This window comes from Streptomyces sp. NPDC058246 (assembly GCF_042881985.1).
Classification (GTDB): domain Bacteria; phylum Actinomycetota; class Actinomycetes; order Streptomycetales; family Streptomycetaceae; genus Streptomyces.
In genome coordinates, this window is the sequence record NZ_JBHVWZ010000022.1 from 12,187 (window position 1) to 127,529 (window position 115,343).

96 protein-coding genes and 1 tRNA gene are annotated in these 115,343 nt (G+C 70.5%); 46 read left to right on the forward strand and 51 right to left on the reverse strand.

Annotated elements, in window-relative coordinates; genetic code table 11:
- Positions 1–137: 137 nt before the first annotated feature.
- The gene (locus ACFVXA_RS27415; protein WP_362016342.1) at positions 138–1,319 is read right to left on the reverse strand and encodes a nucleotide disphospho-sugar-binding domain-containing protein; all 1,182 of its coding nucleotides are present in this window, start codon (positions 1,317–1,319) and stop codon (positions 138–140) included.
- A 275-nt stretch (positions 1,320–1,594) separates the two neighbouring features.
- Between ACFVXA_RS27415 and ACFVXA_RS27420 the strand changes: the two genes are divergently transcribed.
- From ACFVXA_RS27420 to ACFVXA_RS27430, 3 genes are all read left to right on the forward strand, one after another.
- Positions 1,595–1,858 carry a hypothetical protein gene (locus ACFVXA_RS27420; protein ID WP_362016340.1) on the forward strand — a complete coding sequence of 88 codons (264 nt, stop codon included), beginning with the start codon at positions 1,595–1,597 and terminating at the stop codon, positions 1,856–1,858.
- Positions 1,859–1,923: 65 nt separating this feature from the next.
- A complete protein-coding gene (purB, locus tag ACFVXA_RS27425; protein WP_390027153.1) occupies positions 1,924–3,195 on the forward strand; it encodes an adenylosuccinate lyase in 1,272 nt (423 codons plus the stop codon).
- Positions 3,179–3,580 (forward strand): GNAT family N-acetyltransferase, encoded by a 402-nt coding sequence (locus tag ACFVXA_RS27430; protein ID WP_383741020.1) that lies wholly within the window; start codon positions 3,179–3,181, stop codon positions 3,578–3,580. Before purB ends, ACFVXA_RS27430 begins: the two co-directional genes overlap by 17 nt.
- A gap of 54 nt (positions 3,581–3,634) precedes the next feature.
- Here ACFVXA_RS27430 and ACFVXA_RS27435 read toward each other — a convergent pair whose 3' ends face one another.
- The 14 genes from ACFVXA_RS27435 to ACFVXA_RS27500 form a co-directional block, all read right to left on the reverse strand.
- The gene (locus ACFVXA_RS27435; RefSeq protein ID WP_389751756.1) at positions 3,635–5,590 is read right to left on the reverse strand and encodes a multicopper oxidase family protein; all 1,956 of its coding nucleotides are present in this window, start codon (positions 5,588–5,590) and stop codon (positions 3,635–3,637) included.
- A gap of 172 nt (positions 5,591–5,762) precedes the next feature.
- Complete coding sequence (locus ACFVXA_RS27440; RefSeq protein ID WP_383741026.1) at positions 5,763–7,541, reverse strand: ABC transporter ATP-binding protein; 1,779 nt, start codon at positions 7,539–7,541, stop codon at positions 5,763–5,765.
- Between the two features lie 21 nt (positions 7,542–7,562).
- Positions 7,563–8,783 carry a ketosynthase chain-length factor gene (locus ACFVXA_RS27445; protein WP_362016329.1) on the reverse strand — a complete coding sequence of 407 codons (1,221 nt, stop codon included), beginning with the start codon at positions 8,781–8,783 and terminating at the stop codon, positions 7,563–7,565.
- Entirely contained in the window at positions 8,780–10,054 is a 1,275-nt protein-coding gene (locus ACFVXA_RS27450) for a beta-ketoacyl-[acyl-carrier-protein] synthase family protein (RefSeq protein ID WP_362016327.1), read from the reverse strand. Before ACFVXA_RS27450 ends, ACFVXA_RS27445 begins: the two co-directional genes overlap by 4 nt.
- Positions 10,051–10,377 carry a TcmI family type II polyketide cyclase gene (locus ACFVXA_RS27455; protein WP_362016325.1) on the reverse strand — a complete coding sequence of 109 codons (327 nt, stop codon included), beginning with the start codon at positions 10,375–10,377 and terminating at the stop codon, positions 10,051–10,053. Before ACFVXA_RS27455 ends, ACFVXA_RS27450 begins: the two co-directional genes overlap by 4 nt.
- Before the next feature lie 553 nt (positions 10,378–10,930).
- A complete protein-coding gene (locus tag ACFVXA_RS27460; RefSeq protein WP_390027156.1) occupies positions 10,931–13,633 on the reverse strand; it encodes an FAD/NAD(P)-binding protein in 2,703 nt (900 codons plus the stop codon).
- Between the two features lie 437 nt (positions 13,634–14,070).
- Positions 14,071–15,390, reverse strand: a complete 1,320-nt coding sequence (locus ACFVXA_RS27465; RefSeq protein WP_390027159.1) for a sulfate adenylyltransferase subunit 1 — start codon at positions 15,388–15,390, stop codon at positions 14,071–14,073.
- Between the two features lies 1 nt (position 15,391).
- On the reverse strand, positions 15,392–16,330 hold the full coding sequence (gene cysD, locus ACFVXA_RS27470) for a sulfate adenylyltransferase subunit CysD (protein ID WP_390027162.1): 939 nt from the start codon (positions 16,328–16,330) through the stop codon (positions 15,392–15,394).
- Complete coding sequence (gene cysC / locus ACFVXA_RS27475) at positions 16,327–16,908, reverse strand: adenylyl-sulfate kinase (RefSeq protein WP_390027250.1); 582 nt, start codon at positions 16,906–16,908, stop codon at positions 16,327–16,329. The genes cysD and cysC overlap by 4 nt, the downstream gene beginning before the upstream one ends.
- Positions 16,909–17,222: 314 nt before the next feature.
- Positions 17,223–17,999 (reverse strand): alpha/beta fold hydrolase, encoded by a 777-nt coding sequence (locus ACFVXA_RS27480; RefSeq protein WP_390027165.1) that lies wholly within the window; start codon positions 17,997–17,999, stop codon positions 17,223–17,225.
- 110 nt (positions 18,000–18,109) lie between these two features.
- Positions 18,110–18,730 (reverse strand): response regulator transcription factor, encoded by a 621-nt coding sequence (locus ACFVXA_RS27485; protein ID WP_362016314.1) that lies wholly within the window; start codon positions 18,728–18,730, stop codon positions 18,110–18,112.
- A gap of 59 nt (positions 18,731–18,789) precedes the next feature.
- A complete protein-coding gene (locus ACFVXA_RS27490) occupies positions 18,790–20,829 on the reverse strand; it encodes a histidine kinase (protein ID WP_390027168.1) in 2,040 nt (679 codons plus the stop codon).
- Positions 20,830–21,050: 221 nt separating this feature from the next.
- Positions 21,051–23,255, reverse strand: a complete 2,205-nt coding sequence (locus tag ACFVXA_RS27495) for a TOMM precursor leader peptide-binding protein (protein WP_389751765.1) — start codon at positions 23,253–23,255, stop codon at positions 21,051–21,053.
- 1 nt (position 23,256) lies between these two features.
- Positions 23,257–23,382 carry a hypothetical protein gene (locus ACFVXA_RS27500; RefSeq protein ID WP_362016308.1) on the reverse strand — a complete coding sequence of 42 codons (126 nt, stop codon included), beginning with the start codon at positions 23,380–23,382 and terminating at the stop codon, positions 23,257–23,259.
- A gap of 204 nt (positions 23,383–23,586) precedes the next feature.
- Here ACFVXA_RS27500 and ACFVXA_RS27505 point away from each other — a divergent pair, with 204 nt between their 5' ends.
- Positions 23,587–24,468 carry a BTAD domain-containing putative transcriptional regulator gene (locus ACFVXA_RS27505; RefSeq protein WP_390027171.1) on the forward strand — a complete coding sequence of 294 codons (882 nt, stop codon included), beginning with the start codon at positions 23,587–23,589 and terminating at the stop codon, positions 24,466–24,468.
- A 362-nt stretch (positions 24,469–24,830) separates the two neighbouring features.
- Here ACFVXA_RS27505 and ACFVXA_RS27510 read toward each other — a convergent pair whose 3' ends face one another.
- The 6 genes from ACFVXA_RS27510 to ACFVXA_RS27535 all read right to left on the reverse strand — a co-directional run bounded on the left by ACFVXA_RS27510 (position 24,831) and on the right by ACFVXA_RS27535 (position 31,032).
- Positions 24,831–25,307, reverse strand: a complete 477-nt coding sequence (locus ACFVXA_RS27510) for an iron chaperone (RefSeq protein ID WP_390027173.1) — start codon at positions 25,305–25,307, stop codon at positions 24,831–24,833.
- A 60-nt stretch (positions 25,308–25,367) separates the two neighbouring features.
- On the reverse strand, positions 25,368–25,991 hold the full coding sequence (locus ACFVXA_RS27515) for a glyoxalase (protein WP_362016302.1): 624 nt from the start codon (positions 25,989–25,991) through the stop codon (positions 25,368–25,370).
- Between the two features lie 5 nt (positions 25,992–25,996).
- The gene (locus ACFVXA_RS27520; protein WP_362016300.1) at positions 25,997–26,479 is read right to left on the reverse strand and encodes a helix-turn-helix transcriptional regulator; all 483 of its coding nucleotides are present in this window, start codon (positions 26,477–26,479) and stop codon (positions 25,997–25,999) included.
- Positions 26,480–26,664: 185 nt separating this feature from the next.
- The gene (locus ACFVXA_RS27525; protein WP_390027176.1) at positions 26,665–27,075 is read right to left on the reverse strand and encodes a VOC family protein; all 411 of its coding nucleotides are present in this window, start codon (positions 27,073–27,075) and stop codon (positions 26,665–26,667) included.
- A gap of 385 nt (positions 27,076–27,460) precedes the next feature.
- Complete coding sequence (locus ACFVXA_RS27530) at positions 27,461–29,425, reverse strand: IclR family transcriptional regulator C-terminal domain-containing protein (protein WP_390027179.1); 1,965 nt, start codon at positions 29,423–29,425, stop codon at positions 27,461–27,463.
- A 332-nt stretch (positions 29,426–29,757) separates the two neighbouring features.
- On the reverse strand, positions 29,758–31,032 hold the full coding sequence (locus tag ACFVXA_RS27535; RefSeq protein WP_362016291.1) for a M6 family metalloprotease domain-containing protein: 1,275 nt from the start codon (positions 31,030–31,032) through the stop codon (positions 29,758–29,760).
- Positions 31,033–31,540: 508 nt separating this feature from the next.
- Here ACFVXA_RS27535 and ACFVXA_RS27540 point away from each other — a divergent pair.
- Both ACFVXA_RS27540 and ACFVXA_RS27545 read left to right on the forward strand, forming a co-directional pair.
- Entirely contained in the window at positions 31,541–32,185 is a 645-nt protein-coding gene (locus ACFVXA_RS27540) for a TetR/AcrR family transcriptional regulator (RefSeq protein ID WP_383741056.1), read from the forward strand.
- A gap of 151 nt (positions 32,186–32,336) precedes the next feature.
- Positions 32,337–33,884: an MFS transporter gene (locus ACFVXA_RS27545; protein WP_362016285.1), complete on the forward strand. Its 1,548-nt coding sequence runs from the start codon at positions 32,337–32,339 to the stop codon at positions 33,882–33,884.
- A gap of 221 nt (positions 33,885–34,105) precedes the next feature.
- Here ACFVXA_RS27545 and ACFVXA_RS27550 read toward each other — a convergent pair whose 3' ends face one another.
- A complete protein-coding gene (locus ACFVXA_RS27550) occupies positions 34,106–34,609 on the reverse strand; it encodes a MarR family transcriptional regulator (RefSeq protein WP_362016283.1) in 504 nt (167 codons plus the stop codon).
- A 200-nt stretch (positions 34,610–34,809) separates the two neighbouring features.
- Here ACFVXA_RS27550 and ACFVXA_RS27555 point away from each other — a divergent pair, with 200 nt between their 5' ends.
- Positions 34,810–35,577, forward strand: coding sequence for a dioxygenase (locus tag ACFVXA_RS27555; RefSeq protein WP_390027253.1), 768 nt, complete (start codon positions 34,810–34,812; stop codon positions 35,575–35,577).
- An 81-nt stretch (positions 35,578–35,658) separates the two neighbouring features.
- Here the strand turns inward: ACFVXA_RS27555 and ACFVXA_RS27560 are convergent, their stop codons facing one another.
- Complete coding sequence (locus tag ACFVXA_RS27560; RefSeq protein WP_389467846.1) at positions 35,659–36,189, reverse strand: GNAT family N-acetyltransferase; 531 nt, start codon at positions 36,187–36,189, stop codon at positions 35,659–35,661.
- A 170-nt stretch (positions 36,190–36,359) separates the two neighbouring features.
- On the opposite strand from ACFVXA_RS27560, the gene ACFVXA_RS27565 reads away from it, so the two are divergent.
- Both ACFVXA_RS27565 and ACFVXA_RS27570 read left to right on the forward strand, forming a co-directional pair.
- Positions 36,360–37,358 (forward strand): sigma-70 family RNA polymerase sigma factor, encoded by a 999-nt coding sequence (locus tag ACFVXA_RS27565; RefSeq protein WP_362016275.1) that lies wholly within the window; start codon positions 36,360–36,362, stop codon positions 37,356–37,358.
- 466 nt (positions 37,359–37,824) lie between these two features.
- A complete protein-coding gene (locus ACFVXA_RS27570; RefSeq protein WP_384019157.1) occupies positions 37,825–38,577 on the forward strand; it encodes a TetR family transcriptional regulator in 753 nt (250 codons plus the stop codon).
- 231 nt (positions 38,578–38,808) lie between these two features.
- Here the strand turns inward: ACFVXA_RS27570 and ACFVXA_RS27575 are convergent, their stop codons facing one another.
- Complete coding sequence (locus tag ACFVXA_RS27575) at positions 38,809–39,804, reverse strand: helix-turn-helix transcriptional regulator (RefSeq protein WP_383903577.1); 996 nt, start codon at positions 39,802–39,804, stop codon at positions 38,809–38,811.
- 62 nt (positions 39,805–39,866) lie between these two features.
- Here ACFVXA_RS27575 and ACFVXA_RS27580 point away from each other — a divergent pair, with 62 nt between their 5' ends.
- The 5 genes from ACFVXA_RS27580 (at position 39,867) to ACFVXA_RS27600 (ending at position 46,784) form a co-directional block, all read left to right on the forward strand.
- Entirely contained in the window at positions 39,867–41,381 is a 1,515-nt protein-coding gene (locus ACFVXA_RS27580) for an MFS transporter (RefSeq protein WP_362016269.1), read from the forward strand.
- A 307-nt stretch (positions 41,382–41,688) separates the two neighbouring features.
- Complete coding sequence (locus ACFVXA_RS27585) at positions 41,689–42,450, forward strand: DeoR/GlpR family DNA-binding transcription regulator (protein WP_383741066.1); 762 nt, start codon at positions 41,689–41,691, stop codon at positions 42,448–42,450.
- A 247-nt stretch (positions 42,451–42,697) separates the two neighbouring features.
- Positions 42,698–43,651, forward strand: coding sequence for a 1-phosphofructokinase (pfkB, locus tag ACFVXA_RS27590; RefSeq protein ID WP_383903583.1), 954 nt, complete (start codon positions 42,698–42,700; stop codon positions 43,649–43,651).
- A 655-nt stretch (positions 43,652–44,306) separates the two neighbouring features.
- Entirely contained in the window at positions 44,307–46,418 is a 2,112-nt protein-coding gene (locus tag ACFVXA_RS27595; RefSeq protein WP_389934647.1) for a fructose-specific PTS transporter subunit EIIC, read from the forward strand.
- A 108-nt stretch (positions 46,419–46,526) separates the two neighbouring features.
- Positions 46,527–46,784, forward strand: coding sequence for a hypothetical protein (locus tag ACFVXA_RS27600; RefSeq protein ID WP_389746960.1), 258 nt, complete (start codon positions 46,527–46,529; stop codon positions 46,782–46,784).
- Between the two features lie 215 nt (positions 46,785–46,999).
- On the opposite strand, the gene ACFVXA_RS27605 is transcribed toward ACFVXA_RS27600, so the two are convergent.
- From ACFVXA_RS27605 to ACFVXA_RS27620, 4 genes are all read right to left on the reverse strand, one after another.
- Positions 47,000–47,749, reverse strand: coding sequence for a DUF6227 family protein (locus ACFVXA_RS27605; protein ID WP_390027183.1), 750 nt, complete (start codon positions 47,747–47,749; stop codon positions 47,000–47,002).
- Positions 47,750–47,906: 157 nt separating this feature from the next.
- Positions 47,907–49,073 carry an Ig-like domain-containing protein gene (locus ACFVXA_RS27610; protein WP_390027256.1) on the reverse strand — a complete coding sequence of 389 codons (1,167 nt, stop codon included), beginning with the start codon at positions 49,071–49,073 and terminating at the stop codon, positions 47,907–47,909.
- A gap of 182 nt (positions 49,074–49,255) precedes the next feature.
- Positions 49,256–50,284: a P1 family peptidase gene (locus ACFVXA_RS27615; RefSeq protein ID WP_390027186.1), complete on the reverse strand. Its 1,029-nt coding sequence runs from the start codon at positions 50,282–50,284 to the stop codon at positions 49,256–49,258.
- A gap of 203 nt (positions 50,285–50,487) precedes the next feature.
- Entirely contained in the window at positions 50,488–51,711 is a 1,224-nt protein-coding gene (locus ACFVXA_RS27620) for a low temperature requirement protein A (protein ID WP_390027188.1), read from the reverse strand.
- A gap of 241 nt (positions 51,712–51,952) precedes the next feature.
- Here ACFVXA_RS27620 and ACFVXA_RS27625 point away from each other — a divergent pair, with 241 nt between their 5' ends.
- Complete coding sequence (locus tag ACFVXA_RS27625; protein ID WP_362016242.1) at positions 51,953–52,135, forward strand: hypothetical protein; 183 nt, start codon at positions 51,953–51,955, stop codon at positions 52,133–52,135.
- 169 nt (positions 52,136–52,304) lie between these two features.
- Here ACFVXA_RS27625 and mscL read toward each other — a convergent pair whose 3' ends face one another.
- The 6 genes from mscL to ACFVXA_RS27655 all read right to left on the reverse strand — a co-directional run bounded on the left by mscL (position 52,305) and on the right by ACFVXA_RS27655 (position 58,078).
- Positions 52,305–52,775 (reverse strand): large conductance mechanosensitive channel protein MscL, encoded by a 471-nt coding sequence (gene mscL / locus ACFVXA_RS27630; protein ID WP_383903595.1) that lies wholly within the window; start codon positions 52,773–52,775, stop codon positions 52,305–52,307.
- A 114-nt stretch (positions 52,776–52,889) separates the two neighbouring features.
- On the reverse strand, positions 52,890–53,417 hold the full coding sequence (locus tag ACFVXA_RS27635) for a hypothetical protein (RefSeq protein ID WP_383741082.1): 528 nt from the start codon (positions 53,415–53,417) through the stop codon (positions 52,890–52,892).
- 225 nt (positions 53,418–53,642) lie between these two features.
- Entirely contained in the window at positions 53,643–54,521 is an 879-nt protein-coding gene (locus ACFVXA_RS27640) for an S-methyl-5'-thioadenosine phosphorylase (RefSeq protein ID WP_362016234.1), read from the reverse strand.
- A gap of 116 nt (positions 54,522–54,637) precedes the next feature.
- Positions 54,638–54,949, reverse strand: a complete 312-nt coding sequence (locus ACFVXA_RS27645; protein WP_362016231.1) for an FmdB family zinc ribbon protein — start codon at positions 54,947–54,949, stop codon at positions 54,638–54,640.
- A gap of 68 nt (positions 54,950–55,017) precedes the next feature.
- The gene (locus ACFVXA_RS27650; RefSeq protein WP_362016228.1) at positions 55,018–56,280 is read right to left on the reverse strand and encodes an MFS transporter; all 1,263 of its coding nucleotides are present in this window, start codon (positions 56,278–56,280) and stop codon (positions 55,018–55,020) included.
- Positions 56,281–56,530: 250 nt separating this feature from the next.
- Positions 56,531–58,078, reverse strand: a complete 1,548-nt coding sequence (locus ACFVXA_RS27655; RefSeq protein WP_384019137.1) for a potassium/proton antiporter — start codon at positions 58,076–58,078, stop codon at positions 56,531–56,533.
- Positions 58,079–58,303: 225 nt separating this feature from the next.
- On the opposite strand from ACFVXA_RS27655, the gene ACFVXA_RS27660 reads away from it, so the two are divergent.
- Positions 58,304–61,072 (forward strand): penicillin acylase family protein, encoded by a 2,769-nt coding sequence (locus tag ACFVXA_RS27660; RefSeq protein WP_390027191.1) that lies wholly within the window; start codon positions 58,304–58,306, stop codon positions 61,070–61,072.
- A 101-nt stretch (positions 61,073–61,173) separates the two neighbouring features.
- Here ACFVXA_RS27660 and ACFVXA_RS27665 read toward each other — a convergent pair whose 3' ends face one another.
- Entirely contained in the window at positions 61,174–61,749 is a 576-nt protein-coding gene (locus tag ACFVXA_RS27665) for a 5-formyltetrahydrofolate cyclo-ligase (RefSeq protein WP_383741095.1), read from the reverse strand.
- Between the two features lie 133 nt (positions 61,750–61,882).
- Between ACFVXA_RS27665 and galU the strand changes: the two genes are divergently transcribed.
- The 7 genes from galU (at position 61,883) to ACFVXA_RS27700 (ending at position 67,552) form a co-directional block, all read left to right on the forward strand.
- Positions 61,883–62,785: a UTP--glucose-1-phosphate uridylyltransferase GalU gene (galU, locus tag ACFVXA_RS27670; protein WP_362016217.1), complete on the forward strand. Its 903-nt coding sequence runs from the start codon at positions 61,883–61,885 to the stop codon at positions 62,783–62,785.
- 5 nt (positions 62,786–62,790) lie between these two features.
- Entirely contained in the window at positions 62,791–64,113 is a 1,323-nt protein-coding gene (gene glp, locus ACFVXA_RS27675; protein WP_362016214.1) for a gephyrin-like molybdotransferase Glp, read from the forward strand.
- Between the two features lie 118 nt (positions 64,114–64,231).
- Positions 64,232–64,744, forward strand: coding sequence for a cyclic pyranopterin monophosphate synthase MoaC (gene moaC, locus ACFVXA_RS27680; protein ID WP_362016211.1), 513 nt, complete (start codon positions 64,232–64,234; stop codon positions 64,742–64,744).
- Positions 64,741–65,253: a MogA/MoaB family molybdenum cofactor biosynthesis protein gene (locus ACFVXA_RS27685; RefSeq protein WP_362016208.1), complete on the forward strand. Its 513-nt coding sequence runs from the start codon at positions 64,741–64,743 to the stop codon at positions 65,251–65,253. Before moaC ends, ACFVXA_RS27685 begins: the two co-directional genes overlap by 4 nt.
- A 23-nt stretch (positions 65,254–65,276) precedes the next feature.
- Positions 65,277–65,939, forward strand: a complete 663-nt coding sequence (locus tag ACFVXA_RS27690; RefSeq protein WP_362016902.1) for a GNAT family protein — start codon at positions 65,277–65,279, stop codon at positions 65,937–65,939.
- Positions 65,940–66,112: 173 nt separating this feature from the next.
- A complete protein-coding gene (glpR, locus tag ACFVXA_RS27695) occupies positions 66,113–67,381 on the forward strand; it encodes a gephyrin-like molybdotransferase receptor GlpR (protein WP_390027194.1) in 1,269 nt (422 codons plus the stop codon).
- Between the two features lie 97 nt (positions 67,382–67,478).
- Positions 67,479–67,552, forward strand: a tRNA-Ala gene (locus tag ACFVXA_RS27700).
- A gap of 308 nt (positions 67,553–67,860) precedes the next feature.
- Here the strand turns inward: ACFVXA_RS27700 and ACFVXA_RS27705 are convergent.
- Positions 67,861–68,337: a GNAT family N-acetyltransferase gene (locus ACFVXA_RS27705; protein WP_362016202.1), complete on the reverse strand. Its 477-nt coding sequence runs from the start codon at positions 68,335–68,337 to the stop codon at positions 67,861–67,863.
- 81 nt (positions 68,338–68,418) lie between these two features.
- Between ACFVXA_RS27705 and ACFVXA_RS27710 the strand changes: the two genes are divergently transcribed.
- Positions 68,419–69,222 carry an exodeoxyribonuclease III gene (locus ACFVXA_RS27710; protein ID WP_362016199.1) on the forward strand — a complete coding sequence of 268 codons (804 nt, stop codon included), beginning with the start codon at positions 68,419–68,421 and terminating at the stop codon, positions 69,220–69,222.
- Between the two features lie 80 nt (positions 69,223–69,302).
- Here ACFVXA_RS27710 and ACFVXA_RS27715 read toward each other — a convergent pair whose 3' ends face one another.
- Positions 69,303–69,938 (reverse strand): MerR family transcriptional regulator, encoded by a 636-nt coding sequence (locus tag ACFVXA_RS27715; protein ID WP_362016900.1) that lies wholly within the window; start codon positions 69,936–69,938, stop codon positions 69,303–69,305.
- Positions 69,939–70,221: 283 nt separating this feature from the next.
- Here ACFVXA_RS27715 and ACFVXA_RS27720 point away from each other — a divergent pair, with 283 nt between their 5' ends.
- From ACFVXA_RS27720 to ACFVXA_RS27735, 4 genes are all read left to right on the forward strand, one after another.
- The gene (locus tag ACFVXA_RS27720; RefSeq protein ID WP_389746971.1) at positions 70,222–71,766 is read left to right on the forward strand and encodes a flavin-containing monooxygenase; all 1,545 of its coding nucleotides are present in this window, start codon (positions 70,222–70,224) and stop codon (positions 71,764–71,766) included.
- Positions 71,763–72,716, forward strand: coding sequence for an alpha/beta fold hydrolase (locus ACFVXA_RS27725; protein WP_389746972.1), 954 nt, complete (start codon positions 71,763–71,765; stop codon positions 72,714–72,716). Before ACFVXA_RS27720 ends, ACFVXA_RS27725 begins: the two co-directional genes overlap by 4 nt.
- Entirely contained in the window at positions 72,713–73,597 is an 885-nt protein-coding gene (locus ACFVXA_RS27730; RefSeq protein ID WP_362016191.1) for an SDR family oxidoreductase, read from the forward strand. Before ACFVXA_RS27725 ends, ACFVXA_RS27730 begins: the two co-directional genes overlap by 4 nt.
- A 109-nt stretch (positions 73,598–73,706) precedes the next feature.
- Positions 73,707–74,000 carry a hypothetical protein gene (locus tag ACFVXA_RS27735; RefSeq protein WP_362016188.1) on the forward strand — a complete coding sequence of 98 codons (294 nt, stop codon included), beginning with the start codon at positions 73,707–73,709 and terminating at the stop codon, positions 73,998–74,000.
- Between the two features lie 79 nt (positions 74,001–74,079).
- Here ACFVXA_RS27735 and ACFVXA_RS27740 read toward each other — a convergent pair whose 3' ends face one another.
- Complete coding sequence (locus ACFVXA_RS27740; protein ID WP_390027259.1) at positions 74,080–77,559, reverse strand: S41 family peptidase; 3,480 nt, start codon at positions 77,557–77,559, stop codon at positions 74,080–74,082.
- A gap of 467 nt (positions 77,560–78,026) precedes the next feature.
- On the opposite strand from ACFVXA_RS27740, the gene ACFVXA_RS27745 reads away from it, so the two are divergent.
- Together ACFVXA_RS27745 and ACFVXA_RS27750 are read left to right on the forward strand one after the other, a co-directional pair.
- Positions 78,027–78,617, forward strand: coding sequence for a TetR/AcrR family transcriptional regulator (locus tag ACFVXA_RS27745; RefSeq protein ID WP_389467881.1), 591 nt, complete (start codon positions 78,027–78,029; stop codon positions 78,615–78,617).
- A gap of 143 nt (positions 78,618–78,760) precedes the next feature.
- Positions 78,761–80,980 (forward strand): MMPL family transporter, encoded by a 2,220-nt coding sequence (locus ACFVXA_RS27750; RefSeq protein WP_389751791.1) that lies wholly within the window; start codon positions 78,761–78,763, stop codon positions 80,978–80,980.
- 109 nt (positions 80,981–81,089) lie between these two features.
- Here ACFVXA_RS27750 and ACFVXA_RS27755 read toward each other — a convergent pair whose 3' ends face one another.
- Positions 81,090–81,446, reverse strand: coding sequence for an SsgA family sporulation/cell division regulator (locus ACFVXA_RS27755; RefSeq protein WP_362016178.1), 357 nt, complete (start codon positions 81,444–81,446; stop codon positions 81,090–81,092).
- A 318-nt stretch (positions 81,447–81,764) separates the two neighbouring features.
- Here ACFVXA_RS27755 and ACFVXA_RS27760 point away from each other — a divergent pair, with 318 nt between their 5' ends.
- The 6 genes from ACFVXA_RS27760 (at position 81,765) to ACFVXA_RS27785 (ending at position 86,956) form a co-directional block, all read left to right on the forward strand.
- The gene (locus tag ACFVXA_RS27760) at positions 81,765–82,808 is read left to right on the forward strand and encodes an energy-coupling factor ABC transporter permease (protein WP_390027197.1); all 1,044 of its coding nucleotides are present in this window, start codon (positions 81,765–81,767) and stop codon (positions 82,806–82,808) included.
- A 1-nt stretch (position 82,809) separates the two neighbouring features.
- Positions 82,810–83,571 (forward strand): cobalt ECF transporter T component CbiQ, encoded by a 762-nt coding sequence (gene cbiQ, locus ACFVXA_RS27765; protein ID WP_390027200.1) that lies wholly within the window; start codon positions 82,810–82,812, stop codon positions 83,569–83,571.
- Positions 83,559–84,353 carry an energy-coupling factor ABC transporter ATP-binding protein gene (locus tag ACFVXA_RS27770; RefSeq protein WP_390027203.1) on the forward strand — a complete coding sequence of 265 codons (795 nt, stop codon included), beginning with the start codon at positions 83,559–83,561 and terminating at the stop codon, positions 84,351–84,353. The genes cbiQ and ACFVXA_RS27770 overlap by 13 nt, the downstream gene beginning before the upstream one ends.
- A gap of 71 nt (positions 84,354–84,424) precedes the next feature.
- Positions 84,425–84,910 (forward strand): MarR family winged helix-turn-helix transcriptional regulator, encoded by a 486-nt coding sequence (locus tag ACFVXA_RS27775; protein WP_390027206.1) that lies wholly within the window; start codon positions 84,425–84,427, stop codon positions 84,908–84,910.
- Positions 84,911–85,217: 307 nt separating this feature from the next.
- Entirely contained in the window at positions 85,218–85,664 is a 447-nt protein-coding gene (locus ACFVXA_RS27780) for an organic hydroperoxide resistance protein (RefSeq protein WP_362016165.1), read from the forward strand.
- Between the two features lie 68 nt (positions 85,665–85,732).
- Entirely contained in the window at positions 85,733–86,956 is a 1,224-nt protein-coding gene (locus ACFVXA_RS27785; RefSeq protein ID WP_390027209.1) for a serine hydrolase domain-containing protein, read from the forward strand.
- Positions 86,957–87,163: 207 nt separating this feature from the next.
- On the opposite strand, the gene ACFVXA_RS27790 is transcribed toward ACFVXA_RS27785, so the two are convergent.
- The 8 genes from ACFVXA_RS27790 to ACFVXA_RS27825 all read right to left on the reverse strand — a co-directional run bounded on the left by ACFVXA_RS27790 (position 87,164) and on the right by ACFVXA_RS27825 (position 95,747).
- Positions 87,164–88,009, reverse strand: a complete 846-nt coding sequence (locus tag ACFVXA_RS27790) for an EamA family transporter (protein WP_362016159.1) — start codon at positions 88,007–88,009, stop codon at positions 87,164–87,166.
- Positions 88,006–88,575 carry a YbaK/EbsC family protein gene (locus ACFVXA_RS27795; protein WP_390027212.1) on the reverse strand — a complete coding sequence of 190 codons (570 nt, stop codon included), beginning with the start codon at positions 88,573–88,575 and terminating at the stop codon, positions 88,006–88,008. Before ACFVXA_RS27795 ends, ACFVXA_RS27790 begins: the two co-directional genes overlap by 4 nt.
- Positions 88,576–88,669: 94 nt before the next feature.
- A complete protein-coding gene (locus ACFVXA_RS27800) occupies positions 88,670–90,343 on the reverse strand; it encodes a penicillin-binding transpeptidase domain-containing protein (RefSeq protein ID WP_390027215.1) in 1,674 nt (557 codons plus the stop codon).
- 103 nt (positions 90,344–90,446) lie between these two features.
- Entirely contained in the window at positions 90,447–92,075 is a 1,629-nt protein-coding gene (locus tag ACFVXA_RS27805) for a penicillin-binding transpeptidase domain-containing protein (RefSeq protein ID WP_383741135.1), read from the reverse strand.
- A 186-nt stretch (positions 92,076–92,261) separates the two neighbouring features.
- Positions 92,262–92,825, reverse strand: coding sequence for a hypothetical protein (locus ACFVXA_RS27810; protein ID WP_362016147.1), 564 nt, complete (start codon positions 92,823–92,825; stop codon positions 92,262–92,264).
- A 181-nt stretch (positions 92,826–93,006) separates the two neighbouring features.
- Positions 93,007–93,138 carry a hypothetical protein gene (locus tag ACFVXA_RS27815; RefSeq protein ID WP_390027263.1) on the reverse strand — a complete coding sequence of 44 codons (132 nt, stop codon included), beginning with the start codon at positions 93,136–93,138 and terminating at the stop codon, positions 93,007–93,009.
- A gap of 42 nt (positions 93,139–93,180) precedes the next feature.
- Positions 93,181–93,795, reverse strand: coding sequence for a hypothetical protein (locus ACFVXA_RS27820; RefSeq protein ID WP_383903629.1), 615 nt, complete (start codon positions 93,793–93,795; stop codon positions 93,181–93,183).
- A 212-nt stretch (positions 93,796–94,007) separates the two neighbouring features.
- On the reverse strand, positions 94,008–95,747 hold the full coding sequence (locus ACFVXA_RS27825; RefSeq protein WP_383903632.1) for a dolichyl-phosphate-mannose--protein mannosyltransferase: 1,740 nt from the start codon (positions 95,745–95,747) through the stop codon (positions 94,008–94,010).
- A 95-nt stretch (positions 95,748–95,842) separates the two neighbouring features.
- Between ACFVXA_RS27825 and rsmI the strand changes: the two genes are divergently transcribed.
- From rsmI to ACFVXA_RS27875, 10 genes are all read left to right on the forward strand, one after another.
- The gene (rsmI, locus tag ACFVXA_RS27830; protein ID WP_362016133.1) at positions 95,843–96,700 is read left to right on the forward strand and encodes a 16S rRNA (cytidine(1402)-2'-O)-methyltransferase; all 858 of its coding nucleotides are present in this window, start codon (positions 95,843–95,845) and stop codon (positions 96,698–96,700) included.
- A 198-nt stretch (positions 96,701–96,898) separates the two neighbouring features.
- On the forward strand, positions 96,899–97,357 hold the full coding sequence (locus ACFVXA_RS27835; RefSeq protein ID WP_390027219.1) for a hypothetical protein: 459 nt from the start codon (positions 96,899–96,901) through the stop codon (positions 97,355–97,357).
- 337 nt (positions 97,358–97,694) lie between these two features.
- Complete coding sequence (locus ACFVXA_RS27840; protein ID WP_390027222.1) at positions 97,695–98,561, forward strand: TatD family hydrolase; 867 nt, start codon at positions 97,695–97,697, stop codon at positions 98,559–98,561.
- Between the two features lie 140 nt (positions 98,562–98,701).
- Positions 98,702–100,312, forward strand: a complete 1,611-nt coding sequence (locus ACFVXA_RS27845) for a ubiquitin-like domain-containing protein (protein WP_390027225.1) — start codon at positions 98,702–98,704, stop codon at positions 100,310–100,312.
- A 236-nt stretch (positions 100,313–100,548) separates the two neighbouring features.
- A complete protein-coding gene (rsmA, locus tag ACFVXA_RS27850; protein ID WP_390027228.1) occupies positions 100,549–101,619 on the forward strand; it encodes a 16S rRNA (adenine(1518)-N(6)/adenine(1519)-N(6))-dimethyltransferase RsmA in 1,071 nt (356 codons plus the stop codon).
- A complete protein-coding gene (locus ACFVXA_RS27855) occupies positions 101,616–102,515 on the forward strand; it encodes a 4-(cytidine 5'-diphospho)-2-C-methyl-D-erythritol kinase (protein ID WP_383741154.1) in 900 nt (299 codons plus the stop codon). Before rsmA ends, ACFVXA_RS27855 begins: the two co-directional genes overlap by 4 nt.
- Positions 102,516–103,189: 674 nt before the next feature.
- Positions 103,190–104,995, forward strand: a complete 1,806-nt coding sequence (locus tag ACFVXA_RS27860) for an ABC-F family ATP-binding cassette domain-containing protein (RefSeq protein WP_362016117.1) — start codon at positions 103,190–103,192, stop codon at positions 104,993–104,995.
- A gap of 610 nt (positions 104,996–105,605) precedes the next feature.
- Complete coding sequence (locus tag ACFVXA_RS27865; RefSeq protein WP_390027231.1) at positions 105,606–107,597, forward strand: PQQ-binding-like beta-propeller repeat protein; 1,992 nt, start codon at positions 105,606–105,608, stop codon at positions 107,595–107,597.
- Positions 107,598–107,655: 58 nt separating this feature from the next.
- Positions 107,656–109,524 (forward strand): PQQ-binding-like beta-propeller repeat protein, encoded by a 1,869-nt coding sequence (locus tag ACFVXA_RS27870; RefSeq protein ID WP_390027234.1) that lies wholly within the window; start codon positions 107,656–107,658, stop codon positions 109,522–109,524.
- A gap of 237 nt (positions 109,525–109,761) precedes the next feature.
- The gene (locus ACFVXA_RS27875) at positions 109,762–110,463 is read left to right on the forward strand and encodes a response regulator transcription factor (RefSeq protein WP_362016109.1); all 702 of its coding nucleotides are present in this window, start codon (positions 109,762–109,764) and stop codon (positions 110,461–110,463) included.
- Positions 110,464–110,593: 130 nt separating this feature from the next.
- Here the strand turns inward: ACFVXA_RS27875 and ACFVXA_RS27880 are convergent, their stop codons facing one another.
- The 4 genes from ACFVXA_RS27880 to ACFVXA_RS27895 all read right to left on the reverse strand — a co-directional run bounded on the left by ACFVXA_RS27880 (position 110,594) and on the right by ACFVXA_RS27895 (position 115,142).
- Positions 110,594–111,481: an NAD(P)-dependent oxidoreductase gene (locus tag ACFVXA_RS27880; RefSeq protein ID WP_362016106.1), complete on the reverse strand. Its 888-nt coding sequence runs from the start codon at positions 111,479–111,481 to the stop codon at positions 110,594–110,596.
- 46 nt (positions 111,482–111,527) lie between these two features.
- A complete protein-coding gene (locus tag ACFVXA_RS27885) occupies positions 111,528–112,805 on the reverse strand; it encodes a GNAT family N-acetyltransferase (RefSeq protein WP_362016103.1) in 1,278 nt (425 codons plus the stop codon).
- Positions 112,806–113,066: 261 nt separating this feature from the next.
- A complete protein-coding gene (locus tag ACFVXA_RS27890) occupies positions 113,067–113,387 on the reverse strand; it encodes a hypothetical protein (RefSeq protein WP_383741167.1) in 321 nt (106 codons plus the stop codon).
- Between the two features lie 21 nt (positions 113,388–113,408).
- Positions 113,409–115,142 carry a sodium:solute symporter family protein gene (locus ACFVXA_RS27895; RefSeq protein WP_383903647.1) on the reverse strand — a complete coding sequence of 578 codons (1,734 nt, stop codon included), beginning with the start codon at positions 115,140–115,142 and terminating at the stop codon, positions 113,409–113,411.
- Positions 115,143–115,343 lie beyond the last annotated feature (201 nt).

The following is a 115,343-nucleotide window of genomic DNA, read 5'->3' on the forward strand; positions in this document are numbered from 1 at the left end:
GTCCCCCCGGCCCCCACCCTCAACCCCGCCGCGCGGCCGGCCCCCCCCCCGGCCGGCCAAAACGCCAATCCCCCTCAGCCCGACGCAGAAGATCTCCGTGGTCTCAGGGCGATTCGCGTTGCCGTGAGCTGAAGAACTCAGCGGGAGGCCAGCGCCTCCAGCTTGGGCACGACCTCGGCGGGCGTGGGAAGCGTCGAGATCTCCTTGGCGAGGAACTGGGTCCGCTCGGTGTAGCTCGGGTTCTCGAGCAGTTCCCGGCAGGCCGCGGCGATCGTTTCACCCGGCGCCTTGTCGGGCTCCTCGGCCTGCGGCCACAGCGTCTTGGCGGCGCCGAAGTCGCTGATGGCCTTGGCGATGGCCTCCCGGTGGTAGTTCGGGGGGAACTCCGGGGGGTTCTCGGGGATGATCAGCTGCGGCACGCCGTTGGCCATGAGGGTCGTGGCGGTGGTCGCGCCGCCGTGGTGGACCGCCAGATCACAGGTGGCGGCGGCGACGTCGATCGGGATCCAGCCGACACGCGCGTCGCCCAGCTCCGAGCCGAACCGCTCGGCGGCGCCGGGGGAGGCCGCGATCAGCACCTCGGCCCCCAGCTTGTTCAGCTCGCTCACCAGCAGCGGCATGGACCAGCCCGGTTCGCGGAACATCAGGCTGCGGAAACCCGAGGTGATCAGCACGCGGCGGCGCCCCTCGGGACGGGTGTACATCCAGCGCTCGAGCCGGCGCTGCGGGTTGCTCGGGATCCAGCGCAGCGGCTGTGCGGCGGGGTCGTGGGACGGCCGGAGCGACGGCGGGGTCGAGTCGAGGAACAGGTCGGGCTTCAGCAGCCCGTCCAGGCCCAGCCGGTCCAGCTCGGGGCGGAGCTCCTCCTCGGCGCCCGGGTCGATGCCGGTGACCGGGATCCCCAGGTACTCGACCTGGCGCACGTACGGGACCTTGAGGTGGGCGGCGAGCAGCATCGCCGCGTAGCTCTGCGAGCTGCCGACGACCACGTCGGGGGTCCAGTCCTTGGCCAGCTCCAGCAGGGACTCCACGCCGGCCAGGCCCATCCGGGCGAAGCCACGGCCCTGGCCGAACATCTCCTCGTCCCCCAGCTCGCGGGGGAACCGCAGGCCCCTGCCCGGGTTGGTGACCCGCATGAAGTGCCGGATCGGATCGACCGTGAAGCAGAACGTGGGAAGTCCGATGGCTTCAGCGGTCTCCACCCACGGCTCGTGGGCGGCCAGTATGACCTGATGGCCCGCGTTCCGCGCGGCCGTCGCCAGGGGGGCGGCGGCATAGAAGGTGGCCTGGCTGCCCGTGGTGATGAACAGGATTTTCATGGCACTCCGGATGCTTTTGTGAGACGCGGCCTGACGCATTAATGGACACCACCGATGTTCTACAGCGCGCTCTTTTTCTGTCAAACATCGCAAATGGCGACCCCGTTCGATTGCGGATTTCGCGCAGTTGAACAAGGCCGACGGCGGGGTCCGTTTCCCGGCCGCCCACCACGGCAATGTCGAAGATGCCACCGCCCCCGGCGGCTGACCATCCTGAGGTCAGGACGTGCTCGAGAAAGCCTCAGTAAATCGGATATCGAAAGTCGGTGGCACACATGAACAATCTGATCTACAACGCCCGAATGGCTCTCCGGGACATCATGGAAGTGAACATCTTCACTCAGGGCAACGACAAGGTCTATCTGACCGTTTTCCCGGACCTCGTCTGGGAGGGCACCGAGGAAACGCACACGGAAAAGGTCGTCCTGTCCATCATCGACCGCCTCCACGACATGGACATGGACGTCGTCGGCGGCGAGTCCGCCGTCCGGACCCTCCTGGACGCGGGACCCGTGGAGATCGTCCGCAAGGTCGCCTGAAAGCCGGTGCGCCGTGCCTTCGCGTCCTGCGGGCCGGTGGTCATTCCTGAGGAGGTACGACGGTCGTGATATCCCGTTACTCATTGCCCGAGATGGCGGAGCTCTGGTCCGATCAGGCCCGCTACGCCACCTGGGCCGAGGTGGAGGTCCTGGCCTCCGAGGCGCAGGCGCTGCTCGGCCGGGTTCCCGAGGGCGCCCTGGCGGACATCCGGCTGGCCCGGGTGCCGTCGGCGGCGCACGTCGCGGAGATCGAGCGCGAGCGGGACCACGAGATCCTCTCCTTTCTCGCCGCCTTCTGCGAGGACATGCCGGATGACTCCGCCCGGTGGGTACACCTCGGCATGACGAGCTACGACCTCGTCGACACCGCCCTCGGGTACACCCTCGCCCGGGCCTGCGACCTCCTGATCGGCGCCGTGGCACGGCTGCGCGGGGTGCTGGTGGACAAGGCGGTCGAGCACTGGGACACGGCATGCATCGGGCGCACCCATGGCATGCACGCCGAGCCCACGACGTTCGGCCACAAGCTCGCCGGCTTCGCGTTCGCGATCGACCGCTCGATCCGGCGGCTGACGGAGGCGCGTAAGCAGGTCGCGGTGGGCACGATCTCCGGCTCCGTCGGGACGTACGCACTGATCGATCCCTTCGTCGAGGAGCACGTGTGCGAGGCGCTCGGCCTCGGCGTGGAGCCGGCGCCGAGTCAGGTCGTGGCCCGCGACCGGCATGCCCAGCTCGTGCAGGCGATCGCGACGCTCGGCGCCTGTGTGGAGCAGATCGCCATCGAGGTCCGGCTGCTGTCCCGCAGCGAGGTCCGCGAGGTGGAGGAGCCCCGGACGGCCGCCTACCAGGGGTCGAGCGCGATGCCGCACAAGCGCAACCCGACGACCAGCGAGCGCCTGACCGGGCTGGCCAGGCTGTTGCGCGGGTACTCCGGGATGATGCTGGAGAACGTGGCACTGTGGCACGAGCGGGACCTGTCCCACTCGTCCGTCGAACGGGTCGTCCTGCCGGACGCGCTGATCGTCGCGCACTACCAGGTGACCGCGGCGGCCGACCTCGTGCGGGAGCTCGAGGTGTTCCCCGGCCGGATGCGCGACGCGATCGACCAGACCAACGGGCTGGCCTACAGCTCGGCGGTGCTCGCCGACCTGCTGGAGGGCGGCAGCGAGCGCGAGCGGACCTACCGGATGATCCAGGACGCCGCGAACGGAGAGGACTTCCTCACCCTGCTCAGGACCGAGGGGGTCGAGGCCGATCTGCTGAGGCCCGAGCGCTTCCTGGTACACCATGACGTCATTCACAAGCGTTTGGAGAACCTTCGTGAGCTGGAGCATTGAGCGGGAGAACGGCGCTGACCTCGACCTCGAGGAGGTGCTGCGGGTCTACCGGGAGTCGGGCCTCGGCGAACGACGGCCGATCGAGGAGACCGAGCGCATGGCGGCGATGGTGCGCAACGCCAATCTGGTCGTCACCTGCCGCATCGACGACGAGCTCGTGGGCATCGCGCGCAGCATCTCGGACTTCTCCTACGTGACGTATCTCGCCGACATCGCCGTCGTCCGCGCCCACCAGCGCTCGGGCATCGGCAGGGAACTCATCGACGCGACCCGCAAGGAGGCGCCGCAGGCCAAGATCGTCCTGCTGTCGGCGCCCGCCGCGACGGAGTACTACCCGTACATCGGCTTCACCGCGCACGACTCCGCCTGGGTGCTGAACCCCTGAGAGCTCCGCCCCGAGTGCCCGCGCCGGTCACCGGCGCGGGCACCGGGGGTTCGGTCAGTGGTGGCCGCCCGCGTGCATGGCGTGCATGGCGTGCATATGGGTGGCCGGCGTCACCACGAGGGGGCGCATCATGTGCTGCTCGTGCTCCAGCATGTGGCAGTGGTGGACGCCCCTGCCGACGACGGGGAACCGGACCGCCACGGTGACCAGCTCGCCCGGAGTGCCGTTCGGCCCGGCCGTGATCTGGCCCGCCGTCCCCACCCGTATGACGTCCTTCTCCCCCAGCTCGTGCGCTTCGAGCACCGACGCCGACTTGAACGCCACCGGCCTGGTCGAGCCGCGGGTGACCCGGTCGAATCCGCCGATGTCGTAGTTCTCGCGGGACAGCACCTGGAAGTGGGCCAGGTGGATGTGCATGGGGTGGGGGGCCGCGGCGAGGTTGAGGTACTTCCAGATCTCCACGCCGTCGTGCGCCGCGGTGAACGCGTTGCCGTCGTCGTAGGCCATCGACGTCCTGCGCAGCGTCTTGACGGCGCCCTGGGCGTCCTGGACCTGGACGATCCCGGCGGACGGGAAGGTGATCCCCGCCGGGTCGATCTCCTCCATCTCCCAGAGTTCGGGCATGTTGGCCGAGCCGGGACCGACCAGCACCACCCACCGGCCGGGCTGGTCGTGCGGAAGGTCGTCGTGGGTGACCCGAGTGAAGGTGGGCGAGACGACCGAGGGCAGCGTGAACCGGGTGGCCGGTCTGCGGTCGGTGACGCGGAACTGCATCACGTCGGGTTCCAGCAGATCGTTGCGCTTGTCAAAGGCGCCGGGCGTGACACCCTGCAGCGTGTTGACCAGCTTCAGGGCCTGTCCGCGGAACGCGCCGAAGTCGACCAGCACTTCGGCGCGCTCGCCGGGGGAGAGGTTGAGCGCCCCCTCGACCGGGACCGGTTTGTCGATCAGGCCCTGGTCGGTCCCGATCACCTGGAACGCCCCAGGAACGGGCCGGCCGTCCGCCAGCAGCATCAGCCGGTAGATCCGGGAGTTCGCGGTGTTGACGATCCGGAACCGGTACCAGCGCGGCTCGACCTCGAGATAGGGCCAGATGACCCCGTTGACCAGGGTGTAGGGGCCGGCGTGCGGGCGCATGAGCCGCTGCGCGCCGACCATCTCCACCTTGTGCACCAGGCGGCCGGTGAGGGCGCCCGACGCGTCCAGGCCGAAGTTGCGGTCGCTGAGCAGCAGCGGCACCTCCTGGTCACGCTTGGGCAGGTCCAGCGCCCGCTCCTCCGCGTTGCGCGAGACGAACATGCCCGCGAGCCCGGCGAACACGCTGAAACGGCTCACGTGGTGGGTGTGGTCGTGGTACCAGAGCGTCGTCGCGGCCTGGTTGTTCGGGTAGGCCGACAGCTGCACGTCGCCGGGAGCTATGAGGTTCTCCATCCAGCCGTCGTTGCCGCCACCGGTCAGCATGCCGTGCACATGCACCGCGGCCCACGGCGACAGGTCGGCCACGCCCGGGACCTCCTGGCAGCCGTCCGTGCCGGGGTAGTTGGTGAGCGGGTCGGGGGAGGGGCCTTTGGCCAGGCCGAAGTCGACGGCGGTGACCGGGATGTTCCCTGTCAGCCGGTTCTCCCAGACGACCCGGAGCGGACGGCCGCTGGTCGTCTCGATCGTCGGACCCGGATAGACGCCCTCGTAGGTCCACATCGTCACCGGCGGGAGCTCCGAGTGCAGGGTGACGTCGGCCGTGACCATGCGCACGGTCAGCTCGTCATGGCCGCCGTGGTCGCGGGGGCGGAGCACCGGCGGGGTCCGCAGCGGATCCTTGAACTTGGTCAGCTTCAGTTCGGCCGCCGACGGTTCCGGCCCGCCGGGGGCCGCGGCGGCCGTGGCCTGCGGCCTGGCGAAGACGGGGGCGGCCGCCACCAGGGCGCCCAGGCCGGTGACGACGCCGCCTCGCAGCAACGCTCGACGGTTCAGCCCGGTCGGTTCGGAATTGTCGGGATATGTAGGTTCCATTCGCCCGACGCTAGGGACGACCGCTCTCGTCGGGCTCGAGCTCGGCTTCAGCGCGGTGCGGTCGGTCCATGGCGGTCGGACCACGATGGCGTCGTCGGGTGCCACGGGCCCCTCAGGCCGGCCACCCCGACGACGTCGCGCACCGGTCAGGCCTACGGCGACGGAAGGGGGCTCACGCGGCCATGATCTCGGTGTCCCGGTTGACGAGCGTCGCGTAGTGGCCGCCGAGGCCGAGCAACTCGTCGTGGGTGCCGCGCTCGGCGATTCTCCCCCGCTCCAGCACGATGATCTCGTCGGCGTCGCGGATGGTCGACAGCCGGTGGGCGACCGTGATGGTGGTGCGGCCCGCGCTCGCCGCGTCGATGGCGTCCTGGACGGCCTGCTCGGTCTGGGTGTCCAAGGCGCTGGTGGCCTCGTCGAGCACCAGGATGGGCGGGTCGCGCAGGATGGCGCGGGCGATCGCCAGCCGCTGCTTCTCCCCGCCGGAGAACCGGTATCCGCGCTCACCGACCACCGTGTCGTAGCCGTCGGGCAAGGACATCAGATAGTCGTGGATGTGCGCGATCCGCGCCGCCGCGACCAGTTCCTCGTCGGTCGCGCCGGGTTTGGCGAACCGCAGGTTGTCGGCGACCGAGGCGTGGAACAGGTACGTCTCCTGGGAGACGACGCCGACCGCGGCGGCGAGCGTGGTGAAGGACAGGTCGCGCACGTCGACCCCGTCGATCGTGACGGCGCCGGACGTCGCGTCGTACAGCCGCGGGATGAGATAGCTGAGGGTGGTCTTGCCCGAGCCGGTCTCCCCGACGATCGCGAGGCTGCGCCCGGCGGGGACGGTCACGTCGACGCCGTCCAGCGTGGGCCGCTCCGCCCCGGCGTAGGAGAAGCAGACCCCCCGCAGGCACACCTCGCCCCGCAGGTCCGCCGGCACGACGGGCCGCTCCGGCTCGGCGACGTCGACGGGCAGGTCGAGGTAGTCGAAGATGCGGGCGAACAGTTCGAGCGAGCTCTGGATGTCCAGCCCGATGGTCAGGAGCCGCTGCGCCGGCCGGAACAGGCTCTGCTGGAGGGTGGTGAAGGCGACCAGGGCGCCGATGGAGATGGCCATGTGGCCGCCGCGTGCGGTCAGTCCCGCCACCCAGTAGATCACCGCGGGCATGGAGGCCATGACGATCCAGATCGTGGACTGGTACCACAGCCCCGCCGTGCTCGCGCGTACCTCGATGGTGGTGAGCCGGCGGGACTGCTTGGCGAAGGTGTCGGTCAGCGAGCGGGAACGGCCCATGGTGTGACCGAGCATGATGCCGCTGACCGACAGCGACTCCTGCACGATCGAGGAGAGATCGGCGAGCTGACGCTGCCGTTCACGGGTGATGACGCGGCGTTCGTCCCCGACGTGGCGGCTCACCCAGACGAACGCCGGGAGCATGATCAGCGACGCGATCGTGAGCCGCCAGTCGAGCAGCAGCATGGCGCTGGTCGTGGCGATGACGATGGTCAGGTCGGACACCAGCGCCGTGGCGGTGGTCGTCACGGTGACCTGCATCCCGCCGATGTCGTTGGCGATGCGCGACTGCACCTCGCCGGTACGGGTCCGGGTGAAGAAGGCCAGCGACATGCGCTGGAGGTGGGAGTACACGGCGGTGCGCAGATCGTGCATGACGAACTGGCCGACCTTGGCGGAGACATGGGTCTGCCAGACATTGATCGAGCTGGTGGCGACGGAGACGACGATCATGCCGAGCGCGAGCAGCGACAACAGCCCCGTCCTGCCCTGCGGCAGCGCCACGTCCAAGATCTCCCGGATCAGGAACGGGTTGACGAGGGAGACCAGGGACGAGCCCGCGACCAGGAAGGCGACGAACAGCAGGCTTCCGCGATACGGGCGGAACAGCCTGAGGACGCGTCGCTTCTGTACGGGGAGATGAGCGGTGGCCGACCCGGTGGAACTCACCCTGGTCTCCTTCTTTTTCGGTCAGTTCCAGTCGACGGAACGCAGGACGAGGGCGGAGTTGAAGCCGCCGTGGCCCCGGGCCAGGACGAGAGCCGTGGTCACGGGGGTGTGCCGCGGCGTGGTGACCAGATCGAGGTCGTAGTCGGGGGAGAGGGTGACGTTCGCCGTCGGCGGGATCACCCCGTCCCGCATCGCCAGCAGGGCGGTGGCGACGTCCAGGGGGGCTGCCCCCGAACCGAGCCTGCCCGTCATGGTCTTGGGCGCCGTGACGGGGACCGCCCGGGGCCCGAAGACCTCGGTGATCGTCGTCGCCTCGATCCGGTCGAGCTCCGGGGTGGCGGCCGCGTCGGCGAAGACGACGTCGATCCCGCTCGGCGACAGCCCCGCGTCGTCCAGCGCGATCTCGATCGCCTTCCGCAGCGTCGGCTCCCGCCCGCTGTCCGGACTCGGGTCGAACGTGGATCCGTAGCCGCTGATCTCGCCGTAGACCTGGGTCGCGCCGCGTCGGCGCGCGGCCTCGGCGTCCTCGAGGATCAGCAGGGCCCCGCCCTCACCGGGCACGTACCCGGCCGCGTCGGCGTCGAAGGGGAGGTACGCCCGGTCGGGCCGCTCGTCGGTGCTCAGCTCTCCGGTGGTGAGCTGGGCCACCCACCCCCACGGGCAGATGGCGGCGTCGACGCCGCCGGACAGGATCAGATCACTGCCCTTGCGGACCAGACGACGAGCGTGTGCGAGGGCGTCGAGCCCGCCCGCCTGGTCGCTGACCACCACGCCGCTGGGACCGCGCAGACCGTGCCGGATCGAGATCTGGCCGGTGTTGACCGCGTAGAACCAGGCGAAGGACTGGTAGGCGCTGACGTACTGGCTGCCCTTGCTCCAGAGGTTCTGGAGCTGCCCCTGGCCGAACTCGAAGCCGCCGGAGGTGCTGGCGGTCATCACGCCCATGCCGAACTCGTCCGCTTCCTCCGTGCTCACCCCGGCGTCGGCCAGGGCGTGATCGGCGCCGACGAGGGCGAGCTGGGTCATGCGGTCGGTCTGCGGGATGAGCCGGCTCGGCAGGTGCTCTTCGACGGCGAACCCGTCCACCTCTCCGGCGAGCTTCGACGGGTAGCGCTCCGGATCGAAGCGCTTGATACGGCCGATGCCGGTCCTGGACGCGCGGGTGGCGTCCCAGTAGTCGTCCACACCGAAGCCGTTGGGGGACACGATGCCGATGCCGGTCACCACCACCTGGGAGCTCATGCCGTCGTGTTCCTGTCGGGTCGGGCGAGAACCATCGCGCTCTGGAAGCCGCCGAAACCGCTGCCGACCGTCAGCACCGTGTCGGTGCGCCAGTCGCGCGCGGTCAACGGCACGTAGTCGAGGTCGCAGTCGGGGTCGGGCTTGTGCAGGTTCGCTGTCGGGGGCACCACGTTGTTCTCCATGGCCAGGACCGAGGCGGCGATCTCGATCGAGCCGATCGCGCCGAGCGAGTGCCCGACCATCGACTTGATCGAGCTCACGGGGGTACGGCGGGCGTGGTCGCCGAGGCTGCGCTTGAAGGCGCTGGTCTCGTGCCGGTCGTTCTGCTTGGTTCCCGAGCCGTGCGCGTTGATGTAGTCGACGGCCTCGGGGCCGATCCTCGCCTCGTCCAGCGCCGAGCGGATGGCCTCGGCCATCTCCCTGCCGTCGGGACGCAGCCCGGTCATGTGGAAGGCGTTGCAGCGGCTGGCGTATCCGGCGATCTCGGCGTACACGTGGGCACCGCGCCGGCGCGCGGACTCCCACTCCTCCAGGACGAACATCGCGGAGCCCTCGCCCAGCACGAAGCCGTTGCGGGTGAGGTCGAAGGGCCGGGAGGCGTGCTCGGGGTCGTCGTTGCGCGGTGTGGTCGCCTTGATCGCGTCGAAGCACGCCACGGTGATCGGCGAGATCGGCGCGTCCGTGGCACCGGTGATCATCACCTCGGCCGAGCCCTCGCGGATCAGTTCGGCCGCGTAGCCGACCGCGTCGATGCCCGAGGTGCAGCCGGTGGAGACCACGGTGGAGGGCCCCTCGGCGCCGACCGCCCAGGCGACCTCGGCGGCGAAGGAGCTCGGGACGAAGTAGTTGTAGAGGTGGGGGACGGCGTACTCGTGGTCGACGAGATCGAGTCGGCCGCCGTCGCTGACCACCCGGTACTCCTGGTCGAGACCCATGGAGGAGCCCACGGCGCTGCCGACGGCCACCCCGAGGCGATGGGGCGCGACGCCGCGCAGATCCAGTCCGCTGTCCGCCACCGCCTCACCCGCCGTGACGAGGGCGAACTGCGCGGCCCGGTCGGTGCGCCGGATCACCTGCGGACCGAGCCCGTGCTCCTCCGGTTCGAAGTCGATCTCGGCCGCGATCCGGGAACGGAACGGCGACGGATCGAAGAAGGTGATCCCCCTGGTGGCCGTCCGCCCCTCACTGAGCAGGCTCCAGAAGTGCTTGGTCCCCATTCCTCCCGGAGCCGCCACCCCGACTCCGGTGATGACCACACGCCGGCGCGTCACGACGACTCCCACGTGTAGAACCTCTGCGCCATGGCGTCCGCGGGTGAACGCCAGGTCGCCGGGTCGTATGCCTCGATGAACGGCTTGAGGTCCTGGCTGATCCGAACGAAGCGCGGATCGGCCTTCGCCTGCTCGATGAGCTCTCCGCCGTTGTCGTCGTCGAAGTCCTGAAGATGGAAGTACAGACCGTTGAACATGAAGAGCTGACGTCGCCGGGTCCCCATGCGATGCGGCATGTCGGTCTCGTCGAAATCGCTGAAAAGCCGAGCCACGTCAGCACTTGAACGCGAAGCCATTTTCGCCACTATCAGATTGCTGTGCATTCGACCGCCTCCTCGAGGGCGTGCTACGTCTATCGCAGTTCCTTGACCAGTGCCGCCCATGTGGCGAGCTCCTCTTCCGACAACGGTGGCAGGCAGAGCTGGTCGGCAGGCGGGATTCTGAAGTCCGTCCAGTCATAGGGGGGATGCATTCCACTCCAAGCAAATCCCATCCACATCAGGCCCTCTCTGAAGGTCTTCCATATGGATCGCATGGCGGACCCGAGCCTCGCGCCCATGTCAATCTCCATTCGCCGGGAAATCACCCATCGCCACCTTGCGTGACGCCCCTCAAGAAAGGGTCGGGAATGCGTCGAATTCCGCTGGAGAGTGTGCGGCCCCGGGATTTCGCTCGTGGAGTCGAGTGGAGGGTGTGTGGCGCCGGGATTTCCCTCCCGGAGTCGACGTCCTGTCGTTCTCGGGAGATGGAAAAAGGGCGGTTCCTGGAAGGAACCGCCCTTTCGGGGGGCCGGGGTGACGGAATGTCACCCGCTGTGCGGTGGACGCCGGCGACACCTCGCCTCATCGGCGAGACGGCAGAGCCTCAGTGCCGGCATCACCCATGGGGGTGGAGTACCGGTTCCAGCGCCTGACGCCGGCCGCTCACCGTGCGCAACCGCCGGCGATCGAGCGGCGAAGGACGTCGGTCCAGCCGGGCCGAGAGCAGTTCCGCGGCCCGCTCGTGCTCCCCGCCCGAGACGAGGGCGTGCAGCAGGGTCTCCTCCACGACCTCGTGCTGCGCCTTGCTGCCACCCACCCGGTGGAGCAAGGGCAGCAGCGGCCACAGCCTCATCGCCGCTTCCTGCCAGCACTGCCGGAGCACCGCCGAAAGGGCCTCGCACAGCGGCGCTATCACCAGCGGGAAGGTCTCCTGACGGTGCGTCACGGCATAGCCGCGCAGCTGCCCCAGTCCGTCGAGGTCGGCAGCCGCCGCGAGGGCCAGCGCGCTGTGCAGGGCGGCGAAGGCCGTCGCAGGCGCGTCCAGCCAGTGCTCGGGAGCCGCGTCCAGCAGCTCGGCGACAGGCAGCTCGCCCCTCCAACTGCCTGCCATGCGGGAGCGCCAGAGCAGGGAGGCCGAATCGACCAGCACCCGGCCGCCGCTCACCTTGGAGGCGACGAGCTCCCGGTGGTAGCGGCGGTGCACGGCGGGCCGGTCGTCGAGCATCAGCTCGTGCAGCGCGGCGTGCCAGGCGAAGTGGGAGCGATGACTGGACCCGGCCCCGTGACGGCGGATCCACTCGTCCAGCCAGGCCAGTCCGGCGCGGTGCTCGCCGGTCTCGTAGAAGACGTGTGTCCTGGCGTGGACGGCGTGGCCGGCCGAGGACCGGGCAGCGAGCGCTCGCGTGGCCAGGGCCTCGGCCTCCTGCCAGCGCTCCTGCTCCTGCCGGACGAAGGCGAGCTGTCCCAGATACCACCAGTCGGCCCCGTAGGTGCCGGACAGGCCCTCGACCAGGGCCCAGGTCTCCTCGCCGCTGGTGACGCCGTTGAACGAGATGGTCGGCACGGCCGCGCTCACCACCAGCGCGTCCCGGGGATGCTCGGCGATATGGCTCAGGAGGGCCGCCTTGCCCGACTCCTCGGTGCCGGTCAGGCGAGCGTCCACCGCGGCGACCAGGCTGCGTTCGCGGTCGTCCGCCCGGCGCACCGCGGCCCGACGCGCGGCGTCGAGCGCGGAGGCCGGGTCCACGAGAGCCCCGCACTCGTGACCGAGCAACGCCAGTGCCGCATGGCCCGCGGCGAAGTGGGGGTCGGCGGCAACCGCCTCGGTCAGCAGCGTCTCGCCGCCGTGTTCGCCCGCAAGGATCCGTTCGAGGGCCTCGTTGTACACCTCCGCCGCCTCGCGGGTCGTGCTCAGACTCAGGCCGTAGCGGTCGGTGGCCCCGGGCGCACGGCGGCCGGCGAGCGCGGTCAGCACGCTGTTCGCGACGTCCGCGGCCTGGCTGCGGATCTCCGGAAGCGCCGTGCTCTCCAGCAGGTTCCCGCGCCGCAGAACCCCGAGCGTCCACAGTCGCGAGGCGGAGGTGACGGCCGCGGGCACCAGCCGTCCGTCGCTCCACGTGTCGACTCCCATGCCGGCGGGGCCGGTCCGGGCGTAGCCCTGATCCAGCAGGCAGCGCACCAGGGGGTCGGCCGTGCGGCGGAGGTCGGTCTGTGCTCCGGTGCAGTTGACCACCGCACCGACCCGGAGCCTCCTCCCGTCGCTCAGCCGTACGGACACCGCGCCGTCGCTCGGTTCGGCCTGGACCATTTCGGCGCTTCCCACCCGCAGCCGGCCCGAGGACCGCAACTCGCGGACCGCGACCGCCGTCCCGGGTGCCATGCGGTGACGGTGCACCTCCCAGAGCCGCAGATCCTCCCGGAGGAAGCGGGTCCGGTCGGCCGCGGACAGCTGCTGCCACACAGCCGCCGTCACCGGGCGAAGCCCGTCCATACCGGGACGCCAGTCGCCGCCGGCACGCCGACTCGCGGCGAGGTACCGCCGTACGTCCCGACGCAGTGCGTCGAGACCGCGCGAACCGTCGAGACTCGGCGGCGCGGCGGCTGGGATCGCGTGGGCCAGATGTTCCTGGGGGACGAGCCCGTTGCGGGACACCGCGTGCAGCACTCTGTCCGGGCGGGCCAGGGTGACGGCCAGGTCCGCCATGGTCAGACCGGTGCCGACCAGCAGGACGTCCTCGTCCTCGGGCACGGCGTCGAGCGCGCCGGGCACCCAGGGATCGGCGACGAAGTGCCCGGATTCCCGCAGTTCGGTGCCGGCCCAGTCCTGGCCGGGCGCGAAGTTGCCCAGCGCGAGCACGGCCGCGTCCACCCGAAGCTCGCCGCCGCCGGCGAGCCGCAGCGCACACCCGGCCCCCTGCTCGCGGGCGGCGACGACCCGGTCCCGCACTCGGTGCAGGCGGGTCTTGCGGCACCCCTCGGCGGTGCGCTCGAACACCTCGGTCAGATACCGCCCGTACTCCTGCCGGGAGACGTAGTCACCGGGCGCGGCGGAGGGGTGGCCGAGGGCGAGCCACCGCAGGAAGTGCTCGGGGTCGTCCGGGAAGGCGCTCATCCGGCCGGCGGCCACATTGAGCAGATGGCGCGGGTCGGACGTCCCGTAGGCGACTCCCGGTCCGGCCTGTTCGGCAGGGTCGATCAGCCACATCTCGAGCGTCCGGCCAAGGCGCTCGGCCTGCCGCATCAGCTGAATCACCGTCAGTGTCCCTGCCGCACCGGCACCGACGACTGCGACGCGGTGCGAGGACGAATTACAGCTCAACGTTCGACTCCCTGGTTCAATCGACTTCGTCTCGCCGCCATGAGGCCCCACACAGGTCGGGCGGCCAGGCCGGAGGAGCCGGCCACTGCGGCGCTCAAGGGGCGCCGTCGTGCTCGTCCACCAGCAGGAACGCCCCCGCCGCGGGCACCCGGCGACAGGTACGAGCGGCAGCTTCTCGATGGTCCGCGGCGAGACCTCGGCGGATCGCCCGCGACCGCGCGACGGGCGGGCGCGGCGGCGAACCGTCGGACCGTTCCCTCCGGATCCCGGGCGGGCACCGGAAGGTCGTCAGCCGCGACCCGCGTGTCGGTCGGAGAGAACGCCGGCGCCCGCGTCTGCGAGGGACGGACCGCGGATGACTGCGCCCCGAGCGGTACGAGCCGCGCCGGCCGAGATCGCGGCACGTCGCCGACGTGCACGTGCAGTGATGCCTGGCATCAGACCCGGTCCTCCTCGTCGAGTGCTTCGGTGGTGCGTACGGCCTCGAAGGCCTCGCCCGCCATTCCGGCGGTGAGGGTGGTGCCGTCGGCCGGGTCGATCAGCAGGAGCGAGCCGGTCCGGCGGTTGTCGGTGTAGCTGTCGAGCGTCAGCGGCTCGGCGGTGCGCAGCACCACGTGGCCGATGTCGTTGACCTGCAGCCCCGCAGCTCCGGAACGCTGTTCGAGAGTGCCGATGTCGATCCGGTACGAGATGTCCTTGACCAGCGCGCGTACGGTGCGGGTGGTGTGCTTGAGGAGCACCGTGGCGCCGGCGCGCAGCGGGCGCTCGTCGAGGTGGCAGACATGGGCCTCGACGTCCCTGGTGGGCACCGGCGTGGGGCCGGCCGCGATCAGGTCGCCGCGGGAGATGTCGATGTCGTCGGCGAGCCGGACGGTGACCGACTGGGGCGCCCAGGTGATGTCCGTCTTCTTGCCGAGCGCGTCGATGGCCGCGACGGTGGTGGTGTGGCCGGAGGGCAGGACGGTGACGGCGTCCCCGACCCGCAGCACGCCGGAGGCCAACTGGCCCGCGTAGCCCCGGTAGTCGTGATGCTCCTCGCTCCGCGGGCGGATCACGTACTGGACCGGGAAGCGTGCGGGCTCCTCGCTCGGGTCGCTGTCGACCGGGACGGTCTCCAGGTGCTCCAGCAGGGTCGGGCCGCCGTACCAGTCCATGTGGGCAGAGGGCTCGACCACGTTGTCACCGGCCAGCGCGGAGATCGGGATCGCCACGACGTCCTCGATCCCGAGGGAGGCCGCGTAGGAGGTGAACTCCTCGGCGATGGCCGCGAAGACGGGCTCGGTGTAGTCGACCAGGTCCATCTTGTTGACGGCCAGCACCATGTGCGGAACGCGCAGCAGCGCGGCGACGGCGGCGTGCCGGCGGGTCTGCTCGACCACGCCGTTGCGGGCGTCGACCAGGACGACGGCGAGCTCGGCGGTGGAGGCGCCGGTGACCATGTTCCGGGTGTACTGCACATGGCCGGGGGTGTCGGCGAGGATGAACCGCCGCCGGCCGGTGGCGAAGTAGCGGTAGGCGACGTCGATGGTGATGCCCTGCTCGCGCTCGGCGCGCAGGCCGTCGGTGAGCAGTGCCAGGTCGGGCGCGTCCTGGCCGCGATTGCGGGAGGCGTGCTCGATGGCCTCCAGCTGGTCGGCCAGCACGGACTTGGAGTCGTGCAGCAGACGGCCGACGAGGGTGGACTTGCCGTCGTCGACGGAGCCGGCGGTGGCGAAGCGCAGCAGCGAGGTGACGGGGGCGTTCTGAGCGGTGGTCATGTCAGAAGTACCCCTCGCGCTTGCGGTCTTCCATGGCGGCCTCGGAGAGCTTGTCGTCGGCCCGGGTGGCGCCACGCTCGGTGAGGCGGCTGGCGGCGATCTCGGCGATGACGTCCGCGTTGGTGGCGGCGTCGGAGTCGACGGCGCCGGTGCAGGACATGTCGCCGACGGTGCGGTAGCGGATCAGCCGCCGCTGGGGCGTCTCGTGTTCCTTGGGGCCGCCCCACGCGCCGGCGGTCAGCCACATGCCGTCGCGGCTGAACACGTCCCGCTCGTGGGCGTAGTAGATGTCCGGGAGCTCGATGCCCTCGCGCTCGATGTACTGCCAGACGTCCAGCTCGGTCCAGTTGGAGAGCGGGAAGACGCGCACATGCTCGCCGGGCGCGTGCAGGCCGTTGTAGAGCGACCACAGCTCGGGACGCTGGCGGCGCGGGTCCCAGGCGCCGAACTCGTTCCGCAGCGAGAAGACACGCTCCTTGGCGCGGGCCTTCTCCTCGTCGCGGCGGCCGCCGCCGAAGACCGCGTCGAAGCGGTGGGACTCGATGGCGTCCAGCAACGGCACGGTCTGCAGCGGGTTGCGGGTGCCGTCCGGGCGCTCGCGCAGCCGGCCCTCGTCGATGTAGTCCTGGACGGAGGCGACGTACAGGCGCAGGTCGTGCCGCGCCACCACGCGGTCACGGTAGGCGATGACCTCGGGGAAGTTGTGCCCGGTGTCGACGTGCAGCAGCGAGAAGGGGACCGGCGCCGGATGGAAGGCCTTGAGCGCCAGATGCAGCATGACGATCGAGTCCTTGCCGCCGGAGAACAGGATCACGGGCCGTTCGAACTCCCCGGCCACCTCGCGGAAGATGTGCACCGACTCCGTCTCGAGGGCGTCCAGGTGCGACAGCGCGTAGGGGTTCTCCGACGCCTCGATCAGACTCGGGGTCGCGGTCGTCATGCCAGGTCCCTCTCGGTCAGGAGGGCGTGCAACTCGGCGGCGGACTCGGTCACCGATCGGCCCTGCGTCTGGATGCGCAGCTCCGGGTCGTCCGGGGCCTCGTACGGGTCGTCCACGCCGGTGAGACCGGAGATCTCGCCGGCGGCCTGCCGGGCGTACAGGCCCTTCACGTCACGCTCGGAGCAGAGCTCGACGGGGGTGGCCACGTGGATCTCCAGGAACTCCGTGCCGCCCGCGGCGTGCCGGTCACGGACGGCGGCGCGGGAGGCGGCGTACGGGGCGATGACCGGGGCCAGCACCTTGACGCCGTTGGCGGCCGGCTTCTGAGCCACCAAGCCGATCCGGGTCACGTTGGTGTGCCGGTCCTCCTTGGTGCACCCCGGTCCCCTGGACAGGAATTCGCGGATCTCGTCACCGTCGAGCATCTCGACCCTGTGGCCCGTGGCGCGCAGGCGCTCGGCGAGGGCGAAGGCGAGGGTGGTCTTTCCCGCGCTGGGCAGTCCGGTCAGCCACACGGTGGCGCCGCGCTCACAGGCGGCGGCCGCGGTGGCCGCCTCTGCGGTGTCCCCGGCGGCCAGGGTGTGATCTGTGGTCACGGCGATGTTCTCCTGAAAGTGAGTTGACGGACTGTCAGAAGCGGTTGTCGCACTCGGTCTTGCGCGGGCCGGCCCGGCGGGCGCGGGCGCCCCGTCCGCTCTCGCCCTCGCCCTCGCCGGGCCCGGCGGTGCAGGGCAGCGGCGGGCAGCGAGGTCACCGGCCCGCCGAAGCAGCCGGCCGAGGACACACGGACCGGGGACACACGGATCGGGGACATACGGATCGGGGACACAACGGAACCACCGCGCGACCCCCGGCGAACGCACAGGCCGCCCGGCCGGGGTGGCGGGGCCTGTCAGGTGGTGGCGAACTCGACCAGGACCCGGCCGAGGACATCCATGTCGATCCGGTGCCAGGAACCGGGCAGTTCGAGCCCCCGGCCGTTGGGCAGGGCTGCCGTGGTCGCCCGCGCCGCCGCGCGCAGCCAGGCGCTGGTGCTGTCACTGTTGAGGACCAGCGTCTCCGTCCGGTAGCCGGCGAGCCGGTCGACCGGGACGCGGTAGTCGCCGCAGACCGCGGTGTCGTAGGCGAGTGTGTGGGCGTTCGCCTCGTTCATCGCCCAGATCGGGCCCTTCCGCCAGTCCGCGACCGTGTCGGGGGTGAAGCCCAGGAAGCCGCCGAGGAAGTACTCGACCGCCTCGTCACGCCGGTCTTCCGCCAGGAGGACCCGGAGCGTCTTCGCGAAGTTCCACGGGGGCTTCGGGTATCCGTCGACCCGGAAGAACGGCTCGTGCAGCGCCAGTTTGGTGATCGGGGCGCCCGCGAGCGCCGCCTCGAGCGCCAGATTCGCGCCCGAGGACCCGGCGAACACCACCGCTGAGCCACCGGCCTCCTGGATCACCGCCTCGAGATCCTCGATCTCCCGCTGCACGGCGTACTCGGGGGAGTCACCGCTCTCACCGCGCCCCCGACGGTCGTAGACATAGGTGGTGCAGTGCGGCGCCAGCTCGGGAACGAGCGGGTCGAAGATCGTGTGATCGCGGAAGGACCCGTTGAGAAGCACGATCGGCGGGCCCTCGCCCGCCGTCTCGTAAGCGATCGTCGTGCCGTCCCGCGAAACGACCTTGCGCATCACGCACTCCTCATGCCGAACGGAGGTGCTCTCACCTCGCCGTATGTCGGCATCTTCGAGCGCGCCGGTGGATCGCCGGTCGAGGACCGGTCGCGGGTGGCCCGCGCCCCTCAGGCGAGCCAGCCGGCCTCGGTGGCGATGCGCACGGCGTCGATCCGGTTGCGGGCGTTGAGCTTCACCACGGCCGTCGTCAGGTAGTTGCGCACCGTGCCGATCGACAGGTGCAGCTTCGCGGCGATCTCTCCGGGCTCGTCGCCCTGCGCGGCCATGGCGAGCACCTCGGTCTCGCGCTCGGACAGCGGGTTCTCGCCGATGTCCCATGCGCTCATGGCTAACTGCGGGTTGATCACCCGGCGGCCCGCGGCCACCTCCCTGACGGCCTGCGCGAGCCCTTCGGACGGAGAGTCCTTGAGCAGGAAGCCCGAGACGCGCGCGGACATCGCACGGCGCAGCAAGCCGGGACGTCCGAGCCCGGTCATGATCAGCGTGCGGCACTCCGGAAGCTGGTCGTGCAGCATCTCGGCCGCGGTGAGGCCGTCCATCCCCGGCAGATCGACGTCCATGATCGCCACATCCGGTCGGCACTTCAGTGCGGTGGGGACGATCAGGTCACCCCTGTCCACCACGGCGACGACTTCCAGGTCCGGCTCCAGTCCGAGCAGCGCGACCAGCGCTCCCCGCACCAGGTGCATGTCCTCGGCCAGGAGAATTTCGAGCCGCCGATTCTCCACCTGTCCCCCTTTATTTTTTATTGAGAATGGGCAAATTCCCCAAAAGTGCCCGTCAGCTGTCAGCGCGTGGCCTCCGTTTGTTGGACGGTGAATGGCTGCCCGTCTGTATTTGACGAGCCGAATTCCGGAAGCGGTCGTCGGCGTTCCGACCGGTCGTGCGCGCCCAGCTGCCCGCGGTACCCGCGCGCAACGAGCCGGACATCGGCGAGGGCCTGGCGGGAGAGTTCGAGCACGGTGGTCAGCTCGTCCCGCGCGGGCCCCGGTGACTGCGGCAGCAGCCGGTGGATGAGCGCGCACTTCATCGTGATCGCGGACAGGCTCGAGCCGAGCACCTCGCGCAGCTCACGCTCCACGATCAGGCGCTCGCGGGCGACGGCCAGCCGTGCGAGCGCGCCCTTGGCCTCGTGCAGCTCGGTGACCAGCCGGTACAGCGCGGTGAAGCCGTAGACGACCAGGCCTGCCACCAGTGAGGAGTCGGCCAGGTAGACGATGTCGGACAGCGCTACGCCGACGGCTGCCGCCACCGGCACGACGACCGCGACCGAGGTCGCGTAGAGCGCCCACCGGAGTGTGCCCGGCACGGTGATCAGCAGAGATCCGGCGAGGAACCCGGCCATCGAGCCCCAGGGGCCCCCGAGCCACAGCAGCGGGGCGTACGTGGCGGCGGCCTGGACCCCGAGGGTGAGCGCCCTCGTACGCACCGGCCAGGTGTGTGAGCGGCGCAGCGAGTGGAGCGCCTGCAGCGCCACGACGACGGCGAAGCAGCCGAGGAAGGCGAGCATGGCGGTCCCGGACCCGGCGCTGTCCGCGGCGTTGATCACGGTGATGAGCGTGTAGCCGAGCAGGACGGCCACGAGCATGCTCCGCGCCATCCTTGGCGCCCAGTGCTGGGTGGCCCGCCCGCGGTCCTGGGGTGCGGACTCCGCGGGGCTGTCGTCGTCCCGGGGAGCGACCGGGGCGTGGCCGACGACCTGGAACCAGCCCTCGCCGTCCGGCCCGCTGGTCAGGTCGCCACCGACGCCGCGCAGCCGGGTCGTCAGATTGCCGAGCCCGCTGCCGCCTTCCGCGTTTCCGGCCTCCGCGCCGGTGCCCGGACAGACGTCGCCGACGCCGTCGTTGCGGATCCGCAGCGACACCGTCTCGCCCTCCCGGGTGGCGGTGACCGCGCAGTGCTGCGCCTTGCTGTGCCGCAGGGCGTTGGTGACGGCCTCGCGCAGCACGATGGCCAGCACGGTGTCCACCTGTCGCGGCAGCGGCCCGCAGGCCAGGTCGGCCTCGGCCGCGATCCGGGCGGCGGACAGGACCGAGAGCGCGGACTCGGTCTCGGCGGCCAGCGACATGTCGCGGTAGCCGGTCGCGACCAGGCGCACGTCGCCCAGGGCCTCGCCGGCGACGCCGAGCACCCCGGCGACCTCGGATCTGGCCTGCTCGGGCGCGGTCGGGAGCAGCCGGTGGCCGAGCTCGCACTTCAACGCGATCGCCGACAGGCTGTAGCCGAGGAGGTCGTGCAGGTCGCCGGCGACCCGCAGCCGCTCCTGGACGACGGCCATCCCGGCCAGCGCGCGCCGGGCGTCGCGGATCTCGGCGACCAGACCGGACAGCGAGCTGACCCCGAAGATGATGAGACTGGCGAGCATCGTGGCGCCGACCCCGTAGATCGCGACACCCGGCCCGGCGATCGCGACGACCGCGGGCACGATGCCCGCGGTGACGGCGGCGTACAGCGGCCAGCGGAGCCGGCCGGGCACGGCCAGCAGCACCGAACCCGCGAGCAACCCGGCCATCGCACCCCACGGCAGCCCGAGCCAGGCGAGCGGCAGGTAGGTGACCAGGGCCTGGGCGGACAGGGTCAGCACGCGGACGCGGACCGGCCAGGTGCGCGGCTGCCGGGTGGAGTGCGCGTACTGCAGGGCGAGAACGGCAGCCAGGCAGAGGGCGAGTAAGGCCAGCCGCCAGGGACCGGGGTCCTGGTCGAGGACGTTCAGCACGGTGACGAGGGTGTGGCCGCCGAGAACCCCCAGCGTGACCAGGAGCGCCATACGCGGAGCCTGCAGTCCGGACTCGTCGTCTCGGCCGTCGCCCTGAGATGCGTCGAGCATCGGCGCGTGCCTCCTCGTCCGACCTGCGGTGACTGAGAGCACAGGCAAGCGCCCGGCATCCCCCCTGATACCGCCGGTGATGTTACCTACACAGCATCACCTTGTCATGACCAAGTCTTCACTTTTTCCGACTTCGTATACTGCTCTTATCGAACCGGCTCTTATCGTCACCACGTGATCGTCACGATGGGTGATTTCCCGGGGCCGGCGGAATTCCAGGTCTAGAGGAACATGGGAATCGGGTTGAGATCCTCATAACGCGTGGGCGAGTCGAGCCTGCCCAGACGCACCGGCACGTCGAACAGACGGCCCGGCGCGAACCTGGCCCAGAAGTGCCGGAGGCCGGGGACGACGACCTTCACCACCGGCAGCCCGAGGTCGGGCCTGGTCTGGTCGAGCACGAACACCTCGAGACCATGGCTCCGGGCCAGCGAGCAGAGGTCGTCGAGGTCATCCCGGAGGTCGGTGCGCGGGACGTGTCCGTAGTCCGCCGGGGTGCGCGCGGGTCGCTCGGGGTCGGGCACGAGATAGGGCTGTGAGGCGACCGTCGCCTCGCGCCACCAGTCGAGCAGATGTCCGGGCAGCCCCGGCGCGTAGCCGTCGGTCACGGCGGGCAGCAGCTGGCCCAGCTCGGTGACGGCACGGCTCAGCGCGACGGCGGCGTCACGGTGCGCGCCGAAGCCGAGCATGATGTCCTCGGCAGGTCCGTCGACGCGGTGCGAGACCGCGGCCATGACCGGGATGCCCAGGTCGGCGGTCAGATCGAGCACCCAGAGCGTGCGATTCAGCTCGCGGAACCGGCCGGGCAGGGCGGAGATCCACGGGTCGTCGAACGAGTCCAGGTCCACCCCGGCGTGGCGGGTCCGGTTGTACCACCACAGCGCGACGGCGTCGCGCTCGACCAGTTCGAGGAAGCCCTGGAGGATGGCGTCTTCGAGAGTGCCGCCCGCGGCGTTGCCGTTGGAGTCGGCGATGACCGAGGCGCTCCCGTCGCCGCCGAAGTACAGCAGGCTGGTCGGCAGGAGCCGGTGCGTGCCTCCGGTGAGCGACCACACGGGCGTCCACTCGATCTTCGCGTTCTCGTCGAACGGCTCGGGCACGTGCTGGAAGGGAATGCCCGGGGCGTTCCACCGCTCGCGCTCCCGGTACTGGCGTTCGTCGAACAGCATGCACTCGCCCGGATGGATGGCTTCGGGCGCGAGATCGCGGTAACTGCCGAGGACCGTCGCCTCGTCATGGAAGCGCGACGCGCTGTACCGCTCGACCCCCTCGCAGAGGGCGCTGACCCTGGCGTCCAGGTCGGTGCGTCCCTTGCCCCCGCTCTGCATGCGCAGTCCGGCACGGAACGAGGGGAGATCGGATCCGGCCAGTGCCAGGTTGGGGCCGGCCTGGTAGCAGTGCAGGAACGACGGGCTGCGCGGGTCGCGGACGACCCGCTCGACGATCCCGGTGACGGGGTCGGCGAGGTGGCGAAAGCGCTCCCACATCCGCTCCGCGGAGAGCGCCCGGTGCCCGTTGCCCGCGGTGACGCCCTTCGGCCGGGAGACCGGGCGGACCGGCCGCAGGGCACGGTCGGCGACCAGATGGGGGTCGCCGCAGTCGGGGCACTGCGGCCGAGGGGCGACGGGATGGTGGGCGGCGGTGAGCGTCAGGGTGTCCAGAGTCCAGACGGAGTGCCGGCTGTCGTCGCGCAGGCCGGCGAGCCATTTGGCGGCCTCGAGCGCCGCCGCCTGAAGTCCGAGCTCTCGGGTCGCCGCCAGCGAGGCCTCCGGAACCCGTACCGGACCGGCCAGTCCCAGCGCGCGCCGCACGTGGGTCTCGCCGCGCCGGTGGGAGCGCAGCCGCACGGCCAGGCAGGACAAGCAGGGCCCGGTCCCCGGCTGGAAGACCGGGCCGATCCAGAGCTGCGCCCCGTACGGCTTGGCCGGCAGCCACGGCCGCCCGTCCACGAGCCGGGCGGCGTTGAAGTCGGCCAGCGCCGGATCCAGGTAGTCGTCGCAGACGACCAGGGTGAAGGGCGCCTCGGGGCCGCAGGACAGGCCGGCCGCCTGGCAGGCCCGCTCGGCCGCGGCCGCGTCGGCCCCGCCGAGCGCGACGACGCTCAGCGCGGCGTCCGTCGGGCCGCCGACCCCGGCCAGATCCCAGTACGCTCCGGCCGCGGCGTCCTGCGGGCCGGTGTGGAAGCCGACAAGACCTGCCGCGGCGAGCCGGTCGATCATGCCGTCCAGCTTCTCCGCCGGGATTTCCGCGGCGGCCCGCAGCTCGGTGAGGGTCAGTGAGCCGTCGAGCAGCGGCGCCACCTGGTGGATGGCGGTTCCGGACAGGGCCGTCGTGCCTCGGGGTGAGACGAGGTAGACCGCCTCGCCCGGGATGATCTCGGCCCGCAGGTGTCGCCGGAATCCGATCGGCCGTTCGTCCGCGCGCATACTAGGCCGCTCTCGGCGCCGCACCGGGGATCAGGATGAAGCACCATCCGGAGGGGTCGTCCGTGCCGGGAGTGGAGCCGTCGAGGTTCTCGATGATCAGGTCGTCACAGCTGGGAGTGATCTGCATGATGCCGCCTCTCTCCGTTCCGTCGGCGGTCGTCGCCGCGGTGACCGAAGTCTCCAAGCGCCGTCCCGCGGGACGCCATGCTGCGATTCACGTTCCCCGTGTGAATTCTTCATACGGAGGAGATGTGCAGCTCAGTGGGCAACTCCCGGCCGACTGTGGATGCTGGTGACCGAGACCGATCGGTGCGATGCCTGGAGGAATGGAATGTCCGAAGGCCCCAGTACGTACGACGCCGTCAATGCCGAGCAGCAGCTCGGACGGCTGAGCATCGGGCTGCTCGGCTCGCTGTCCCTGTATCTCGACCGGACGCCCGTGACGGCCAGCGCGCCCAAGCAGCGGCAGGTGCTGGCGCTGCTCGCGCTGAACGCGGGCAGGGTCGTCACGGTGCCGGCGCTCATCGAGGAGTTGTGGGGAGACCGGCCCCCGCGCAGCCATGCCACCACCTTGCAGACGTACGTCCTGCAGCTGCGCAACGCGCTGGCGGCCGCCGACTCCGACCGTCCTGGCGTACGCCAGATACTCAGCACCCGCCACAGCGGTTACCTCCTGGAAGGCGGCGCGTGCGAGACGGACGTCGAGGCGTTCGAGCGCAGGGTGCGCGCCGGCCGTGCCGCCTCCGAGGCGGGTGACCACCACCGCGCCTCGGAGGAACTGCGCCAGGCGTTGCAGTTGTGGCGCGGCCCCGCGCTGGTGGACGTCCGCAAGGGCAGCGTCCTGGAGATCGAGGCGGTGTCCCTGGAGGAGAGCCGGCTCGGCGCGCTCGAACGGCGCATCGAGTCGGACCTGGCCCTGGGACGCCACGCCGACCTGCTGGGCGAGCTGACGCGCGTGGTGGCGAGGAACCCGATGAACGAGAACCTCTGCGCCTACCTGATGATCGCCCTCTACCGGGCGGGACGTGTCGGGCGTTCGCTGGAGGCGTTCCACCAGATCAGGTCCGTGCTCAACCGTGAGTTGGGCGTCGAGCCCTGCCCGCGGCTGCAGGGCCTGCAGACGGCGATCCTGTCGGGGGACCCGGCGCTGGACGTCTGGTCCGGGTCGTGGTCCCCCGAGGAGTTCGCCGCGGCCCGTCTCGCACGGGTCTAGTGATCTGCCCGGACAGGTTCACCGGGTCGGCGATGACGCCGCTGAAGACTGCGGGATGGGGGCGGACATCCCGTTCGACGTGGGGGGTGGGGGATGGCGGATGGGGGGACGGGGTGGCGGAGCCTGCCAAGGTGCGCGGACCGGCCGGCCAGGAGGGCCTGCGGTGCCGGCGGATCGTGCGTGAGGGCGGCACCGGTCCGGTGCGCCACTGGCGGCGGTGCTGCCGCCGGTCCCGGACGGCGGGGACCGCGGGCCGGTCGTCGTCGGACGACTGGCGGCCCAACGCCGCTGCTTGCGCGGGGGTTTACGGCGCCATGATGAGCGCCGGCCTCAGCTCGTCGCCTTCTCGATGAGCGCCGGCCTCAGCTGGTCGCCTTCTCGATGAGCGCGCCGATGCGTGCCTCGACGGCGGCTGTCAGCTTCGTCAGGGCGTAGGTGGTCGGCCACATGGTGCCCTCGTCGAGACCCGCCTCGTCGCTGAAGCCCAGCGTGGCGTACCGCGACTTGAACTTCTCCGCGCTCTGGAAGAAGCAGACGACCTTGCCGTTCTTGGCGTACGCGGGCATCCCGTACCAGAGCTTCGGCGAGAGGTCCGGCGCGCCCGCTGTGACGATCTCATGGAGCCGCTCGGCGAGGACGCGGTCCGCTTCCGGCATCGCGGCGATCTTCGCGAGTACCTCGCTCTCCGGGTCCGCCTTGGCCGCCCGCGGGCTGCGGCGCGAGGCCGTCCTCAGCTCCTTGGCGCGCTCCTTCATCGCACCGCGCTCTTCGTCCGTGAATCCGTCGTGCTTCTCGGCGACCGCGCCGGCGCTCTTGGCGGACGTCTGCGTGCTCTTCATGGGGGGTTCCTCTCTTACCAGGCTTGATCGGACCACCGCCGAGGCGGACCGCTGGACGGATCAGGTCGTGGGTGCCAGCGACACGGCCTCCCAGGCGAACCCGTCGGGGTCGGTGAAAGACCCGGCGGCGCTGCCCAGCATGAGCCGGTGGGATCCGGTGCCGTCGGCAGGAACGCCGACGTCCTTGGCAAGGGCACGGCGCCCGTACAGCGCCAGTTTGACGGGAGACGACGGAGTGGCGAACTCGACGTACTTGCGGCCGAAGCTCTTCGCCACGGCGAGGCCACGCTCGACGTAGAACCGCTTGCTCGCGGCCACGTCCGTGGCTCCCAGCAGGAGCACGATCTCGTCGATCTGCCGGGTGGCCGGGCCGGTGTCCTTCTTCTCCGACGTGGCGACCTTCCAGATCGTTCCGTCCGGGGCCTGTACGACGCCGCCGTAGCCCCAGAACGACTTCGCGGCGGGCTTCAGGGGCGTGGCACCGGCGTCGAGGGCGGCGTCGATGAAGCCGTTGACGGTGGCCGGCCGGGACACGGTGAGTGACATCGCGAACCCGCGGAAGCCGGTGGTCGGCGCGTCCGAGGCCCGCAGGCGCACCTGAGTGTCCAGACCGAAAGCGGTGTAGAAGCGGCTGGCGGCGGTGAGGTCGGCCACCTCGAGGGTGACGGATGCGAAAGAAGTCATGTCCCTCACGCTAGTTGGGGCTCGGCCGCCGGTGCTTCTCGATTCCTGACCGGTCTGGTCACCTGCTTCGTCACGCACGACGGCATCCCCGCGGCAGCGCCCGCAGCGGCCGCGGCGTCTGCCGCGCGGCGCTGGTAGGCACTGGGCGGCATGCCGACCAGCTCGGTGAAGCGGGTGCTGAAGCTGCCCAGCGATGAGCAGCCGACCGCGAAGCAGACCTCCGTGACGCTGAGATCGCCGCGCCGCAGCAGCGCCGTCGCGCGCTCGATGCGACGCGTCATCAGATAGGCGTACGGCGACTCGCCGTAGGCGAGCCGGAACTGCCGGCTGAGATGTCCGGCCGACATGTGCGCGCCGCGGGCGAGCGCCTCGACGTTCAGCGGCTGCGCGTACTCCCTGTCGATCCGGTCGCGGACGCGGCGCAGTCGCGCGAGGTCGTTCAGGCGCTGCTGAGCGGCGAGTGCGCGCTGCCACGCGGGATGACACATGAGAGAAGTCCTTTCGTCCATGTCTGCGAGCACCTGAGTACCTCCTGAGGATGGAGCGGGCGGCGGCGAGCTGGGGAGCGGTTGTCGGCTCGCCCCGCACATAGGAGGCGTGGAAGCGCCGGCCGTCGCGTTCTTCGCCGTGGTCGCGACGCCGGCCGCCGGGGGCGGATCGATTGCCGAACGGCTCAGCGAAGCTGTTGGATGCGGACCAGGTTTCCCGCGGGATCGCGGAAGGCGCAGTCGCGCACGCCGTAGGGCTGATCGGTCGGCTCCTGGACGACCTCGGCGTCGCCGGCCTGCATCTTCTCGAAGGTGGCGTCGAGATCGTGGGTGGCCAGCAGGATCCAGCCGTAGGTGCCCTTGGCCATCATCTCGACGATGGTGCGGCGCTCGTCCTCGGTGACCCCGGGGTCGGCGGCCGGCGGCGCCAGCAGGATGGACGTACCGGGCTGATCGACGGGGCCGACCGTGATCCAGCGCATCCTGCCGTGCCCGACGTCGCTGCGGACCTCGAAGCCGAGGGCGTCGCGGTAGAAGGCCAGGGCGGCGTCCGGGTCGTCATGCGGGAGGGAGGTCGTGTGAATGGTGATGTCCATGACCGTCACGTTAGCGGCGGCTCCGTGACCGACGCTTCTCCAAATGTGATCCGTCTGAGTCACCTGCCCCGCATGCTGCCTGACGTCGCGTCACCCGGCGAAGGGGGCTCAGCCGCGCGCAACGGTGCGCTCAACCACGTGAGTTGTGCTCCGAACGGGCCGGGCGTACCAGCTGAAGCATCCGGGTCAGCCACTGTCCGGCCGCCTCACGGGAGCCGAACGGCCCCTTGCCGAAGGCGAGTTCGGTGGGTGTACGGGTCAGGACGGTGGTCCGACGATCAGGGACAGCATGAGTGCGGCGGCCGCCAGGAACCAATGATCCCGTTTCGTCAACGGGCCCGACCTCGTAGATCACCTTCAGGCCATCGCGACACGGGCCGGCCCGTCAGCCGAGTGGTACGCGCCTGAAGCGGCCCGCCACGCGCAGATCCGACTCGATCCGGCCGGCCGTGGCGTGGAGCTGGGGCAGCACGTCGCGCACGCACTCCTCGGGGGTACGGCGGCTGCTGTGCATGGCGACGTTCACCGCGGCCACCACCCGCCCGCCGCGCTCGCGCACCGGCACGGCGACAGACCGCAGCCCCTCCTCCAACTCCTCGTCCACCAAGGCGTATCCGGCCTTGCGTACGCGATCCAGCTCGGCCTTGAACGTCGCCGGGTCGGTGATGGTGCGTGGGGTCAGCGGGGTCAACGGACGCAGGTCGGCGACCCGCGTCCCGGGCTGGTCGGCCAGCAGGACCCGGCCCAGCGCGGTCGGGTACGCGGGCAGTCGGCTGCCGACGGTGATGTGGACGCTCATGATGCGGCTGGTGGAGACGCGGCCGGTGTACTGGATCTCGTCGCCGGCCAGGATCGCCAGCGACACCGAGTCGTGCAGCCGCTGGGACAGTTCGGTGAGGTGCGGCGCCGCGATCTCGGGGAGCGAGGTCCGCGACAGCGGCGGGAAGCCGAGGCCCAGGACACGTGGCGTGAGCCGGAAGACACGGTTGTGCGCGGTGACGTATCCGAGGTGTTCCAGGGTGATCAGCGCACGCCGGGCCGTGGCGCGGGCAAGTCCGGTGGCCTGGGCGACCTCCGTGAGGGTCAGTTCGGGCCGGCCCTCGCCGAACGCGGTGATCACGGTCAGGCCGCGGGCCAGCGACTCGATGAACTCCCGGCCCAGTTCCTGCTTGGAGGCACTGGTCCAGGTGGCGAGCCCGGAGGGAGCCACGGGTCCGACGGGCCGTGCGTCCCGTGAGCCCTGGTTGTCCCGTGAGCCCTGGGCGTCCCGTGAGTCCTGGGTGTCTCGTGATTCACCGGCACCCCGCGAGTCCGCGGCCCCCCGCGAGTCCTGGGCGTCCCGCGAGTCCGAGGCCCCCCGCGAGTCCTGGGCACCCCGCGAGTCCTGGGCACCCCGTGACTCCCGAGCTTCCCGTGAGTCCCGTGGCTTCCGTACGTCGTGTGCGTCGTGTGCGTCCCGTACGTCACGCGCCTCCCGCAGGTCTCGCTCCATCGCGGTCACGGCCTTCCGCAGCCGAGGCAGCAGCGTGTCCTGGAGGTCGCTCGCGGTGTGCCGGCTGGTGTGACTCACCACGCTCACCACACAGGCGATCCGCCCCGCCTCCCGCACGGGCAGCGAGATCGCGACGAGGCCGGGCTCGATCAGCTGGTCGTCCAGGGCCCAGCCGGCCTCCCGCGCCTCGGCCGTACGCCGCTCGAAGTCGTCGCCGACGGTGGGGAGTTGGGCGGCCGGGGCGGTGGCGTCGCTCCGTCCCTCCCCCTCACCTTCCCCATCCCCCTGACCGTCCAACGGGCGGCTGCGGGCCGGTACGGCGGGGAATCCCCGGTCCTCCGGATCGGCCGCCCGGCGTTCGTGCCAGCGCGCCCACTCCTGTTCGCCCCACTCGGTGGCGAACAGCGGTCCCGGCGCGGTGCGTTCGGCGGGGAGCAGATCGCCGATGCGGAAGCTGAGGGACATGGCGCGGCGCCGGGTCGCCTGGTGGATGAAGCGGATGCCGTCCCGGTCGCCGACGGCCAGGGACACCGACTCGTCCAGCTCGTCGGCGAGGGCGTCGGCGTGCGCGTCCAGGAGGCGGGGGAGCCGCAGGGCGGAGAGGTAGGCGTTGCCGAGTTCCATCAGACGGGGGGCCAGTACGGCGTCCCGGCCGTCGAGGCGTACGTATCCCATGCGCGCGAGGGTCGCCGTGATCCGGTCGACGGTGGAGCGCGCGAGTCCGGTGGCCCGTTCGAGGCCGCTGAGGCTGGAGGAGCCGTCGGCCTCGGTCAGCCGGCGCAGCACGGCGATACCCCGGATGAGGGGGGTGACGGCCTCGGCGGGCACCGCGGCCCCCGTCCTGATCTCGGACCGCATGCTCCCGGTCCCGGTCCCGGTCCCGGATCTGGGCGTGGCCCTGGTCCCGGCCCGGGGCGTGGCACCGGTGTCGGACGCGGGCGTGGCGCCGGTGTCAGACCCGGTCATGGCTCCCGTACCGGCCTCGCTACGAGGATCGGCCCCGGGGCCGGGCACGACGTTCGATGTCATGGGCTCTCCGTTGCGGCTCGGAAGAGACACCGTGGTGCGGATCTCGGAAGACACCGTAGTGCTTGCCGGGCCCCTCAAGCAGGTCAGCGCCACGCGGTGACTCGAGCAGGTCAGCGCCACGCGGTGACACGCCGTGCCACGGCCCGGCACACCGCGAGGCCTCAGCGGCGTGTCACGGACACCCGGTAGTTCCCCGCGAGGTCCGCCGCGGTGACGCGTACCGTGACCCCGGTCTTGGGGTCCTTGAAGGTCTCGCCGGGCGCGAAGGGCGCGTCGGAGAGTTCCGCGTGCACGTTGGGGGAGCGGGTGCAGCCCCCGCTGTCGCGGTGGGAGTCGTATACGTTGATGGGCCCGTTCCCGGTGTCGACGTCCGCGGTCACCTTGTAGATGAGGATGCCGGGACTGCAGACCGTGGAGTCGTTGCCGCCGCGGGTGCGCAGTTCGAGGGCGTATCCGCTCTTGGTGCTGGTGGGCACGAAGACGAGCTTGACCCCGCCGGTCCGGGCCAGCGGGGTGAGCGTGTACTCGGTGGTGCCGGGCGCCGCCGCGCAGCGGACCTGCGAGTCGTCGAGCCAGCCGAGCTTCCACTTGTGCCAGCCGAGCAGATCGTTGTCGGCCCCCCAGTCCTCGCTCATGATGTCCCAGTGCCCGACCGCGCCCCCGCCGTCCTGGGTGTAGAGGTCGGGCAGGCCGAAGGTGTGGCCGTTCTCGTGCGGGAGGACCCGGTAGCCGGTGTCGGTGTAGGAGCCGGAGCCGTCGTCCTGGCGGCTGTAGACGAAGGACGCGTTGGAGACCGGGACGCCGTCGGCGACCGGTGCCTCCGTGTTGCCGGCGAAGGTCACGGACAGGACGGTGTCCAGCGCGGAGGGGCCGGCGTTCGGCGTCACCAGGACGTTCAGGATGTCGTACTCGCGGAAATCGACCTCGGGGTCGGCCGCGGCCACGATGTCCTGGACCAGACCGCGGTACCCGGGGTCGAAGGGCGCGCCGCGCTCTATGCCGTAGTCCTTGAACGACTTCGGCATCCGCAGCCAGTGCTTGACGGGGGCCTCGGGGCGGTAGTCGAGGCGGCCGTACGAGGCGGTGCGGAACCATCGCTCGGTCTGCGGGAAGAACTCGCCGTAGCGGTCGAGCGCGCTGCCCTTTCCCGGCGCGTCGGAGAAGTCGACCATCAGGGTGAGGGCGTGCAGGATGCCGGTGGAGCGGGCGTAGCCGGGCGCGGTCGGGATGCCTTCTCCCATCTGTACGCCCAGCGGGCCGTTGATCATGCAGGGACCGAGCGCCGTGGAGCGGGCCAGTGCGATGGAGCCCGCCGTCGTGGAGCCCGCCGTGAGGTGTCCGGTGCCGGCGGAGGTGCTGACCGCCAGCGTCAATACGGTCACCGTGGCTATGGCGGCCACGCGGCGCGGGCGTATCCGACGTTTGGTCGGCTGCATGCGGGGGCCTTTCGCTCCACGGCAGCCGCCGGTTCAGGCTGCACCCTTGCGATCACCCTGTGTCGGCGGCGCGGCGGGCGCTCGCTGGAGGAGCCCGATCGGGTTTCCTCCCAGGGAGGACCTAAGGGAGGACCTAAGGGAGGACCTAAGGGAGGACCCCGGGGAGGAGTCTTTGAGGTCCACCGGGAGGCGCCCGGGAGGTGCCCTGCGAACGCCGGGAGCCCCAAGAGGACTGGCCAAGAGGACTGGCCAAGAGGACTAGCCAAGAGGGCCGGACGAGAGGGTCCGACGAGAGGCCGGCGGGAGGCCGGGCGGGAGTGTGACGCGGGTCACGTAAAAGAATCCGGCGGGCGGGAAATAACCGGGGATCGTTTCCCCGTTTAGCCATACGTCCGCGCGAAACGGGGAGCGAATCCCCGGATCGCCCCACAGCCTTCAAGCGCCACCACAGGCTTCACACGCCACTGGCGCGCCAGACCGGAAGACCCAGAAAGACGAGGAGTACGCCGTGGAAACCGCCACCCCCGCGCAGCGTCGAGTGGTCCGGCCGCGCGCCGATGCCCTGCGCAACCGGGAGCGGATCGTCGCCGCGGCCCGCGAGATGTTCGTCGAGTTCGGCGCCGAGGTGCCGTTCGACGAGATTGCCCGCCGGGCCGGTGTCGGCAACGCCACGCTGTACCGCAACTTCCCCGACCGCGACGCCCTCGCGCGGGAGGTCGTCTGCTCGGTGATGGACCGCACGTCGGAGTGGGTCGAGGAGGCGCTCACCGAGACCGGTGACGCCTTCGAGACGCTGAGCGGATTCGTGCACTTCTCCGCCGACGAGCGGATCGGTGCCCTGTGCCCGATGCTCTCCGAGACCTTCGACCAGAACCACCCCGATCTGGTGGCCGCGCGCGACCGGATCACCGACCTGATCGAGCAGCTGATGGCCCGCGCCCGCGAGGCCGGACAGCTGCGCCCCGACGTCGAGTTCGGCGACCTGATGATTGCCGTCACTCAGCTGACCAGGCCGCTGCCCGGCACCGCGTGCCAGGGCATCGACCGCTTCGTACACCGTCATCTGCAGCTGTTCCTGGACGGCATGCGGGCCCCGGCCCGCTCCGAGCTGCCCGGAGTGGCCGCCACCGTGGAGGACATGCGACGAGCGTGACCGAGTACGCCGAGTACGCCGTCCACCTGACCGATTAGTTCAGCGCAGCCCACCAGTCAGAACTCGCACAACGCCTCCGGCCGTCGCCGATGACGAGCCGTCCGTCTTCCTCGTCCTTTTTTCGCTACGAAGTACCGAAGTGGGTACCCCCATGTCTGAAACAGCCAAGGCCACCGCGAAGGCGGAACAGGCCGACGCCCATTCCAACCGCTGGAAAGCGCTCACCTTCATCGCGCTCGCCCAGCTGATGGTCGTCCTCGACGCGACCATCGTGAACATCGCGCTGCCCTCCGCCCAGCAGGACCTGGGCATATCGGACGGCAACCGCCAGTGGGTCATCACGGCCTACGCCCTCGCCTTCGGCGGTCTGCTGCTCTTCGGCGGCCGGATCGCCGACCTGTGGGGCCGCAAGCGCACCTTCGTCGCCGGTTTGATCGGCTTCGCCGGCGCGTCCGCCCTCGGTGGCGCGGCCACGAACGAGGCGATGATGCTCGGCGCCCGCGCCCTGCAGGGTGCGTTCGGCGCGCTGCTCGCGCCCGCCGCGCTCTCGCTGCTCGCCGTGATGTTCACCGAGGCCAAGGAGCGCGCCAAGGCGTTCGGCATCTACGGCGCGATCGCCGGTGGTGGCGGTGCCGTGGGCTTCATCCTCGGCGGCGTCCTCACCGAGTACCTCAACTGGCGCTGGACGTTCTTCGTCAACATCCCCTTCGCGATCATCGCGGCCGCGGGCGCGTACTTCGTCATCCGTGAGCCGGCGGGTGGCCGCAACCGCTCGCCGCTCGACATCCCGGGTGTCGTCCTGTCCACCCTCGGTCTGGTCTCGCTCGTCTACGGCTTCACCCGCGCCGAGTCCAACGGCTGGGGCGACTCCGTGACGGTCGGCCTGTTCATCGCCTCGGCCGTCCTGCTCGCGGCGTTCATCCTCACCGAGTCCAGGGTCAAGGCCCCGCTGCTGCCGCTGCGCGTCATCACCGAGCGCAACCGCGGCGGTGTCTACCTCTCGCTCGGCCTCGCGATCATCGCGATGTTCGGCCTGTTCCTCTTCCTGACCTACTACCTGCAGATCGTGAAGGGCTACTCGCCGGTCAAGACCGGCTTCGCCTTCCTGCCGATGATCGGCGGCATGATGGTGGGCTCCACGCAGATCGGCACCCGCCTGATGACCCGGGTCGCGCCGCGCCTGCTGATGGGCCCGGGCTTCCTGGTCGCCGCGCTCGGCATGCTGCTCCTGACCCAGCTGGAGATCGGCTCCTCGTACGCCAGCACGATCCTGCCGTCGATGGTGCTGCTCGGCCTCGGCATGGGTACGGCGTTCATGCCCGCCATGTCCCTGGCCACGCTGGGCGTCGAGCCCCGTGACGCCGGTGTCGCCTCCGCGATGGTCAACACCTCGCAGCAGGTGGGCGGTGCGATCGGCACGGCCCTGCTGAACACGATCGCCGCCTCGGCGACGACCTCGTACATCAAGGACCACATCGCGGGCGCCGCCTCCAAGTCCCAGCAGCAGCTGGTCCAGCTGGAGGGCCAGGTGCACGGCTACACCAACGCCATCTGGTTCGCCGTCGGCATCCTCGTCGTCGCCGCGACGATCGCCGTGACCTTCATCAACACCGGTCGCCCGGACGTCACTTCGGCCTCCGGGGCGAGTGCGGGCGACGGCATCGAGGACGAGGTGAAGGTGCCCGTGATCGCCCACTGATCACCCGTACCGCTGGTACTTCGGGTACTACGGCCACTACGGCCACTTCGGGTACTTCGCGTGCGGACGCGGGGTGGGGACGCCTCGTCCGTACGAATCCCAGGGTCCGCCCCGGCTCCGAACTCGATGGAGCCGGGGCGGACCCATGTCCGATGCCGGGCTTGGCTTGGCTTGGCCTGGCCTGACTTGGCCTGGCCTGGCCTGGCCGGGCTTGGCTCGGCTCAGCGCAGCCAGGGCAGGTCCGCCCCCGCGTCCTTCGGCTGGAGCCCCTCGGCGACGATGCGCATGGCCTCGCCGAGGGCCTTCTGCTGGTCGGGCGTGAGCCGGTCCAGGAGGGCCTGGCGTACGGCGGCCACATGGCCGGGCGCCGCCTTGCTCAGCGTCTCGAAGCCCGCGTCGGTGAGTACCGCGAACTGCCCCCGCTTGTCGGAGGGGCAGTTCTCGCGTCGTACCCAGCCGTTCTTCTCCAGGCGCGCGATCGCGTGGGAGAGGCGGGAGCGGGTGATCTTCGCGCTCATGGCCAGCTCGGTCATCCGCAGCCGCCGGCGCGGGGCTTCGGCGAGCTGCACGAGCAGGCCGTAGTAGATGTGCGGCATGCCCGCGTCACGCTGGAGCTGGCGGTCGAGATGGTCCTCGAGGAGGGTGGTGGCGTGCATGTACGCACGCCAGACGCGCTGTTCCTCGTCGGTGAGCCAGCGCGGCTCTTCAGCGGGTGCCGTGTTCATGTACTCCACTGTACGAGCCCCTTCTTGAAAATTAAACAAACCCGGCGTAAGCTCGGGGCGCAGAGCTTGATACTTCAAGTAACGATGGGTAACGGTCGCTAACAACTTCAAGTGTCAAGTACCCGCGCCTACGATTGAACCCTCCGGAGGGAGCAGCCGCCATGTCCGCCGCCACCGAGGAGCGATCCGCGCCCGAGCGCATGCCCGCCCTCTATCTGAGTCATGGTGCCCCGCCGCTCGCCGACGACCCGATCTGGCCCGGCCAGCTCGCCGCCTGGTCCGCCGACCTGCCGCGCCCCAAGGCCATCCTGATGGTCTCGGCCCACTGGGAAGAGGCCCCGCTCGCCCTCGGCGCGATCGAGACCGTCCCGCTCGTCTACGACTTCTGGGGCTTCCCCGAGCACTACTACCGGGTGACGTACGCGGCCCCCGGCGCCCCCGGACTCGCCGAGTCCGTCCGCAAGCTGCTGCGCGCGCCCGGCACGCCGGTGCAGGACATCCTGGACCGCGGACTCGACCACGGCGCCTACATCCCGCTGGTGGAGATGTTCCCCCAGGCCGACATCCCGGTCCTGCAGATCTCCATGCCGACCCTCGACCCGGTCCGGCTGTTCGAGATCGGCCGCAAGCTGGCGCCGCTGCGCGAGGAGGGCGTCCTGATCGTCGGCTCCGGCTTCTTCACTCACAACCTCGCGGCCCTGCGGCACACCGGCGGGGGCGTCCCGGCCTGGTCGAGCGAGTTCGACGACTGGGGTCACCGCGCCCTGGACGCCGGTGACGTGGACGCGCTGCTCGACTTCGAGCGCAAGTCCCCGGCGGGCCGCCTCGCCCACCCCCGCACCGAGCACTTCGCCCCCCTCTTCGTGACCATGGGTGCGGCGGACGCCTCCGGTGAACTGGACGGGCAGAAGTCCGTGATCGACGGCTTCTGGCTGGGGATGGCGAAGCGGTCGGTGCAGTTCGGCTGACGCCTGCTGCCGGTTTGCCCGCTGTCGTCCAGCGGCGCCTCTATCGGTCCAGCTCCTGGCTCTGTCGGTCCCGCTTTGTCTCTACTGGTCCAGCTCCTTCTCGTACCAGCCGACGTCCCAGTAGCGGCCGAATTTGCGGCCCACCTCGCGGTATGTGCCGACGTAGCGGAACCCGAAGCGCTCGTGCAGCCGCACGGACGCTTCGTTTCTCTCGGGCTGGGCGATGCCGGCGTAGGCGCGGTGGAGGTCCTCGTCGGCGAGGGCGGCGAAGAGAGCCTGGTAGAGGAGGGTGCCGACGCCGCGGCCGGTCGCGTGCGGGGCGAGGTAGACGGTGACCTCCACCGAGGTGGCGTACGCGGGCTTCGCGCGGAAGGCGCTGGAGGTGGCGTACCCAAGAATCGCCTGTGAGTCCGTGTCCGTGGCAACCATCAGGCGGTGCGGTCCGTCTTCAGGGTGGGAGAGCAGCCACGAGCGACGCTCTTCCGGCGTGAAGACAGCGGTATCGAATGTGATGGGCGTCTCACGTACGTAGTGGTTGTAGATGTCAGTGAGGGCGTCGAGATCGGCCTCGACTCCTGGCCTGACCTGCACCTCTGTACGTTCCGACGACATCCGTCCTCCCCTTGTGGGCCGACAGGGTACTGCATGATCAGAAAAATCGAGGGGCGGGTTGGGAATTCTGTCCGGATTCCAGTCGTTGTTTCCTTCGGATGCCGGGCACCCGGGAGGGTGAGCCCGAAGTCCAGGTCCACCCGCAAGCCCACCATCGCAAGGGAGCACGCATGGCAACCCGTGCCGTCGCCCGTCGTAAGTCCGCCACCGGCGAGACCACCGACGCGGCACGCAGTGTTCGCGTCGGAAGCGGCGAGATCGCCGACCGCGACCTGGTCGGCATGTACCTCGACGAGATCGCGCGTACGCCCCTGCTCGACGCCGCCAAGGAAGTCGAGCTGTCCCAGATCATCGAGGCGGGTGTGTTCGCGCGGCAGATCCTCGACGGTGAGGAGGCGGCCCAGGCCGATGCCTCCCGTGAGGAGCTCGAGGCACTGCTCGCCGAGGGCGAGCGCGCGAAGGACGTCTTCATCCGCTCGAACCTCCGGCTGGTCGTGGCCGTGGCCCGGCGCTATCCGCGCAGCGGCCTGCCCCTGCTCGACCTGATCCAGGAGGGCAACGCGGGTCTGGTGCGCGCGGTCGAGAAGTTCGACTACCGCAAGGGCTTCAAGTTCTCGACGTATGCGACGTGGTGGATCCGTCAGGCCATCACCCGTTCCATCGCCGACCAGTCGCGCACCATCCGCCTCCCCGTCCACCTGGTCGAGGAGCTGGGCCGGATCCGGCGCGTGCAGCGTGAGTTCAACCGCGAGCACGGCCGCGAGCCGGAGCACACGGAGATCGCCGCCGAGCTCGGTTCGACGCCGGAGCGCGTGGGCGACGTCCTGGACTGGGCCCGCGACCCGGTCTCGCTGAACATGGCGGTGGACGACGAGGGCGAGACCCAGTTCGGCGACCTGCTGGAGGACACCTCGGCCGTGTCTCCCGAGCAGTCCGTCCTCACCCTGCTGCGCAGCGAGGAGCTGGACGACCTGATCGGCCGCCTCGACCAGCGCACGGCCTCCATCATCAAGATGCGGTACGGCATCGATGACGGCCGGGAGCGCACGCTCACCGAGGTCGGCAAGGAGCACGGTCTCACGCGCGAGCGCATCCGCCAGATCGAGAAGCACGCCCTGCTGGAGCTGAAGAAGCTTGCGCGGGACACGGGGTTCGACGCGGCGGCGTGACGGACGCAGACGTCATTGGCCTGACCGTTCGGACGGCGACTGCTCGTGTTCGTGCGTGTTCGTTCGGACGGAAGTGGACCTTCCGCTCGGACGCGTGAGCCACGTTGGCCACAACTCGACCAGACATGGCCATGTAAGGCCGCTTCAACCTGCTGAGCTCGGGGCACAAGACTTCAGGGCCCAGGGTTCAGGGTTCCGTCCGGGGCGTATGCACTAGCCCCCACCAGAACCGAGTCCCGACGCACTCCCCCCCCGCGCCGGGACTCTTCCGGGCCGAGCTTCGGCGCCTTCCCCCCCTGGCGCCGGGGCTCGGCTCCATTTTGAGGGCGATTTCGAGGCGGGGGACTGAGAGGCCCCGGGCGCCGCCCGAGGTTGATTCCGGGCAGGCGTTGCCGGGCCACCCCGAACCTGAACCCCGGGGTGACCCGGATGGCAGATTCTGCCACAGGGGCATAACCTGCCGTCCGTGTCCGGTACCGAACGTGGGGTGCGCACCTCGGCCGACCGAGCGGCGTCCGCCCCGGTTGGTCGAACCCCAGCCTCTTCCTCCGTCTCCACCTCTTCCTCCGCCACCGCCGCTGCCTCCGCCGCCGGGGGTCGGGCGGCGAACGCCGGTCCTTCGCTGGTCGAACGGCGCAAGGCGGCCACCCGGATGGAGATCGCCCGGGCAGCGGCCAGGCTCTTCATGCGCGACGGGCTGCGGGCCACCCGTGCCGAGGACATCGCCCGAGCGGCCGGGATCGCACCGCGCACCTTTTACCGGTACTTCGCGTGCAAGGAAGAATCCCTCGGCCCGCTCTTCGCCGCCGGCGCCCAGAAGTGGGTGGAGGCGGTCCGGGACGCCCCCACCCCTCTGACGGTCCCCGAGGCCCTCCGGCACGCGATCGTCTCCACCTTGACCCCGGGTGTGGGTGTCCGTCCCGAGTCTCTGGACTGGGTCCGCTCCCTCCTGCGCCTGGCCGAGGGGAACCCGGCCCTGCTGAGGGTCTGGGGTGAGGCCTGCCAGACGGCGGAGCGCACACTGGCGGGCGTGCTGACGGCGAGGGTGTCCGGGCCCGAACTCCGCCTCAGCGCCGCCGTGGCGGGCGCGGCCGTCCGTGTCGCGGTGGAGGCCTGGGCAGCCGGTGACGACCCGGCCGACGGACCCAACGGTCCCGTCGCCCTCGCGGTACGCAATCTCGCGGCCCTCCGCGACTTTCCCTGGAGTGACGGCACCTGAGAATCTCCGGAGGGGCTGTTTCAGCCCGTCCGGCGTTTGAGGACGAGGCCGCTCAGGCCGATGCGGGGGTCTGGGGGCGGCAGCCCCCAGGTACGGGACGGGCAGGGGCGGAGGGGGCGAAAACCCGCTCCTCAGCCCCGCCCACCCGCACGCGACCGGGCGCTGCAGCCCACGTACGTCACGGCGTGGCGAGGTCGGGCTCCTGGTCCGGGCCGCCGGAGCCCACGTACGTCACGGCGTGGCGAGCTCGGGCTCCTGCTCCGGGCCGCCTGCCGCTCGTGTCAGCCGGCCACCCAAGTCCCGTAGATGAGAGACGAGCTCTGCCGGCTCCCGGACGGTGAACTCGCACTCGGCCATCGCCAACCGCACCGCCAGCCACTCGATGGAATCGCCCGCCGAGGAGCGCAGCCGGCAGCTGTGGTCGTCGATCGGCTCGGGAGTTCCGAGCCACGCGGGCACGCGCGCCGCGACGAACTCGGCGGGCGCGGCGAAGGTGACCTCGAACGCGTACGTCTCCTGCCGTCGGTACATCGACTGCCGCAAGTACTCGGCGGCGCTCCCGGTCGGCAGCTCGCGCGGCGTGAAGCGCGCCCCGGTCGCGAACGGCTCGCTGACCCGGTCGACGCGGAACGTACGCCAGTCCTCGCGATCGAGGTCGTACGCGACGAGGTACCAGCGACGGCCGGTGGAGACGAGCCGGTACGGCTCGGTCAGCCGCCGCGACGGCGTCCCGTCCCCCGAGCGGTACGCGAACCGCAGCCGTTCCCGCCCGGCGACGCTCGACGCCATCACGGTCAGCGTCTCGGGCGCGATGCTCGCCCCGTCCCCGCTGGTCAGCGGGGTGGTGGCGGCCTGCAGCGTGGACACGCGGTGCCGCAGCCGGGTCGGCAGCACCTGCTCCAGCTTGGCGAGGGCCCGTACGGAGGCCTCGTCCACGCCTTCGAGGGCGTGCCCGGCGCCGGCCCGCAGCCCCACCGCGATCGCCACCGCCTCCTCGTCGTCGAGCACGAGCGGCGGCATCGCCTTTCCCGCCACCAGCCGGTACCCGCCGTCCGCGCCCTTGGTCGCCTGCACCGGATAGCCCAGCTCGCGGAGCCGGTCGATGTCCCGGCGGACGGTACGACGGGATACCCCGAGCCGGTCGGAGAGCTCGCCGCCCGGCCATTCGCGGGGCGTCTGGAGGAGGGAGAGCAACTGGAGGAGCCGCGCCGGTGTGTCCGTTGTCATGAGTTCGAGGATGCCGCAGAACTAGGACGTGATCTGACCTAATGAGGCCGTAGCTTCTGGACATGACCTCCACCGAGACCCCTCTCAGTGCTCAGCCCGCCGCAGGCGGCCGGCGGCGCTGGTTCGCCCTCGCCATCGTGATGACCGCGGCCTTCATGGACCTGGTCGACGTCACGATCGTCAACATCGCCATACCGTCGATCAAGAAGGAGGCGGGTGCGTCGTTCAGCCAGATCCAGTGGATCACGGCGGGTTACGCGCTCGCCTTCGCCGCCGGACTCATCACCGGCGGACGGCTCGGCGACATCCACGGCCGCAAGCGGCTTTTCCTCCTCGGCATAGGCGGTTTCACGATCGCGTCGGCGCTGTGCGGCTTCGCCGCGAACCCGGAGATGCTCGTCGCCTCGCGCATCCTCCAGGGCGGAATGGCCGCGATGATGGTGCCGCAGGTGCTGTCGATCGTGCACGCGACCTTCCCGGCGCACGAGCGAGGCAAGGTGTTCGGGCTGTTCGGGGCGGTCGTCGGACTGGGTGCCGTATCCGGTCCGCTGCTCGGCGCGCTGCTCACCGAGTGGAACCTCTTCGGTCTGGAGTGGCGGCCGATCTTCCTCATCAACCTTCCGGTGGGCGTCGTCGCGCTGTTCCTCGGACGGAAGTTCATCAGCGAGTCCAAGGCCCCGCGGGCCCTCAAGCTCGACCTCGTCGGCGTCGCCCTGGTCACCCTCGGCCTGCTGATGCTGCTCTATCCGCTGACCCGCGGCCGCGAGCTGGGCTGGCCGCTGTGGGGGTACGTGTCGATGGCCGGCGCCCTCGTCGTGTTCGCGGCCCTGGTGGCGTACGAGAAGCGGAAGACGGCGCGGGACGGCTCCCCGCTGGTCGAGCTGTCGCTGTTCAAGGTGAAGAGCTTCGCGGCGGGCATCGCCGTACAGACCGTCTTCGGTGTCGGCCTCGGCATCTTCTTCCTGGTCTGGACGCTGTACATGCAGATCGGGCTGGGGTGGAGGCCGCTGCGGGCCGGGCTGACCGGGGTTCCCTTCTCGATCGCCGTGTCGGCGGCGGCGGGCATGTCCGTGCAACTGCTGGTGCCGCGCTTCGGACGCAAGGTGCTCCAGGCGGGCGCGCTGATCATGGCACTGGGAGTGCTGCTCTACATCTGGGAGTCCGACCGGTACGGCATGTCCATCGCCTCCTGGCAGATGGCGCTCCCGCTGGTCGTCATGGGCGCGGGGATGGGCCTCATCGTGGCGCCGCTGACGGACGCGGTGCTGTCGGAGGTCCCGCGCGAGCACTCGGGTTCGGCGTCGGGCCTGATCAACACCGTGCAGCAGATGGGCAACGCCCTCGGCCTCGGGCTGGTCTCGGTTCTCTTCTACGGGCAGATCAGCGACCGGCTGACCCCGGCCCAGGTGGGCCCCGCCTTCGTGAACGCCTTCCAGTACGCGCTCGGCTGGGTCGCGGCGGTGCTGGTGGTGATCTTCCTGCTGATGTTCGCGCTGCCCAAGCGGCCGGCGCAGCATGTGGAGGGCGCGGAGACCGAGCCCCTCGCGGAGGGGCGGGAGCCGCAACTCGTCGGCTGACCTGGAGGTCATGGCTTTGAAGGGGCTCGGCACCGCGGGTGCCGGGCCCTTTTCTGTTGGGCGCCGGGCGCCGGGCGCCGGGCGCCGGCTGCTGGGAGTTTCTGTTGTGCGCCGCCGCCCTGCTCTCCGCGTCGCCCTGCCCTCTGCGCCGCCCTGCTCTCCGCGTCGCTCTGCCGCCTTGTCGGCCCCTTGAGATCCAAAGTCCGTTCATGCCCGGATCGCGCCCGAACCTGTTTACTTTCTGGAAATCCGGGCATAGTCTGCGTTTGAAACCACAGGTTCGGGCATCGGTCGGAGGCGAACGGACATGTACGCACCGGAGCGGCAGCAGGAGATCCTCCGGCTCGCCCGTGACGGCGGCCGGGTGGACGTCCTCTCCCTGGCGGAAGAGTTCCAGGTCACCGCGGAGACCATCCGGCGGGACCTGAAGACCCTGGACCGCGCGGGTCTCGTACGCCGTGTGCACGGTGGTGCGATACCGGCCGGGCGGCTGGACTTCGAACCCGACCTCGCCGAGCGCGAGTCCACCGCGGCCGACCAGAAGGACCGCATCGCCGAGGCCGCTGTCGCCGAGCTGCCGACCGACGGCACGGTGATCCTGGACGCGGGCTCGACGGTCGCCCGGCTGGCCGGCGCGCTGCCTCTGGAGGCGACGCTCACCGTCGTCACCCACAGCCTGCCGATCGCGGCCCGCCTCGCGGACCACCCCGGCATCCAACTCCATCTCGTCGGGGGGCGCGTACGCCATCGCACGCGCGCCGCCGTGGACGCCTGGGCGCTCCGCGCGTACGGCGAGATCCGCGCCGATGTCCTCTTCATCGCCGCCAACGGCTTCTCCGCCGACTACGGACTGACCACCCCCGACCTCGCCGAGGCCGCCGTCAAGCGCGCGACCATGCACGCCGCGCGCCGCGTGGTGCTGCTCGCCGACTCCTCCAAGAGCGGCCAGGAACACTTCGCCCGGTTCGGCGACCTGGGCGACGTCGACCTGCTCATCACCGACCGCGGGTTGAGCCCCGAAGACTCCGCCGCCATCGAACGCGGCGGCACCGAAGTGCTGTGTGTATAGCGAGAAGTGAGGGAAGCGCCGTGCGTAGAAGCGCTGTGCGTAGAGCGACGCACTGTGTGCAGAGCGACGCACTGGGCGATGCACTGGGCGACGCGCTGTGCGTATGGCGCGGCAAGCGGCACGAAGGCGCCGCGTTGGCAGAGCAGAACGTGGCACGCGAGTGCCGAGCTGTGAGAGCGACACGCGGCACGAGAGCGCCGCGTGGTGAAGCGGCACGGAAGTGCTGTGTGTTGAGAAACGAGTGCGCATGATCCTCACCGTCACCCCCAACCCCTCCCTCGACCGTACGTACGAGGTCCCGTCGCTCGACCGCGGCGAGGTCATCCGGGCCACCGGCGAACGCATGGACCCGGGCGGCAAGGGCGTGAACGTCTCGCGCGCGGTCGCCGCCGCCGGTCAGCGCACGGTCGCCGTCCTGCCCCTGGGTGGTGCGCCCGGCGCACTCGTCGCCGACCTGCTCGACGCGCAGGGCATCGAGGTCGCGCCGGTGCCGATCGCCGGAGCCACCCGCTCGAACATCTCGGTCGCCGAACCCGACGGAACCCTCACAAAGATCAACGCCCCCGGCCCCGAACTCTCCGCCGAGGAGGCCGAACTCCTCCTGGAGACCGTCCGACAGCAGTATCGTTCCGGCGACACCGACTGGATCACCTGCTGCGGCAGCCTGCCGCGCGGGCTCGCGCCGTCGTGGTACGCCGACCTCGTCGCGCGGGCGCACGCGGCGGGCGCCCGGATCGCACTGGACACCTCCGGCCCGGCGCTGCTCGCCGCGCTGCGCGAGCGGCCCGACGTGGTGAAGCCCAACGCCGAGGAGCTCGCGGAAGCCGTCGGGCGCCCCCTCGCGACGGTGGGCGACGCGGTGAAGGCGGCCGAGGAGTTGCGCGAGCTGGGCGCGCGCGCCGTGCTCGCGAGCCTCGGCGCGGACGGGCAGTTGCTCGTGGACGACGCGGGCGCCTGGTTCGGCAGCGCGCGCGTGGTCGCCGTACGCAGCAACGTGGGCGCCGGCGACTCCTCGCTCGCCGGCTTCCTGATCGCCGGCGGCCACGGCCCCGCCGCCCTCGCCTCCGCCGTCGCCCACGGCGCCGCGGCCGTCCAACTCCCCGGCAGCGTGATGCCGGGTCCGGCCGACCTCGAACCCTCCGCGGTGACGGTCACATCGGAGGTCCCGCTGGACCGCGCACTGACGGAGCCTGTGTCATGAACGCCGACTCACTGTGCTGTAGCGCGCGCGGACCGCTTCTGTACGGCGCCGGGCGCGGGTCAATTCGGCACGGCGGGCGCGGATTTGGCCCGCACGGCGTGCGCGTATCGCTTACTCAGGGTGTGCGTGGATCGCTTACGCAGGGCGTGCGTGGATCGCTTCCCGCCGACGTGCGCGCCGCGCACGCCGGATCGCGCACGGGCCTTGCGGGCGTTGCGGATCGTCCGGGCCTTGCAGGTCTCGCGGGTCGTGCAGGCCTTGCTGGTCGTCCGGGCCTTGCAGGTCGTCCGGGCCTTGCAGGTCGTGCAGGTCTTGCGGGCCTCGTGGGCCTCGCGGGCCGTGCACGTTTGGTGGGCCGTGCAGGTTTGGTGGGTCCGGAGGCCCGTCAGGCGGCACGTCGGCCCCGTACGCCCCCCGAACCGGCCCTGACGTGGCGGGGGCTCCCCTTCCCCGCCGCAGCCATAGGGCGACTGGCTCTCCCCGATCCGGTTGCCGAGGAGAGGCGGGGTTTCCCCGGCCCCGCCTCTCCCACCCGCCTCACCACCCCCCTCACCTCTGCCCCCTCTTCCCCCTCTGGCCCGCCGGAGGGCAACACCCCCGTCCCCACCCACGCCCACAACTCCCCACGGGCGATACGCGAGCGAAGGAGCCCGCGATGAGCGAGATGATCACCGCGGACCTGGTCGACCTCGACCTGTCCGCCGATACGAAGGAAGCGGCGGCGCGCGCCCTCGCCGAGCGCATGGTCGCCCTGGGCCGGGTGACCGACCTCGACGGCTTCCTCGCCGACGTGGCCGCCCGCGAGGCCCAGATGCCGACCGGACTGGACGGCGGCATCGGCATCCCGCACTGCCGAAGCGAACACGTCACCGAGCCGACGCTCGCGTTCGGACGCAGCGCGGCCGGGATCGACTTCGGCGCGCCCGACGGGCCTGCCGACCTGATCTTCCTGATCGCAGCCCCGGCCGGAGCGGACGACGCCCACCTCACGATCCTGTCGTCCCTGGCCCGCCAGCTGATGAATGCAGAGTTCACGTCCGCGCTGCGGTCCGTGGACGACGCGACGGCCGCGGCGGCGCTCATCCGCGGGGAGGAGCCCCCGGCGGCCGCTGCCGCCCCCGAAGACTCCGCGACGGTGTCGAACGCGGCGGCCTCCGCCGACACCGCCGCGGACGGCAAGGCCCCGGTGCCGGGCGCGACCGTCGATGACGGACCCGCCCCGGCGCCGGGCGCCACCGACACCGCCACCGACACGGAGGGCGGGCAGCCGTTCCGTATCGTCGCCGTCACCTCATGCCCCACCGGCATCGCACACACCTACATGGCGGCCGAGTCGCTGGAGAACGCGGGCCGCGAGGCGGGCGTCGAGGTGGTCGTCGAGACGCAGGGCTCGGCCGGTTTCACCCGGCTCGACCCGGCGGTCGTCGCGGCGGCGGACGGCGTGATCTTCGCGCACGACGTTCCCGTCCGGAACAAGGACCGCTTCGCCGGGAAGCCGACCGTCGACGTCGGTGTGAAGGCGGGCATCAACAAGCCCGCCAAACTGATCGCCGAGGTGCGCGCCAAGGCCGCGCGCGGCGAGGTCAGCGCGGGTTCCGCGCCCGGTACGCCGGTGGAACGCGCCGGTGACTCCGGCGAGGGCTACGGCACCAAGCTCCGCAAGTGGCTGATGTCCGGCGTGAGTTACATGGTCCCGTTCGTCGCGGCGGGCGGTCTGCTGATCGCCCTCGGCTTCGCGATCGGCGGATACAAGATCAACAAGGCGCCGTCGGTCATGGACCACTTCCTGTGGACCCAGGCGGACAGCTGGGGCGCGCTGTTCTTCCAGATCGGCGTCGTCTCCTTCGGCTTCCTCGTCCCGGTCCTGGCCGGCTATATCGCCTACGGCATGGCGGACCGGCCAGGTCTCGTGCCGGGCTTCGTCGGCGGCGCGATCTCCCTCACCATCAACGCGGGCTTCCTCGGCGGTCTGGCCGCGGGTCTCATCGCCGGTGGTGTGGTGATCGGGATCCAGAAAGTCAAGATCCCGGCGGCCTTGCGCGGCATCATGCCGGTGGTGGTGATCCCACTGATCTCCGCGGCGATCGTCGGGTTCCTGATGTTCGTGGTGATCGGCAAGCCCATCGCCTCCGCCCAGAAGGGCATGACCGACTGGCTCAACGGCCTCACCGGCACCAACGCCGTCCTCCTCGGCGCCCTGCTCGGCCTGATGATGTGCTTCGACCTCGGCGGCCCGGTCAACAAGGTCGCGTACACCTTCGCCACCGCCGGCATCGCGGTAGCGAGCCCCAGCGACTCGGCGATGAAGATCATGGCGGCTGTGATGGCGGCGGGCATGGTCCCGCCCCTGGCCATGGCCCTGGCGACGACCGTACGCGGCAAGCTGTTCACCCAGACCGAACGCGAGAACGGCAAGGCCGCCTGGGTGCTGGGCGCCTCCTTCATCTCGGAGGGCGCGATCCCGTTCGCGGCGGCCGACCCGCTGCGCGTCATCCCCTCCGCCATGGTGGGCGGCGCGGTCACCGGCTCCCTTTCGATGCTCTTCGGTGCCACGCTGCGCGCCCCGCACGGCGGCATCTTCGTGGTCCCGCTGATCGGCAACCCGTTCCTCTACCTGATCGCCATCGCCGCGGGCGTCTGCGTCACCACGGCTCTGGTCGTCCTCCTGAAGGGCCTGCGCAAGCAGACGCCCGAGGGCGCCACCGCGGGGGGCGCCGGCGCTCCGATATCGGCCAAGGCCGAGCCTAAGGAGCCCATCGCGGCCTGAACGTCCAACTGACTGCCCCTTTAGGGCACCTGTGAGTCGTTCACCGCATCTGCGAGATGCGTCACGGTCCGGGACCAAAGTCCCGGACCGTGGTGTCTACTGGACCGCATGCCTGAGCACGTGTCGATCATCCAGCTGATAGGCGTGGCCGTCCTCGCCCTGGCGACCGTCGTCTGGGTCGTCGGCCTGGTCCGCCTCCTGCGCCGTGACCGCTTCGAGGTCGCGGTGTGGCGTCACGGCGACACGCTCCGGGCCATCCCCCGCCAGCGCCGGTCCGGCCCCGTCGCGGAGTCCGTCGAACTCACTCCCGACGAACGCGCCGCCTTCGCAGGCCTGGTCCGCCAGTTCAGCGACAGTCGCAAGTAGGGGCGCCCGCTGCCGTGGTGCCCGGCGGGGCGGCCGGTGCAAGGTGACGTGCGCGAGCGCACGCAACGCCCCACGCCCGAGGCGCGCGCGAGGCTACGTGCGCCGTGAGGCCTCCAAGGTCCCGGGTCCCGCGCCGGAGCGGGCGCGAGGCGGCTTGCCCGGCGCGCGCGCAACGTCCCGTGTCCGGGCGCGCGCGAAGCCGTGTGCGCCCAGCGTCAGCCGAGTCGCGCCGCGCGCCGTTCCATCGCATCGCGCGCCGCGTCCTCCGTCGTGTACACCTCGCACATGTGGCGCCGGTCCGGCGTCGCCGTGTGCTCGGCCTCCCACAGGGAGATCTCCTGCCCGTCGCGCAGCAGGAAGGCGTGCTCGTAGAGCGAGAAGCACAGCCCCGCCTGCCCGGCGCGGCAGGGGCGCCCGAAGGCCTGGGTGATCTGATGGGCGAACGCCTCGCGCAGCAGCAGCGACGTGAGCTCCGCCCCCGGCCGGTCCGGGTTCTCCGCCCGTCGCAGGAGCCGACGCGCGTGGTCCGCCGAGTCGTCGGGCACGTACGCGTGCCGCGGCTCGGGGATCGGCGACAGCTGCACGAGCACGGGCAGTTCGAAGTCCGGGGTGTCCGCCGGCAGCGGCAGCCGGGCCGTGGCGGCGCGCAACTCCTCCTCGTCGACATACACCTCGTGCTGGGGTTCGCTGCCGGGCGCCGTGTTGTGCACGAGCTCCCAGAGCGTGACCGCCGAGCCGTCGGCGAGCAGCCACGTGTGCCGGTACGTCTCCCGGTGCAGCCCCGCGCTGTGGTGCGCGGAGTGCAGCGAACTGTCGTGCGCCAGCGCGCAGTCGAGCCGCCGTATGGTCTCGTCGGGCAGTTCGAAGGAGTTCAGGGCGCGACCGAGGAGTCGCGCGAGATGCTCCTCCGGAGACTCGGGCGACTCGGGTGGTTCGTACGCTGCTGTCTCGTACGGAACGCTCAAGGTTTCTCCCGGCGTTGCTGCATGTCACCTTGTGGGTGCATACCGTAGCCCCTCGGTCGGACATCATGTCCGCGAACCGAGAAAACGTACGGAGGGAAAACGGGCGGGCCGCGCGGCAAGTTCCCACGCGGCCCGCCCGGCCGTCAAAAGACCCTCGTCAGACGGCACTTCCCGCGGTCCACGCGCTCCACGACATGTTCCAACCGTTGAGCCCGTTGTCCGGCGCGACCGTCTTGTCGGGCGAGTTCTTGACCGTCACGACGTCCCCGATGAGGGAGTCGTCGTAGAACCACTTGGCGGTCGTGTCCCCCTGCGCGCTCTGCACATCGGCCAGCCCCACACAGCCGTGGCTGGTGCCCTGCCGGCCGAAGGGCGGATTCCCGCGGTTGTACCAGTAGTTGCCATGGATGAACGTCCCCGAGGACGTCAGCCGCATCGCGTGCGGTACATCCGGGATGTCGTACTCGCCGCCGTAACCGACCGTCGAGCCGTTCATCCGCGTCTGGACGAACTTCTCCGAGATCACCATCTGCCCGTTGTACGTGGTGTGCTGCGGGCTGCCCGCCGAGATCGGAACCGACTTGAGGGTCTTGCCGTCCCGCACGACCGTCATGGTCTGCGTGTCGACGTCGACCGTGGAGACCTGGGAGCGCCCGATGGTGAAGGTGACGGACTTCTTCTGCACCCCGTACACGCCGTTCGCGCCCTCGACTCCGTCCAGGTCGATCTTCATCGTCACCTTGGAGCCGGCCTTCCAGTACTCCGCGGGCCGGAAATCGAGCCGCTGCGCCCCGAACCAGTGCCCCACCACCTGCTGCCCGCTGCTGGAGCTGACGGTGATGTGTGACTGCACGGCCTTCTTGTTGCTGATCACCTTGTCGAAGTTGAAGGAGACCGGCATGCCGACGCCGACGGTGGATCCGTTGTCGGGCGTGTACGTGCCGATGAAGCTGTTGCTGGAAGCGACCGTCGAGAAGATGGAGTTCGCCGCTGAGGTCCGCCCGTTCGCGTCCTTCGCCGTGACTGATATCTGGTACTTCGTACCCCGCTCCAGCTGCTCCTTCGGCTTCCAGGAGCTGCCGTTCGCCGATATCGCCCCGGGTACGGCCGTGCCGGTCCCGGCCACCGTCATCTTCACGTCGGTCAGTCTGCCGTCGCTGACCTTCACCCCGGTCGCGTTGATGGACGCGCCCGTCGAACCGTCCTTGGCCGAGATGACGATCTTTGCCGTGGACGTCTTGGTGGCGTTCTTGCCGTCCTTGCCGCTGTTGCTGTCGGCGTTGGCGTTGCCACCGCAGGCGGTGAGGGTGAGGGCGCCGACCATCAGGGCGGCACAGGCCCCCAGTGCGCGCCGCGCTGTTGTGTTCGGCGTTGTCACGGGCTGCTCCCAGTTCTTGTGATGTGCGTGATCCGCTCCAGTGCGGAGAAAGAGCGAGCCGAGGCGGGGAGGGTTCCCTCGGCCCTCTCCGAACGCCATCACGTGACAGAACCGGGACAATCGCCCAACTAGCGCCCTCCGTAGAGCTTCTCGTACGACGGCCACGCTCCGCCGGGGCCGTCCACCGACTTCGCCGCCCGCACCGCCCGAACGATCGCGCGCGTCACCAGATCTGCTCCGGCCGCGAGGACCTCGTTGAGCGCGAGCGGGTTCTCGGTGGCGAGAGCCCGGGCTCCCGTGGCCAGCGCGAACACCGTGTCCCCGTCGTTCAGCAGATGTACCGGCCGCACGGCGCGCGCGATGCCGTCGTGCGCCGTGCCCGCAAGCTTTTGGGCCTGCGCGCGCGTCAGATCGGCGTCCGTGGCGACGACGGCGAGCGTGGTGTTCAGCGGGGTAGGCGCGTTCTTCGCCGCCGCCTCGGCGAGCCGCCGCTGCGCCGCCTCATGCACCTCGGCCGACGGGAGCGTCGTACGCCCCCGCAGCAACTCCCCGTACAGCGCCCCCGTTTCCGGTTCCACCGCCGAACCCGCCGCGTTGGCCACCACCAGCGCCGCCACCGTGATGCCGGACTCCAGCACGGCGCTCGCTGTTCCGACCCCGCCCTTGATGCGTCCGACCGCCGCCCCCGTCCCGGCCCCCACGCACCCCTCGCGCACCGGCGCGCCCGGCTCACTCGCGTCGGCGGCCTCGACCGCGGCCCGCCCCATGGCCGCGTCCGGCCTGGCGCGGAAATCGCCGCCGCGGCCCAGGTCGAAGACGCACGCGGCGGGCACGACCGGCACGACGTGCGCCGGGTCGGGACCCACCCGCACCCCGCGCCCCCGCTCCTCCAGCCAGGACATCACGCCCGACGCCGAGTCCAGCCCGTAGGCGCTGCCGCCGGTCAGCACGACCGCCTCGATCCTCTGGACGAGGTTGCGTGGATCCAGCGCGTCGGTCTCCTTGGTGCCGGGGCCCCCGCCGCGTACATCCACCGCCGCGATCGCGCCGCCCTGAGGGGCGAGCACCACCGTGGTGCCGGTGAGCCAACCGTCACCGGTACGCGTCGCGTGTCCCACCCGCAGCCCCGCGACATCTGTCAGAGCGTCAACTGTCATGCGCCCATTGTCCTGGGCCGCGGACTTCAAGGGCCGCACGCCTCAGCGGCCGCACAGTTCCGAGGACACTCGCGCACACGGCGCACACGGCGCACACGGCGCACACGGCGGCCCGGGCGTACGGCGAGCACGTGGCCGGCGAGGGCGCACTGCTCCGGCCTAGCGCCCACGGGCCTGAATGCGCCCGGGCCGAATGCCCCCGCCTAACCGGCCCCCGCCCCGTCCCTCGCCACCATCCGCGTCGTCAACGTCACCCCCACCGCCACTGCCAGCGCGGAGACGATGCCGGCCGCGAGCACCGCCCAGTCGCCCAGGAAGGTGCACAGGATGACCAGCAACGCCGTCGTCGGCAGGACGAGCTGCTGCGCGATGCCCACCTTGAAATGGCGGGAGTGCAGCGCCCACACGGTGAGGAGGTACAGCGCCGTCGGCAGCGTCACCGCGGCGGACGCTTCGAGCGTCGAGACGTGCGCCTTGCCGACCGCCTGCTCGACCGCGATCTCCAGACCGGCACCGATCGCGGCCGCCGACGCGAAGATCAGGTAGTGGCCGTACCCCCACAGGAATGCCTGGCCGTTGGACCGCAGATGCCCGTGGATCGGCACCACGAAGTAGATCCACCACGCGGAGAAGACGATCAGCAGGCCGCCCGCGGCGATCGGCAGCAGCTCGCCCAGCGCGTCGTGTTCGTCCACGCCCGACTTCACGGCGACCGTGGCCGCGGCGATCGTCTCGCCCAGCACGATGATCGTGAACAGGCCGTACCGCTCGGAGATGTGATGCGGATGCCAGGACGTGGTGCAGTCCTTCTCCGCGTATACAGGGACGCACAGTTCCGCGATGGCCATCACCAGGAACACCCAGGGGCGGCCGGACTCCGGCAGGAACAGCAGCCCCAGCCAGCCGACCTGGCACAGCAGCACGCCGCCCGCGTACCGCAGTGCCATGGTTCTCTCGGCCCCCTCGGTGGACCACGCCACGCGCAGCCACTGCGCGATCATCGCGAACCGCATGATCGCGTACCCGAGCCAGACGACCAGGAACTCGTGGCTCTCGAACGCGCGTGACACCCCGGCCGCGAGCACCAGGACGCCGGCGATCTGCACCAGCGTGACGACCCGGTAGAGCGCGTCGTCGTTGTCGTACGCCGAGGCGAACCAGGTGAAGTTCATCCAGGCCCACCAGATCGCGAAGAAGATCATCGCGTAGTTGAGGATGCCTTCTCCCGCGTGCCCCTCGGCCAAGGAATGCACCAGCTGGACGCCCGCCTGGGCGATGGCCACGACGAAACACAGGTCGAAGAAGAGCTCCAGCGGCGACGCGACGCGGTGCGCCTCGTCGCGGCCGCGGGCGGTCATTCTGCGTAGCGGGCCACGGCCGGCGGGCCGTGGCGTCGCGGCGGGCTCGGAAGTCGAACTGGACGTCATACGGCCAAGCACAGCAGAAAAGTCCCGGAAATTCTTGTGAATGCGTTCACAAGCGGACTTGGGTCCAAGGTCCTGAAGAGATGACCAGGTCAGACGCGCCAAGGGGAGTCGAGCCCGCCGGTCAGCGGGACCTTCGGTCTCCGATCGGGGTCCAATGCGGCCCGTCAGCCGCTCGTCACGGGCGTGCAGTGGATGCGAAGCGACAGGACGGCCCGCCACCCCCTCGACGTACCCTGGAGGCATGAGTACCGCCCCCGCCTCCGAACCGCGCGATCCGAAGTCGGCGCTGGTCTTCGACGATCCGCTGAGCCAGCAGTCCTCGGACGACACGGACCGGGGGTGGGGAGAGCGGGCCGACAACGGCAGCGACAGCGCGGCTGACCTGAAGCGCTTCCTCGACGAGAAGCCGCCCCACCACATCTGAGCCCGGCGCCCGAGCGTCAAGGCATGGCCGCTGAGCGTCCGAGCCCGACGCCCGAGCCGCAGGGCCCGGCTGCCGAAGGTCAGACTCCGGCTCCCGATCATCCGGGCGTTGCCGTCGAGCGTCCGAGCCCGGCCTCCGAGTCCCTGAGCCCAGGTCCGGGCCCTGGCCGCTAGTTCTCGTGGTGCCCCGAACCGCGCTGCGCCACCAGGGCGTCGCGGATCTCCTTCAGTACCTCCAGCTCGGTCACCTCGATGATCTCGTGCGTGCCCTCCTTCGCCTTCCGGCGGGCTTCCAATCGCGCCAGGTACTTGGACATCGGCAGGACCATCAGGAAGTACACGACGGCCGCGGTGATCACGAAGGTGAGCGTCGCGCCCAGCACCGAGCCCCACATGATCCTGATGCCCGTCGCGGTCTCCCCGCTGCCCTTGCAGGGATCCTTGAGACAGGAGCTGTAGCTGTCGAGGTTCTGTGTGCCGATCGCACCCACCATCGGGTTGATGACGCCCTTCACCACTGAGTTGACGATGTTGGTGAAGGCCGCGCCGATGACCACCGCGACGGCCAGATCGACGACGTTGCCACGCATCAGAAAGGCCTTGAAGCCTTCCCAGACGCCGGGTTGCTTCTTCTCGCTCACCAAGAGGCCCCTCCGCACAAGTTGTGGAACAAACAGCTCCGCAACCTACGACAGGGCGTGCCGGGCCTGCCCAATGGGGTAGCTCGATCGAAGGACTTGACACCGAATCTTCATTCAGCACAGCGTCACCGCCAGCCGCGAGGTGGCGTTCGCGCCGGCCAGTCGTACCGCCGTCGCCCGCGGGACAGCGAGAACGATCAGCGCCCCGGTCTCCGTGGCGCCGGCGTCGGGCACCTCGGAGACCCGCGCCCCGGTAGCGACCACGCGAGCCCCGCCGTCGGTGTCGGCCGCGACGACGTCGACCCGGTCACCCGGCCGCAGCAAGCGCACTGTGGCGCCGTCAGAGATCCGCACCGGCGCCGTCACCATCTCGACCGCGTGCCGCTCGTGTGCGGACGCGGACGCGGCCGTGGTGGCGGGCGTCGGGTGGCCTCGTGTCCGCCCGGCGTCACGTGGCCCCGCCCCCACCAGGGCCGCCGCCGTGACCGCGAGCCCCGCGGCCACGGCCCGCCTCCGGTGCCGTACGAGACGGCGTAGCTGATATCGCCCGCCCCGCACGCGTACGGGAGCGAAGTGAGGCACCTCGCATGTGGGAGGTGCCTCCGCGCCTGGCGGACGTACAAGAGGGGAGAGCTGAGCCATGGTGACCACCACCTGCGACGAGAGATCGGCTTGCGATCCCACGATGAGGCGTCGCGGCGAAGCCCGCTGGAGCTCGTGGACTACCCACGAGTTGTGGAAAACTCCCTCACCCGAACGGGACGTTCCGCGCCCACGTCCGTGCCCCGCGTCCGCACGTCAGGTCCGTGCCCCGCGTCCGCACGTCAGGTCCGTGCCCCAGGTCCGGCCGTACCCCTGTGAGCGGTGCTAGGGGAGTGTGAATCCCGGATCCATCCCACCGAGCGCCGTCGTGCACAGACAGTCCCGCGTCTCGTTGCCCGGCAGCCCAGCGACCGCGTCGAAGAGCACGCCGCGCAGCCGGTCCACGTTCGCCGCGAACACCTTCAGTACCTCGTCGTGCGAGACGCCCTCGCCGGTCTCGGCCCCCGCGTCGAGGTCGGTGACGAGGGTCAGCGAGGTGTAGCAGAGCTCCAGTTCGCGGGCGAGCGCGGCCTCGGGGTGGCCGGTCATGCCCACCACCGACCAGCCCTGGGCCTGATGCCAGAGTGATTCGGCACGGGTGGAGAATCGCGGCCCCTCGATCACGACGAGCGCGCCGCCGTCCACCGGTTCCCAGTCGCGCCCGCGCGCCGCGTCGAGGGCGACCTTGCGCCCGACGGGGCAGTACGGGTCGGCCAGTGACACATGCACCACGTTCGGCACCGTGCCGCCCGGCAGTGGCAGCCCGTCGAAGTAGGACTGCGTCCGCGACTTCGTGCGGTCGACCATCTGGTCCGGCACGAGAAGCGTCCCCGGACCGTACTCCGGGCGCAGCCCGCCCACCGCGCAGGGGCCGAGGATCTGACGCGCGCCGACGGAGCGCAGCGCCCACAGATTGGCCCGGTAGTTGATGCGGTGCGGTGGCAGGTGGTGGCCGCGGCCGTGGCGGGGGAGGAAGGCGACCCGCCGGCCGGCGATCTCGCCCAGGAACAGGGAGTCGCTCGGCGGCCCGTAGGGGGTGTCGACCTGTATCTCGGTGACGTCGTCGAGGAAGGAGTAGAAGCCCGAGCCGCCGATGACGCCGATCTCGGCCCTGGCCGTCGTCTGTTCCCCATCGGGGCTCCGTGGATTCTCCGTGTTCGCCATGGACCGCACCCTAGCCGGGCCGGGGAACACCGAAGACCCTGCCGTCGGATGGGGAACACCGAAGACCCTGCCGTCGGATGACGGCAGGGTCCGGTAAGAACGGGTCCTACGAAGACTTACGCGGCGGAGCTGCTGGACGAGCCGGTGCCCGACGACTTCGAGGCCGAGGACGTCGAGGACGTCGAGGGCTTCGAGTCCGAGGACGGAGAAGAGGTGGACGGCTTCGACGCCGGCGAGCTGCTCGACGAGGAGCCGCGGCTGTCGTTGCGGTAGAAGCCCGAGCCCTTGAAGACAATGCCGACGGCGGAGAACACCTTCTTCAGGCGGCCACTGCAGTTGGGGCACTCGGTCAGGGCATCGTCGGTGAACTTCTGCACCGCCTCAAGGCCATCGCCGCACTCGGTGCACTGGTACTGGTAGGTCGGCACTTGTCTTCCTCCTGGCACTCTCACTCAATGAGTGCTAACGACGATCCATAGTGACGTATTCCGCGAGATCAGTCCACTGTCACCGGCACTCGGTGACCGACGCCACGTGCGACCGTCCGGCTCGGGGCCCGTGTGACCAGCCGTGAGCGCAGGGCCACCAGGGTCGCCAGAGCCAGTGCCGTACCGGCCAGCGGCACCAGGAAACCGGCGCCGTCCCAGAGTCGGTCCTCCAGCTGTCCGGCGATCGTGACGGCTGCGGCCTGGCCGAGCGCCACCGCGCCGGTCAGCCAGGTGAAGGCCTCGGTGCGGGCGCCCGCCGGGACCAGAGCCTCGACCAGGGTGTAGCCGGTGATCAGGGCCGGAGCGATGCACATGCCGACCAGGAGACCGATCCCGGCGAGCGTGATCACGGAGTGAGCGGCCCACAACCCGGAGGCGGCCAGGGCGAGGGCCGTGTACCCGAGGACGAGACGTCGCTGCGGGGCCACCTTCCAGGCGATGGCGCCGCAGACGATGCCGGAGAGCATGTTGCCCGCGGCGAAGATGCCGTACAGGACGCCGTTCAGGCCGGGCTCGCCGATCGATTCGCTGAACGCGGCGAGCGAGACCTGCATCCCGCCGAAGACGGAGCCGATTCCCAGGAAGGTCACGATCAGAACGCGCACTCCGGGGACCCGCAGCGCGGAAGCGTGCTGCACGCGCGCGTGCCCGGCGGGAGCGACAGTGGGCTGGGTGCTCTTCTGCGCGGCGAACAGCAGGCCGCCTACCAGGGTGAGGCCGGCCTCGGTCAGCAGGCCCGCGGACGGATCCACGGCCGTGCACAGCGCGGTAGCGAGGAGCGGGCCGAACACGAACGTCAGCTCGTCGGTGACGGACTCGAAGGCCGCCGCGGTGGTCATCAGGGGCGAGCCGTGCAGCTTCACGCCCCAGCGGGCGCGCACCATGGGGCCGACCTGCGGCACCGAGGCGCCGGTCGGCACGGCGGCGACGAAAAGTGCCCACAAGGGGGCGTCCGACAGCGCGAGCGCCGTCAAGGAGAGGCCCGACAGGGCGTGCACCAGAACGCCGGGCAGCAGGACGGCCCGCTGCCCGAGGCGGTCGGCGAGGCGCCCCGTGAAGGGTGCGAACAGCGCCATGGAGACACCGGTGGCGGCGGCGACGGCGCCTGCAGCCCCGTACGAGCCGGTGGTGTGCTGCACGAGGAGCACGATGGAAATCGTCAGCATCGCGAACGGCTGGCGTGCGGCGAAGCCGGGAAGCAGGAACGTCCAGGCGCCGCGGGTGCGCAGCAGCTGTCCGTATCCGGGACGGGAGGTGACCGTGGATGCCACGGCCCGTGCCTTTCTGCCACCTGGTAGCGCGCCCGTGCGGGGGCGCCGAGAGCTGTCCTCTTGCGCGGAACTGCGGTAGATACCGGCGCCCACTGCGGGAGAGCGTCACGGCCGCCATACGGTCGCGCCAGCTCTGCGTCAGGCAGAGTTGGTTCGATCAAGGTGTGCCTTCATCGTACAGGGGCCAAGGTGTCGGTGCCTGTGAAAACGAGCACCACGAAAGCATTCGCCTGCGAATGCCCATCGCCACTTAACGTCTCGTTTGCTGTCCCGTTCCATTGCCCGACGTCCCCAGCCAGCTGGCCAGCTTGCCGCCGCGGCCCACCGCGCGGAGCCGCTTCTCCGCCGCGTCCCGGACCGGATCGGTGGCCACCACGAGGAGCTCGTCGCCGCGCCGCAGCACGGTCGTCGGCAGCGGCACGAAGGATGTCCCTTCGCGCACCACGAGCGTGACGGCGGCGCCCGCGGGCAGCCGCAGCTCGGCCACCTCGACGCCGTGCATGCGCGAGGCCTCGGGGATCGCCACGGACAGCAGATGGCCGCGCAACCGCTCCAGGGGCGCCGATTCGATGCCGAGGTCGGCGGCCCCGGGGGTCTCGCCCAGGCGCAGTGTGCGGGCCAGCCAGGGCAGTGTGGGCCCCTGGATGAGGGTGTAGACGACGACCAGGACGAAGACGATGTTGAAGATCCGGCGGCTTTCCGCGACGCCGCTCACCATCGGGATCGTCGCCAGGATGATGGGCACGGCGCCGCGCAGCCCCGCCCAGGACATCAGTGTCTGCTCCTGCCACGGCATGCGGAACGGCAGCAGGCTCAGGACGACGCTCAGTGGTCGCGCCACCATGGTCAGCACCAGGCCGATGACGAGGGCGGGCCAGATGTCGTCGCCCATCTCGTGCGGCGTGACGAGTAGGCCGAGCAGGACGAACATGCCGATCTGGGCGATCCAGCCGAGCCCTTCGGCGAAGCCGCGGGTGGCCGGCCAGTGGGGCAGCTTCGCGTTGCCGAGCAGCATCGAGGCGAGGTAGACGGCGAGGAACCCGCTGCCGTGGGCGAGCGCCCCGGCGGCGTAGGCGACGACCGCGATCGCCATCACCGCGATCGGGTACAGGCCGGAGGCGGGCAGCGCCACGTGCCGCAGTCCGTACGCGCCGAGCCAGCCCACCGCGAGGCCGATGGCCGCGCCGATGGCCAGCTCCAGGGCTATCTCGCCCAGCAGCGTGTACCAGTGCTCCACCGGGCCCGCCGTGGAGAACGCGACGACGAGGATGACCACCGGGGCGTCGTTGAAGCCCGACTCGGCCTCCAGAACACCCGTCACGCGCGCGGGCAGGGGGATTTTCCGCAGTACCGAGAAGACCGCCGCCGCGTCCGTCGAGGACACCACCGCTCCGATGATGAGCGCCTGCCGCCACTCCAGCCCGATCAGATAGTGCGCGCCCGTGGCCGTGATGCCGACGCTCACCGCGACACCGATCAGCGCCAGTGAGGAGGCGGCCGGCAGGACCGGCTTGATCTCCTTCCACTTCGTGCCCAGACCGCCCTCGGCCAGGATCACGACCAGGGCCGCGTACCCGATGACCTGGGTCATTTCGGCATTGTTGAAGTGGACGTTGCCGATCCCGTCCTGGCCCATCGCGACGCCGATACCCAGGTACACGAGCAGGCTGGGGAGCCCGCTGCGCGACGAGATCCGAACCGCTGCCACCGCGATGAGGAGTACGAGCGAGCACACGAGCAGGAGCTGGTTGAGGTGGTGGACAGTCAGCGGCTGTTCCCTTCTCGCCAATCCGGGCACGGGATTCGAGCACGTCGATCCGAACGCCGGACGTTGGTACGTCAGTCCAAGTACTTCGTTACCTTACCTAACTCTTGACGCTTTCTTGACACTCCCGGGGGCAAGATCGAACTCCCGTGCGCTCGGGTACCCGACTCCGCGTCAAGGCGCAGTAGGCCCTGCGCCTATGGTTGCTCCAGCACTCCAGGACCGCCTGCCGCTCGCGTTAGGACAGCAAGGACAGCGATGCCCCCCAACACCACCGCCTCTTCCGGCCAAAAGCCCGGCAAGTCCGGCAGGAAGAAGGGGCGCAAAGCCCGACTGTTCTTGATCGTCCTGGTTCTCGCCATCGTCGGAGGCGTCGCCTTCGGCGCGTACTGGAGCATCAGCACCGTGCGCGCCTCCTTCCCGCAGACCAAGGGCTCCATCACGCTCGACGGCCTGTCGGGGCCGGTCGACGTCAAGCGCGACAGTTACGGGATCCCGCAGATCTACGCCTCGTCCGACGAGGACCTGTTCATGGCCCAGGGCTTCGTCCAGGCGCAGGACCGGTTCTACGAGATGGACGTGCGCCGCCACATGACCTCGGGCCGGCTCTCCGAGATGTTCGGCAAGGGTCAGGTCAAGAACGACGAGTTCCTGCGCACCATGGGCTGGGACCGCGTGGCGAAGAAGGAGTACGACACCAAGCTGTCGGCCTCCACGAAGAAGTACCTCCAGGCGTACGCCAAGGGAGTCAACGCCTACCTGAAGGGCAAGGACGGCAAGGACATCTCCCTGGAGTACGCGGCCCTTGGTTTCACCAACGACTACACGCCCCAGGCGTGGACCCCGGTCGACTCGGTGGCCTGGCTCAAGGCGATGGCCTGGGACCTGCGCGGCAATATGCAGGAAGAGATCGACCGCTCCCTGATGACGAGCCGTCTCGGCCCGAAGCAGATCGCCGACCTGTACCCGGACTACCCGTACAGCCGGAACAAGACGATCGTCCAGGAGGGCCAGTACGACGCGGCCACCCAGACGTACGTGCAGGGCTCCGGCAGCACGACCACGGGGTCCACGACGGGCTCCACGGCGGGCACGGGGCTCGCGGGCAACACGACGGCGCCCAGCAGCCTGCAGAGCCAGCTCTCCGGGCTCTACGACGTCCTCGACAACGTGCCCACGGCCGTCGGCGTGAACGGCAACGGCATCGGCTCCAATTCCTGGGTCGTCTCCGGGAAGTACACGATCACCAATAAACCTCTGCTGGCCAACGACCCGCACCTGTCGGCCTCGCTGCCCTCGGTGTGGTACCAGATGGGCCTGCACTGCACGAGCATCTCCAGCAAGTGCCAGTACGACGTCTCCGGCTACACCTTCGCGGGCATGCCTGGCGTGGTCATCGGTCACAACCAGGACATCGCCTGGGGCATGACCAACTCCGGGGCCGACGTCACCGACCTCTACCTGGAGAAGATCACGGGCGAGGGCTACGAGTACGACAGCAAGGTGCTGCCGTTCACGACCCGCAAGGAAACGATCAAGGTCGCGGGTGGCGTCAGCAAGACGATCGTCGTCCGGGAGACCGAAGACGGGATGCCCCTGCTCTCCGACCGTGACGACGAACTGGTCAAGGTCGGCAAGAAGGCCACCGTCGACAGCGGGGCACCTGACCGCGGCGACGGCTACGCCATCGCGCTGCGCTGGACCGCCCTGGACCCGGGCAACTCCATGGACGCCGTCTTCGAGATCGACAAGGCGTCGGACTGGTCGGAGTTCCGCAAGGCGTCCGCGTCCTTCGACGTGCCCTCCCAGAACCTGGTCTACGCCGACACCAAGGGCCACATCGGCTACCAGCTGCCCGGCAGGATCCCGACCCGCGCCAGCGGCGACGACGGTTCACTCCCGTCACCCGGCTGGGACTCCAAGTACAAGTGGACCGGCTACATCAAGCAGGCCGAGCTGCCCTACGAGTACGACCCCAAGCGCGGCTACATCGTGACCGCCAACCAGGCGGTCGTCGACAAGAGCAAGTACCCCTACACGCTCACCACGGACTGGGGCTACGGCACACGCAGCCAGCGGATCACCGACCTGATCGAGTCGAAGATCAAGGGCGGCGGCAAGATCTCGACCGACGACATGCGCCAGATGCAGCTCGACAACAGCAGCGAGATCGCCAAGCTGATCGTGCCCAAGTTGCTCAAGATCGACGTCAAGGACAAGAACGTCCGCGAGGCGCAGAAGCTCCTGGAGGGCTGGGACTACACCCAGGACTCCGACTCGGCGGCGGCCGCGTACTTCAACGCGACCTGGCGCAACATCCTCAAGCTCGCCTTCGGCAACAAGCTGCCCAAGGAGCTGCGGGTCAAGGGCCAGTGCCTGTGGGTCGACCCCGTCAACACCACCGGTCCCGCGGATGAGGACCAGTCGGTCCGCGAGTGCGGCCAGCGCGAGGCGGACCAGGCGCAGCCGGACGGCGGCGACCGCTGGTTCGAGGTGGTCCGCAACATCATCGACGACGAGAACAACGACTGGTGGCAGTCGCCCAAGACGCGCACCGACCGGGCGACCGACACCCGCGACGAGCTGTTCGGGCGGGCCATGAAGGACGCCCGCTGGGAGCTGACCGCCAAGCTCGGCAAGGACATCGACACCTGGAGCTGGGGCCGGCTGCACCGCCTGTTCCTGAAGAACCAGACCCTGGGCACCGACGGTCCCGCCTTCCTGAAGTACATGCTCAACCGCGGTCCCTGGAAGCTCAGCGGCGGTGAGGCGACGGTCAACGCGACCGGCTGGAACGCGGCGGGCGGCTACGGAGCGGTCTGGGTGCCGTCCATGCGGATGGTCGTCAACCTCGGAGACCTCGACAAGTCCAAGTGGATCAACCTCTCCGGCGCCTCCGGACACGCCTACAGCGCCCACTACACCGACCAGACGGACAAGTGGGCCAAGGGCGAACTGCTGCCATGGGCCTTCTCGGAAAAGGCGGTCGCCGACAAGACGAGCGACACGCTGGTCCTGAAGCCGTGACGCACCGACGGTCCGCCGGGGCCGCGACGATCTGAAGCCGCCCGGTGACAGTGGCCCTCCACGCACGCGTGGAGGGCCACTTCGCCTGTGCGGGACAGGCGTCAGCGGAAGCGGCGCACGCCAGAGGGGGTCACCACCGCGTGGACCGGGCGGTCGTGCGCCTCCTCGGGCACCCGCTCGACGACCTCGGTGTCGTACAGGAGCACCACCAGCGCGGGGTCGGCCCCCGCGCGCTCCAGGCGGGCCAGTACGCGGTCGTACGAGCCCCCGCCGCGCCCCAGGCGCATGCCGCGTGCGTCGACGGCGAGACCGGGCAGCAGGACGGCGTCGGCGTCCAGGACGGCCTCCGGGCCCAGCCGCTCGCCGGCAGGCTCCAAGAGCGCCATCTTTCCGCCGTGTTGGACGCGGACGAGGGAGCCCGCTCCGGTGTACGCCCCCCAGTCCAGGTCGTTGTCCGCCATGAGGACCGGCAGCAGCACGCGCACCCCGCGCGCGCGGAGCGCGTCGAGGAGCGCGAGGGTGCCGGGCTCGCTCCCCACCGAGACGTACGCCGCCACCGTGCGCGCCTGCGCCAGCTCGGGCAGCTCCAGGGCGCGCGTGGCGAGGGCTGCGGCGGTTTCCCGCACGTCATCGGACGTCAACCCTTTTCTCACCATGAGGAATCCTTGTCGCAACATTCGCTTGCCAGACTCAGGTTCACGTCCGAGGTGACTCACAGGTCGCTCCCGTACCCTTCCTAATGCGCTCATATGAGAGCGGATTAACCGGAGCCTCAGATTCAGCACATAGCCACCGGATATGGTTGCGGGCATGACTGAGTCACACCCCAGGATCAGCAAGGCTGTCATTCCCGCAGCAGGCCTCGGCACCCGGTTCCTGCCGGCCACCAAAGCCACTCCCAAGGAGATGCTGCCGGTCGTCGACAAGCCGGCGATTCAGTACGTGGTCGAAGAGGCCGTGTCCGCGGGTCTTGACGACGTCCTGATGATCACCGGCCGCAACAAGCGACCTCTCGAGGACCACTTCGACCGCAACTACGAGCTCGAGTCGGCCCTCCAGAAGAAGGGCGACGCCGACCGGCTCGCCAAGGTCCAGGAGTCCAGCGACCTCGCCACCATGCACTATGTGCGCCAGGGCGACCCCAAGGGCCTCGGACACGCGGTGCTGTGCGCCGCCCCGCACGTCGGTCACGAGCCGTTCGCCGTGCTCCTCGGTGACGACCTGATCGACCCGCGCGACCCCCTGCTGGCCCGCATGGTCGAGGTCCAGGAACAGCACGGCGGCAGCGTCATCGCGCTCATGGAGGTCGCGCCCGAGCAGATCCACCTCTACGGATGTGCCGCCGTCGAGCTCACCGACGAGGATGACCTGGTCAAGGTGACCGGCCTGGTCGAGAAGCCGGACGTCGCGGACGCGCCCAGCAACTACGCGATCATCGGGCGCTACGTCCTCGACCCGCACATCTTCGACATACTGCGCAAGACTGAGCCGGGTCGCGGCGGTGAGATCCAGCTCACAGACGCCCTCCAGCAGCTCGCCGCGGACGAGAAGGTCGGCGGCCCCGTGCACGGCGTCGTCTTCAAGGGCCGCCGTTATGACACCGGGGACCGTGGCGACTATCTGCGTGCCATTGTCAGACTCGCATGCGAACGTGAAGACCTGGGCCCGGACTTCCGGACCTGGCTTCGCAGTTACGTAGCCGAGGAGATGTAGGGATTTTGAGCAGCGCCGCGACCCGCACCACCGGCCAGGATCACCTCTGGTCGGTGGATGACCACCTGGAGGACATCCTCGCGACCGTCCGCCCCCTCGAACCCATCGAGCTGCAACTCCTCGACGCCCAGGGCTGCGTCCTGGTCGAGGACGTCACGGTGCCGGTCTCCCTGCCGCCGTTCGACAACAGCTCGATGGACGGGTACGCGGTCCGGGTCGCCGATGTCGCGGGCGCGAGCGAGGAGTACCCGGCGGTCCTGACGGTCGTCGGCGATGTCGCGGCCGGCCAGGCCGAGCAGCCCCACGTGGGCCCCGGCCAGGCCGCCCGCATCATGACCGGTGCCCCGCTGCCGCCCGGCGCCGAGGCCGTCGTGCCCGTGGAGTGGACCGACGGCGGCCTGGGCGAGGGTCCGGTCTCCGGGATGCGCGCCCACAGCGCGGCTCCCGAGGGCGCCTCCGGGCAGGTGCACGTCCACCGCCCGGCCGAGGCACGCGCGCACGTGCGCGCGATGGGCAGCGATGTGAAGGCAGGTGACCGCGCCCTCGAAGCGGGCACGGTCCTCGGCCCCCCGCAGATCGGCCTGCTGGCCGCGATCGGCCGCGGCACCGTGCGCGTGCGCCCGCGCCCGCGCGTGGTCGTCCTGTCCACCGGCAGCGAACTGGTCCAGCCCGACGAGGAGTTGGGCGCCGGCCAGATCTACGACTCCAACAGCTTCGCCCTGTGCGCCGCGGCCCGCGACGCCGGAGCCATCGCCTACCGCGTGGGCGCGGTCGCCGACGACGCCGAGACGCTCCGCGCCACCATCGAGGACCAGCTCATCCGCGCGGACCTGCTGGTCACGACGGGCGGCGTGAGCGTCGGGGCGTACGACGTCGTCAAGGAGGCGCTGTCCTCGGTCGGCGACGAGGACGAGGCGGGCAGCGGCATCGAGTTCCGCAAGCTCGCCATGCAGCCCGGCAAGCCCCAGGGCTTCGGTTCCATCGGGCCCGACCACACCCCGCTGCTCGCACTCCCGGGCAACCCCGTGTCGTCGTACGTCTCCTTCGAAGTGTTCGTGCGTCCTGCGATCCGCACTCTGATGGGCCTGAAGGACGTCCACCGGCCCACGACCAGGGCGACGCTCAACGCGGACAAGGCACTGACCTCGCCTTCGGGCCGTCGGCAGTTTCTGCGGGGGACGTACGCGGACGGTGAGGTGACGCCGGTCGGCGGCGCCGGATCCCACCTGATCGCGGCCCTCGCGCACGCGGACGCGCTGATCGTCGTCCCCGAGGACGACACGTCGGTCGAGCCCGGCGCCGAGGTCGAAGTGGTCCTCCTGGGCTGAGCGTCCCGGATCGGAAGGAACCTGCTCCGCTGGACGCCTCGAGTTGGCGGTACCGTGTCGCGCACAACAGGCCCACGCGCCGCACCGCGTCGGGCCCTGACCGGGAGCGCCACAGCAGATGACCGTGCCTTCCCGGGGGGAAACCCCCGGAACCCCTGAGCAGGACCGACTGACGCACATCGACGCGGCCGGCGCCGCTCGCATGGTCGATGTGTCCGGGAAGGACGTGACCGCGCGCACCGCCCGCGCCAGCGGCCGCGTCCTGGTCTCACCCCGTGTGGTCGAGCTGCTGCGCGGCGAAGGGGTCCCCAAGGGGGACGCCCTCGCCACCGCGCGCATCGCGGGCATCATGGGTGCCAAGCGCACGCCGGACCTCATCCCGCTCTGCCACCCGCTGTCGGTGTCGGGTGTCAAGATTGATCTGTCGGTCGCGGACGACGCCGTCGAGATCCTCGCCACCGTGAAGACCACCGACCGTACGGGCGTGGAGATGGAGGCCCTCACCGCGGTCAGTGTGGCGGCCCTCACCGTGATCGACATGGTCAAGGCTGTCGACAAGGGGGCGGTCATCACGGACGTAAGGGTGGAAGAGAAGACGGGCGGGAAGTCGGGCGACTGGAGTCGGTCATGACCGCGCCGACGTACCGCGCCCTGGTCGTCACGGCCTCCAACCGGGCCGCCGCGGGTGTCTACGAGGACAAGGGCGGGCCCCTGATCGCCGAGGGGCTCGCGAAGTTCGGCTTCGCCGTGGACGGCCCGCAGGTGGTCCCGGACGGGGACCCGGTGGAGGCCGCCCTGCGCACGGGTGTCGATGCCGGGTACGACGTCATCGTGACCACCGGCGGCACCGGGATCTCGCCCACCGACCGGACGCCCGAGGCGACCCGGCGGGTGCTCGCCCGCGAGGTGCCGGGCATTCCCGAGGCCATCAGGGCGTTCGGGAGAGAGAAGGTGCCGACCGCGGCGCTGTCCCGGGGGCTCGCCGGAGTCGCGGGACGGACGCTGATCGTCAACCTGCCGGGCTCCACCGGCGGCGTGAAGGACGGCCTCGCCGTCCTGGAGCCCCTGCTGATCCATGCCGTCGACCAGATCCGCGGCGGCGACCACCCCAGACCCAGCGGCAGTGGGGGTGCGAGCTGAACAGCCCATCCTGGCCCGTCGAGCTGGTGGACGGCGATGTCGTCCTCCGGCCGATAAAGCTGCGCGACCAGCGGGCCTGGCGCGAGGTCAACCGACGCAACCGGGACTGGCTGCGCCCCTGGGAGGCGACCATTCCGCCGCCCACGCCCAGCGGCCCGATCGCGCACCGGCCGACGTACCGCCAGATGGTCCGGCATCTGCGCGCCGAGGCCAACGCGGGCCGGATGCTGCCCTTCGTGATCGAGTACCAGGGGCGGCTCGTCGGACAGCTGACGGTCGCCGGGATCACCTGGGGCTCGATGTGCTCCGGGCACATCGGCTACTGGGTGGACCAGTCGGTGGCGGGCCGCGGAGTGATGCCGACGGCCGTCGCACTCGTGACCGACCACTGCTTCCGCACCGTAGGACTGCACCGCATCGAAGTCTGCATTCGCCCCGAGAACGGGCCCAGCCGCAGGGTCGTGGAGAAACTCGGATTCCGCGAGGAAGGGCTTCGACCTCGTTATCTCCACATCGACGGCGCCTGGCGCGACCATCTTGTCTTCGCACTCACCGCCGAAGAGGTACCCGAAGGGCTGCTCGGACGCTGGCGCCGGGCGCGCGCCGCGCAGATCCGCTCGGAACAGGTGGGATCGGAACAGGCCGGCTCACAGAACCCGAGCAAGCCGGGCAACGCCGGTAAATGAAATAGGTGTTCGAAATTGATCGGCCGACGATCGCCTCAGGGCATTAAATTCGCGGTCCCGACGGCCTGCTGATCGCATCGGTCACAAAAAAAGCTCGAAATATCAGCCAGATCGTGCGACACACCGGCGCAATTGGCAGATGGCCTCACGCAAACCCCTCTACCGTGTGAGACGTGAGCAGCAGCGGCCTCATCTACGCAGTCATCGTCGGGGCCTGGGCCGCCTACTTGGTGCCGATGTGGCTCCGTAGGCAGGACGAGCTGAACGAAGCCCGTCCGACGGAACGCTTCAGCACCGCCATCCGGCTGCTGTCCGGACGGGCGGGTATGGAGCGCCGATACGCCAAGGACCTGCGGGCGCGCTCCGCCGAAGAGGGGGAGTCCAGCGCCGACCCGGACGGCGTCACCGATTCGGTGGACGTCCGGGCTTTCGCCATGCCTCCGACCCGCCCGCAGGCGCAGGCCCAGCATCGGTCGCAGGTGCAGGAGCGGGTTCAGGCGCCGACCCCGGCGCAGTCGGAGCAGGCGCCCCCTCAGGCGCAGCCCAGACAGGGGGGCGCGTACGAGGTGCCGGGCGCCGCCAGGTCCGTACCGCAGCAATCGGCCAGGCCCGCGCCCCAGGCAGCCAGGTCCGCGCCTCACACAGCCCCCAAGTCCGCTTCGCGCCCTGTGCCGGGTGCACGGCGTGATTCTTCGGCGGAGGCCGCAGCGCGGGCCCGGCGCTCGAAGGTGCTCGCGCGCCGGCGGCGTACGACGGTGATGCTCTTCCTCGCCTTCACGCTCGGCGCGGTCGTGGCGGCCGTGGGTGGGCTCGCGTTCCTGTGGGCGCCCGGCGTACCCGCCGTGATGCTGAGCTCGTACATCGTGTACCTGCGCGCCCAGGAGCGGCGGCGCTTCACGTACACCATGGACCGGCGCAGGGCCGAGGCCGCGGCGAAGCGGCTGCGGGAGCGGCAGCCGCGCCGACGGCCGACCGTCGACCCCGGGGCCGACGAGCCGGACGAGGTCCCAGAGCCGGACACCGACCCCGGTCTGTCCGCGCTCGCGGCCGACCGCCGCGCGCTCGTCGAGCAGACCGATCACGCGGAGTGGGTCGACCAGCAGCGTGAGCGCCAGCGCGGGCCCGGCCAGGGCGACAGCTGGGACCCGGTGCCGGTTCCGCTGCCGACGTACGTGACCGCGCCGGTCGCGCCCCGGGCCACGCCCAGCATCGACCTGGGGGCGCCGGACGCGTGGAGTTCCGCGCGTTCCAGTGTCGCGGAACCGACCGCGCCGGAGGCCGAGTCGACCGCCGAGGAGCAGGCCGACAACGCGGAGGCCGCCGACGACGGCCGGAGCGACGCACGGCGCGCCGCGTCCGCCCGGCGCGCCCGCGAGCGCGGTCGTACGCCGCTCTTCGACCAGTACGAGGACGGGGAACGGCCGCGGGCCGCCAACGAGTGACGGGTATGACGGTGGGGGCTCGGGAGTCCCTGGCTGACCAGCCATGAACGGATTTCCAAGCACCTCGATGAGGATGCTAGAGTTTCACTCGTTGCAAGGGCCTGTGGCGCAGTCCGGTAGCGCACCTCGTTCGCATCGAGGGGGCCAGGGGTTCAAATCCCCTCAGGTCCACGCAGCGACTGTTCTTGAGTTAGCTCGGGGATGGTTGACGGGATCCCGTCCGATCTGATTGATCGGGCGGGATCTTTGGTTTTCCCGGGATGATTGGTCCCTCCGATATCCCGAGTGAGATGGGCAACTTCGCGGCGGCCGGGGCCGGCTGATGGGGTGCGGGCTCCAGCCCGCGGACGGGGCCATGTCGCTGCACCGGCAACTCGTTCCCCGTTTCGGGTCGTTGCCAGCCCGCAGCCCGCAGCCCGCAGCCCGCAGCCCGCAGCCCGCAGCCCGCAGCCCGCAGCCCGCAGCCCGTGTGTGCGTCGCTAGAGCGGCTTGGCGTAGCAGAGGCTCAGGTCGTGGAAGCGGTAGTGGCCGAACTTGGGGCAGGGCTCGTAGCCGCTCGACTTGTAGAGGGCGACCGCTTCGGGCTGCTTGGCGCCGGTTTCCAGGACCATGCGGGTACGGCCGGCTTCCCGGGCGTCGGCCTCCAGGCCGGCGAGGATGCGGCGGGCGAGGCCGAGACCCCGGGCTTCGGGGACCACGTACATCCGCTTGAGCTCGGCGTCGCCGTCCGAGTAGCCCTCGTCGTTCGTGTCCTGGCTGCGCCAGCCGCCCGTTGCGACCGGGCGGTCCCGCTCGTCGTACGCGATCAGGTAGAGACCGAACGGCGGGGCGAACATCGACGCGTCGAGGGGGGTGACGTCACCCTCGTCCTCGTAGCGTTCGGCGTATTCGGCCTGTACCTGGTCGTTGAGCTTGACGGCGTCGGGGTGGTCGAAGGGAACCCGGCGTATTTTCATGCGGTCTACCGTACATCTATGCGTGGATCGGTGGGACTGATCGAATTCGGATCGGCGGTACCGATTAAGTATCGTGCCCGGGTGCTGACTGTGACCTCTGTGAATGTGAACGGGCTCCGGGCCGCGGCGAAGAAGGGCTTCGTGGAGTGGCTCGCGGGGACCTCCGCGGACGTGCTGTGCCTCCAGGAGGTGCGGGCCGAGCCTGGGCAGCTCCCCGAGGAGGTGCGGGCGCCCGAAGGGTGGCACGTCGTGCACGCGCCCGCCGCAGCCAAGGGGCGCGCGGGAGTCTCCCTGTACGCCCGGCGTGAGCCGGATCGCGTGCGCGTCGGATTCGGTTCGCAGGAGTTCGACTCCAGTGGGCGCTACGTAGAGGCGGATCTGCCCGGTGTCACCGTCGCCAGTCTCTATCTGCCTTCCGGTGAGGTCGGGACCGAGCGGCAGGACGAGAAGGAGCGCTTCATGGGGGAGTTCCTCGTCCATCTGAAGGGGCTCAGGGAGCGGGCCGCCGCCGACGGGCGTGAGGTCGTCGTGTGCGGCGACTGGAACATCGCCCATCAGGAAGCCGACCTCAAGAACTGGCGCGGCAACAAGAAGAACTCCGGGTTCCTGCCCGAGGAGCGGGCGTGGATGGGGCAGGTCTTCGACGAGGGCGACGGCGGGTTCGTCGATGTCGTGCGCGCCCTGCATCCTGACGTCGAGGGGCCGTACTCGTGGTGGTCTTACCGCGGGCGGGCCTTCGACAACGACACAGGCTGGCGCATCGACTACCAGGTCGCGACGCCCGGGCTCGCGGGCAAGGCGGTCAAGGGCTTCGTGGAGCGCGCGGCGACGCATGGGGAGCGCTGGTCCGATCATGCGCCGGTGACCGTTGTCTACGACCTGTGATCCGCCCCGTCCGCCCAGCTCGGTGACCTGTTGGCCGGGGGCCTGTGTCGGGTGATCCCGTTGACCGCCCGGCTGCCGGTCTAGGACAGGTGGCCCCGTCGATCCCGTAGGCGGCGGTCCAGGGCCATCGACAGCTCCGCCTCCACCACGCTCTTGGCCAGCGGGCGCAGGCGCTGGAGATCCTCTGTCGTGCGGTCCTCGGTGAGGACGAGAGTGGTGAAGAGTTCGGCGAGCGCGTCCGCGTGATCGCGCACGCGCCGGGCGGCCGTCAGGACGTCCGCGAGCGGGATGCCCTCGCGGACCAGGGCCGCGGAGACGTCGAGCAGGCGACGGCTGATGTGGACGATCTCTCCGCCGTCGGTGCCGAGATAGCCGAGGTCGAGGGCCGCGGCGAGGTTCTCCGGGGTCGCCTGGCCGGCGAAGACGTCGGCCAGTTCCTCGGGGGAGAGGCGGACCGGGGTTTCCTCGGTGGGCTCGCCCAGACCGAGCAGCTCGCCTACGTCGCGGCCGTGGTCGAAGGCCTCGGCCAGCTCGGCGATGCCGTTGAGGGTGTGGCCGCGTTCAAGGAGCGCGGAGATCGTGCGGAGGCGGGCCAGGTGGGTGTCGTCGTACCAGGCGATGCGCCCCTCGCGCCGGGGTGGCGGTATGAGTTTGCGCTCCCGGTAGAACCTCAGGGTGCGCACCGTGATGCCGGCTTCCTTGGCCAGCTCCTCCATCCGGTACTCGCGCCTGCCGGACTCGGGCGCGGCGCCGCGCTCCCGCGCTCTGGTACGAGCGCCGTCGCGCTCTTGGGCGCTCGCGCTCTCATCGCGCGCCCCGCTTGCGCGCCCACGCGCCTCCGCGCCCCGCTTTCCTGATCCCTCGGCCACGTGCGCACCCTACGTCGTACCCTCGGTAACTTTCCCGGTCGCGACCCCTACCCATCAGTACAAGCCTGCTCTACTCTCCCCATTGCGCCAGTGTTCACTGGCAGGGTCGTGCGGCTAGGGAGGCGTCGGGATGACCGAACACGAGCATGTACGAGTGGCGGTGATCGGGTCCGGGTTCGGCGGTCTGGGGGCAGCCGTGCGGCTGCGCCGTGAAGGGGTCACCGACTTCGTCGTCCTGGAGCGGGCCGACAGCGTGGGCGGCACCTGGCGGGACAACAGCTATCCCGGGTGCGCCTGCGACGTACCGTCCCACCTGTACTCGTTCTCGTTCGCGCCCAACCCCGACTGGCCGCGTACCTTCTCCGGGCAGGAACACATCCGCGCGTACCTGGAGCATGTCGCGGACGTCTTCAGGCTGCGGTCGCACCTGCGCTTCAACTCCGAGGTCAAGATGATGACCTGGGACACGGAGAAGCTGCGCTGGGGGATCGAGACCAGCAGTGGGTTCCTCACGGCGGACGTGGTCGTCTCCGCCACCGGGCCGCTGTCCGACCCCAAGATCCCGGACATCCCGGGGATCGACACCTTCCCCGGCAAGGTCTTCCACTCGGCCCGCTGGGACCACGACTACGACCTGCGAGGCAAGCGCGTCGCGATGATCGGCACCGGGGCGTCGGCCATCCAGATCGTGCCCTCGATCCAGCCGGACGTCGCCAGGCTCACGCTCTTCCAGCGCACCCCGCCGTGGGTGATGCCGCGCGTCGACCGGGCCATCACCGGGGCCGAGCGCTGGCTGCACAGGCAGCTGCCGTTCACGACCCAGGCGCGGCGGGGACTCCTGTGGGGCATCCGGGAGTTGCAGGTCCAGGCGTTCACCAAGCGGCCCGACGAGCTCGGCCTGGTCGAGCGGCTGGCCAAGCGGAACATGGCCCGCGCCGTCAAGGACCCGGCCCTGAGGGCCAAGCTGACGCCGGACTACCGGATCGGCTGCAAGCGGATCCTGCTCTCCACCACCTACTACCCGGCGCTCACCCGGCCGAATGTGGACGTCGTGGCCTCCGGGCTCGCCAAGATCGACGGTTCCACCCTCGTCGCCGCCGACGGCAGCACCGCCGAGGTCGACGCGATCGTCTTCGGTACAGGCTTCCACGTCACCGACATGCCGATCGCGGAGCGGGTCGTCGGGGCGGAGGGCAAGACGCTCGCCGAGGCGTGGGGGACCGGCATGAAGTCGCTGCGCGGCGCCACCGCGGCCGGCTTCCCCAACTGGATGACGATCATCGGGCCCAACACCGGTCTCGGGAACTCGTCGATGATCCTGATGATCGAGTCCCAGCTGAACTACATGGCCGACTACGTACGGCAGTTGGACGTGCTCGGGGGGCGCCCGGCTCTCGACGCACGCCCCGGCGCCGTGGACGCCTGGAATCACAAGGTGCAGGAGCGCATGAAGCGCACGGTGTGGAACACCGGCGGGTGCAACAGCTGGTACCTCGACGCCAACGGGGTCAACACCACTATCTGGCCGGGTACGACCAGCGAGTTCCGCACGGCCACGCGACGCGTGGATCTGGGGGAGTACGAAGTGGTGCGCGCGCCGGAGCCGGCACCCGAGTCCGCGCCCCCGTCGCAGACCAAGAACACGCGCAAGAAGAGGGTGGAGGCAGGGGCGTGAGCCGATTGATGCACGTGGCGCACGGGGCGTACGCGCCGCCCGCGCCGGCGCGCGAGCTGACCGCTGTCTCCGCGGACGGCGCGCGTCTGCACGTGGAGGTGCACGGGCCGAAGAACGCGCCCCCGGTCGTCCTGGCGCACGGCTGGACCTGCTCGACCGCCTTCTGGGCGGCGCAGATACGGGATCTCGCGGCCGACCACCGCGTCATCGCGTACGACCAGCGCGGGCACGGGCGCAGTCCCGCCAGCGCGACGTGCACCACGGAGGCGCTCGCCGACGACCTGGAAGCGGTGCTCGCGGCGACGCTGGCGCCGGGTGAGAAGGCCGTGCTCGTGGGGCACTCCATGGGCGGGATGACGCTCATGGCCGCCTCGGCGCGGGCGCGTTTCCGGGAACACGCGGCGGCCGCGCTGTTGTGCAGTACGGGGAGCTCGCGGTTGGTCGCGGAGGCGCGCGTGGTGCCGTTGCGCGCCGGGCGGCTGCGGACTCGTCTCACCAAGTCCGTGCTCGGGTCGCGCGCCCCGCTCGGGCCGGTCACGCCGCTCGCCCTTCGGATCCTCAAGTACGCGACCATGGGCCCCGGTTCGTCGCCCGGCATGGTGGAGGCGTGCGCGCGGATCGTGCACGCCTGCCCGCGCAACGTGCGCCATGCGTGGTCGGTCGTGCTCGATCTGGTCGATCTCGATCACGGCGTACGGGAGTTGAAGGTGCCGACGGCCGTGGTGGTGGGGACGGCGGATCGGTTGACGCCGGTCGTGCACGCACGCGCCCTGGTGGCGGCGCTGCCGAACTGTGTCGGTGTCACCGAGTTGACGGGGCTCGGGCACATGACGCCGGTGGAGGCGCCGGAGCTGGTGACCTCCCGCATACGCGAGCTCGTCGTCACGTACATGGACGGCACCGGGAGTGCAGGGAGCGCGGAGAGCGCGCAAATCAAGGAGGGCGCATGAGCAGGGTGAGTCTGGAAGGGCAGGTCGCGGTGGTCACGGGGGCGGCGCGCGGCGTCGGCGAGCTCCTGGCGCGCAAGCTCTCCGCGCGCGGCGCGAAGGTCGCGCTCGTCGGACTCGAGGCGGACGCGCTCAAGCAGGTGTCGGAGCGGCTGCACAACGAGAGCGACCACTGGTACGCCGACGTGACCGATCACGAGGCGATGGCGCGGGTCGCCGCGGAGGTCAAGCAGCGGTTCGGGAAGGTGGACATCGTCGTCGCGAACGCCGGTGTCGCCAGTGGCGGGCCCTTCGTCGACTCCGATCCCGTCGCCTGGCGGCGGGTGATCGAGGTGAATCTGATCGGGTCGGCCGTCACGGCGCGGGCGTTTCTGCCGGTGCTGATGGAGAGCCGTGGCTATCTGCTGCAGATCGCCTCGCTCGCCGCGATCACGCCGGCTCCGATGATGACCGCGTACTGCGCGTCCAAGTCGGGTGTGGAGGCGTACGCGCACAGCCTGCGCGCCGAGGTCGGCTACAAGGGCGTACGCGTCGGGGTCGGGTATCTGTCGTGGACCGACACGGACATGGTGCGCGGCGCGGACCAGGACGACGTCATGCGCGAGCTGCGGCAGCGGCTGCCGTGGCCGTCCAACAAGACGTATCCGCTGGGGCCGGCCGTCGACCGGATCGTCGCGGGGATCGAGCGGCGGTCGAGCCATGTGTACGCGCAATGGTGGCTGCGAGGGATGCAGGGCGTCCGCGGTTATCTGCCCGGGCTCATCGGGGCGGTCGGGCAGCGGGAGATGCGGCGGTTCGAACCGCGGCTGAGGAGTGTGCGAACGGGGCTCGTCGGGGCCGGTGGGGCGGCCGACGAGCAGGAGCGGCAGGGGACCTCGCCGTGAGCGATCGGCCCTCGCTCACCGTGAGTTACTGATCGAAATGCGTCTTATGTCCCTGCGTGTCAGTCTGGTCGAGGCCCGATCCCCCTCACCCACAACGGGAGTGAATCTCATGGGCATGAAGGACCAGTTCCAGGACAAGGCCGAGCAGATGAAGCAGCAGGCCAAGAAGAAGATGGGCGACGCGAAGGAAGAGACACGCGGGCGTTCCCCGCAGGGTCAGCCTTCGCCGAGCCGGCCTTCTCAGGGTCAGCCTTCTCAGGGCCGGCCTCCGCAGGGGCAGCGCTCGCAGGGCCAGCGTCCGCAGGGTTCGCGTTCGCAGGACCAGCGTTCGCAGAACCACCTGGAGACCGAGCGCGCTCAGCGGGAGGCTCAGGACCGGTTCGATCAGGACTACGACGCCTGATCGTCCCGCGTTCGCTGCACCGGCTTTGCTCGGGATGGGGTGCCCTGTTGGGGGCACCCCATCTCTATGCCCGCACCGGCTAGTTCCTCGGCGGCAGCTTCGGGCGGGTTCCGTCCGGGACGCCCGAGTAGTCCGGTGGGGAGGCGGCCGGGTGGCTGCGGAGGAGGTCCTGGGCCAGTTGGATGGCGTCGTCGAGTTGGGCGTGGCGGCCCTCCGCCCAGTCCAGAGGGGTGCGGAGGATCTCCAAGTCGGGGGTGACGCCGCGGTTTTCGATGGACCAGCCGTAGCCCTCGAACCAGGCCGCGTTCATCGGAACCGTGATCACCGTGCCGTCGCCGAGGCGGTGGCGGCCGGTCATGCCGACGACGCCGCCCCAGGTGCGCTGGCCCACCACCGGGCCCAGCTTCAGCAACTTGAACGCCGCCGTGATCATGTCGCCGTCCGACGAGGTCGCCTCGTCGGCCAGGGCGACGACGGGGCCGCGCGGCGCGTTCGAGGCGTACGACACCGGCTGGGCGTTGCGGGTCAGGTCCCAGCCCAGGATCTTGCGGGTGAGTTTCTCGACGACCAGCTCGCTGATGTGGCCGCCCGCGTTGCCGCGTACGTCGACGATCAGGGCGGGGCGCGAGACCTCCATGCGCAGGTCGCGGTTGAACTGGGCCCAGCCGGAGCCACCCATGTCCGGGATGTGCAGATAGCCGCAACGTCCGTCGCTCAACTCCCGTACGAGCTCACGGCGTTTGGCGACCCAGTCCTGGTAGCGCAACGGCCGCTCGTCGATCAACGGCACCACGGCCACCCGCCTCGACCGGCCCTGGCCCTCCGCCGGGGTGAACGTCAGCTCCACCGTCGTACCGCCAGCGCCCGCCAGTAGCGGATACGGGCCCGTGACCGGGTTCACCGGGCGGCCGTCGACGTGGGTCAGTACCGCGCCCTCGCGGATCCCGGTACCGGCCAGGGGGGAGCGGGCCTTGGAGTCGGAGGAGTCGCCGGGGAGGATCCGCTTGACCATCCAACTGCCGTCGCGGCGGACGAGGTTGGCGCCCAGCAGGCCCTGCCAGCGCTGGTAGTGGGCCGGCCCCTCGTTGCGGCGGGCGGCGGAGACGTACGCGTGCGATGTGCCCAGTTCGCCGAGGACCTCGCGCAGCAGGTCGGCGAACTCGTCGGGAGAGGCGACCCGTTCGACCAGGGGACGGTACTGGTCGAGTACCGCGTCCCAGTCGATGCCGCACATGTGGGGTTCCCAGAAGTACGCGCGGATGATGCGTCCGGCCTCCGCGTACGCCTGACGCCATTCGGCGGGCGGGTCCACCTCGTGGATGATGCGGCGCAGGTCGATCCAGACGGTCGAGTCGGCGTCACCGGACTCGGTGGAGGGCGTGGCGCGCAGGTCGCCCTCGTCCACGACGACCAGCCGGGAACCGTCGCCGCTCACCGCGAACCAGTCGAGGTGCCCGACGAGTTCGGACTTCTTCGCCTTGGTGATGTTGAAGTACTCGAGGGTGGGGCGGCCGGTGGTGTCGTCCGGGTTCGCGAAGGTCTCGCCGAGCGCGCCCGAGATCGGCCAGCGCAGCCAGACCAGTCCGCCGCCCGCGACCGGGAACAGTGCCGAGTACTTGGAGGCGGTGACCGGGAAGGGGGTGACCCGGCTCTCCAAGCCCTCGACCTCCACGGTCACGCTGCCGTCGGCGGCCTCGTCCTCCACCGGATCCAGGCCTCCGGCGACCGGACGTCCGTCGGGGTTCAGCGCGAAGGGGGAAGGCGTCGCGGACGACAACGGCACCAGATAGGGCCGGCAACCCAGCGGGAAGGACAGATCCCCGGTGTGCACGTCGTACACCGGGTCGAAGCCGCGCCAGGAGAGGAAGGCGAGATAGCGGCCGTCCCGGGTGAACACCGGGTTCTCGTCCTCGAAGCGCCCGTTGGTGACGTCGACGATCAGATGGTCCTCTTGTCCGATCCCGGAGATGCGCGCCATCTTGATCTGGCGCAGCGAGCGGCCGATGCCCGGGTGTGACCAGGTAAGCCAGGCCCCGTCCGGGGAGAAGGCGAGATCCCGTACCGGGCCATTGACCGACCGGATCAGCTCCGTGACCTTGCCTCCCGCAGACTTCGTCCCGGACTCGCCCGCAGACTTGGGCCCGGAGTCGCCGTCAGACTCCGTCCCGGAGTCGCCGTCAGACGCCGTCGCGGACTCGCTCCCGGACTCCGTCCCGGAGTCGCCGTCAGACGCCGTCGCGGACTCGCTCCCGGACTCCGTCCCGGAGACGCCGTCAGACTCCGTCGCGGACTCGCTCCCAGCCCCCGCCGACGACTCGCTCCCGGACTCCGTCCCGGACTCGTCCTCAGAATCCTCGTCCTCCGTCGCGTCGAGCAGCAGCAGCCGCCCGTCGTTCGAGGCGATCGCGAGCCGTTCGCCCTGCGGGTCCGAGACGAGCTCCTGTACGTGGCCCAGCTCGCCGACCGCGAGCCGGCGCGGCTCGCGGTCGCCGCTGGCGCGCGGGAGGTAGGCGATCTCGACGGCGTCCTCGCCCTCGGCGTCCGTGATGTACGCGACCTGGCCGCCCGAGCCGAGCATCTCGGGGAGCCGGACCCGTACCCCCGGGGTGTCGGTGATCGTGCGCGCGGGGCCGTCGCGGTGGGTGAGCCAGTACAGGCTGCCGCGTACGACGACGGCGCTGGCCCGGCCGGTCTCGTCCACGGAGATCGCGTCGACGTTCTGGGTCGCCGGGACCTGGTACGTACGGCGTCCCGCGCGCGGACCGCCCAGGCGTACGTCGATACGGCGGGGGACCGACTCCGGGGAGAGGTCGTCGACGATCCAGAGGTCGCCGGCGCACTGGTAGACGACCCGGGTGCCGTCCGACGAGGCGTGGCGTGCGTAGAAGGCGTCGTGATCGGTGTGGCGGCGCAGATCGGAGCCGTCGTACGTGCACGAGTACAGGTTCCCGATGCCCTCGTGGTCGGAGAGGAAGGCGATCCGCCCGCCGACGAACATGGGGGAGTCGAGGTGGCCTTCGACGTCGGCGAGCAGATGCCGGCCGTGCAGCCAGAGCCGGCCCATCGCGCCGCCCCGGTAGCGCTTCCAGGCGGCCGGCTCGTGCGGTGGGGTGCCGGTGAGCAGCAGGGTCTTGCGTTCGCCGTCGATGTCGGCGACCTGGATGGCCGAGACCGGGCCCCAGGGCAGCTTTCCGCCCGGGTCGCCGTCGGTGGGGACCTTGTACGCCCAGGTGAAGTACGAGAAGGGCTGGCCGTGCGAGGCGACGGCGAGGATGTCCCCCTCCGGCGTCCAGCCGCAGACCTGGGTGTCCGCGCTGCCCCAGTAGGTGAGCCGTCTGCCGGGGCCGCCGTCCACCGGAGCCAGATGGATCTCCGGCACGAAGCTCCGCCAGCTCGTGTACGCGATGTGGCGGCCGTCGGGCGAGAAGCGGGGGTGGCCGACCTTGGTGCGATCGACGGTGAGCCGCCATGCGCGGCCGGGCCCGTCGAGGGGGGCCACCCACAGGTCGTCCTCGGTCGCGAAGCACAGCCGGTCGCCGCTGAGGTGGGGGAAGCGCAGGTATCCGGGTGCGTTGTCGTCGGCGTGTCCGGGCGCGTTGGCGTCGGAGGTCGCCCTGCCCGTGGTCGCTTGATCTGCGGTCGCCTGATCCGTGGGTGCCTGGTCCTTGGTCGCCTTCTCGTACGCGTCGCTCACCTACCCATGCTTTTCCGCTGGGCGGGCACCGGCAACTTGTGCGGCGGTCCCGGCGCGGTGTGCGGCCGTCCCGGCACGTTGTGGGGCGGTCCCGGCGCGGTGCGCAGGAACCGTGTGCGGCGCTCCCGGCACGGTGTGCGCTGGTCCCGGCACCTTGTGATTGCGCGGGCCGTGACCCATCACACGTACGAAACGGTTTCGTTTCGCTCGCCGCCGGGGTATGTTCAGAGACGTACGGGAGAGACGTACGAAACGTGTCGCTCGGACGCCGCGACGTACGAAACCATGTCGTTCACAACCGTGTCGTTTAGAAGCAGAAGAAGGTGAGTGGGATGACTGAAGCCGCAACGGTGCGTCGCAGTCGGATCACGCCCGAGCGCGAGGCCGAGCTGTACGGGGCCGTGCTCGACCTGCTTCGAGAAGTCGGCTACGACGCCCTGACGATGGACGCCGTCGCCGCCCGCACCAAGTCCAGCAAGGCCACCCTCTACCGCCAGTGGGGCGGCAAGGCCGAGCTGGTCGTCAGGGCGATGCGGCACAGCAAGCGGGTCACCATCGGCGATGTCGACACGGGCTCCCTGCGGGGCGACTTCCTCGCGCTGGTCGCGCGCGAGGACGACTGTGTCATGGAGCAGAACTCCGCGCTGATGCGGGCCCTGGCCATGGCGGTCCACTCCAACCCCGATCTCCTCAAGGCCTTCCGGGAGCTGCTCATCGAGCCGGAGGTCGAGGAGATGCGCAAGATGCTCCAGCGTGCCGTCGACCGGGGTGAGATCCGTCCGGGCAACCCCGCGATGGACTACGTGCTGCACATGGTGATCGGCGGCTTCGCGGCCCGCACGTTCATCGACGACTTGCCGCCGACCCAGGAGTTCCTCCGTAAGTACTTCGATGCCGTGGTCTTCCCCGCCCTCGGCGCCTGAGCCTCTCCCAGATTCCCCTGTAACACCCCTCAATTGCCCCTGACGCGCGACCGCTCACGTCGTCGGGCTGATCCCCCCTGCCCCCACTCGGGTGATCACACCAGCCCCTGCCATCCACACGACCTGACCGGGAGAACGCCCTCGTGGCCACGTTCCTCTACAAACTCGGCCGACTCGCCTTCAGGCGACGGCACTTCGTCGCCCTGATCTGGGTGGCACTGCTGACGCTCGCGGGTGTCGGCGCCGCCTCCGCGCCCACCGCGGGCGCGTCCTCCTTCTCGATACCCGGCACCGAGGCGCAGAAGGCCTTCGACCTGCTGGAACAGCGCTTCCCCGGCATGAGCGCCGACGGCGCGACCGCGCGGGTCGTCTTCAAGGCGCCCAGCGGCGAGAAGATGGCGGACAAGAACAACAAGGCGACCGTCAAGAACACCGTCAAGGCGCTCGGCGACGGCTCCGAAGTCACCTCCGTCACCGACCCGTTCAAGGCGCACGCCGTGAGCAAGGACGGCTCGGTCGCCTACGCGTCGGTGAAGTACAAGGTCTCCGGGATGGAGTTGAAGGACTCCTCGAAGACCGCCCTGGAGGATGCCGCGCAGCAGGCGCGGGACGCCGGGCTGACCGTCGAGGTCGGCGGTGACGCGCTCCAGGCGACGCCCGAGACCGGGTCCACCGAGGTCATCGGCATCGCGGTCGCCGCGGTCGTCCTCGTCATCACCTTCGGTTCGCTCATCGCGGCCGGGCTGCCGCTGCTGACCGCGCTGATCGGCGTGGGCATCGGCGTCTCGACGATCACGGCCCTCGCGAACGCGCTCGACCTCGGCACCACCACCTCCACCCTCGCGATGATGATCGGCCTCGCGGTCGGCATCGACTACGCGCTGTTCATCGTCTCCCGCTACCGCGCCGAGCTGGCCGAGGGCCGCGAGCGCGAGGAGGCGGCCGGACGGGCCGTCGGCACGGCGGGCTCCGCGGTGGTCTTCGCCGGCCTGACGGTCGTGATCGCACTGGTCGGCCTGGCGGTCGTCAACATCCCGATGCTGACGAAGATGGGCGTCGCGGCGGCGGGCACGGTCGCCATCGCCGTCCTCATCGCGCTGACCATGATCCCCGCCTTGCTCGGCTACGCGGGCCGCAAGGTCCAGCCCGCGGGCAAGAAGAGCAAGCTGCTCGGCGGCGGCCGTGCCGCCAGGAAGGCCCACAAGCCCAACATGGGCACCCGCTGGGCGAGCTTCGTCGTCCGCCGTCCGCTCGCCGTGCTGCTGCTCGGCATCGTGGGCCTGGGCGCCGCGGCGATCCCGGCGACCTCGCTCGAACTGGGCCTGCCCGACGACGGTTCGCAGCCGACGTCCACCACGCAGCGCCGCGCCTACGACCTGCTGTCCGAGGGCTTCGGGCCCGGCTTCAACGGCCCGCTGATGGTCGTGGTCGACGCGCAGTCCAGCGGCGCCCCGAAGGCGGCGTTCACCAAGGTGAGCGACGAGATCAAGGGCCTCAAGGGGGTCGTGACGGTGACCCCGCCGGCGCCCAACAAGGCCGGCGACACCGCGACGATCACGGTCATCCCGGACTCCAAGCCCTCCTCCGTGAAGACCGAGGACCTGGTGCACGCCATCCGTGACAAGGGCGGCGAGATCAAGGCGGACACCGACGCCAAGGTGCTGGTCACCGGCACCACGGCGATGAACATCGACTTCTCGCAGAAGCTCAACGACGCGCTGATTCCGTATCTGGCGCTCGTGGTCGGGCTCGCCTTCCTGCTCCTGATCGTGGTCTTCCGCTCGATCCTGGTCCCGCTGAAGGCGGCCCTCGGCTTCCTGCTCAGCGTGCTCGCGGCCCTCGGCGCGGTCGTCGCGGTCTTCCAGTGGGGCTGGCTCTCCAGCCTCATGGGCGTCGAGGAGACCGGCCCGATCATGTCGATGATGCCGATCTTCATGGTGGGTGTCGTCTTCGGTCTCGCCATGGACTACGAGGTCTTCCTCGTGACCCGGATGCGCGAGGCGTACGTCCACGGGGAGAAGCCCAGCCAGGCGATCGTGACCGGCTTCAAGCACGGCGCCCGGGTCGTCACGGCCGCGGCCGTCATCATGATCGCGGTGTTCTCCGGCTTCATCGGCTCCAGCGAGTCGATGATCAAGATGATCGGCTTCGGCCTCGCGATCGCCGTCTTCTTCGACGCGTTCATCGTGCGTATGGCGCTCGTCCCGGCCGTGCTGGCGCTGCTCGGCAAGAAGGCCTGGTGGCTGCCGAAGTGGCTGGACCGCGCGCTGCCGAACGTGGACGTCGAGGGCGAGGGACTGCGCGCGCTCGACGCCGACCGGCGGCAGGACGAGGACGACGACCGGGAGCTGGTCCGGGTCTGATCATCCGGGCTGACGGCCTGGGGCTGACGGGCCGACCGGGGTTCGCAGCTCCGGCACAGATCCCCGGGCCGGGGCTCACCAGCCCGGACCGGGGATCTGAAAGCCCACGTCAGTGAGCCACTGGGGTGGCGGCCGTGTAGGTACGACGCAGGAAGCGCATCAGGGCTTTCGAGTCGACCTGCACGACCGCCACGCCTTGTGCTGAGTGGAACTCCATGACAGCCTGCACTCGCCCGCAGGGCCAGACGCGCACGTCGCCGCTGCTGGCGGGGACGCGCAGTCCCTGCTCGAGGAGTTCACGGGAGAAGACCCACTCGTGCGGGCCGGGCAGCGTGATGTGCACCTGGCGGGGGTCGGTGTCGGGGTCGTAGCGGAGGGCCACCGGGACGGCCCGGCGTTCGTCCTCGGGGGAGTCGGCGGTGTCGGTGACGATGTGGGCGCGGGCGTATTGTTCGACGGCGTACATGAACCGACTCCTTACGCTGCGTAAGCTGTGCGGAATCTGTGAATCCGCCATTTATCCAATGTCGCACATCTGACGGAAAACGCTTCCGGATCTGTCGGTGTGATCCTCCAAGGTCTGCCTCAGGGGCTGAGGTCTCGTTTCTCTCTCTCCCCAGGGTCCCCCTTGTTGGGCCGGTTCACCCTCCTGCTTGCGGCGGTGGTTCACCCCCCTGTTGCAGAGGCGCTTCACCCTCCTCGGACGCTGTCCCCTGCGCCCAGTGGCTATTCGTGAGTTCATCGCTCTTGCAAGCCATTCGCAACAAGGCACTATCATCGAACGGTGCATGTGCCTGACGGATTCATCAACGCCCCGGTCTCCGCGGTCGCCGGAGTGGTCGCCGCCGGCGCCATCGCCGTGAGCCTGCGTGGCGCCCGCCGCGAACTCGACGAGCGGACCGCGCCGCTCGCCGGCCTGGTCGCCGCCTTCATCTTCGCCGTACAGATGCTGAACTTCCCGGTCGCGGCCGGGACCAGCGGACATCTGCTCGGCGGCGCCCTGGCCGCGATACTCGTCGGCCCCTGCACCGGCGTCCTGTGCGTCTCGGTGGTCCTGCTGATGCAGGGCATCCTCTTCGCGGACGGCGGCCTCACCGCGCTCGGCGTCAACATCACCGACATGGCGATCGTCACGACGGTCGTCTCCTACGCCCTCTTCCGCGGCCTGGTGAAGGTGCTGCCCCGTAAGCGCCGCTCCGTCACCGTCGCCGCCTTCGTCTCCGCGCTGGTGTCCGTCCCGGCCGCCGCAGTCGCCTTCACCCTCATCTACGCGATCGGCGGCACCACCGACGTCGCGATCTCCAAGGTCGCCACCGCCATGATCGGCGTGCATGTCCTCATCGGCATCGGCGAGGCCGCGATCACCGCGCTCACCGTCGGCGCCGTCATCGCCGTACGACCCGATCTCGTGTACGGCGCCCGCGGCCTCCAGCAGCAGCTCAAACTGCGCGTGAACGGGGAGTTGGTCAACGCCCCCACGACCCTGGCTCCCGTCCCCGCCGCCCGCTCCTCACATCGCAAGGTGTGGATCACCGGCCTCGTCACCTCCCTCGTCCTCGCCGGATTCGTCAGCTTCTACGCCTCCGCCAGCCCCGACGGCCTGGAGAAGGTCGCCAAGGACAAGGGCATCGACCAGAAGGCCGGGAAGCACGCGACCGAGGACTCGCCCCTCGCCGGGTACGGCGTCAAGGACATCTCCGACGCCCGGATCTCCGGCGGCCTGGCGGGCGTGATCGGTGTCGGCGTCACGGTCGTCGCGGGCAGCGGCGTCTTCTGGGCGGTGCGCAGGCGCCGTACGTCCGAAGTCTCCCCCTCGCAGGTGGCCTGAGATGGGCGCGGGCCACGCCCACAAGCTCTACCGGCACGGGCACTCGCCCGTGCACGCCCTGCCCCCGCACACCAAACTCGCGGCGGCCTTCGCCTTCGTGATCGTGGTGGTCTCCACCCCGCGCGAGGCGGTCTGGGCGTTCCCGCTGTACGCCGCGCTGCTCGCGACCGTCGCGCACAAGGCCCGCGTACCGGCCGGATTCCTGCTGAAACGCCTGCTGATCGAGGTCCCGTTCGTCGCCTTCGCGGTGCTGATGCCGTTCGTGGCAGAGGGCGAGCGGGTGGACGTGCTCGGCCTGTCGTTGAGCGTGAACGGTCTGTGGGGCGCCTGGAACGTCCTCGCCAAGGGCACGCTGGGCGTCGCGGCGTCCGTACTCCTCGCCTCGACGACCGAGCTGCGCGAACTGCTCCTCGGACTCCAGCGCCTGAAGCTCCCGCCGCTCCTCGTGCAGATCGCCTCCTTCATGATCCGGTACGGCGACGTCATCACGGACGAGATGCGGCGGATGCGGATCGCGCGGGAGTCGCGCGGCTTCGAGGCGAGCGGTGTGCGGCACTGGGGGGTGCTCGCGAAGTCGGCGGGCGCGCTGTTCATCCGCTCCTACGAGCGCGGGGAGCGCGTGCATCTCGCCATGGTGAGCCGGGGGTACGCCGGCTCGATGCCTGTCATCGACGACGTGACCGCGTCCCGCGCACAGTGGTCGTACGCCCTCACCCTCCCGTTCGCCGCCCTTGTCGTATGTCTGCTGGGATGGACGCTGTGACCTCTTCTCCGGCCGGTACCCTTTCTCCGGCTACGCCCCCCTCCCTGCACGTGGCCGGACTGGCCTTCGCCTACCCGGACGGGCACCAGGCCCTCTTCGGCGTGGACTTCACCGTCGGGCGCGGCGAACGCGTCGCGCTGCTCGGCCCGAACGGCGCCGGCAAGACCACCCTCGTGCTGCACCTCAACGGCATCCTGACCGGCGGCGCCGGGACCGTGACGGTGGCCGGACTGCCCGTCGGCAAGCGGCACATGGCCGAGATCCGGCGCAAGGTCGGCATCGTCTTCCAGGACCCGGACGACCAGCTCTTCATGCCGAGCGTCCGGGAGGACGTCGCGTTCGGCCCGGCCGCGGCGGGGATGAAGGGCGCCGAGCTGGAGGAGCGCGTCCGTACCGCGCTGGAGCGGGTCGGCATGGAGGGCTTCGCGGACCGTCCCCCGCACCATCTGTCGTTCGGACAGCGGCGCCGGGTCGCGGTCGCGACCGTCCTCGCGATGGAGCCGGAGATCCTGGTCCTGGACGAGCCCTCGTCCAACCTCGACCCCGCCTCGCGACGCGAACTCGCCGACATCCTGCGGTCCTTGGACGTCACCGTCCTCATGGTGACCCACGACCTGCCGTACGCCCTGGAGCTGTGCCCCCGGTCGCTCGTCCTCAGCGAGGGCGTGATCGCCGCCGACGGGAAGACCGGCGAACTGCTCTCCGACGACCAGCTCATGCGCACCCACCGCCTGGAGCTGCCCTTCGGCTTCGACCCGCGCTCCGTGACAATGGGGGCGTGAACAATGGGCGCGTGAACAATGGGGGCGTGGACGACGGGCGTGTGAACAACGGTCGCTTGAACAGTGGGCGCGTGAACAGTGGCCGCGACACGGGACGAAAGGACGCCGAGCCGACTGGGTCGCTGCTGCTCGACGACCAGCTGTGCTTCGCGCTGTACGCCGCCGCTCGCGCGGTGACGGCAGCGTACCGCCCGCTGCTCGAAGACCTCGGTCTCACCTACCCGCAGTACCTCGTCCTGCTGGTCCTCTGGGAGCGCGGCGAGACCACGGTCAAGGCGCTGGCGGCCGCGCTCCACCTCGACTACGGAACGGTGTCGCCGCTCCTCAAGCGGCTGGAGTCGGCGGGGCTCGTGCGCCGTGAGCGCTCGGCGCGCGACGAACGCTCCGTGCTCGTCGCGCTCACCGGGCGCGGGGAACTGCTCAGGGAGCGCGCGACGGAGGTACCGCAAGCGCTGCTCACGGCGACGGGGGTGAGCGGAGCCGAGGTCGCGCGCCTCCGGGGGGAGCTGTGGCGCTTGACGGAGCGCGCGGAGGGGGCAGCGGCGCGGGGCCGCTGATCTGCGCGGGGCGCGTGAACTCCAGCGCGCCCGGGGCGCGAGAACGCCGACGTGCGCCGCCGCCGCTGAGGCGTGCGCCCGCGCCCCCGCCATGGGTTACCCGCGGTCTCTACCCCCTGGTAACACCGGCCGCCATACCGGCGGGTACCTTGTGCACGATGTAGTTGCACACCTTTGTGTTGCTGCATGTGTTGTCGCAGCCAGGCGGCTGCCGTTGCGTGCCGCAGCCGTGTCGCCGCCGTCGTGTTGCCGCTGTCTCGCCTGCTGCTGTGCCCGCTGAGTTGTACGCCCCGGGGGAGGTCCCGCCATGATCGACGGCGCCGCTGTCGACACCCGCCCGACGAAGATCATGTACGTCGCCGAGGCCACGGCGCACGGTGGCCGGGACGGGTACGTCACCAGTCAGGACGGGCAGCTCGAACTGAGGGTCGCGATGCCGCCCGCGCTCGGGGGCGACGGCAACGGCACGAACCCGGAGCAGTTGTTCGCGGCGGGGTACAGCGCGTGCTTCCACAACGCGCTGGTGCTGGTGGGCCGGCGCGCCGGGTACGACCTCTCCGGCTCCACGGTCGCCGCGAAGGTCGGCATCGGCCCGAACAAGCAGCGCGGCTACGGTCTCGCGGTCGCCCTCAGCGTCTCGCTCCCCGTCGTCGACCAGGACCTCGCGACGAAGCTCGTGGACGCGGCCCACGAGGTGTGCCCGTACTCGAACGCCACCCGCGGCAACATCGAGGTCACGATCCTGCTGGGCTAGGAATCGTCGTCGGTACGTGCGTGTTGCACTCACCGTTGGCACTGGTGAGGTGGACAGGGAGCGCGGGCGTGGACGTGAACGGCACAGTGGCCGAGGGCTTCGAGCCGGTCAGGGACGCGTTCGTGCGCAACTTCGAGGCGCTCGGGGACCGGGGCGCCGCTGTCACGGTGTACCGCGACGGGCGCAAGGTCGTGGACCTGTGGGGCGGCACGCGGGACGTCGACGGCACCGAGCCCGGGCAGCACCGCACCGAACCCGGGCAGCACGGCACCGAACCCGGGCAGCACCGCACCGAGCCCTGGCAGCACGGCACCGCCCAGATCGTGCGCTCGGCGACCAAGGGCGTGGCCGCCGCCGTACTGCTGATGCTCGCCCAGCGTGGCCGGCTCGACCTGGACGCTCCGGTCGGTCACTACTGGCCGGAGTACAAGGCGGCGGGCAAGGAGCGCACGCTCGTCCGGCACGTGCTCGCGCACCGGGCCGGGGTGCCCGTCCTCGACCGTCCGCTCACCCTCGCCGAGGCGGCGGATCCCGACCTCGCGGCCGCGGCGGTGGCCGCCCAGGCGCCGGCGTGGGAGCCGGGTGCCGATCACGGGTATCACGCGCAGACGTACAGCTGGCTGACCGGTGAGCTGGTCCGGCGGGTGACCGGGCGTTCGATCGGCGACTGGATCGCGGACGAGGTCGCGGGGCCGTTGGGGCTGGATCTGTGGGTCGGGCTGCCGGCGGCGGTGGCGGGCCGGGTGGGACGGGTCGCGCAGGTCGAGGCGCCGGCGGCGCCGGGAGGCCTGAAGACCCGTCCGAAGCGGGCGGTCTCGGCGGCATACGCGGACCCTGGCAGCCTCACCCGCCGTGCCTTCGCCGCGATCACCCCGATGCCGGACGAGAACGACCCGGCGTACCGGGCGGCGGTGCTGCCCGCCTCCAACGGGATCGCCACGGCGGAGGGGCTGGCGCGCTTCTACGCCGCGCTGATCGGGGAGGTGGACGGCGTACGGCTGTTGACGCCGGACAGTGTCGAGCGGGCGCGCGCGGAGCAGTCGGCAGGGCCCGACCGGGTCCTGGTCGTCAACACCCGGTTCGGGCTCGGGTACATGCTCCACGGCACGGCCTCGCCCCTCCTCTCCCCGGGGTCCTTCGGGCACCCGGGGCGCGGTGGCGCGCTCGGCTTCGCAGACCCCGAGTCGGGGATCGCCTTCGGGTACGTGACGAACGGCTTCCGCAAGAGTGTGACGGCGGATCCGCGGGCGCAGGCGCTGGTACGGGCGGTACGCGTCGCCATCGGGGAGTAGCCCGCCCGTCGTAGCTGTGGGCCGTCGGGGGGTAGCCCGGCTGTCGTAGCTGTGGGCCGTCGGGGAGTAGCCCGCCCGTCGTGCCTGCGGGTCATCGTCCCGCTGGGGCGGCCCCCTCCCAAAGAAGGCGGCACCCTGCGCGCGCCCGGGGACCGTTCCGGCGTAAACGCACCCACCCCGAGAGCGCGCCCCGGGGGCAACCCGCGGTCAACCCGCGTGCAGCATCAACCCGATCCCCAGCACCAGCAGCCCCGCCGCCGCGATGCGAGGCGCGCCGAAGCGTTCCTTGAAGAAGATCGCTCCGATGGCCGCGCCGACGATGATCGAGGACTCGCGGAGAGCGGCGATCGGGGCGAGTTCCGCGCGGGTCTGGGCCCACAGGACCAGCCCGTACGCCGCGACGGAGAGCGCCGCGCCGAGGAGGCCGACGGCGGCGAACGGCCGTAGCACGGAGAACAGTTCACCGCGCCAGCGGTAGGCCGCGTACGCCGGGACGACCACGCCCTCGATGGCCATCAGCCAGGCGATGTACCCGAGGGAGGAGCCGGAGGCGCGTACGCCCAGACCGTCGACGACGGTGTACGCGGCGATGGACAGGCCGGTCGCCAACGCAGCTCCGATCGCCGCCCAGTTGGGGCGCCGTCCGCGCAGCCCCCACAGGGCGACGCCGGTCAGCCCCGCGCAGGACAGCGCGATGCCCGAGGCGGCCCAGCCGTCGGGGACCTCGTGTGCGAAGACCGCCGCCAGTGCCGTGACGACCAGCGGAGCGGTGCCGCGGGCGATCGGGTACGCCTGCCCGAAGTCCCCGAGCCGGAACGAGCGCATCAGCAGCACGTAGTACACGACGTGGATCACGGCCGACGCGATGAGGTACGGCCACGCCCCGGACGCCGGGAACGGGACGAACGGCACCATGACCAGGCCGATCAGCATGCCGCCGCCCGCGATCAGCGTGAAGCCGACCAGTTTGTCGCTGATGCGGTGGGCGATCGCGTTCCAGCCGGCGTGGGTGACCGCGGCGATCAGGACGGCCGTGGTGACCAGCGGGGTCACCGGGTCTGCTCGCGCACGTCCACCAGCGTCCCGCCCGCGTGGGCGATCAGGCTTTTCGGGTCCATCGGGAAGACGGTGTGCGGGGTGCCCGCCGCCGCCCACACCGTGTCGTGGCCGAGCAGCGAACGGTCCGCCAGGACACGGGTCTTCGTACGGTGCCCGAAGGGCGGTACGCCACCGATCGCGTACCCCGTCGTCTCCCGCACCAGGTCCGCCGTGGCCCGCGTCACCTTCTCGGCGCCGAGCTCCCGCCGTACGAGCTCGACGTCGACCCGTGAGGCGCCGTCCATCAGCACCAGCACAGGAACCCCTCCGTCAAGGTCTCGACCCCGCGCGAGCAGGGGGGATCCCCATGCCGCGAAGATCAGTGACTTGCAGATCTGGCTCAGCTCGCAGCCGATCGCGGCGGCGGCCTCGGCGGCGGTGCGGGTCGCGTCCGGGAAGCGACGGATGCGCCCGTTCACCTCGTCGAGCCCCAACTCCCGCAGTGCCTCGGCGAAACGGGGGTGGGCGGCGTTCTCGGCGTGGGAGTGCTCCGCGCCGGTGTTCTCGTCGGTGGCGGTCATGAACGGCACGCTAGCGGTCGGTGTACCGGGCACGCGAGCGGGTTCCGGCCCCACCGGAAGTGCCACGGCGGGCGTCACGAGGGACGTCTGGCGCCTAGCTGCCGGCCTTCAGCAGCGCCGCCACGATCGGCCCCGCCGTGTCGCCCCCGTGCCCGCCCTGCTGCACGACCCCCGCCGCCGCCAAGTCGCCCTTCCAGGCCGTGAACCAGCCGTTCGGCTTGTCCTGGGCGTCGACCTCGGCGGAGCCGGTCTTGGCGCCGTAGTCCGGCCCGAGGCCGGACATGGCCTGGGCGGCGGTGCCGGCGGCGGCCGTGTACTGCATGACTTCGCGGAGCTGGGAGAGCGTGGACGCGGGCATGGTGCGGGACGCGGTGGCCAGCGTGCGGTGGTCGACCGAGGGGGACACCAGGTACGGCTGGTGGAAGGTGCCCGACTGGACCGTGGCGGCGACCGACGCCATGTTCAGCGGGTTCATCCGGACCCCGCCCTGGCCCATCAGCGAGGCGGCCATCTGCGCGGCGCTCTGTACCGGCACCGAGCCGTCGAAGGACGGGACGCCGATGGCCCAGTTGTTCATGCTCAGCCCGAAGACCTGCTGGGCCTGCTTGGTCAGGTCGTCGTTCTCGAGCTTCTTCGCCTGGGTGATGAAGGCGGTGTTGCAGGAGCGCGCGAAGCTCGCCTTGAACGTGCCGTTCTTGATCTCGAAGTCGTCGTCGTTGTGGAACTTCCAGCCGCCGTACGTCGCGGTCTTGGGGCAGGGGTGCGGCTTGTCGGCCGAGGCGAGGCCCTTGTCGAAGAGCAGCGACGCCGTGATGACCTTCATCGTGGAGCCGGGCGCGAGGGAGCCCTGGAAGGCGGTGTTGAAGCCGTGACCGGTGTTCGCGACGGCGAGGATCTCGCCGGTCGAGGGGCGGATCACGACGACCGACGCCTTCGACTCGGCGGCCACCTGCTGCTCGGCGTCCGCCTGGAGCGTCGGGCTGAGCGTCGTCTTCACCGTCCCCGGGGTGCCCTCGCTGAGCGTCACCAGGGTCTTGTCGGGGGTCTTCTGGGCGCCCTTCTTCGCGGCCTTGCGGACCACGCGCAGTTCGATGCCCGCCTTGCCGCCGGCCGTCTTGCCGTACTTCTCGCGCAGTCCGTCGAGAACCGTCCCCAGGGAGGGGTACTTGGCGGTGGTCAGCTCCGCGCCGTTCCGGTCGAGGGCCGTGATCGGGGGCGTGCCCGACTCGCCCGTGACGAGCCGGTCGCCGTCCTGGAGGTCGGGGTGGACGACGGACGCCTTCCAGCCGACCAGCGGGACCCCGTCCTTGGCGCGTCGCACGACCGTCAGCTTCGACTCGTACGTGAGGGGCTTGCTCTTTCCCTGGTACGTGACGGTGGCCTTGACGGTGAACGGGACGGCGGTGCCGGACCGCTTGCCGCTGGTCAGCGTCACGCCGGTGAGGTGCGCGTCCCTGGTGTAGCCGGTGAGTGCGGTGGTCGCGGCGGCGGAGTCGTCGGTGGCGGCGGCCGCCTTCGCGATGTCGCCGCTCTGCCATGCGGTGAGGAAGGCCGCGGCCGTCGTGCGCACTTCGGCCGCCGACGGCGGGCCCTTCTTGACGGCCTTGTGGTCGGCGGTCGTCGACGCACGGTCCTCGGCCGCCGCGCCGCCGCCGTACAGGCTGTAGGCGCCGAACGCGCCGCCGGCGACGACCACGGCGATCACCCCGCCGAGCACGGCGGGTTGCTTCGTCTTCCGCCGCTCGGCGACGCGCCTTCTCTTGCCCACAGCTCCCAGTCCTCCGCTGTCACCTGATGGCCCCGTGCCGCCCGCTGCTCACGCTGTTCAACGAGAGGCACCACCCTAGGTTGCCGCCCTGTGACAGATGAGTTCAGCCACCAGTTCGTAGCACAGCTGCGACGATCGGACCGGCGGCGTCCCCTCCGTGGCCGCCTTCCTGGGTCATGGCGGCGGCCGCGATGTCGTTGCGGTAGCCGGTGAACCAGCTGTTGGACTTGGTCTGGCCGTCGACCTCGGCGGAGCCGGTCTTGGCGCCGATGCTGCCGCCGAGCCCGGCCATCACCCTGGCCGCGGTGCCGCTGACGGCGGTGCGGTTCATCATGGTGCGCAGCTGCGCGACGGTACCGCTGGACAGCCCCTTCGCCTGGGCCAGTTCACGGTCGTCGAGGGCGCGCGGCACGATGACCGGCTGCCGGAAGACGCCCGTCATCGCCGTGGCCGTCACCGACGCCATGTTCAGCGGGCTCATCTGGACCTGGCCCTGGCCGATCATGTTGGCGGCCGTGTCCGGGCCGCCGGAGGCCGGGACGGAGCCGTCGAAGGACGGGATGCCGGTCTTCCAGTTGTCCTGGCCGAGCCCGAAGCGCTGCTGCGCCTCGTTCGTCAGCGAGTCGACCTTCACCTCGTCCGCGTACTTCACGAACGCCGTGTTGCACGAGCGCGAGAAGCTGTCGGAAAGCGTCGCGTTCTCCTGGGGCGTCATGCCGGTGAGGTTGTGGAAGGTCTGGCTCTGCCAGGTGGCGGTGTCCGGGCAGGGCGCGGGGCCGGTCATCGTCGTGATGCCGTTGTCGATGAGCGTCGCCGCGCTGATGATCTTCATCGTGGAACCGGGCGCGAGCTTGCCGAGGAACGCCGCGTTGAACCCGTCCTCGCGGTGGTTGGCGACCGCGAGCACCTCACCGGTGCTCGGCTTCACCGCCACCACGGACGACTCGGAGTACTGGTCGACCGCCTTCTCCGCGGCGGCCTGCGCGGTGGCGCTGAGTGTCGTACGGACCTTGCCCGCCTGCCCCTTGGCGAGGGTGACCAGGGTGGTGTCGCCGGTCTCCTCGCTCCCGTGCCGGATCGCGAGCTCGACGCCGGGCGTGCCGCCCGCCGTGTCGCCGTACTTGTCGCGCAGCGCGTCCAGGATCGGCCCGAGGGACGGGTACTTCTCCTTCGTCAGGACAACGTTGTTGCGGTCCACGGCCTCGATCGCCGGATTCGCCGACTCGCCCGTGACCAGGGTGTCGCCCTCTTTCAGGTCCGGATGGACGACGGACGGCTTCCAGCCGACCAGCGCCTTGCCGGTGGTCTCCCCGCGCACGACGGTCAGTTCGGAGTCGTACGAGAAGGGCTTGCTCTTCCCGTCGTACGACACCGTCGCCTTGACCGAGAACGGAACGGTCGCCCCGGTAGGCGCCCCCGGCGTGATCTTCACGCCGGTGAGGTGCGCGTCGGTGCGGTAACCGGCAAGCAGCGCTTCCGCGTTCGTCGCGTAGGTGGTGTACGCCGCCGCCTTGGCCGCGTCGCCCTGCTCCCAGGCCGCGAAGAACGCGCGGCTGGTCTCCTTGACCTCCGCGCTGCTCGGCGGCCCGGTCTTCACGGGCGCGGGTCCGGACGCGCCCGACCCGCCGTCCCCGCTGACCGCCGTCACCACGTTGTACGCGCCGTACCCGGCGCCCCCCACCATCACCGCGAACACACTGCCGATGACGGCGGCCTTTGCCCCCTTGCGCATCGCGCGATCCCTCCCCGTGGACCCTCCCCCGAACTTCTGAACGCGTTCAGAAAAGTTGGTCTGCACCGCACTGTATGCGGGAGGCGGGGCTCACGGGGCGGGAGTTCTCCGAATCGTTAGACCCAGGCGTCGAGCCACATCCGTGAACGCCATGAGTGGGCCGGGATCTTGATGCTGCCGCCGTGCTCAGTGCGGGCTACCCAGGATCCGGCGCGCGGCGGTCGCGAACGCCGTTCTCGCTTGCTTGGCCGAGTCGGCCTTGGCGGCGCACGCGTCGTAGTGGTGACTGGCCGCGCTGGGGTCGGCCGACGCTATGACGTGGGGCGAGTCCAGCGCGAGCGAAAGCACATCCTCCACTTCCCCTCTGATCGACTGAACGAGCACCACGAGTTCGTTCGGACCCCACAGGCGCAAGCGCTCGGCGGCGAGGAACAGGTTCCGCGCGTCGGATTTCACGGCTTCGAGGTCGCTGCCCGTTGGTGCCACGCAGTCAAAGACCTTGTCCGTCACGCGGTTGAGTGAGTGCATGAAGACGCCGTATGCGTCCATTATGTCCGAACGTGTCTGCCTGCGTTGCTCCCGCACCCAATGACCGTGCTCAGCGCTGGACTGCGCTTCAACCTGGGCGTGCGCTGCTTCGAGCATCTTGTGGGCCCCGATGCGGGCGCCGTAGGCGGTGGCCAGTCCTCCTACACACCCACCGATGAGCCCTGCCACTCCCGCGATGAGCCCTGCCAGCCCTTGGTCCATCCTCATGCCCCCAGACAAACCCCCGCGCAACGCGCGCCCTGAGTGATCGGGCCGCATCCGCCTCGGACACCAGGACATCCTTTCCAGCAGCCGCCAGAAACAAGCTGTCAAATCTCCCGGGGGCTGAACTGGGCCGCCCGGGGGCCGATCTGGGGCCGCTGCGGGGCCGTCCTGCGCCCAGCTAGACCCAGGTGTCGAGCCACATCCGTGAACGCCAGTCGTCGATGGGGATCGTGCCGGTGTACAGCGGCCAGAGGTAGATGAAGTTCGCGCGGTGAGTCCTGTCGTGGCCCTGCAGGGTGGTTCGACTCATTCCTGAGAGGGATGAGTGGAAGCGCCGGGCCGCGGTGCGGTTCTACCAGTTGGTCAGATCGACGAGGAGATCGCAGTGCGGGTCGTCCGCGGCCGGCCGCTGGTACTGCTCCTCCCCGACGAGGGAGGGCAGTGAAGAGATCAGCGCGGTGGCGGGCGTCTCGGTCAGGCGGATGTCGGCGCCGATGATGCCGGGCCCGTCGGGACGCTGCACGTACAGACGCAACAGCCCGTCGCCATGCATCAGGAAGCCGATCAGGAAGGGGTTCTCGTCGTCGCCGGGGCCCGACAGGGCCTGCACGACGCTGAGTGCCCGGCCCTGTCCGGGCTCCGGGTCCGGGGTGATCTCCCCCGGGCGGAGGTGGATGAGTGTCATCCCCATGACCTCGCTGACATCGCTGCTGCTGTAGATCTGGGGTCCGGTCAGGACGGTACGCAGCAGGCCGGGGATGTAGTACGGGGTCACTGTGTCGTTGGGGACCTCGTAAAGGAAGTCCCGGCCGTTCTCGTCGTCTCCGGCGCGGATGGCGATGCGTACGGCGCCGGGCGCGGGCAGCACACCGCGTAGGCGGCAGTACTCGGCGACCGGAGCGTTCAGGTAGTACAGCAGGCGGCGGGTGGTATCCGCCTGCTGCTCTCGGTCTTCAGGGTCTGTCACGGATGCATCCATGCGGGGCTCTCACCGTCGAGCTGCTGCTCATCCTGCCCCCATGGTCACGATCAGGCAGGGGAGCCTAGTCACGCCAGTGGCCAGAGCCGGAGTCGGGCCGCCTCGGGGCCGTCCGAGGGCGACCAGCAACAGCCGTCAACGACCGACGACGACCACGACGGCGCGACGTCCGGTCGGGCCGCCGTGGCGCATCAGTCCAGCTAGACCCAGGTATCCAGCCACATCCGCGACCGCCATTCATTGATGGGGATCGCCGTGCCGGTGTACAGCGGCCAGAAGTAGATGAAGTTCCAGGCGATCAGCAAGACCAGGACGCCCGCGCCCGCCGCGCCGATGACGCGGCGGCGTTCGCTGGAGCCGGGTGGTCCGAGGATCGCGCCGATCATCATGGCGACGGCCAGACAGAGGAAGGGCACGAAGACGACGGCGTAGAAGAAGAAGATCGTCCGCTCCTGGTACATGAACCAGGGGAGGTAGCCGGCCGCGATGCCGCAGGCGATCGCGCCCGCGCGCCAGTCGCGCCGGAACGCCCAGCGCCACAGCACGTAGACGATCGCGAAGCAGGCCGCCCACCACAGCAGCGGGGTGCCGAGCGCCAGCACCTCGCGGGCGCACTTGTCACCCGCGTCGGCGGGGCAGCCGTCCTTGCCGGGCAGCGGGGACTCGTAGAAGTACGAGACCGGGCGGCCCAGGACGATCCAGCTCCACGGGTTCGACTGGTAGGTGTGCGGCGACGAGAGGCCGACGTGGAACTTGTAGACCTCGTGCTCGTAGTGCCACAGGCTGCGCAGCCAGTCGGGGAGGAAGGTCCAGGTACCGCCCCTGCCGTCCGTCACGGCCCAGTTGCGGAAGTAGCCGCCCTTGCCGTTGTCCGGCGACAGGATCCAGCCGGTCCAGGAGATCAGGTACACGGACAGGGCGACCGGGACGGTCGCCAGGAACGCGATGCCCGTGTCGTGCCTGAGAGCGGCCACGTACGGGCGACGGGCGCCGGCGACCCGGCGCGAGGCCGCGTCCCACAGGACCGCCATCACACAGAACGCGGCGAGGATGTAGAGGCCGTTCCACTTGGTGCCGATGGCCAGGCCCAGCATCAGACCGGCCGTCCAGCGCCAGGGCCGCCAGCCGAGGCGGGTGGTCTCCGCCGTGTGCGCGTCCGGGCGTACGACCCCGTCCGCGTCGGCGGGCAACGCGTCCGCGAGCCGCGCCCGTGCCTTGTCCCGGTCGATGACCAGACAGCCGAACGCCGCCAGCACGAAGAACATCAGCACGCCGTCGAGCAGCGAGGTGCGGCTCATCACGAAGTGCAGGCCGTCCACCGCCATCAGCGCGCCCGCGAGGCAGCCGAGGAACGTCGAGCGGAACAGGCGGCGCCCGATCCGGCACAGCAGCAGCACCGACAGCGTGCCGAGCAGCGCCGTCATGAAGCGCCAGCCGAAGGGGTCGAACCCGAACATCCACTCGCCGAGCCCGATGACGTACTTGCCGACCGGCGGGTGCACGACATAGGCGGCGTCGGCCGGGATCGTCACATGGCCGTTGCCCTGGAGGATCAGGTCGTTGGCGTCCTTCGCCCAGTTCACCTCGTAACCGCGGTGGATGAGCGCCCAGGCGTCCTTGGCGTAGTACGTCTCGTCGAATATCACCGCCTTCGGGCTGCCCAGGTTCCAGAAGCGCAGCAGGCCGGCCAGCAGCGTCACCAGGATCGGGCCGCCCCAGCCCGACCAGCGCGTGATGCGCTCGGCGATCTCGTGGCGCAGCCCGATCGTCGCCCAGATGCGCGGACTGGGCTCGGCGTACGGCGGCACCAGCCGGTCGCGCACATCGCTTCTCGGCGGCGCCGTATACCCGAAGCGGCGCAGCCGCTGCTGCCACGACGGCCGCTGCTCTTCGGCGGCCTGGCCCTGCCGGATGTCCGTGGAGGACGCGGTACTGGTCACCGCGCCATCGTAGGGAACACCTCTGTGGGAGTCCCGTGCACGGGCCGTAATGGGTGGATGCGGTTGCCGGGGAGTGTCCCTGCGAGGATGGAACCGTGACAGGAATCCTTGTGTTGGCAGGCACGCCCATCGGCGACATCTCGGACGCGCCGCCACGGCTCGCCGCGGAACTGGCCGGGGCCGATGTCGTCGCCGCCGAGGACACCCGCAGGCTCCGGCGGCTCACCCAGGCACTCGGGGTCCAGCCCGCCGGGCGCGTCGTGTCGTACTTCGAGGGCAACGAGGCGGCCCGTACGCCGGAACTGGTCGAGGCGCTGGCCGGCGGGGCACGGGTGCTGCTGGTGACCGACGCCGGGATGCCGTCCGTCTCCGACCCCGGCTACCGGCTGGTCGCGGCCGCCGTCGAGAAGGACATCAAGGTCACCGCCGTACCCGGGCCGTCCGCCGTGCTCACCGCGCTCGCGCTCTCCGGGCTGCCCGTCGACCGCTTCTGCTTCGAGGGCTTCCTGCCGCGCAAGGCCGGCGAACGGCTGTCGAGGCTGCGCGAGGTCGCCGACGAACGCCGGACGCTGGTCTACTTCGAGGCGCCCCACCGCCTCGACGACACCCTCGCCGCGATGGCCGAGGTCTTCGGGACCGAGCGGCGCGCCGCCGTCTGCCGCGAGCTGACGAAGACGTACGAGGAGGTCAAGCGCGGCCCGCTGGGCGACCTGGCCGCCTGGGCCGCCGAGGGCGTACGCGGTGAGATCACCGTCGTCGTGGAGGGCGCGGCAGAGAAGGGCGCCGGGGAACTCGACGCCGCCGAGCTGGTGCGCAGGGTGCAGGTGCGCGAGGAGGCGGGGGAGCGACGCAAGGAGGCGATCGCCGCCGTCGCCGCGGAGGCGGGGATTCCCAAGCGCGACGTCTTCGATGCCGTCGTCGCGGCAAAGAACGCCGCCCGAAGCGCCCCATAGAAGGGCAAAGGACTGTCGTGAAAGGCAAAGCGCAGGTCGGGCGGCGGGAGCCTTCCGACAAGGAAAGGCCAAAACGACTCCAATAGTCGACAGGCCTGATGCGTTCGCACCGGGAGAAGCGTCCACTGGTTGAAGGGACGCACCCGTCCCTCGCCCCCGAGCGCGGGGGCGCTTGTCCAGCGGACAGCAGGAGCTGGCATGAGTGAGATCGCAGGGCAGACCGGCCACCGCAGTGGAGCGACCGCCGTCGTCAACGAGTCGTATTCCTTCGCCTGCATGCGCTGCGGGCACGGCTGGGAGCAGTCGTACGAGATAGAGCACCACCTCGACGCCGAGGGCACCGAGTTCGTCATGTACGTGGCCGACGGCCGGGTCGTGCCGTCCCCGCTGAGCCGGCCCTCCTGCCAGAACTGCGACAGTCATGTCGTGCGCATCATGCGGCCGGGACAGGTGTCCTCGGCGCGCAACTCCCTGCCGCGGCCGGCTCCCGCGCGGCGGTCCGAGCCGGTGGGGGACGCCTCCGAGGCGGCGGCCGACGAGAGCCGCGAGGCGCGGCACGACGCGGGCGAGACGGGTGAGGCCCGTGAGCCCCATGAGGCCCACCACTGGCACCTCTCCGATCTGCTGCACCCGTTCCATCACCGCAAGGCGGGATGAGCTGCGGGGTGGGGCGAGCTGCGGGGTGGGGTGACCTGCCGGCCGGGGTGAGCTGCGGGGCGGGATGATCCGGCGGGTGGCGGGGCGGTGTCCTGGTTCCCCGTGAGGGGATGGCGGCCTCCTGGCTTCCCGCGAGGTGATGGCGGCCTCCTGGCTTCCCGCGAGGTGATGGCCTCTCGGTTCCCCGTGAGGTGGCGGCTTCCCGGTTCCCCGTGAGGTGATCGTGGCCTCCTGGCTCGCCGCGAGGTGATGGTGCCCCCCCTGGCCCCCGCGAGGTGGCGGCCTCCCGGTTCCCCGCGAGGTGAGGTCGGGCGTGCCCCCTTCGTAGGATCGGGGCATGCCTCACGACGAAGCCCCGCCGCTGCCTCAGCCCCTCCGTGTGCCCGTCGCCGACTCGCACACCCACCTCGACATGCAGTCCGGCACCGTCGAGGAGGGCCTCGCCAGGGCCGCGTCGGTCGGCGTGACGACGGTCGTACAGGTCGGCTGCGACGTGAACGGCTCGCGGTGGGCGGCGCAGACGGCCCTGGAGCACGACGCCGTCCATGCGACGGTCGCGCTGCACCCCAACGAAGCGCCCCGCATCGTGCACGGCGACCCCGACGGCTGGTCCCGCCAGGGCGCGCGGCAGCCGGGCGGCGAGGCCGCGCTGGACGAGGCGCTGGCGGAGATCGACCGGCTCGCCGCCCTCCCGCAGGTCAAGGGCGTCGGTGAGACCGGGCTCGACTACTTCCGTACGGGGCCCGAGGGCAAGGCCGCCCAGGAACGGTCCTTCCGCGCCCACATCGAGATCGCCAAGCGGCACGGCAAGGCCCTGGTCATCCACGACCGCGACGCCCACACCGACGTGCTGCGGATCCTCAAGGAGGAGGGCGCCCCCGAGCGGACCGTCTTCCACTGCTACTCCGGCGACGCCCCGATGGCGGAGATCTGCGCCCGCGCCGGCTACTTCATGTCCTTCGCCGGCAACATGACCTTCAAGAACGCCCAGCCGCTGCGCGACGCGCTGGCCGTGGCTCCCCTGGAACTCGTCCTCGTCGAGACCGACGCGCCCTTCCTGACCCCCGCGCCGTACCGCGGACGGCCTAACGCCCCGTATCTCATTCCGATCACAGTGCGGGCGATGGCAGCTGTACGGGGCATCGACGAGGACGCGCTGGCGACCTCGATCTCCGCCAACACTGCGCGGGCGTTCGATTACTGACACATAACGTTTCCAGGGGCTTTCCCCGAGTAGACCTCAGGGGGGTGTCGCGACACAGCGTAGCCGCGTTGCTTGGGAGAGTGACGACCGCTCCGCTAGGTTCTGGTCGCCCGATCCGGACCCCACTGGAGCGTGTCGTCGTGAGCAGCTCGCAGTACGAGACGTATGGACCGACTGGAACGTCGTACGAGCCCTACGGGGCCGAGGCCTACGAGGCCGAGCCCTACGGGGCCGAGGCCGGGGCCTACGAACCCTATGAGCCCTACGAGTCGCCGTACGGCCAGGGCTACGGTCACGGCTTCCCGGAGGACACCTATCGCCCGGCGTACGAGGCGCGCGCGCCCGAGTCCGAGGCCGCGACCGAGCCGAGGCTTCCGCGACAGGAGGCGGAGGACGCGGGGAGCCCGGTGGGCGCGCTCGGCGTGGTGGGCGCGGTGAGCGCCGTGAGCGCTGGAAGCACGGGAAGTACCGAAGGGGTGCTCTGGGCTGCCGGGGGCGCGAAGGGTGCGGAGGGGGCGCTCTGGGCCGCGGGAGGCGCGCGAGGTGCGGGGGGCGCGCCCAGGACAGTGGGGGGCGCGGACGGCGCGGAAGGGGCGCACCGGGCCGGCGGGCGCGCCGCCGCGCGCCGCGCGGCGCGGCGCAAACGCACCACCGAGCGCCCCGACCCCATCCGGCGCCTGCTCCCGCAGGCTCTGGTCGTCGCGTTTCTGGCCGGTGGCACCTCCGCGTTCGTCGCCAACGACAAGGCGATCCAGCTCAGTGTCGACGGGAAGCCGCGCACGCTCCACACCTTCGCGGACGACGTCACGGAGCTGCTTGCCGACGAGGGCGTGAACGTGGGGGCGCACGACGTGGTCGCGCCCGCGCCCGGCTCGGCGCTCGCCAGCGGTGACGAGGTCGCGGTTCACTACGGGCGCCCCGTGCACCTCACCCTCGACGGACAACGGCGCAAGGTGTGGACGACGGCGCACACGGTGGACGGGGCGCTCAGGCAGTTGGGGGTGCGCGCGGAGGGCGCGTACCTGTCGACTTCGCGCTCCCAGCGCATCGGGCGTGAGGGCCTCGCGCTCGATGTACGCACCGAGCGCACGGTGACGATCATGGCGGACGGGCGGGCACGCACGATCCGCACGAACGCGGCGAGCGTCGGTGAGGCGGTGGAGGAGGCCGGGATCACCCTGCACGGGCAGGACACGACGTCCGTCCCGGCCGGCAGCTTCCCGCGCGACGGGCAGACGGTCACGGTCATGCGGGTCACCGGGACCAGGGAGGTGCGTGAGGAGCCGATCCCGTTCGAGGTGCGGCGGACGATGGATGCCTCGCTGTTCAAGGGCACGGAGGTCGTCGAACGGGCCGGGCAGTCGGGGGCCCGGCGGGTCACGTACGTGCTGCGGACGGTCAACGGGGTGAAGGAGAAGCCACGGCGGATCAAGTCCGAGGTGGTGCGGGAGCCCCAGGCCCAGCTGGTGAAGGTCGGTACGAAGCCCCATCCGAGTTCCGCCGACGAGTCCGGCAATCTGAACTGGTCCGGGCTCGCGGCGTGCGAGTCCGGCGGTCGCCCCGGTGCGGTGGATCCGTCCGGAACCTATGGCGGGCTCTACCAGTTCGACACCCGCACCTGGCACGCCCTCGGCGGCTCCGGCCGCCCCCAGGACGCCTCCGCCGCGGAACAGACCTTCCGGGCGAAGAAGCTGTACGTACGCCGGGGGTCGAGCCCGTGGCCGCACTGCGGGGCGCGCCTGCACGGCTGAGGGGCGGCCCCCGGGGAGCCGCGCCCCCGGACGCGCCCCTGAAGGGTGGCGCAGTAGCCGCGCCCCGGAAGGGTTGCGCGGTCCCTGCGCCTCTGAAGGGTTGCGCGGTCCCTGCGCCTCTGAAGGGTTGCGCGGTCCCTGCGCCCGTGGAGGTTGCGCGGTCCCCCGCGCCCCTGACGGGGCACGGGGCGGGGGCGAAAACACCCCCCGGCTCCCCACCCCCGTACCCTTGGTCCGTGACCAGCCCCACCCCCGACGCCCTCCTGGGCCCCGCCGACATCCGCGAGCTCGCGGGTGCCCTCGGCGTACGGCCCACCAAGCAGCGCGGCCAGAACTTCGTCATCGACGCGAACACGGTGCGCCGCATCGTGCGGACCGCGGAGGTGCGGCCCGACGACGTGGTCGTGGAGGTGGGCCCCGGCCTCGGCTCCCTGACGCTGGCCCTGCTGGAGGCCGCCGACCGGGTCACGGCAGTGGAGATCGACGACGTACTGGCCGGAGCGCTGCCGTCGACCGTCGCGGCGCGCATGCCGGAGCGCGCGGAGCGTTTCGCGCTCGTGCACTCCGACGCGATGCACGTACAGGAGCTGCCCGGACCGGCCCCCACCGCGCTCGTCGCCAACCTCCCCTACAACGTCGCCGTGCCCGTCCTGCTGCACATGCTCGAGACCTTCCCGAGCATCGAGCGGACGCTGGTGATGGTGCAGGCGGAGGTCGCCGACCGGCTCGCGGCGGCGCCGGGCTCGAAGGTGTACGGCGTTCCGTCCGTGAAGGCGAACTGGTACGCCGAGGTGAAGCGCGCCGGTTCCATCGGCCGCAACGTCTTCTGGCCCGCGCCCAACGTCGACAGCGGGCTCGTGGCGCTCACCCGGCGCGCCGAGCCGCTCAAGACGACGGCCACGAGGCGCGAGGTGTTCGCCGTGGTCGACGCCGCGTTCGCCCAGCGGCGCAAGACGCTGCGCGCCGCGCTCGCCGGGTGGGCCGGATCCACGGCCGCCGCCGAGGCCGCGCTCGTCGCCGCCGGTGTCTCGCCGCAGGCCCGCGGGGAGTCGCTCACGGTCGAGGAGTTCGCCCGTATCGCCGAGAACAAAACCGACGGCGAGACCGATGGCGAGACCGGCGGCGAGGTCGACAGCGAGACCGGGCACAAGGCCGCCACCAGGGCCGGGCGCAGGGCCGCCACCAAGACCGAACGCAAGGCCGCCACCAAGGCCCAGCACATGACCGACGGCAGGACCGAGACCGCGGCCGAGACCGTGACGACGGCCGAGCCCGAGACCGAGAACGAGGAGTCGGCCCAGTCGTGACGGAGACGGTGACGGTACGCGTCCCTGCCAAGGTCAACGTCCAGCTCGCGGTGGGCGGCGCCCGCCCCGACGGTTTCCACGACCTGGCCAATGTCTTCCTCGCGGTCGGCCTCTACGACGAGGTGACCGTGACCCCGGCCGAGGAGCTGCGCGTCACCTGCGCGGGTCCGGACGCCGGACAGGTCCCCCTGGACCGTACGAACCTCGCGGCCCGCGCGGCCCTCGAACTCGCCCGCCGCTACGGCATCGACCCCGCCGTCCACCTGCACATCGCCAAGGACATCCCCGTCGCGGGCGGCATGGCCGGCGGCAGTGCGGACGGCGCCGGCGCCCTGCTCGCCTGCGACACCCTGTGGGGCACGAACGCCTCCCGCGACGAACTCCTCGACATCTGCGCGGAGTTGGGCAGCGACGTGCCGTTCAGCCTGGTGGGCGGGGCGGCGCTGGGCACCGGGCGCGGTGAACGGCTCAGGGTCCTGGAGGTCGGCGGCACCTTCCACTGGGTCTTCGCGATGGCCGGGCGAGGGCTGTCGACTCCCGCGGTCTTCCGGGAGTTCGACCGGATGAACGAGGGCGTACGGATCCCCGAGCCCGTCGCCTCGCAGGAACTGCTCGACGCCCTGGCGAAGGGGGATGCGGGGGCCCTCTCGCGGGCGGTGTCCAACGACCTTCAGCCCGCCGCCCTCTCCCTCTTCCCGGAGCTCGCCGACACCCTCGCCGCGGGTCGCGCAGCGGGCGCCCTCGCCGCGCTCGTCTCCGGTTCCGGTCCGACTACGGCCTTCCTCGCGGCGGACGCGGAGTCCGCGCGGACGGTCGCCGAGGCCCTGCTCGCCTCGGGCACCTGCCGCTCCGTACGGGTCACCGAGAGCCCGGCGCCGGGTGCGAACGTGCTCTGATCTCCGACGGACGAGCTACTGCTGCCCTGCTGGGGGTGCTGCTCAGCTCGTCGCGCCGAACCACACGGCGACGGCCAGGAACGCCAGGCCTGCGAACAGCATGAACACCACCGGACCCGCGGTGTGCCGCCACATGAGGACCGGGCCGTCTGCGGGCGGTGGGGCAGGTACGCCACCCCACCTCCCGCCCGTGGTCAGCGCCGGCCCCGTCCTGCGCATCCGCGGCGAGAACTCCACCCGGTAGCCGCGCTGGTCGGTTCAGGCGATGACGGGCACCCAGGGAGGTCCCGAATCAGGGTTGTCGACCCGCACGTTGTCGACCACGACGCCGTGTGTACGGGTCCCGTGCCGCCTCAACCGCCGTACCAGCGCGGCTTCCCGCAGTGCGACCCCCAGGAGCGGCCCCTGGGGGCTGCCGCCGCGCCCTCGAGGGGCGCGGGGAACTGCGCGACAAGCCCCCGCCCATCCGCAGGCCATCCGCAGCCAAAGAACCAAGCAGGGGGTCTGGGGCGCAGCCCCAGGACGGGACGCGCAGGGACGGGGCGGGCAGGGACGCGCAGGGACGGGCAGGGATGAGTAGGGAGGGGCGGAGGGGGGCGAAAAAGCTCAGGGATCGGCCGACGCGTCGCGCCGACTACCCTTGAGGGTCGATCGTCCCCCTTGTCAGGAGAGAAATGGCCGTCAACCTGGTCAATGTCGAGTCCGTCAGCAAGGTGTACGGCACCCGTGCACTGCTTGACGGAGTCTCCCTCGGCGTCAGCGAGGGAGACCGGATCGGCGTGGTCGGCCGGAACGGTGACGGCAAGACCACCCTCATCCGCATGCTCGCCAAGCTGGAGGAGGCCGACACCGGCCGTGTCACCCAGTCCGGCGGCCTGCACCTGGGGGTGCTGACCCAGCACGACTCCCTCGACCCCACGGCCACCGTCCGCCATGAGGTCATCCGGGACATGGCCGACCACGAGTGGGCGGGCAACTCCAAGATCAGGGACGTACTGACGGGTCTCTTCGGCGGCCTCGACCTGCCCGGCTTCCCGCAGGGGCTGGACACCGTGATCGGCCCCCTCTCCGGTGGCGAGCGCCGCCGTATCGCGCTCGCCAAGCTCCTCATCGAGGAGCAGGACCTGATCATCCTCGACGAGCCCACGAACCACCTCGACGTGGAAGGCATCGCCTGGCTCGCGCAGCACCTGCGCGCACGCCGCTCGGCCCTTGTCTGCGTCACCCACGACCGGTGGTTCCTCGACCAGGTCTGCACCCGCATGTGGGACGTGCAGAAGGGCGCGGTGTACGAGTACGAGGGCGGCTACTCCGACTACGTCTTCGCCCGCGCCGAGCGTGAGCGCATCGCCGCCACCGAGGAGGTAAAGCGGCAGAACCTCGTGCGCAAGGAGCTGGCCTGGCTGCGCCGCGGCGCCCCCGCCCGCACGTCCAAGCCGCGCTTCCGCGTCGAGGCCGCCAACGAACTCATCGCGGACGTGCCGCCGCCCCGCGACAAGAGCGAGCTGATGAAGTTCGCCAGCTCGCGGCTCGGCAAGACCGTCTTCGATCTGGAGGACGTGACCGTGCAGGCCGGGCCCAAGGTGCTCCTCAAGCACCTCACCTGGCAGCTCGGGCCCGGCGACCGGGTCGGACTCGTCGGCGTGAACGGCGCGGGCAAGACCTCCCTCCTGCGTGCCATGGCCGAGGCCGCCCGGAGCGAGGGGGAGCGGCAGCCCGCGGCCGGGCGGATCAGCACCGGCAAGACCGTCAAGCTCGCCTACCTCTCGCAGGAGGTCGCCGAACTCGACCCGACCTGGCGCGTGCTCCAGGCCGTCCAGGCCGTGCGCGACCGGGTCGACCTCGGCAAGGGGCGCGAGATGACCGCGGGGCAGCTCTGCGAGACGTTCGGCTTCAACAACGAGAAGCAGTGGACGCCGGTCGGGGACCTCTCCGGTGGTGAGCGCCGCCGGCTCCAGCTCCTGCGGCTCCTCATGGACGAGCCCAACGTCCTCTTCCTCGACGAGCCCACCAACGACCTCGACATCGAGACCCTCACCCAGCTCGAGGACCTGCTCGACGGGTGGCCCGGCTCGATGGTCGTGATCTCCCACGACCGGTTCTTCATCGAGCGCACGACGGACAACGTCTTCGCGCTGCTCGGCGACGGCACGCTGCGGATGCTGCCGCGCGGGATCGACGAGTACCTGGAGCGGCGCAAGCGGATCGAGGAGGTCGCGGCCGCCGCCGTGCTCGCCTCCGCTCCGGCTTCCGCCAAGACCGCGTCCGCCGCCGACGCCCGCGCCGCGAAGAAGGAACTCCAGAAGATCGAGCGCCAGCTGGACAAGATCTCCGAGAAGGAGACGAAGCTGCACGCCCAAATCGCCGACAACGCGACCGACTTCGCGCGGGTCGCCAAACTCGACACCGAGTTGCGCGAGTTGGCCGGGGAGCGCGAAGAACTGGAAATGCGCTGGCTGGAGCTGGCGGAGGACGCGTGAGCGGAGTGGTCGGCGCGTGACCGGAGCGGTCGGCGCTTGAGCGGGGGAGAGGGCGCGTGCGCGAAGTGGTTGGTGCTTGACGCCAGAGAGGACGCGTGCGCGAAGTGGCTGGCGCTTGACCGCCGGAGGGGGCGTGCGGGCAGGGCAGTTGGCGCGTGAGTTCTGGAGGAGGCGTGCCGGCACGGGGGCGGTGCGTGAGTGCGGGAGAGGGCGCGTGACCAGGGGAGCGGCGCTGACGTCAGCAGGCGCGCACTCCTGGAGTGCGCGGCGCGCAACGGGGTGTGTACGCCAAGAGCACGGCGCTCGGGCGTCAACGCGCGCCCCACGTAAGCCTTGCGCGCAAGGCGCGCACGCCACCCCCGCACCCCGCAAGGGCACACCCGCGCCCTGCAAGGGCACCGCGCGCCCCGCGTGAAGGGCGCGTGAAGGCGCGTAACGGCGGCATCACGGGCCGGTTCTCCCTTGGGAACAGGGGCGGGACCGGCCCCCTGTTCATGGCTGCCAGAGTGATAGAAAGAGCGGTCTGAGAACAGTCTGAGAACCGCCGGGCGTGGCGCGAATCGAGCGCCGCCGGTGGGGCGCCACATCAGTGAAGAGGGGGGAAGCGCTGATGAGTCAGCCGCCGAGTCAGCCGCCGCAGGGCGGCTTCGGAGCACCAGAGGACCAGCCGCCGACGGGAGGCTTCGGCGCTCCACATGACCCGAGGGCGCACGACGGATTCGGCGCGCCCCAGGGCGCACCCGCGCCCCAGGGCACACCCCCTGGCGCACCCCAAGGCCCGCCCCCCGGCGCGTCCCAGGATCCGCGCGCCCAGGACACACCCCCTCCGCCCGCGCAGCCGCCCGCGCCGCCCCAGGCGCCCGCGCCCCCGCAGACACCGCCCGCCGCCGGCCCCCAGCAGCCCGGTTACGGATACCCCCAGCAGCCGGGCCCCTACGCCCAGCCGGGCCCGTACGGGCAGCCGCAGCCGCAGCAGCCGGGACCATACGGACAGCCGCAGCAGCCGGGCCCGTACGGGCAGCCGCACCCGCAGCAGCCGGGACCGTACGGCCAGCCCGGTGCCTACGGGCAGCCGCAGCAGCCCGGTTATGGATACCCGCCCCAGGCGCAGTACCCGGGCGGGCCCGGCACCCCGCCGCCCGGCGGCCCCGGCGGCCCCGGCGGCGGCAAGAACCCTTTCAAGGGGAAGCCCGCCGTGGTCATCGGCGCCTCCGTGGCCGCCCTGCTCGTGATCGGCGGCACGGTATGGGCCGTCAGCAGTGGTGGGGGCGACGGCAAGAAGCCGGTCGCCCACAGCAGCGAAAGCGGCAAGGCGTCCGCCTCCGCCTCCGACGCCCCGGTCAACCCAGGTGACGGCAGCGGCAATGGCGGCGAGGATCCGCAGAACCTCAACGAGGGCCGCCAGGCCGGTGAGGCGAAGGTGCTCTGGTACAAGCAGGCGCCGGACGCGCCCGGTTCCGGCGCCGACGCCCCCGGGCTGTGGATCACCGGCAAGACCGCGGTGAAAGCGGCGTACAAGCAGCTCTTCGCGTTCAACGTCGGGGACGGCAAGCCCACTTGGGACGCGATCACCTTCCCGCAGAAGATCTGCGCGGTCACCCCGCAGAAGACGTCCGACGACAAGGTCGTCGTGGCGTACATGAGCGGCTCCAGTGACAGCGCCAAGTGCAACCAGCTCCAGCAGGTCGACCTCGGCACCGGCGCCAAGGGCTGGAGCGGCAAGGTCCCCGACGGGGAGCTCTTCGACAGCACGCTCTCGGTCGAACTGTCCATCACCGGCGACACGTTGACGGTCGGCCGCTCGATGTCCGGTACGGCGTACGACGTCGGCAGCGGCAAGAAGCTGTGGGACAAGAAGAAGTACGGCGCGGGCTGCTACCCGGCCGGCTTCGCGGGCGGCTCCAAGCTGGTCTCCGTCGCCTCCTGCGGTGTCGGCACAGACACCGAGCACGACGAGGTGCAGGAGCTGGACCCGGCCACCGGCAAGACCAAGTGGACGACGAAGATCCCCAAGGGCTGGACCGTCGAGCGTACTTACTCGGTCAACCCCGTCGTCCTCTACATGACCAACAAGGACAAGAAGACGGTGAACGTCACCGCGCTGAAGAACAACGGTGACATCCGCTCACAGCTGGAGAGCAAGGACTCCTTCGCGCCCGAGTGCGGCTACGCCATCCTCGACCGCGATCTGACCGGCTGCCTGGGCACCGCCTCCGACGCCAACACCCTCTACCTGCCGACCGAGGCGAAGAGCGGCGCCAACGAGGTGGTCGCGTTCAGCCTGGAGACCGGCAAGGAGAAGTGGCGCGTCAAGTCGCCGGCGGACGAGTCGATGATGCCGCTGAAGATGGACGGCACGAACCTCGTCGCCTATGTCGAGCCGTCGTACGACGCCGGTGGACAGATCGTGTCGATCCCGACGACCGGCAGCAGCCACAAGGCGACCAAGCTGCTGCAGATGCCGCAGGGCACCGCGGACATCGAGAACGGTTTCTTCTCGAAGGCGGTCGACTACGTGGACGGGCGCTTCTACATCTCCACCACCAGGCTGACGGGCAATGACGACGCGAAGGAGAAGTTGATGCTGGCCTACGGCAAGTGACCCACGTCCGCCTCTCGTTCAGACCCGCCATCCCTTCGTATTCCGAGGTACACACGTCATGAGTCAGCCGCCCCCGCCACCGCCGAACCAGCCCCCGCAGGGCGGTTTCGGTGCTCCGCAGGACCCGCCGCCCGGTGGTTTCGGTGCCCCGCAGGACCAGCCCCCCGGCGGGTTCGGCGCCCCGACGCCCCCGCCGCCGCCCGCGCAGGGCCCCGGTTACGGCTACCCGCAGACGCCCCCGGCTCCGCAGACGCCCCCGCCCGCCCCGCCGCAGCAGCCGTACGGCTACCCCCAGACCCCGCCGCCCCCGGCCCAGCCCGGCTATGGCTACCCGGGCCAGCAGCCGCAGTACGGTGCCCCGGGCCAGCCGCAGGCCCCGTACGGCGCGCCGCAGCAGCCGTACGGCTATCCGCAGCCGCAGAACATGCCGATGCAACCGCAGGCGGCCCAAGGAAGCGGCGGCGGGCGGAAGTTCAACAGCCAACTGGTCATCATCGTGGCGGCCGTGGTGGCCGTCGCGCTGATCATCGGCGGCGGTGTCTGGTACGCAAGCTCCTCGTCCGGCAAGGACGACAGCAAGGACACCTCGTCCGGTCCGGGCGGTGGCAGCGGCGGCCAGGGCGGTACGGACGGCGGCAAGACCGGCGGCTCCCACGGCAAGGAGAAGGTGCCGTCCAACACCAGCTCCACGGTGCTGTTCCAGATCCCCGCGCCCGCCGTGAAGAAGGACGACAACAGCGTGACCACCGTCGGCTCCTGGCTCACCGACAAGGTGTACGCCAAGAGCGGCAACGCCGAGGTCGTCGGCTACGACCCCGACTCCGGCGCCAAGCTGTGGACGATCAAGCTGCCCGGCCCGGTGTGCCAGGCCAGCCGCCACACCACCGACGCCAACCGCACGGCGATCATCTACGAGCCCGCCATGCCGACCAAGGCGGACCCGTCGCACGGCTGCAGCCAGCTCGCGGCCCTCGACCTCGACGCGGGCAAGAAGCTGTGGACCAAGACGGTCAAGTCGGGTGACGAGCTGATCAGCCTCGACAACGTCACGGTGAGCGCGAACACCGTCGCCGCGGGCAGCACCAGCGGCGGCGCGGCCTTCGACATCTCCACCGGCAAGCAGCTGTGGGCGCCGAAGCCCACCGACAGCTGCTACGACTCCGGGTACGGCGGCGGCGACAAGCTGGTCGCGGTCCGCAAGTGCGGTGAGTACGGCAGCACCCGTCAGCTGAGCATCCAGACGATCAACCCGAAGTCCGGGACGGTGCTCTCCGAGTACAAGATGGCGCCCGGCATCGAGTACGCGAGCGTCGTGTCGACCAACCCGCTCGTCGTGGCCGCCGACGTCGGCGACTCCGCCGGTGACGGCAGCGGCATCTCGGACTTCTTCTCCATCGACAACAAGACCGGCACGCTGCGTACGAAGATCTCGGCGCCCGGCAAGACGTACGCCGCCCGCTGCGACGGGATCACCCGGATCGAGTACTGCTCCTCGCTCGCCGTCGGCAACGACAAGCTCTACATCCCGACCGAGGAGCACGACGGCTCCGGCGACTACAGCCGGACCAACGAGATCGTCGCCTTCGACCTCGCCACCGGGAAGCAGACCGGTCAGCGCGCCGACGCGGGTGACGGCTACTCCCTCACCCCGCTGCGCATGGACGGCACCAACCTCCTGGCGTACAAGCGTCCGCCGTACGACAAGGGCGGGCAGATCGTCACCATCGACGGGACCTCCTTCAAGGAGACCAAGCTCCTGGAGAACCCGTCGACCGAGGCGGTCCGCAACGTGGAGACCAGCATGCTGCCGGATTACGCCGAGATCCTCTACAAGGACGGCCACCTGTACATGTCCGCGGTCTACGCCAGCAAGCTGTCGGCGTCGGACGACAAGGAGTACCTGGCGATCGCCTTCGGCGCACAGTAGGCGCGCAGCAGCCGAGCCGAGATCGCCGAGCGGCCCCGCCCCTGTTCAGGGGTGGGGCCGTTCACGTACCCCTCATCACTCCCGAATGGTAGGGATTTCGATATTCCGGGGCACTTCTCTCCAGTAGGGGAAGCGCAACGTCGAACAAGCGTGTAGCTTCCGGGGGATGGAGAGCCGGGGGGCTCCTAATCCACGGGGAACCAGTGGGGATGCTTGGGGGGACTGGGGGGTTGCCTGATGGGAGTGCGGCTCATGGTGGTCGACGACCACCGATTGCTCGCCGAGGCCTTGGCCTCGGCCTTGAAGCTGCGGGGGCACCGGGTGCTCGCCGCGGCGGCGCCGGCCGCGGGAGCGGCTGAGCTGGTGATCACGCGGGCACCCGAGGTGTGCCTGATCGGTACGGCGACACCCGCCGAGCCGGGGATCTTCGATCCGGTGGTGAAGATCAAGAGGGAGCGCCCGCAGGTGGCGGTCCTCGTCCTCGGCCCGGTGCCGAACCCGCGCGGCATCGCCGCCGCGTTCGCCGCCGGCGCCTCGGGTTACGTACGTCATGACGAACGCATAGAGGGCGTCGAGCGCGCGATCATGAAGGCGAGGGCGGGCGAGGCGGCGGTCGCCCCGCAGTTGCTCCAGGGCGCCTTCAGTGAACTCCTGAACCCCGCCGCCCAGCCGGACGACGAGGGCCAGCGGCTCCTCCAGATGCTCACCCCGCGAGAGGTGGAGGTCCTGGTGAGGGTCGCCGACGGGGAGGATACGAGACTCATCGCGGCCGGCATGGGGATAGCTCCGTCGACCGCCCGGACCCATGTCCAGCGGGTGCTGATGAAGCTGGGGGTGGGCTCACGCCTGGAGGCGGCGGCGCTGGCGGCGCGGACGGGACTGCTGGACCGGGCGGGACCGGTGCCGACACCGGCCTCGCCCGGGAGCACGGAAGACTGAGGGGTCGGGGCTCAGCGCTCGGGGCTCGGCGCCAGAGCTCGCGGCTCAGGGCTCGGCGCCCAGAGCTCGGGGCTCAGGGCTCAGAGCCCAGGGCTCAGGGCCGAGGAAGCTCAGGACTGACGACTGGGGACTAACGGCGTTCGTCCTCGAAGCTGGCGAAGTAGGCGGCGGCCATGTCCTCGTCGGCGTGGCCTCGGGCGGCGGCGCGGGCGAGGCGTTCCGCCGCCGCTTCGGTCACGTCGAGGCGGACGCCGTGCTGCTGCCCGGCCTGGACGATCAGCCGGGCGTCCTTCTCGGCGGTGGCGACCGCGAAACTGGCCGGTGTGAAGCGGTCCTCCAGGATGAGCGAGGCCTTGGCGCGCAGGTAGCCCATGTCGAGCGGGCCACCGGCGATGATGTCGAAGAAGCCCTGTGGGTCCACGCCGAGTCCCTTGGCCAGGGCGAGGATCTCGCCGCACGCGGCGGTGGCGGTGACGACCCAGGTGTTGGCCACGAGCTTGAGGCGGGTGGCACTGGCCGCCGCCCCGTCCTCGCCGGTCCATACGGTACGGGCCCCGACGGCGTCGAAGACGGGCGTGACGGCCTCCCGCCCTTCGCTCGGTCCTGCTGCCAGCACGGTCAGCTGCCCGGCCTCCGCGGGCTCGCGGGTCCCGAGGACGGGCGAGTCGAAGAAGACCAGCTCCTGCTCGCGGGCGAAGTCGGCCAGCTCGCGCACGCCGTCGATCCCGGCGGTCGTGCACTGCGCCCAGACGGTCCCGGGACGCAGCCCGGGCGCCGCCTGCCGCATCACCTCCAGCGCGGCGGCTCCGTCGTACACCATGGTCAGGACGACATCGGCGCCCCGCACGGCCTCCGCCGGGCTGTCGGTGACCTGCGCGCCGTCGGCGGCGAGCGGCTCGGCCTTGTCGCGGCTGCGGTTCCAGGCCCGGACGGTGTGCCCGGCGCGGGCGAGGTTACGGGCCATCGCGGCGCCCATGATGCCGGTGCCCAGGACACTTACGGTGAGTTCGTCGGTCATGAGGCCAGCTTCCCCCGCTCGGTGAGGAGAACCCGGCAACCCGGCATCACATGCGCACGTGGCGCTCGATGTCCTCCCTGAACTCGGTGAGCGCCTGCTCAGTGAGGGTGGGACGGGTGTCCGCGATCGCGGCGAGATAGTCCTCGGTGCCGGCCGGTGCGCCCCTGCGGTCGGTGACCTCGCGTTCGAAGGCCGCCTGGGAGCCCTTGCGGGCGGCGAACTCGATGTCGGCGGGGGTGAACATCTCGCTGGCCGCCACCAGCCGGTGCAGCTCGACCCCGTCGGCGGCGGGGCCGAGGTAGCGCCGCCAGATGGCTTCCCGGGCCGCCGGATCGGGGGGACCGACGGGGATGACGTAGTCGAAGCGGCCGGGGCGCAGGAACGCCGGGTCGAGGGAGCGGACGGAGTTGGTGGCGCAGATCAGCAGCCGGTCGTCGTGGTCGCGGAAGCCCGGGATCAGCTTGAGCAGTTCGTTGGTGACGCCGTGGCCCGGGTCGACGGCCAGGCCGGACCGGACGCCGGCGATCTCCTCGACCTCGTCGATGAACAGGAGAACGGTCTCCAGCCCGGCCAGGTCGTGGAACGTGTCCCGCAGGGAGGCGGCCAGGCTGCCGGCTTCCGCGGCGAGCCGGGAGGGGAAGAGCTCCACGAACGGCCACTCCAGCCGGGAGGCGACGGCCCTGGCGAAGCTGGTCTTGCCGGTGCCCGGCGGCCCGAAGAGGATGACCGCCTTGGGCGGGGTGACCCCGTAACGGTCGGCCAGTGCGGGCTCGGCCAGCGGCAGCACGATCCGCCGCTCGATGGCTTCCTTCTCCCGCTCCATCCCCGCGAGTGCGCCCCAGAGTCCCTGTGGCTGCACCCGGCCGCCGAGTTCCGCGAGGAGACCGGCGTCGCTCGCGCCGAGATGCTCGATCTTCTCGTAGAAGACCAGCCCGTCGTGGGTGCGGTAGCCGGAGTTCTCCAGGGCCGCGGTGCCGGTGGCCCCCGGGGCGAGCAGTGCGCCGATCCGGCGTATGCCCTGCGTGCGCAGGCGCCGTTCGAGTTCGGCGACCAGGGAGCTTCCGATGCCGCGGCTGCGCCAGTTCCCGGCGAGCGCCACCAGTGTGATCCAGGCCCGTTCGCCCTGGGTCTGCGCCACCGCCAGGCCCACCAGGTCGTCGCCGACCACCGCGACCACCGCGGGGCCGCCGGTGCGGGCCGCGGCCATCACCTCGGAGACGGGGAACACGGGAGGCGAGTCGTCCCTCTGCCGGTCCTGGTCCCAGATCTGGATGGCACGGTCGAGATCGTCGTCGCGGAAGTCCCGCAATCGCCACGTCGGCATCATCGCCACCTCGCCGACTTCCCATTGTCCGCGCGGTTCGGACCCGGGGCGACCGGGCGGCGCCCAGGCTCACATCCCGTCGATCCGCCAGGCGGTCATGCCTGTCGCTCCGGGCTTTCCCCGGACATCGACGTGGAGAGTCCTCGGCGGTGGATCGCCCGGACACCACGGAGCTGTCACAGGGGACCGCCTTGTTCGAGGCCGACTGCGCAGGTACGGGGCCGGAGTCCCGTCGGTGAACCCCGGCCCCGCGTCAGGTGGTTACTGCGACGGCGCCTCGTCCTCCGGCGCCTGGGGTGTGGGCGGAGCCAGCGGGCGGAGCCAGAGCCAGACCACGAAGAAGATGCCCAGGGCGAGCATGCCCAGGCCGGTCCAGAGGTTGATGTTGACGCCGTCGGCCTTGGCCAGGTTGGCGTCGGAGACGGTGATGCCGGCGATCGTGACGATGATGCCGTAGATGACGAACAGGCCACCGATGATGGTGCGGATGTCGAAGAGGCGCGCGGCCGTCGCGGACACCTTCTCCAGCTCCGTGACCTCGCGCTGGACGTCCTTCTCGGAATATCCGGAGTGTTCAGACATGGTCTCTCAATCCTCCCGCGATCAGAACGAGAACGGGATGTAGCAGGCGGCGGCGAGGACGACCGCGCCCCAGCCCAGCAGCGCTGGCCTGCGGTACCAGGCGTCGTCGCCGACGGCGGGCGCCTCGGCCATGCCGGGGGAGCGGGTGCCGTAGACGAGGCCCTGGAGTTCCTCCGCCGGCTTGGGGGCGGTGAAGAGCGAGACCGCCACCATGACCACCGCACCGGCCACGAAGCCCGCGATCGCCGAGACGAAGTTGGCGCCCTGGTCGGAGGGGATGTCGATGATTCCCTGCTTGTAGATGACGAAGTAGTTGACCATCGCGGCCGTCGTGCCGGCCAGCAGGCCCCAGAAACCCGACTTCACCGAGGCGCGCTTCCAGAACATGCCGACGATGAAGACCACGAACATCGGCACGTTGAAGAAGGAGAACAGCGTCTGGAGGTAGCTCATGATGTTCGAGAAGGACGACGCCAGGAACGCCGTACCCATCGACGCCAGGACGCCGATCACCGTGATCAGCCGGCCGAAGCGGACGTAGTAGCCGTCCTCCCGCCCCTTGACCACGTACTTCGCCCAGATGTCCGTCGTGAAGACGGTGTTGAAGGACGAGACGTTGGCCGCCATGCCCGCCATGAAGGCGGCGAGCAGGCCCGTCACCGCGATGCCGAGAACACCGTTCGGCAGCAGCTCCTGCATCAGATAGGGGATCGCGTCGTTGTACTGGAGTCCCGAACCGCTCGTGCCGATCTTCGGGACCAGGACGGCCGCCACCAGACCCGGGATCATCACCAGGAAGACGATGAAGATCTTCGGGTACGCGGCGATGAGCGGGGTGCGCTGGGCCGCGGAGAGGTTCTTGGCCGACAGCGCGCGCTGGACCTCGGCGAAGTTCGTCGTCCAGTAGCCGAAGGACAGGACGAAGCCGAGTCCCAGCACGATCGTCAGCCAGTTCGCGCCCAGCGGGTTGACGCTGCCGATGCCCGTGCCGCCCCAGGCGGTCGTGAAGTTGGCGCCGTGGGTCTGGTCGAGCGAGTGCGTCAGGCCGTCCCAGCCGCCCACCCGCTTCAGCCCGAGCGCGGCGATCGGGATCAGCGCGGCGAGGATGACGAAGAACTGGAGCACTTCGTTGTAGATCGCGGAGGACAGACCGCCGAGCGTGATGTACGCGAGGACGAAGAGGCCGGCCACCACGATCGCCACCCACTGCGGCCAGCCGAGCAGCGCCTCGACGACGATCGCGAGCGAGTAGAGGTTGACGCCCGCGATCAGGATGGCGGCGAAGGCGAACAGGATCGAACTCAGCAGGTGCGCCCACTTGTCGAAGCGGAGCAGCAGGAACTCCGGGACCGAGCGGACCTTCGAGCCGTAGTAGAAGGGCATCATCACCAGGCCGAGGAAGACCATGGCGGGGATGGCGCCGATCCAGTACCAGTGCACGGTGTAGACGCCGTACTGGGCGCTGTTGGCGGCCATGCCCAGGATCTCGGTGGCGCCCAGGTTGGCGGAGATGAACGCGAGTCCGGTGACCCACGCGGGCAGGGAACGCCCGGAGAGGAAGAAGTCGAGGCTCGTCTTCACCGAGCGGCGGGCGGCGAACCCGATGCCGAGGACCGCGACGAAGTAGATCGCCAGGATCGTGTAGTCGAGGCCGTTGGTGGGGAGCCGGAGCCCGGCGGCCAGGTGGATGCCCGGTTGGGCCAGCGATGTGCCTGGTTCGGCCAGGAATGTGAGCGATTGTGTGGGGGACTGCATAAGAACTCGCTTCGTCTCGCTTCGTTGCGCGAACTGATCGGATCGTTGTGTGAAGTGATCAGAGCGGAACCTACGCCTCCACCTTCAGGAAATGAACACTTCTGTTGGTGTCCTTTGTTTGATTGTGATGTTGACGGAGGTGGTGGTTTGTGGTTTGTTGTGTTCGGTTCTGTTTGAAGGCTTGAATGGGCGCGGATGGGG

Coding starts and splice junctions, on each gene's coding strand:
- ACFVXA_RS27755 (WP_362016178.1), bottom strand. CDS start 81,446: ATGTACGCCGTCGAACAATACGCCCGCGCCCACATCGTCACCGACACC.
- ACFVXA_RS27895 (WP_383903647.1), bottom strand. CDS start 115,142: ATGCAGTCCCCCACACAATCGCTCACATTCCTGGCCGAACCAGGCACA.
- ACFVXA_RS27545 (WP_362016285.1), top strand. CDS start 32,337: ATGTCTGAAACAGCCAAGGCCACCGCGAAGGCGGAACAGGCCGACGCC.
- ACFVXA_RS27505 (WP_390027171.1), top strand. CDS start 23,587: ATGTCCGAAGGCCCCAGTACGTACGACGCCGTCAATGCCGAGCAGCAG.
- ACFVXA_RS27640 (WP_362016234.1), bottom strand. CDS start 54,521: ATGGCGAACACGGAGAATCCACGGAGCCCCGATGGGGAACAGACGACG.
- ACFVXA_RS27575 (WP_383903577.1), bottom strand. CDS start 39,804: ATGACAACGGACACACCGGCGCGGCTCCTCCAGTTGCTCTCCCTCCTC.
- ACFVXA_RS27730 (WP_362016191.1), top strand. CDS start 72,713: ATGAGCAGGGTGAGTCTGGAAGGGCAGGTCGCGGTGGTCACGGGGGCG.
- ACFVXA_RS27635 (WP_383741082.1), bottom strand. CDS start 53,417: ATGGCTCAGCTCTCCCCTCTTGTACGTCCGCCAGGCGCGGAGGCACCT.
- ACFVXA_RS27510 (WP_390027173.1), bottom strand. CDS start 25,307: ATGAAGAGCACGCAGACGTCCGCCAAGAGCGCCGGCGCGGTCGCCGAG.
- pfkB (WP_383903583.1), top strand. CDS start 42,698: ATGATCCTCACCGTCACCCCCAACCCCTCCCTCGACCGTACGTACGAG.
- ACFVXA_RS27530 (WP_390027179.1), bottom strand. CDS start 29,425: ATGCGGTCCGAGATCAGGACGGGGGCCGCGGTGCCCGCCGAGGCCGTC.
- ACFVXA_RS27500 (WP_362016308.1), bottom strand. CDS start 23,382: ATGCAGATCACTCCCAGCTGTGACGACCTGATCATCGAGAACCTCGAC.
- ACFVXA_RS27665 (WP_383741095.1), bottom strand. CDS start 61,749: ATGTTGCGACAAGGATTCCTCATGGTGAGAAAAGGGTTGACGTCCGAT.
- ACFVXA_RS27600 (WP_389746960.1), top strand. CDS start 46,527: ATGCCTGAGCACGTGTCGATCATCCAGCTGATAGGCGTGGCCGTCCTC.
- ACFVXA_RS27625 (WP_362016242.1), top strand. CDS start 51,953: ATGAGTACCGCCCCCGCCTCCGAACCGCGCGATCCGAAGTCGGCGCTG.
- ACFVXA_RS27875 (WP_362016109.1), top strand. CDS start 109,762: ATGGGAGTGCGGCTCATGGTGGTCGACGACCACCGATTGCTCGCCGAG.
- ACFVXA_RS27565 (WP_362016275.1), top strand. CDS start 36,360: ATGGCAACCCGTGCCGTCGCCCGTCGTAAGTCCGCCACCGGCGAGACC.
- ACFVXA_RS27525 (WP_390027176.1), bottom strand. CDS start 27,075: ATGGACATCACCATTCACACGACCTCCCTCCCGCATGACGACCCGGAC.
- ACFVXA_RS27870 (WP_390027234.1), top strand. CDS start 107,656: ATGAGTCAGCCGCCCCCGCCACCGCCGAACCAGCCCCCGCAGGGCGGT.
- ACFVXA_RS27595 (WP_389934647.1), top strand. CDS start 44,307: ATGAGCGAGATGATCACCGCGGACCTGGTCGACCTCGACCTGTCCGCC.
- ACFVXA_RS27490 (WP_390027168.1), bottom strand. CDS start 20,829: ATGCTCGACGCATCTCAGGGCGACGGCCGAGACGACGAGTCCGGACTG.
- ACFVXA_RS27415 (WP_362016342.1), bottom strand. CDS start 1,319: ATGAAAATCCTGTTCATCACCACGGGCAGCCAGGCCACCTTCTATGCC.
- ACFVXA_RS27580 (WP_362016269.1), top strand. CDS start 39,867: ATGACCTCCACCGAGACCCCTCTCAGTGCTCAGCCCGCCGCAGGCGGC.
- ACFVXA_RS27705 (WP_362016202.1), bottom strand. CDS start 68,337: ATGAAAATACGCCGGGTTCCCTTCGACCACCCCGACGCCGTCAAGCTC.
- ACFVXA_RS27465 (WP_390027159.1), bottom strand. CDS start 15,390: ATGACCACCGCTCAGAACGCCCCCGTCACCTCGCTGCTGCGCTTCGCC.
- ACFVXA_RS27860 (WP_362016117.1), top strand. CDS start 103,190: ATGGCCGTCAACCTGGTCAATGTCGAGTCCGTCAGCAAGGTGTACGGC.
- ACFVXA_RS27560 (WP_389467846.1), bottom strand. CDS start 36,189: ATGTCGTCGGAACGTACAGAGGTGCAGGTCAGGCCAGGAGTCGAGGCC.
- ACFVXA_RS27735 (WP_362016188.1), top strand. CDS start 73,707: ATGGGCATGAAGGACCAGTTCCAGGACAAGGCCGAGCAGATGAAGCAG.
- ACFVXA_RS27835 (WP_390027219.1), top strand. CDS start 96,899: ATGAGTGAGATCGCAGGGCAGACCGGCCACCGCAGTGGAGCGACCGCC.
- ACFVXA_RS27810 (WP_362016147.1), bottom strand. CDS start 92,825: ATGGACCAAGGGCTGGCAGGGCTCATCGCGGGAGTGGCAGGGCTCATC.
- ACFVXA_RS27745 (WP_389467881.1), top strand. CDS start 78,027: ATGACTGAAGCCGCAACGGTGCGTCGCAGTCGGATCACGCCCGAGCGC.
- ACFVXA_RS27770 (WP_390027203.1), top strand. CDS start 83,559: ATGGACGCTGTGACCTCTTCTCCGGCCGGTACCCTTTCTCCGGCTACG.
- ACFVXA_RS27715 (WP_362016900.1), bottom strand. CDS start 69,938: ATGGAGGAGCTGGCCAAGGAAGCCGGCATCACGGTGCGCACCCTGAGG.
- ACFVXA_RS27435 (WP_389751756.1), bottom strand. CDS start 5,590: ATGGAACCTACATATCCCGACAATTCCGAACCGACCGGGCTGAACCGT.
- ACFVXA_RS27890 (WP_383741167.1), bottom strand. CDS start 113,387: ATGTCTGAACACTCCGGATATTCCGAGAAGGACGTCCAGCGCGAGGTC.
- ACFVXA_RS27515 (WP_362016302.1), bottom strand. CDS start 25,991: ATGACTTCTTTCGCATCCGTCACCCTCGAGGTGGCCGACCTCACCGCC.
- cbiQ (WP_390027200.1), top strand. CDS start 82,810: ATGGGCGCGGGCCACGCCCACAAGCTCTACCGGCACGGGCACTCGCCC.
- ACFVXA_RS27445 (WP_362016329.1), bottom strand. CDS start 8,783: ATGAGCTCCCAGGTGGTGGTGACCGGCATCGGCATCGTGTCCCCCAAC.
- ACFVXA_RS27620 (WP_390027188.1), bottom strand. CDS start 51,711: ATGACGTCCAGTTCGACTTCCGAGCCCGCCGCGACGCCACGGCCCGCC.
- ACFVXA_RS27805 (WP_383741135.1), bottom strand. CDS start 92,075: ATGCGCAAGGGGGCAAAGGCCGCCGTCATCGGCAGTGTGTTCGCGGTG.
- cysD (WP_390027162.1), bottom strand. CDS start 16,330: ATGACGACCGCGACCCCGAGTCTGATCGAGGCGTCGGAGAACCCCTAC.
- ACFVXA_RS27555 (WP_390027253.1), top strand. CDS start 34,810: ATGCCCGCCCTCTATCTGAGTCATGGTGCCCCGCCGCTCGCCGACGAC.
- ACFVXA_RS27535 (WP_362016291.1), bottom strand. CDS start 31,032: ATGCAGCCGACCAAACGTCGGATACGCCCGCGCCGCGTGGCCGCCATA.
- ACFVXA_RS27455 (WP_362016325.1), bottom strand. CDS start 10,377: ATGCACAGCAATCTGATAGTGGCGAAAATGGCTTCGCGTTCAAGTGCT.
- galU (WP_362016217.1), top strand. CDS start 61,883: ATGACTGAGTCACACCCCAGGATCAGCAAGGCTGTCATTCCCGCAGCA.
- ACFVXA_RS27685 (WP_362016208.1), top strand. CDS start 64,741: ATGACCGCGCCGACGTACCGCGCCCTGGTCGTCACGGCCTCCAACCGG.
- ACFVXA_RS27550 (WP_362016283.1), bottom strand. CDS start 34,609: ATGAACACGGCACCCGCTGAAGAGCCGCGCTGGCTCACCGACGAGGAA.
- ACFVXA_RS27585 (WP_383741066.1), top strand. CDS start 41,689: ATGTACGCACCGGAGCGGCAGCAGGAGATCCTCCGGCTCGCCCGTGAC.
- ACFVXA_RS27420 (WP_362016340.1), top strand. CDS start 1,595: ATGAACAATCTGATCTACAACGCCCGAATGGCTCTCCGGGACATCATG.
- ACFVXA_RS27495 (WP_389751765.1), bottom strand. CDS start 23,255: ATGCGCGCGGACGAACGGCCGATCGGATTCCGGCGACACCTGCGGGCC.
- ACFVXA_RS27815 (WP_390027263.1), bottom strand. CDS start 93,138: ATGAGTCGAACCACCCTGCAGGGCCACGACAGGACTCACCGCGCGAAC.
- ACFVXA_RS27610 (WP_390027256.1), bottom strand. CDS start 49,073: ATGGTCGGCGCCCTCACCCTCACCGCCTGCGGTGGCAACGCCAACGCC.
- ACFVXA_RS27840 (WP_390027222.1), top strand. CDS start 97,695: ATGCCTCACGACGAAGCCCCGCCGCTGCCTCAGCCCCTCCGTGTGCCC.
- ACFVXA_RS27780 (WP_362016165.1), top strand. CDS start 85,218: ATGATCGACGGCGCCGCTGTCGACACCCGCCCGACGAAGATCATGTAC.
- ACFVXA_RS27615 (WP_390027186.1), bottom strand. CDS start 50,284: ATGACAGTTGACGCTCTGACAGATGTCGCGGGGCTGCGGGTGGGACAC.
- moaC (WP_362016211.1), top strand. CDS start 64,232: ATGACCGTGCCTTCCCGGGGGGAAACCCCCGGAACCCCTGAGCAGGAC.
- ACFVXA_RS27885 (WP_362016103.1), bottom strand. CDS start 112,805: ATGCCGACGTGGCGATTGCGGGACTTCCGCGACGACGATCTCGACCGT.
- ACFVXA_RS27720 (WP_389746971.1), top strand. CDS start 70,222: ATGACCGAACACGAGCATGTACGAGTGGCGGTGATCGGGTCCGGGTTC.
- ACFVXA_RS27660 (WP_390027191.1), top strand. CDS start 58,304: ATGCCCCCCAACACCACCGCCTCTTCCGGCCAAAAGCCCGGCAAGTCC.
- ACFVXA_RS27880 (WP_362016106.1), bottom strand. CDS start 111,481: ATGACCGACGAACTCACCGTAAGTGTCCTGGGCACCGGCATCATGGGC.
- ACFVXA_RS27795 (WP_390027212.1), bottom strand. CDS start 88,575: ATGACCGCCACCGACGAGAACACCGGCGCGGAGCACTCCCACGCCGAG.
- ACFVXA_RS27865 (WP_390027231.1), top strand. CDS start 105,606: ATGAGTCAGCCGCCGAGTCAGCCGCCGCAGGGCGGCTTCGGAGCACCA.
- ACFVXA_RS27480 (WP_390027165.1), bottom strand. CDS start 17,999: ATGCGCAAGGTCGTTTCGCGGGACGGCACGACGATCGCTTACGAGACG.
- ACFVXA_RS27520 (WP_362016300.1), bottom strand. CDS start 26,479: ATGTGTCATCCCGCGTGGCAGCGCGCACTCGCCGCTCAGCAGCGCCTG.